Below are 113,231 nucleotides of genomic sequence, written 5' to 3'. Positions count from 1 at the left end.
GGGTCGACCAGGAGGCCTTCAACACCACATACGGGCTGTCGCTGTATAGCGTGCCTTCCTTCGGGTAGACCGCGACCAGCGGCACCTTGGGCGGCGCGTGCCGACCCAGGGTGGCCGGGTCGCCGCTCGGATTCCCGGCGTTGTAGTCGAGCACGGACTTCTCCTCGACCGCGACCGCCGACAGATAGTTCAGCGCCCCTCCCGAGTCGTCGGCTCGCTGCAGGTTGGACAGGTAGGTCAGGGTGGTGTCGCCGTAGTGGACGACCGAATGTTCGACGGCCTGGACGTAGCTGCGGACCTTCGGGTTCTTCAGGTCGGCCTGGGTCAGATCGGACGACTTACCGGTGGCGGCCACCAGCGCGCCGACGGTGGCGTTGAGGCCGGACGTGGAGATGGTCGGATTGGTCTTGCCGAGCGTGAAGGCGCCCCACTCCTTGTGGCCCTTGGACGCCCAGCCACCCTTCGCCTGCACCAGCCCCAGGATGTCGGACCAGCCGATCCGGGCCTTCGGCCATCCGAGGGCCTGCGCCATCGGCTGCGGCATGGCCAGTACCAGTGGCGTCGACACGATCGATTTCGACTGGTCGGGCAAGATGTTCGTCTTGTCCTTGGCGACCAGGTCGCTGCGCAGCAGGGTCACCCAGCTCGACGCGGCCGGAGTCCAGACGTCCGGGGCCGGGCCGTCGACCGATTCGTTCCATCCAGCGGCCAGGTTCGCCTCTCCGGTCCCGGAGGCGAGAGAGGTGACCACGATGTCGTAGCAGGCGCCGGCGACGGTTCGGCCGGACGCGGCATAGCTCTTAGCGATCGTGGCCATCAGCGCCGCCTTCTCGCTCGACGCGCTGACGTTCACCGTGGTGCATCCCTCCCGGACCACCGGTGCGGTGGTGCTCGCGGCCCCGGTGGTCGACGCGGCCGTCCCGCTGCTGGAGGTCGTCCCGGTAAAGATCTTGATCCCGACGATCAGCAGTACCCCCGCCACAGCCGCCGCAATGTACGGCGCCTTACTCCGACCAGCCACGACGTTCTCCCTCCGCCCGCTGACGCGGGAACGATGATCGGAACCTATCAATCGGCACCGACTTCCCGTGGCCACTCGGTGATGCTCATCGACACGGGGCCGGGGCCGCCGGCGGTCTGTCGGCGGTCCGTCGGCCGATCGGCGGTTGGTTCGTCAGCGAATCGGCGGTCGGTTCGTCGGCAGATCGGCGGCCTGATACGTGGGCACCTCGGCAAGGCGTGGCGCACCGCAGGCCTGGTCCAGCCCGGCCCGGTTCGGCCCGACCCGGTTCGGCCCGACCCGGTTCGGCCCGACCCGGTTCGGCTCCGTTCGGCCCGGGGCCGTAGCCACCGAAGACAACGGGACGGGCCCGACCGCAATGCGGTCGGGCCCGTCCCGGATGTCGGACTGCTCAGTCCACGGTCAGCTGCAGCCGGAGGTGGAGCCGCAGCCCTCGCACACGTAGCAGGCACCGGACGGACGCATCTTGGTGCCGCAGGTGAAGCAGAGCGGGGCGTCGGCCGACTTGCCGATCACCATCTCCAGCAGTTCCGTGGACGAACCGGCCTTGCGGCCGCCCAGATCGGCTGCAGGCTTGGCCGAGCCGCCCTCGACCGCGGGGCGGACGACCGGAGTGGCGTCGACCGACGTGCGCAGTTCCTCGACGGCGTCCTCCGCGTCCTCCGCGTCGTACGACGAGTAGGAGCTCGAAACCTGGGCCGTGCGCTCCTCGGCGGAGAAGATGCCGAGTTCGGCTCGCGCGTCGACCGGCAGGTAGTCCAGGGCGATCCGACGGAAGAGGTAGTCCATCACCGAGGTGGCGATGCGGATGTCCGGGTCGTCCGTCATGCCGGCCGGCTCGAAGCGCAGGTTCGTGAACTTCGCAACGTACGACTCCAGCGGGATGCCGTACTGCAAACCGACCGACACGGCGATGGAGAAGGCGTCCATCACGCCGGCCAGGGTGGAACCCTGCTTGCCGAGCTTGATGAAGACCTCGCCCAGCCCGTCGTCGGGGTACGAACCGGTGGTCAGGTAGCCCTCGGCGCCGCCGACGGTGAACGAGACCGTCTGCGACGGACGCTTCTTCGGCAGCCGACGACGCACCGGCGTGTGCGACTCGACCGACGGGGCGGCCGCGGAGGCCTTGGCCGCGTCGTCGGCGGAGTCCTTGTTCTTGCTGGACGCCGACAACGGCTGCCCGACCTTGCAGTTGTCCCGGTAGATGGCCAGCGCCTTGAGGCCCATCTTCCAGCCCTGCATGTAGATCTCGGCGACGTCGTCGACCGAGGCGTCCTCGGGCATGTTGACCGTCTTGGAGATGGCGCCGGAGATGAACGGCTGGACCGCGGCCATCATCCGGACGTGGCCCATCGGCGCGATGGACCGCTCGCCCATGGCGCAGTCGAAGACCGAGTAGTGCACGTTCTTCAGTCCGGGGGCGCCGACCACGTGTCCGTGCTGGGCGATGAACTCGACGATGGCCTCGACCTGCTCGGCCTGGTAGCCCAGGGCGGCCAGGGCGCGCGGCACCGTCTGGTTCACGATCTGCATGGAGCCGCCGCCGACCAGCTTCTTGAACTTGACCAGAGCCAGGTCCGGCTCGATGCCGGTGGTGTCGCAGTCCATCATCAGGCCGATAGTGCCGGTGGGAGCGAGCACCGATGCCTGCGCGTTCCGGTAGCCGTTCTTCTCGCCGGTGGCGATCGTCTCGGCCCAGACCGCAGTGGCCAGCTTCAGCGTCTCAGCGTCGTTGCCGCCGTAGGTGCGGATCTGGTCGTTGGCCGCGGCGTGCTTGCGGATGACGCGCTTGTGGGCGTCGGCATTGCGGGCGTACCCGTCGTACGGGCCGACGATGCCGGCCAGTTCGGCCGAGCGCTTGTAGGCGGTGCCGTTCATCAGCGAGGAGATGGCGGCGGCCAGGGCCCGCCCACCCTCGGAGTCGTACGCGTGGCCGGTCGCCATCAGCAGGGCGCCGAGGTTGGCGTAGCCGATGCCGAGCTGGCGGAAGGCGCGTGTGGTCTCGGCGATCGGCTGCGTCGGGAAGTCGGCGAAGCAGATGGAGATGTCCATGGCGGTGATGACGAACTCGACGGCCTTCTTGAACGTGGCGGCGTCGAACGTGCCCTCGTCGGAGAGGAACTTCATCAGGTTCAGCGAGGCCAGGTTGCACGAGGAGTTGTCCAGGTGCATGTACTCCGAGCACGGGTTCGAGGCGTTGATCCGACCCGACTCCGGGCAGGTGTGCCAGTCGTTGATGATGTCGTCGTACTGGATGCCGGGATCGGCGCAGGCCCACGCGGCGGTGTTGATCTTGGTGAACAGTTCGCGGGCGTCGACGGTCTCGATGACCTCGCCGGTCTGCCGGGCGCGCAGCCCGAACTCCGAGCCCGATTCCACGGCGCGCATGAACTCGTCGGAGACCCGGACGGAGTTGTTCGCGTTCTGGTACTGGACGGAGACGATGTCCTCGCCGCCCAGGTCCATGTCGAACCCGGCGTCGCGGAGGGCACGGATCTTGTCCTCCTCCTTCACCTTGGTCTCGACGAACTCGACGATGTCCGGGTGATCGACGTCCAGGACGACCATCTTGGCCGCCCGGCGGGTGGCGCCGCCGGACTTGATGGTGCCGGCCGAGGCGTCGGCGCCGCGCATGAAGGAGACCGGACCGGAGGCGGTGCCGCCGGAGGACAGCAGTTCCTTGGAGGAGCGGATGCGCGACAGGTTGAGACCGGCGCCGGAGCCGCCCTTGAAGATCAGGCCCTCTTCGCGGTACCAGTTCAGGATGGCGTCCATCGTGTCGTCCACGGCCAGGATGAAGCAGGCCGAGACCTGCTGCGGCGACGAGGTTCCCACGTTGAACCAGACCGGCGAGTTGAACGCGAAAACCTGGTGCAACAGCATCCAGGTGAGCTCGTGGGCGAAGATCTCCTCGTCCTTCGGCGTGGCGAAGTAGCTGTTCTCACGGCCGGAGTTGGTGTACGCGGTGACGACCCGGTCGATGATCTGCTTCAGGCTGGTCTCCCGCGTCGGGGTGCCGACTGCGCCGCGGAAGTACTTGCTGGTGACGATGTTGGTGGCGTTGATCGACCAGGTAGAGGGGAACTCGACCCCACGCTGCTCGAAGTTGATGGTGCCGTCGCGCCAGTTGGTCAGTACGACGTCGCGCCGCTCCCACGTCACCTCGTCGTACGGGTGCACGCCGTCGGTCGTGTAGAGACGCTCGAGCTTGAGCCCTCCCGGCCCGTCGGCCTTGCTGCGGCGGCCTCGTGCGGCACTGCCGTTGGCGGCGGATCCGGTGGAACTACCGAGGGTCTCGGTCATGGAGCGTTTCCTTCCCTGACGGGTGTTGGTGGAGCGGTGGCGCTGTCACGGGGACAGGCGGAGCGAGGATCAGATGATCCGGTCACGACAACGGGCAATGCGATGGCAGGAGGAGCGATGGTGGCGAGCGTCGACGGTCACCGGGGATGGATCAGGCAGATCAGCCGGTGGAGACGGCGACCTTGTCGGGGGGTGACGTTCCGGCGCGACCCGGGCTCGGCTTGGCCTCGCGCTCGGATCTGAGGCGGTCGATCTCGGCCGCGAAGTCGGCGGCCGACTCGAACGAACGGTAGACGGAGGCGAACCGGAGGTAGGCGACCTCGTCGAGCTGCATGAGCGGACCGAGAATGGCCAGCCCGACCTCCTGGCTCGGCACCTCGGCCGCTCCGGTGGCCCGGATGGTCTCCTCGACTTGCTGCGCGAGCAGCGCGAGGGCGTCCTCGTCGACCGGACGGCCCTGGCACGCCCGCCGAACACCGACGACCACCTTGGCCCGGCTGAACGGCTCCGTGACCCCGCTGCGCTTCACGACCGCGAGAACGGCTTCCTCGACCGTGGTGAACCGACGGGAGCACTCGGGGCAGGCCCGACGCCGACGGATGGCCTGGCCGTCCTCGACCTCTCTCGAATCGATCACCCTGGAATCGGGATGACGACAGAACGGGCAACGCACGACGGACACACCTCCCCTTCGGCTCTCGGGGGTCGCACCGGATCGGCCCGACTCCCACTCACTGCTGCGCTCGATCACCGCAACGCATTCGGTACAACGTTCCGGCGAGTTGTCCACATCCCGCACCCGACGTCGGGCTCGGAGGTCCGTACCGGCCCCTCTACCGACGATTCACGCGCCGAATGTGCACAAAGCCGTGGATCGTCAGTGGGTAACTACCCAGTTCCTGTGGATAACAGTGCCTGGAAGGTAACCCAACCTGTGGACAGCTTACATCCGTGTAACTACTAGATGTTGGGGTTGACCGTAGATCCAGCCACCACCGCGACGCAAGCCTGAGCGGCGTGTCGCGGGGAAGTTCTCGCTTCGGACTATCCGGCCGTTGGCACCTTGAGCACCGCGCCCGCGGCCACCACATCACCGTCGAGCCCGTTCAGCCGGCGGATCTGGTCGATGACCGAGCTCGGATCGGCGTCGGGATCCGCCTGCTGCGCAATCGACCACAACGTGTCGCCCGGATGCACGGTGACGTCGACGACCGCCGCCGCCTGAGCCGAGGACAGCATGGCCACCGCGACGATGACGGCCGCCGCCGCCAGCGACACAGTGGTGGTCAAGCGGGCCCAGCGGCCCATCGCGAACTCGCGCTCTACCACCTGGTCGCCGCGATCGGCCGTGACCACGGCAGAGGTGCGGTGACTGGAGGGCAGCAGTCCCGACGGCGGACGCCGCACCCCGACCGTGCGCGCCCGTCGCCGCGATACGGCTCGCTGGCCGGCCGCCGTACGGGGGGCCGGCCCGGCAGGAATGCGCACGTCACGGGGCCCCGCGGTCGCCATTGAAGTCGTGATGGTCATGTTCTGCCCTGCCGTCCCATCGGCGACCGGTCCGGCCGCACCCTCGTTCGTCATGATCTCGAACGGGCGTTCTATCGAACGCCTGACCTAGTTGTACATGGCACCACCGACAGTGGGAAGATTCCTCGGCGTGTTTGTCGAACGCCTGTTTGAATTGTTACCCGTGCGGTCGTACGGTTGGGCCAGGCGAGCAGCTCACCAAGGCTCATCCAGGCAGTCCGGCACCGATCGGCCACGGTCGGTGTGAATCAGCAGGCCGACGGCATCGACAGGAAGGCACGGACGTGGCAACGCGAAGAACACCAGCAGGCACGAGCGGGGAGACGCCGGAACCGCTTCCCGAGCACGGCACCGTCTCCGAGTTCCCGGAGACCGATGACGGGCACGTCCTGACGATGCGTCAGCGGAAGGTCCTCGAAGTGATCCGGGACTCGGTCCAGCGGCGCGGCTACCCGCCCAGTGTCCGAGAGATCGGCGAGGCGGTCGGGCTCAAGTCGCCGTCGTCGGTGGCCCACCAGCTCGGGGTGCTGCAGCGCAAGGGCTTCCTGCGCAAGGACCCGAACCGGCCCCGCGCCGTCGACATCCGCTCCGCCGAGGAGATCACCGACGACAATGCCGGGCACCCGACGCCGGCGTACGTGCCGGTGGTCGGCCGGATCGCCGCCGGTGGTCCGATCCTGGCCGAGCAGGCGATCGAGGACATCTTCCCGCTCCCCCGTGATCTGGTCGGCGAGGGCACGCTGTTCCTGCTGCGAGTGGTCGGCGATTCGATGGTCGACGCGGCGATCACCGATGGCGACTGGGTCGTGGTCCGCCAGCAGCCGGTCGCCGAGAACGGCGACATCGTCGCGGCCATGATCGACGGCGAGGCCACGGTGAAGACGTACAAGCGCAAGGACGGCCATCTCTGGCTGATGCCGCACAACGAGGCGTATTCACCGATCGCGGGCGATGACGCGGTCATTCTCGGGCGCGTGGTCGCCGTCCTTCGCAAAATCTAGAGACCTCCCGGGTATGACGATGGGCCCCTCCGCCAGCGGAGGGGCCCATGGTCATACCCGGGAGGTTCTTTTGGCGCCGACCGCTCAGCCGGCGTGCGGCCCGTTGGCCGGAACGTTGATGACCGGGGGCGCGACGGTGGTCGGAACCACCGGCACCTGCTGGACCACCGGAGCGGGAGTCGGCTGCGCGACCGGGTTCGTCACCACTGGCTGAGCCAGCGGCACCGGGGCGATCTGCGACGGCGGGGTCGGGACGGCCGACGTGGCGTCGGTTTCCGTCGGGGTCTTGGCCTTGGTGCCGTCGTCCTCGTGCATGGCGCCCACCTCGGACTTGAGGATGCGCAAGGAGCGACCCAGACCGCGAGCTGCGTCAGGAAGCTTCTTTCCGCCGAACAGCAGCAGGAAGACCACGACGATCAAGATGATGTGCCACGGTTGTAGACCACCCATTTTGGAACCTCCAGGAAAAGTACGAACTAGGCCTTGCTCGGTTCTGGTTCGTCACCGATCCAGACCATGATGGGAACGTCCGGTACCACATCGACTTTCAACGATACCCGGTCCGGCTGCCGGGACCCCCGACCCGCGCCAAGAATTCTCCCGGCCTCACCCGGCCGGTCGCCCACCGACGCGTGCGCGTCACTCGTTGACGGCGAGGACCCGATAGTCGTGCAGCGCGCCGGCCAGGGCCGGGTACACCTTCGCCTGCAGCAACGTCCCCTCCGCAGTGTGCTCCTCGGTGAGCACGGTGCCCTCGGCGTGCACGCGGGAGACGAGGGCGCCCTGATGGAACGGCACCAGCACGTCGATGCGCAGCGCCGGGTCGGGCAGCGCGCCCGCGATGACGCCGCGCAGCTCCGCGATGCCCTCTCCGGTGCGGGCCGAGACGAACACGGCCTGCGGGAGCAGGTGCCGGAGCCGACCGAGAGTGATCTCGTCGGCCGCGTCGATCTTGTTCACCACCATGATCTCCGGGACCTGGGCGGCGTCGATCTCCTTGAGCACCTCACGGACGGCGACCACCTGATCCTCGGGATGGGCGTCGGAACCGTCGATGACGTGCACCACCAGGTCGGCGTCGGCGATCTCCTCCAGGGTGGACCGGAAGGACTCGACCAGCTGATGCGGCAGGTGCCGGACGAAGCCGACGGTGTCGGTCAGGGTGTAGAGCCGGCCGTCGGTCGTCGTGGTCTTCCGGGTGGTCGGATCGAGCGTGGCGAACAGCGAGTCCTCGACCAGCACGCCGGCCTCGGTCAGGCAGTTCAACAGCGAGGACTTCCCGGCGTTGGTGTAACCGGCGATGGCGACGGCCGGCACGGCGTTGGCCCGGCGCTGCGACCGTTTGGTGTCGCGGACCTGGCGCATGGCCGCGAGCTCGGTCTTGAGCTGGGCGATACGACGGTGGATCCGGCGACGATCGATCTCGAGCTTGGTCTCACCAGGGCCACGGGAGCCGATCCCGGCACCGGAAGCGACCCGGCCACCACGCTGCCGGGACAGCGCGACGCCCCAGCCGCGCAGACGCGGCAGGAAGTAGTTGAGCTGGGCCAGTTCGACCTGGGCCTTGCCCTCCTTGGACTTGGCGTGCTGGGCGAAGATGTCCAGGATCAGGGCGGTCCGGTCGACCACCTTGACCTTGAGCTGCTCCTCCAGGTTGCGCAGCTGGCCCGGTGAGAGCTCGCCGTCGCAGATCACCGTGTCGGCGCCGGTCATCTCGACCACTTCGCCCAGCTCGCGGACCTTGCCCGAACCGATGTAGGTGCCGGCGTCGGGGTTGCGTCGACGCTGGGACAGCGATTCGAGCACCACCGATCCGGCGGTCTCGGCCAGCCGGGCCAGCTCGGTCATCGAGGCTTCGGCGTCCTCGGCCGTTCCGGTCGACCAGACGCCGACCAGAACCACGCGCTCCAACTGCAGGTCGCGGTATTCGACCTCGGTGATGTCGGTGAGCTGGGTGGAAAGGCTGCCGACCCGGCGGAGCGCCGCCCGGTCAGCCAGATCCCGTTCGCCACCGGTGTCAGTGCCGTTCTCGCGCTCGCTCTGGGCGGCGATCCGAGCGAGGAAGTCGTCATGTTTCGTCATATGTACTCCAGGGTGCCCCATGAGGGCGCGATCGTGCCACCGAATTGCCTCTGGTCACCCGTCCGCGCAGGTCACCGCGCCAAAGGCTCGGGATGGACCGCCACGAAGACCGACACCGGCTGCCCGTCGTCGTCCGGGCCGCGATCGAGGAATTCCTGCATCAGCTGCCGCATCCTCTGGTCGAACTCCTCCAGGTGTGCCGCGTTCAGCCGCAGTCCCATCCGGGTGGTCTGCAGCTGCGACCGCGGCACCTCGGCGACCTCTTCGAGAAATGTGCGCAGCAGCGTGTCCGTCGTCGCGGGGTCCGATCCGTCGTCGTCCGGGGTGCCGAAGTCGAGTTCCCACGACTTGCCGGTTGCCCGGTACGGCACCTCGGTGGAACCGCGGGGCCCCGGTCGCGGCGTCTCGGCCCGGAGGAACTCCAGGTGCAACAGCGTCCGGACGTGGTGCAGCACGCTGGCCGGATCGCGTCCCAGCCGATCGGCGATCTCCTTGTTGGTCAGTGCCTCGTACAGACACAGCCGCAGGATCCGCAGCCGCACCACGCTGGCCAGCGCCCGGCGTTCGGCGTCGGTGGCCAGGCGGCGCCCGGAGGTCGCGCCCGGGGCCGGGTCCTGCGTCCGCGGGGTGGGCATGGCTTGGGCCGTCACCCCTCCACCGTAGCCATCTCGGGACGGTCGGCGGTAACCGATTGACAACTCCCAATCAGTGGCCAACACTCGAAGGGTGTCTACTGCCGGGCCAACCGTGCCCCCGTCGATCCCCGAGGATCCGCCGCGTCTGATCGATCCGGTGTCGGCCGCCACCACCCACGCGCCTCCGTCACCGCTCACCACCGTCACCGACTCGGAGACCGGCGGTCTGCGACGCCGCAGCCTGATGCACCACCACGACTTCCGGCAGCTCTGGATCGGCGACACCGGAAGTCAACTCGGGGCCGCTCTTGGCTCGCTCGCCGTCCCGTACCTGGCGGTGACGGCCCTGAAGGCCACCCCGTTCCAGATGGGACTCCTGTCGACCCTGTCCGGCCTCGGCTTCCTCGTCATCGGTCTGCCGGCCGGCGCGATCGTCGACCGCCGGAGCAAGCGACGCGTCATGATCTCGGCCGACCTGGCCCGGGCGGCGCTACTGGCCACCCTCCCGGCGGCCTGGTGGCTCGGGGTGCTCAGCCTGGCCCAGCTACTGGCGGTGGCAACCTTGGTGGGCATGTTGACCGTCTTCTTCGACGTGTCCTACCAGTCCTATCTGCCGTTCCTGGTACCCGACCAGCAGGTCGTCGAGGGCAACGCCAAACTCCAGGCCAGTCAATCGGTCTCGCAATCGGCGGGGCCGGCCCTGGGTGGGTTGCTGCTCAAGGTGATCGGCCCCCCGGTGGTGGTGCTGGCCAATGCCGGGGGTTACCTGCTGTCCGCGGTGTTCCTGCATCGGATCCGTCATCGAGAGACCCCGGCCCCGACGGCGGCCCGGCCGCCCCTGTTCACCGAGATCGGCGAAGGCCTGAGATTCGTCATCCGCCACAAGATCCTGCGCCGGCTGATCGCCTGCACCGGTCTGGGCAATTTCGCGTCCAGCGGCGGCGGTGCCTTGCTGGTGTTGTTCATGCTCCGCGACCTGCATCTCTCGCCGCTGATCATCGGCATCATCGACTCGTCGGCGGCGGTCGGCGGACTGGTCGGGGCGCTGCTGGCCACCGCACTCGCCCGGCGCGTCGGCGAGGGCCCGTCGATCGTGCTGACCGCTGTCGCCACGGTGCTGTTCGCGTTCTGCAATCCGCTGTCCGCGGTGCTCGCACCCGTACCGACGTTGATCATCGGCGGCGTTCTGCTGACGGCGGCGATGGTCGCCTACAACATCGCCACGGTGAGCTTCCGGCAGCGTCTGTGCCCGCCGGATCTACTCGGTCGCATGAACGCTTCGGCCCGCTTCCTGGTGTGGGGCACCATCCCGCTGGGGGCGATGGCCGGCGGCCTGCTCGGCACCCACATCGGCGTGCTGCCCACCCTGTGGCTGTTCGCCGGGCTCGGTCTGCTCTCGATTCTGCCGGTGGCATCCGGGACGCTCTGGCGGCTCAAGCGGCTCCCCGACCACGACGATCCCGGTCAGGGTTGACCGGCCGCGATCCAGAACGCCTGGTCGATCTGGCCCGAGGCAACCAGGACGGCCGGTCCGGTCAGCGTGGCGCCCTGGTCGCCGAACGTCACCACCACCGTTCCGCCCGGCACGTCGACCGTGACTCGGCTCCCCGACCCCCCGGTCGCCCGGAGGAAGGCGGCGGCCGCGGCGACCGTCCCGGTGCCGCATGAACGCGTCTCGCCCGACCCCCGCTCGAACACCCGCATCCGGACGTGGTCAGGGCCCACCGGCACCACGAATTCGACATTGACGCCGTGCGGGAACGACTCGGCGTCGAACGCGGGAGCGCGGGTGAGGTCGAGGGCGGCCAGTCGGGATTCGTCGTCCAGCAGGCAGACCAGGTGCGGGTTGCCGACGTCCACCGCCGTCCCGGCGAACACCTCACCCTGCAGTTCGGCCTTCTCGGCCGGGCCGACACGGACCGGCCCCATGTCGATGCTGACGTCGCCCCCGGGCCCCAGTTCCGCGGTGCGGACGCCGCCCCGGGTCAGGAAGGGGAACGACCCGGCCCGCTCCCAGCCCAGGTCGACCAGGTACCGCGCGAAGACGCGGGCCCCGTTGCCGCACATCTCGGCCAGTGACCCGTCGGCATTGCGGTAGTCCATGAAGTAGCCACCCGACGCGGCCGGACGGACCACGATGACCCCGTCGGCGCCGATCCCCGCCCGGCGGTCGCACAGCGCCCTGACCTGCGCATCGGTGATGACCAGACGGCCGTCCGGATCCGGGATCAGGACGAAGTCGTTCTCGGTCCCGTGGCCCTTGACGAATGGAACACCCATGACGGTCACCCTACGGTCTTGGACGCCGCCCGGGCCGCCCGGTGGGTGATGGCCGGATCGGCGGCGTCCAACCGGACGAATCGCTGGTCGCGGCCGAACCACGACCGCTGCCGGCGCACGAAACGGCGGGTCAGACGCGCCGTCTCGGCCATCGCGTCGGGCAACGTGGCCACGCCGTCCAGGACGGCCAGCATCTGCGGGTAGCCCAGGGCGCGCGAGGCTGTGACGCCGTCCCGGAGCCCGATCCGGTCCAACGCCCGCACTTCGTCCAGGAACCCGCCGGCGACCATCGCGGCGACCCGGAGTTCCAGTCGCGCGTCCAGCTCCGCGGTGTCCCGGTCCAGGCAGATCATCGCCGCGTCGTAGCGCGGCGGTCCGGGTCTGGGCATCGTCGCGCTGAACGGCCGGCCGGTCACCGCGATCACCTCGAGCGCACGCACCAGGCGCCGCCCGTTGCCCGGCTCGATGGCCGCGGCGGCCACCGGGTCCAACCTCGCCAGCCGCTCCTGCAGGGCGGCCGTCCCGAATTCGGCCAGGTCGGCCTCCAGAGCGGCCCGCACGGCCGGGTCGGTCCCGGGGAAGTCGATCTCGTCGATGACGGCGCTGATGTAGAGGCCGGATCCGCCGACCAGGATGGGCGTGCGACCCGAGTCGAGGATGCCCGTGATCACAGCGCGGGCCTGCGCCTGGTAGGCGGCCACACTGGCCCGCTCCCCGATGTCGAGCACGTCGAGCAGATGGTGCGGCACGCCTCGGCGCCGCGACGGCGGCATCTTCGCGGTGCCGATGTCCATACCGCGGTAGAGCTGCATGGAGTCGGAGTTGATGATCTCGCCGTCGAAACGTTCGGCCAGGTCGAGCCCGAGATCCGACTTCCCGGTGCCGGTCGGACCGGCCACGACGACCAGCCGGTTCAGCGCCATGACCAGGTCGCACAGAAGTAGCCGACGCCGAACGGCGCGCCGTCGTACAGCAGGTCGGCCGACGCCGGTCCGGAACCGGCGGTCAGCCGGGTGAAGGCCGCGATGGCCGGCCCGGAATCGAATCCGACGGCTGATCCGCGTCCAGAGCCGGCGACCTGACCCAGCCGGTCCGGGTCGCCCAGCGCCAGGGCTGCCGCCAGGTCGTGGTCGAACGAGGCCGCGTCCGGATGGCCACCGCCCGGCGAGCCGGCACCGCGGCTGGTCGAACCATCGGCGACCAGCAGCACCCCGACCCGGCCGACGGGTCCGCCCGGCCAGGGGTACACCGCGAGCGGATCGGTCCCGACCTGGACCGCCGTCGTCGGGACATCCACACCGGCCGCGGCCAGCAGGGCGGCGCCGACGATGACACCCACCCCGGGCAGCGGGCCGGCGGCCAGAACCGGTCCGTTCAGGTGCCCGTCGAAGTGCGGGCGGCCCTGGCTGTCGCCCAGCGGCGCGCTGGTCACCGGCGAACCCGGGGGAAACACCACGGTGGAACGTCCGCTGTTTCCGTCACCGTCCCGGTGCCGGGGGCCGGATGTGAGCAGCAGGACGTGGTCCGCGTCGGCCAGGGTGGCCACGGCTCGGGCGCAGGCCGAGGCCAGTTCGGGGACGGCGGCGAGCAGGCCAGGGGCCAGCCCGGGCACCAGCAAGGGTGCTCCAGGGCATACAGCCGCTCCGACGATCACCGCTGCAGGCTAACCTTCGCGCCAGAAGGAAGACGCACTCCGCAGGTCCGTGCCGTTCCGGTGCGCTGATCTGGCCCGTTTCGCCGCTCTCGGCCGTCCCGGCATCCTCGAGGACGACTAGTGGAGGGTCGGGGCCAGCAGGCACACTGGTACCTGCGGATCGGTACCTGATCCTTCAGCCGAGTAACACGGGCACCTTGTCGGTGCCGGGAGCCTTCCGCTCCCCAGTCGAGCAGCAGAAAGGCCACTTGAAGATGACCGAGGACATGCGCGCCGAGCACGACGAGGCCCCGATCCAGGAGAGCACGCCCGGTCCGGACGAAAGTGCGGTGGCTCCGACCGCCACGCCGGCGACGGACGCATCGGACACGGCCGAGGTCACCGAGCCGTCGGTTCCCTCCGCCGCGGCGGACGAGCCGGCTGCCGACGAACCGAACGAGAACGTCGCCGCCGACGCGACCCCGGCGGTACCGGCCGACGCGGACGTGTCCGACGCCCCGAGTGCGGCGGACACCACGGCGGCTCCGGAAGCCGCGCCCGAGAGCCCGACTCCCACCGCTGAGGAGGAACCGGCGCCGACGCCGACGCCGACGCCGTCCGGGGAATCGGACTCGTCCGTCACCCCGTCGTCAACCCCGGCCCCCAAGCCGGCTCGCCCGGCCGGCCAGCGCCCCTCCGGCCCGCGCCCGTCCGGCGGACGGCCGGGCGGTGTGCCGGGCAGCCGGCCGGCCCGACCCGGAGCCGCTCCCACCGTCACCGTCGAGCCCACCGTCGAGCCGACCGATCCGCACAAGTGGGGCCGGATCGACGAGAACGGCGTCGTCTACGTCTACGGACCGACGGGCGAGCGCGCCGTCGGCAATTGGCAGGCCGGCGACGCCGAGGCCGGGCTGGCCCACTTCGCGCGCCGCTTCGACGACTTCGCCACCGAGATCGCCCTGCTGGAGACGCGCCTGGCCACCGGAACCGGCGATCCGAAGGCGACCAAGACCCACGCCATCGAACTCCGCGAATCCGTCGACACCCTGGCCGGGATCGGGGACCTGGACTCGGCCGCGGCGCGGCTGGAGATCGTCATCGGAGCAGCCGACGCCGCCATCGCCGGAGCGTCGACCGCTCGGGCCGCGGCTCGCGCGGCCGCGGTGGCGGCCAAGGAGACACTCTGCGTCGAGGCCGAGACCCTGGCCGAGTCCGAGCAGTGGAAGGCCACCGGCGACCGCCTCAAGGAGATCGTCGACGAGTGGCGGACCATCAAGGGCATCGACCGCAAGACCGACGACGCGCTCTGGAAGCGGTTCGCCAAGGCGCGGGATGCGTTCACCCGCCGCCGGGGCACCCACTTCGCTGATCTGGACAAGCAGCGCAGTGCCGCTCGCGAGGCCAAGGAGGCGCTCATCGCGAAGGCCGAGGCTTTGTCCGACTCCACCGAGTGGGGCAAGACGGCCGGCGAGTACCGCACCCTGATGGAGGAGTGGAAGGCGTCCGGGCGAGCCCCCAGGGACGTCGAGGACGCCCTGTGGGATCGGTTCCGGGCCGCGCAGGAGAAGTTCTTCTCGCACCGGAACCAGACCTTCTCCGAGCGGGACCACGAATTCGAGACCAACGCCGCGATCAAGGACGGCCTGCTCGCCGAGGCGGAGAAGATCAACCCGGCCAACGGTCTGGACGCCGCGAAGGCGGCGCTGCGCTCCATCCAGGAGCGGTGGGAGGCCGCCGGAAAGGTCCCCCGCGAACGGATCAAGGAGTTCGACTCGCGTTTGCGCGCGGTGGAGGATCGGATCCGCTCGGCCGAGGACTCGCACTGGCGGCGGACCGACCCGGAGACCACGGCCCGGGTCGAGCAGTTCCGTTCACGAGTGGAATCGTTCCGAGCGCAGGCCGCGAAGGCCAGGGCGGCCGGCAACGAACGCAAGGCGAAAGAGGCCGAGGCCCAGGCGGTTCAGTGGGAAGAGTGGCTGAGCGCGGCCCAGAGTGCCGTCGACGGCTGACCGACTCCACCTCAACCATGACGGTGCACCGCTCGATCTCGAGCGGGGCACTGCCGTCTCAAACGGACATCCGCCGTCTCAGCCGGGCATCCGTCGTCTCAGCTGGTCATCCGTCTTCTCAGCTGGTCATTCTTCGTCTCAGCAGGTCATTCTTCGTCTCAGCAGGTCGAGCAGCCGGTCTCGGGCGCTGGAGCCGGCGTGGCCGTCCGACCGAACGTGGGCAGACCGAGACCGACGCCCGGGGTGCGCGGCGTCATGCCGTCGGCGAACCGGTCGCCGGCCAAGGTGCGGCGATGGGTCAGCACCGGGCCGTCGGCCACCAGGTGGTAGGGGGCGGCCTGGGTGATCGCGGTGGTCACCACGTCACCCGGCCGGACCGCGCGGTCGACGGCGTCGCCGACCGCAGCGAAGTGCACCAGGCGGCCGTCCCTGGCCCGTCCGGACAGCCGGTGGGTGGCGCTGTCCTTGCGCCCCTCCCCGGCCGCGACCAGCACCTCCACCGTTCGTCCGATCTGGTCGCGGTTGCCGGCCAGCGCAGAGGCGTCGATGACCGCCTTGAGGCGCTGATAGCGCTCGGTGACGACCTCCGGAGGAACCTGATCGGGCATCGTGGCGGCTGGCGTACCCGGGCGGGGCGAGTACTGGAAGGTGAACGCGGTCGCGAACCGTGACTGCTCGGCGACGTCCAGCGTCCGTTGGAAGTCCTCCTCGGTCTCCCCCGGGAAGCCGACGATGATGTCGGTGCTGATCGCGGCGTCCGGCATGGCCCCGCGGACCTCGTCCAGGATCTTCAGGTACCGCTCGCTGCGGTAGGAACGGCGCATCGCCTTCAGGATCCGGTCGGACCCCGATTGCAGCGGCATGTGCAACTGGTGGCAGACGTTGGGCGTCTGGGCCATCGCGGTGATCACGTCGGTGGTGAAGTCGCGTGGGTGCGGGGAGGTGAATCGAACCCGCTCGATGCCCTCGATCCGCCCGCAGGCCCGCAGCAGGTCCGCGAACGCGCCGCGATCGCCGAACTCGGCACCGTAGGAGTTCACGTTCTGACCGAGCAGAGTCACCTCCAGCACACCCTCGGCGGCCAACATGCCGACCTCGGCCAGGATGTCTCCCGGCCGCCGATCGGTTTCCTTGCCGCGCAGTGCCGGGACGATGCAGAAGGTGCAGGTGTTGTTGCAGCCCACCGAGATCGACACCCAGGCCGACGAGGCCGAGTCCCGTTTGGCCGGTAGCGACGAGGGGAAGACCTCCAGCGAGTCCAGGATCTCGAGCTGCGCCTCGTTGTTGTGACGGGCCCGCTCCAGCAGGGTCGGCAACGAGCCGACGTTGTGGGTCCCGAACACCACATCGACCCACGGCGCGCGGCGGATGATCTCGCTGCGGTCCTTCTGGGCCAGACAACCGCCGACGGCGATCTGCATGCCGGGCTTGCTGGTCTTCTTCGGGGCGAGCATGCCCAGGTTGCCGTAGAGCTTGTTGTCGGCGTTCTCCCGGACGGCGCAGGTGTTGAACACGACGACGTCGGCGTCCTCACCGTCGGCGGCCGCACGATAGCCGGCCTGCTCGAGCAGCCCGGAGAGACGTTCGGAGTCGTGGACGTTCATCTGGCAGCCGTAGGTGCGCACCTGGTAGCTGCGCGGCACGTCGGGGGCGACGTCAACGGTCGTGGTCGGGGTGGTCGTGGCAACACTCACGCAGATCAGGGTACGTCCGCGTCGGGCCGTGTCCGGGCCATCCGGCGGTCGGCCGGCGCGAGCGGGGACGCGGCGCGGCCCGGCCGCGTATTCCACCCGGCCGCGATCGCTGAGTAAAGGTTTGATTACCATGTGAGGCGTATTCGCTCTCGAAGTCATTTCCTCTGCCAAGGTCGAAAGAACGCCGTATTCGATTTCGGCGAACGGAACCTCCAGCGATGAGACCCATGGAGACACTGTGACGAGCAATTCGGAAAGAGCCGGCCCGGCCGCTCCGCCGGAGCGAGCCGGGGACGAACCCGTCCGACCGATGATCGAGATCATCGACGTGGAGAAGCATTTCGGCGATCTCCACGTGCTCAAGGGGATCCGACTGGACGTGCCGTCCGGTCAGGTGATGGTGGTTCTCGGGCCGTCCGGATCCGGGAAATCGACTCTGTGCCGCACCATCAATCGTCTCGAACCGGTCGATTCCGGCACGATTCGGATCGACGGGACGGCCCTTCCGGCCGAGGGAAGGGCGCTGGCCCGACTCCGGGCCGACGTCGGGATGGTGTTCCAGTCGTTCAATCTGTTCGCGCACAAGACCATCCTGGAGAACGTCACCCTGGGGCCGGTCAAGGTCCACGGGATGAGCAAGACGGCCGCCGAGGAGCTCGGCATGTCCCTGCTGGAACGCGTAGGGATCGCCTCGCAGCGCTCGAAGCTGCCCGCTCAGCTCTCCGGCGGCCAGCAACAGCGGGTGGCCATCGCCCGGGCCCTGGCCATGAAGCCCAAGGTCATGCTGTTCGACGAGCCGACCAGTGCCCTCGATCCGGAGATGGTCGGCGAGGTCCTGGACGTGATGACGTCCCTGGCCCGTGACGGGATGACCATGCTGGTCGTCACCCACGAGATGGGCTTCGCCCGCAGGGCGGCCGACCGCGTGGTGTTCATGTCCGACGGCGAGATCGTCGAGGATGCCGGTCCGGACGAGTTCTTCTCGGCCCCGAAGTCGGCCCGCGCCAAGGACTTTCTGTCCAAGATCCTCCCCCACTGACCACCCGGGGCTCGGCCGTCGGCTCCCGGCCCCGGGGTCGCACTCGCATCCGTTCCACCGTGCTGGATCGACCGGCACGTCACACCGGAAGGAACCCTCATGAAGACGCCACCCCCAGCTCACCGCCGTCGGCTGCGCGCCGGTCTGCTCGCCGCCGGCGCGACCGTCGTCGCCCTGGTCGCGAGCGCCTGCGGCAGTTCCAGCACCTCCTCCGCGACCGCCGGCTCCTCGAGTGCACCGGCCGCTTCGTCGAGCGCTCCGGCCGCATCATCGAGCTCGGCCGGTGCCCCGCAGTCCAGCGCATCGGCCGGGACCGGGACGGCGTCGAAGGTCCTGGCCGACGCCAAGACCGCCAAGCTGGTGATCGGCATCAAGTTCGACCAACCCGGTCTGGCCCTGAAGAACCCGGACGGATCGTTCGGCGGCTTCGACGTCGAAGTGGCCAAGTACGTGGCCAAGCAACTCGGCGTCGAGGCGTCGGGCATCACCTTCAAGGAGTCGAAGTCGGCCGAGCGTGAAGGGCTGATCGAGCGCGGTGAGGTCGACTTCATCGTGGCCACCTACTCGATCACCGATACCCGCAAGCAGAAGGTCGACTTCGCCGGCCCCTACTTCGTGGCCCATCAGGATCTGCTGGTCAAGGCGGACAACACCGACATCACCGGCCCGGAGGCCATGAAGGGCAAGATCCTCTGCTCGGTCACCGGGTCGACCTCGGCCCAGAAGGTGAAGGACAAGTACGCCGCCGACGTGGCGCTGCAGGAGTACGGCACCTACGCCGAGTGCGTCGAGGCACTCAAGACCGGGGTGGTCGACGCCGTGACCACCGACGACGTGATCCTGGCCGGGTTCGCTGCGCAGTCACCGGGCGAGTTCAAGGTGGTCGGCAGCGGATTCTCGGACGAGAACTACGGCATCGGACTGAAGAAGGGTGACACCGCCGGAACCGCCGCCATCAACAGCGCAATCAAGAAGATGATTGCCGACGGCTCCTGGAAGAAGGCCCTGGAATCCACCGTCGGCCCGTCCGGTTACAAGATTCCCGCCGCTCCCACCGTCGGTTGACCGCGTTCGGCGCCGCCGGACGCCGATCGCCCGGCGGCGCCGCGCTCCCGTGTCGTGCATCGAGAGTCGTTGGTACTGTCCGCGAAAGGATGGCTGAGGCGTGAATTTCGACTTCCTGTCGAATCCGAAGTACGACATCTGGGCCGCGTTCTGGGTGACGGTCCAGCTCACCTTCTGGGCGGCCATCGGGTCGCTGGTCCTCGGCACCGTGCTGGCCACCATGCGCGTCTGCCCGGTGCCCCTGATGAGGGGCTTCGCCGCCGGTTACGTGAACATCGTCCGGAACATCCCGCTCACGGTGATCATCATCATGATGTCGCAGGTGCTGTACTCCCAACTCGGCCTGAAGCTCGCGTCCCGGCAGCCCAGGGTGAACCCGCAGGGCTTCCTGGACACCCAGAACTTCCGGCTCGCCGTCCTCGGCCTTGTGCTCTACACCTCGACTTTCGTCTCGGATGCGATCCGGTCCGGCATCAACACGGTGCCGCCCGGGCAGGCCGAGGCCGCCCGGGCCATCGGGATGAAGTTCACCCAGGTCCTGGGCATCATCGTGCTGCCACAGGCCTTCCGAGCGGTGATCGCCCCCCTGGCCAGCGTGCTGATCGCGCTGACCAAGAACACCACGGTGGCCTCGGCCATCGGCGTGGCCGAGGCTGCCCTGCTGATGAACACCCTCGTCGAGAACGAGTCGGACAAGTTCACCGCGGTGTTCCTGGTGATCGCCTTCGGCTTCATCGCCCTGACGCTGCCGATCGGGCTGCTGCTCGGCTGGGTGGCCAAACGAGTGGCGGTGCACCGATGACCGAACCGACCGTCCTCTACGACGCTCCCGGCCCGCGGGCGCGGCGGTTGAACCTGGTGCTGTCCGTGCTGTTCGCCGCGCTGCTGCTCGCGGCCCTGTGGTGGATGCTGTCGGTGCTCGGCAGCAAGGGTCAGTTGGACTGGGCGAAATGGAAGCCGTTCACCCAGGGCTCGACCTGGACGACCTACCTGCTCCCCGGCCTGTGGAACACCGTCAAGGCGGCGCTGCTCAGTGTCGTCATCGCGCTGCCGATCAGTGCCCTGCTCGGTATCGCGCGGATGTCCGACCACGCCTGGATCCGCTGGCCGGCCGGGGTGGTGGTGGAGTTCTTCCGGGCCATCCCAGTGCTGATCCTGATGCTGTTCGCCTTCACCCTGTGGTTCACGCTGTTCTCCGCCTCCAGCCCATTGGCCGGCGTGGTGATCGGACTGGTGCTCTACAACGGCTCGGTGCTGGCCGAGATCGTCAGGGCCGGTCTTCGTTCGCTGCCCCGAGGTCAATCCGAAGCCGCGGCCGCGATCGGCCTGACGAAGTCCCAGACCATGACGGCCATCCTGCTGCCGCAGGCCGTCACCGTCATGCTGCCGTCGGTGGTCAGCCAGATGGTGGTGATCCTGAAGGACACGGCCCTGGGTGGAATCCTGGTCGGATACGTCGAGTTGCGACGGGCCGGCGGCACGGCGGCCAGCTTCTACAAGAACCTGTTGCCCACCTACGTCGTGATCGCCGCGATCTACATTGCGTTGAACCTGGCACTCGGCCTGGCCGCGTCGTATCTGGAACGTCGTCTGCGGACCCGCGGCGGACAACGACCGGGCGGCCCGCAGGACACCCCGGGTGCCGGATCGGCCGGCCTCGTCATCGGCGGTGCCGTTCCATAGGCCCGAGCTGCCGGGCTGGTCCGCGACGGCGCAGAAAAGTCACGCCAACCACCAAACCCTGAGGGCTGCTGCCTGCGAACCACAGGGGTAGAGCTGTGTCCCGGCCGCTCTCGATGGCGTCGGCGCGGCCGGTCCGAGACTCACGGATGGCGAAGGAGCGAACATGGCGGCGACAACGGAAGAACTCACGCTCGCACTCATAGACCTCGAGGCCGAAGGCAACCAGTTGGACGACCTGGTGAGCGGCGACGGCGTGGACCTGTCCACCCCGACCCCCTCCCCGGGCTGGACCATCGCGCATCAGATCGGCCACCTGCTGTGGACCGACCGGATCACTACCTCCGCCTGCCGGGATCCGGCCGGATTCACCCGGCAGACCGAAGCGCTCGGCCCCGATCCGCACGCCGCGATCGACGCCGCAGCGACCTCGGAGTCCGGCCGCGAGGCGGCGGAGTTGCTGGAGACCTGGCGCAAGGGCCGGTCCGACCTGCTCAACGCGCTGTACGAACTGCCGCCCGACGCCCGGATCCCCTGGTTCGGTCCCCCCCTTGGCGCCGCCGAGCTGGCCTCGTCCCGGCTCATGGAGACCTGGGCCCACGGCCTTGACGTCACCGATGCGCTCGGGCTGGGCCCGGTGGCCACTCCTCGCCTGAAGCATGTGGCGGAGTTGGGGCTACAAACCCGCGACTTCGCGTTCTCCCTCCGCGGACTGCGCAATCCGCCGTCCGTATTCCGCGTCGAACTGATCGCTCCGGACGGCGCTTCCTGGACGTGGGGACCGGCGAAGGCCCGCGACCGGATCAGCGGACCGGCTCTGGACTTCTGTCTCCTGGTCACCCAGCGGCGCCACCGTGACGACCTCGCGCTCGTCGCGACCGATGGGCCGGCCGACCAGTGGCTGGACATCGCGCAGGTCTTCGCCGGGCCGGTCGGCAGCGGCCGCGGCCCGCAGGCCGCCTGATCCGAACCGCCCCTGAGACGCCCTGCGCCCCGGCCGCTGATGCGATCGGGGCGCCGGACCTGCGATTCGATTCAGCGAGCGATTTCGGTCGCCCGCGACTCCCTGATGACGGTCACCCGGACCTGACCGGGATAGGTCAGCTCCTCTTCAATCTGCTTGGCCACCTCGCGGGCCAACACATGGGCCTCGAGGTCGTCGACCACCTCCGGCTTGACCATCACGCGCAGTTCTCGACCGGCCTGCATGGCGAAGACCTTCTCCACGCCCTTCTTCGCCCCGGCGATTGCCTCGATCCGCTCGAGCCGCTGGACGTACGACTCCAGTGACTCGCGGCGTGCCCCCGGCCGGCCGCCGGAGCAGGAGTCCGCAGCCTGGGTCAGGACGGCCTCGACGGTGCTCGGAGGCACCTCGTCGTGGTGGGCCTCGATGCAGTGGGCCACCGCCTCGGATTCGCCGTACTTGCGGGCCAGCTCGGCTCCGACAATGGCGTGCGATCCCTGGGCCTCGTGGGTCAACGCCTTTCCGATGTCGTGCAGGAAGGCACCGCGAGCCACGATCTTCGGGTCGATGCCCATCTCGGACGCCATGATCCGCGCGATGTGCGAGGTCTCGACCAGATGCCCCAACACGTTCTGCCCGTAGGAGGTCCGGTACTTCAGCCGGCCGATCAGGTTCACCAGTTCCGGATGCAGGTCGGAGATTCCCACATCGAGCATCGCGTCCTCGGCGGCCCGTCGACAGAGCGCGTCGACCTCGTCCCCGGCCCGTTCGAAGGCCTCCTCGATCCGGTGCGGGTGGATCCGGCCGTCGTCGATCAGCATCTGCAGGGTGATGCGTCCGACCTCGCGGCGCACCGGGTCGAAACAGGACAGCAGCACCGCCTCGGGGGTGTCGTCGATGATCACGTTGACGCCGGTGATCGTCTCGAACGTCCGGATGTTGCGGCCCTCACGGCCGATGATCCGACCCTTCACCTCGTCGGCCGGCAGATGCACGACCGAGACGACGGTCTGCGCGGTCTGGTCGGACGCGACGCGTTGCACCGCCTCGGACACGATCGCCCTGGCCCGGACCTTGGCCGTGGCCTCGGCCTCGCTCTCCACGCGGCGGATCATGAACGCCGCGTCGCGGCGGACCGCGTCCTCCTGCGAGGCCAGCAACTCGGCCCGGGCGGCCGGGATGGTGAGACCGGAGATCCGGGTCAGTTCGGCCGCACCGGCCTGAAGTTGCTGCTGCAACTCCTCGCTGCGGGCGTCCAGATCGGCCGCTCGGGCGGCCAGATCAGCGGCTTGCTGACGGAGGTCGCCCTCCCGGGACTCGACCGCGGAACGCGACTGACTGAGTTCCTGTCGTTCGGCGCGCAGGCGCTCCTGTTCGGCCGTCAGTGCCTTCTGTTCGTCGTTGAGCAACGCGGCCGTCGCCCGCAGGCGTTGCTGCGCGTCCTGCAGTTCCTGGCGCTCGACGGCCAGCCCATCCATCGCCTCCTGTGCGAGGCGGTGGCGTTCCGCCTGGAGGCCGGCGCGCAGCGCGGCGGCCTCTGACCGGGCCGCCTCGATGGTCTTCTCGGCCTCGGCCCGGGCTTCGGCTCGGAGCCGGGCCGCGTCGGCGATCGATCGTTCCCGCGTCGAGTCGGCAGCGTCGGCCGCCACGCGACGGATCTCGGCCGCAGCGGCCGAGGCCTCCTGGCGGAGCAGATTCAATGCTTCCCGATCCTCGGGACTGAGGACCACCGGAGCGGGTGGGCCTCCAGGCGTCGGCTCGGCGGTCGGTGTGGCCGCGTGTTGTCCGGCCGACTCCCGTGAGCCGGATGCGTCCATCGTTTCGGTCAAAAGCCTGCGGATTGCGTTCTCGTCGAGCGTCGGCGCTGAAGTTTGCCGTTTGAGGATCACTATCAAGGCGGCCAGAGCCACCACCAGCGCCACGGCAAGAACGACTATCAAGGCGTTCGGCATGACACCTCCCTTGTTGTCGCCGTCCGTGGACGGAGGGAGGATCGCGGGCGCACGCCGTCTGGGCGTCGACCATCTCGGGGCAGCCCTATGGAGGTCTGCCCCGCTTGGCCCTATGAAGTGGGCAAATGCGGCGAAGGTGCACCGCTATCGATCACGCACTGACTCGCGGCGCGCGCTTCGTGATTCTCCTGTGACTTTGAGGTTAAGGACGTCCTCATGACGGGTCAAGCTGACCCGCTGCGCACAGGTGAAGTGGGCTCGGTGGTTCGTCGTTCAGACGGCGTCCGAGGATGCCAACGAGAACCGATCGCCGCCGTCCAGATAGCCGGCGATGGCCTGGTCGACCACCGGGATCGCGATGTCGGCGGGATAGCCCCGCCGGGCGAGCAGACCCAGCAGACGCCGTTTGGCCGCCAACGGACCGACCGCCATCGCGGCGTCGACCCGCTTGGCGATCAGTTCCGCCGCCCGGGTGCGCTCCGCCTGCTGGTCAACGGTCTCGACCGCGTCGGCCATCGATTCGTCGTCGACGCCGAGCCGCCGAAGCTCGGTCCGCAGGGCCGCGCTGCTCAGCGCCCGGTCGCGGTGCTTGGTACGGACGAAGCTGTGCGCGTAGGCGACGTCATCGACCAGACCGACCTGGGTGAGCCAGTCGAGAACGTCCTGCGCCACATCTTCGGGTACTTCCTTGCGTTTCATCGCCTGTGCGAGCCCGGCCCGCGGACGAGGGGCCACGGCCAGCAGCCGGAGGCAGATCGCGCGCGCCGCGGTGACCTGCTCACCAACCGCGGCCGAACCACCGACGGGGCGATCGGGGGCCGGGGCTTCCGCCGTCGAAGACCGCTCGACCTCTGCGATCTGCGCGGCCAGGACTCGAAGTCGCTCTTCTCGGTCGTCGTCGTTCATCTCTCACCCTTGACGGCTGGGTCGACCACGTACTCGACCCAGCCCATCCGTCGTTCCGAAGCCGACCGATCAGAAGTCGACCGGAGCGGGGGCAACGGTGTCGTCGTCGATACGAGCGCCGACGCCGAGCTTCTCCTTGATCCGCTTCTCGATCTCTTCTCCCACATCCGGGTTCTCGCGCAGGAAGTTCCGCGCGTTCTCCTTGCCCTGGCCGAGTTGCTCGCCGTCGTACGTGTACCAGGCGCCGGCCTTGCGAACGAGCCCCTGCTCGACACCCACATCGATCAGCGAACCCTCGCGGGAGATGCCCTGGCCGTAGATGATGTCGAACTCGGCCTGCTTGAACGGCGGGGCCATCTTGTTCTTGACCACCTTGACCCTGGTCCGGTTACCGACCACGTCGGTGCCGTCCTTCAGAGCCTCGATGCGGCGGATGTCCAGACGGACCGAAGCGTAGAACTTCAGCGCCTTACCACCGGTCGTGGTCTCGGGCGAGCCGAACATGACGCCGATCTTCTCGCGCAGCTGGTTGATGAAGATCATCGTCGTGTTGGTGTTGTTGAGGGCACCGGCGATCTTGCGGAGCGCCTGCGACATCAGGCGGGCCTGGAGACCGACGTGGCTGTCGCCCATCTCCCCCTCGATCTCGGCCCGGGGCACCAGTGCGGCGACCGAGTCGACCACGACCAGGTCGATGGCGCCGGACCGGATCAGCATGTCGGCGATCTCCAGCGCCTGCTCGCCGGTGTCCGGCTGAGACACCAGCAGCGAGTCGGTGTCGACCCCGAGCGCCTTGGCGTATTCCGGATCCAGGGCGTGCTCCGCGTCGATGAAGGCTGCGATACCGCCGGCCGCCTGCACACTGGCCACCGCGTGCAGGGTGACCGTCGTCTTGCCCGAGGATTCCGGGCCGTAGATCTCCACCACACGCCCACGGGGCAGACCACCGATGCCGAGCGCCACGTCCAGCGCGATCGAGCCGGTCGGAATCACCTCCACCGGTGCGCGACCCTCGTCACCGAGGCGCATCACCGATCCCTTGCCGAACTGCTTCTCGATCTGCGCTAGCGCGATGCCGAGTGCTTTCTCACGATCCGGTGCCGACATGGCCCAACCCCGTACCTTTCGTTTTCTACTCGCCGGCTGATGGGCCTGGCGTGATGTCTGTTGTGCTGTCCTGACCGACGGTAGAACCGAGCACCGACAGTCGCCCCTGGCCGCCGCGATTTGTGGACAACCAACAGGTATGGGGACAACTGTAGACGTACAGATGTTCGAGGTGCCAGTCATCGGCGCGGCGTGTCGCGGACCGGAGCCGCCGACACCGGCACGGCCGAGCGGCGGTGCTCCGCCCCCGTTTCAGTCCGGCAGACCGTGGTGCAATTCCGCCGGGACGTCGAACGTCTCGCAGACGATCCGCCACACCCGTTTCGGGTTCTCGCCGGCGTTCAACGCCTCGTCGGCGGTCCGTCCACCCAGCGAGCCGAACACGTGGTCGGCCGCCACCGACGCGGCTCTGTGCGTCCCGAAATGGGCCGTCATCAGGGCACGGAACTCGGTGAGGCGCATATCAACCGATGCTACCGGCCGCATCCGAACCGCCGGCCGCTCCCGGTCACCGTCGGGGCGGGCCTCAGCTGGTGACGGTGGCGCCGAGTTCGCCCTTCCAGTACGAGATCAGCGCGTCGACGCCGCCGGAGGCACCCATGAACGCCACCACCGGCAGGTTGGCATCCTCCCAGGCCACCAGCGAGACGTCGCTCGAAGTCGTTCCGGCGGAGTACCGGCCCGACCCGTCGGCGGCCGTCCAGTTGCCCTTGCGCGATTCGGTGAACTGCTTGAGCACGTACGACCAAAGGGTGTCCCGGCCGGTCGCGTTGGTGCCCTGGAAGATGACCGCGGCGTAGCCGGCCGATTCGTCGATGCAGGCGGTCCAGGCGGTCGTGACGGTCTCGATGTACTTGATGGTGTCCTCGGTCAGGCCGAGTGCCTGGGTGTTCTTCGAGCACTTCAACTCGGTCAGCTTGCCGAGCATCGGTTTCATGCAGTCGGTGACCCCGGTCGCGTCCGTGGTCGTGGCGCAGGAACCCGACGGAGTCGTACGGCTGGAGTTCGGCGAGGTCCTGGTGGTCCCCGGAGAAGTCGAGGTGCCGGCCGAGACGGCCGGACTGGAGGCCGGGCTGGAGGTCGGCCCGTCCGCGCTGGAGTTCGACTGGGTGGCGATCACGATGCCGGCCCCGGCGCCCAGGATCGCGACCACCGCAACCGCGATGAGGATCATGCGGTTCCGCTTCTTGCGATCGGAGGTTCCGGACGGTACCGCCGGTTGCGGACCGGACCGATACTGCGCGCCGGCCGGGCCATAGGCCCCCGGAGAGCCGGTGAAGGCCGGCCCGGGCGGCGGATGCTGCGCGCCGGCCGGCTGCGGCGGGCCGGGTCGGCTCCACTGCGGCCCGGCGGCCGAGGGACCCGGCGTCGGCCCCGCCCCGCCCGGGCCACCGAGGAACTCGGTGCGTCCCTGACCCGACCGGCCCGTCGCCGGGATCAGGGCCGCCCCCATCGCCACCGCGGTCTCCGGTTGGTCCAGGGTGGTCGGCACCACGCCGAGCCGTTCGGTGATCATCCCGGCCACCAGCGGGATGCGGCTGGACCCGCCGACGAGGTAGATACCTCCGAGCCGATCCGGGGACAGCCCGGCCCGGCCGATGGTCTCGGCCAGCACCTCGACGGTCCGCGCGATCACCGGCCGCACCAGTCCCTCGAATTCCTTGCGGGTCAGCAGGGTGTCGTCGAACGGGTCCGGTAGCGGCAGATCGGTCTGGGCGTATCGGGACAGCGTCTCCTTGGCCGCCCTGACGTCTTCCCGCAGCGATCGCGCCCCCCGCCGGTCGGCCGAGTTGCGTGGCCGGGACAGGGCCTGCCACTTGGCCGGATCCTGCGCCGAGACGGTCCGGCCCAGGTGGTCGACGACAGCCTGGTCGAAGTCGACGCCCCCCACGTCGGCCAGGCCCGCCTCGGCGAGAACGGTGAAGCCGGACGAGGTCGACCCGACGACGGCGCAGTCGAAGGTGCCACCGCCGAGGTCGTACACGGCCAGACTCGACCCGGGCACCATGCTCTTGCCGGGCAGGGACGAGAAATGGGCCGCGGCGGCCACCGGTTCCGGGATCAGGGCCAGCGCCGGACCGAGGCCGGCCGACCGTGCCGCGGCCAGCAGGATGTTCTGCCTCGCCGCTCCCCACTGCGCGGGATGGGTCAGGTTGATCTGGTCGGGCGAGCGACCGTTCAACTGGCGGCGGGCCTCGTCGATCACCCGGCGCAGAATGGCGGCGATCGCGTCGACCACCGGGACGACGCGCACCCCCAGCAGGATCTCCCCGTCGTCGATCCGGCGCTTCGGGTTGGACTCGAAGCGTTCCGGGGCGAGCCGGGCCTTCCGCTCGGCGTCACGACCGACGGTCAGTGTGCCGTCGTCGTCGACGTAGATGCAGGACGGAAGCCAGCCGATCCCGTCGATCGCCAGAACTCGCGGCGGCCGTCCGTCGCCGGCGAGAACGGCGACCGTGTTGGACGTCCCGAAGTCGATGCCCAGTACGTCCACCGGCCGCCCTCACCTGTCCGTCCACGCCCATCGGAAGGGTCCGCGCGCGGATGCGCGCCTGATCGGCAGTCTGCCATGACGGTCGATTCAACCGCACCGCTTTCACCCGACCCGACACCTTCGAATGCGCGGGGCGTCCGACCGGCCGAGAACGCCGGACCGGTCACATCGGCGGTCGGGCGTGGGCAGCGATTTCTTTCATACCCATCGACAGGGCGCGCAGTCGATCGGTGGTCGGCTGCAGATCGGCCACTGCACGGTTGAGCTGGGCCGAGGCGACCACGGTGTCGGTCGCCGCCGACACCAGACGGCCGTAGTGCTCGACCCCGTACCGGATATGGGCCACCAGGTTCTCCGAAGTCGCCTGGACCGAAGCCGGGACGTCACGACCGGCCGCGGTCTTGCGCAGCAGAGTGAACTCGTTGGCCTGACGGCGGAGCAGCCGTTCCGCCTCATCGGCCGCGCCGAGGACGTCGCCGCGCAGGTCGGCGACGCTCCGGTCGTCCGGCATCAGCAGGATCAGTTCGCGCAGGCCGTCCGAATAGGAGTCGAGCCGGGCGATCTCGGCCCGGATGGCCGAGGCCACCGGACGCCGAGCGGGCGCCGGTGGCGGAAGCTCCCGGACGATGCGGGCCTTGGCCCGCACGGTGCGGAGCGCCCGGACGAGGCCGAGGGCACACCAGACGGTCAACGCCAGCAACAGGATCAGGGCGAACACTGCCGACACGGTCACACCGTCCCGGACCAGCCCCACGGTCACGGCCGCTCCCCCGGCCACCCCGATCGCCGTCCCGGCGCCCCAGATGTTGGCCCGGCGCACCGCGGCCCGGTGTCGGCGGCGCGCCACCTCGGCCGGATCGCGGCGGACTCGCAAAAACTCGGCCGCACTGGCGCCGACCTGCCCGGCCGTCTCCACGCCACGGGACAGCGCACTGGCCACGGTCGGCCCGGCAGCGCCCTTGAGAACCGAGTTCCGAAGGGCGCGGGCGGTGGGCTTGATCCCCATCAGCCTTGTTTGTTGATGTCGATCCCCGGGCTCGCCGGCGCGGCGGTCGCTGACTGATCGATGGCCCGCGCCTGCTGGCCGGACAGCTCAGGGTGCAGCTGCGCGCGCAGCTGGTCAAGGCGGGACGCGCCGGCCATGTCGAGAGTCGACTTCTGCACCTCGAGCATGCGGCCCTCGACCGAGTTCTGACTGAGCTCGGCGGATCCCAGGGCGTTGGCATAGCGACGTTCGATCTTGTCGCGGACCTCGTCCAGCGAGGGGGTGTTGCCCGGCGCGGACAGCTGCGACATCGAGCTCAGCGACGCCGACACCTGCTCCTGCATCTTGGCCTGCTCCAGCTGGGAGAGCAGCTTGGTGCGCTCGGCCAGCTTGGTCTGCAGGGCCATCGCATTGTTCTCGACGGCCTTCTTGGCCTGCTCGGCCGACTGGAGGGCCTGGTCGTGCATGGTCTTCAGGTCTTCCATCTGCTGCTCGGCGGCCACCAGCTGAGTGGCGAACGTCTGGGCGGTCTGCTCGTACTGGGCCGCCTTGGCCGCGTCGCCCTTGGCCCGCGCCTCGTCGGCCAGCACGAGCGCCTGACGCGCCGAGGCCTGGAACCGCTCCACGTCGCCCATCTGGCGGGTCAGCTTCATCTCCAGCTGACGCTGGTTGCCGATCACCGCGGCCGCCTGCTGGGAGAGGGCGGCGTGCTGACGCTGCGCATCCTCGATCGCCTGCTGGATCTGCACCTTCGGATCGGCGTACTCGTCCACCTTCGACGAGAACAGCGCCATCAAGTACTTCCATCCCTTGACGAATGGGTTGGCCATCGCTGGAGTCCTCTCGCATCTTTCGCATTACTGGCCGGACGGCACGCCGCGGCCTACTGGGCACCATCGTGTCAGGTGATGGAACCAGCTTGCACCTTCGGCCCCGGTCAGCGTGGATTTTCCGGATCATCCCCAGCCGAAACCAGGCACCGCCCCTACCCCGACCCTGAGCCCCGGGGCGGGATCCGAGCGGCTGACGCGCGCTGTCGGAGCAGCGATCGGGATCGGCCGGCAACCGTCAAATGTCCGGGCGTCAGGAACGCCGGGACACGCCGGCCCGTTGACGTCTGGCTACAGTTGGGGTCCACGCCGATCATGGGCACACCCCCGCTGACCACCCCAGGCCGTCCCGCGCCGCCCCGGCGCACAGAGAAGAGGTTTCGATGGGCCGCCACGCGAACGCGGAAAGCCGTCGCCGCGTGGCGGCCTGGCCGATCGTGGTGGCGGTCGCCGTCCTGCTCGTCGCCGGCCTCACCACGGCCTACTTCGTCATCATCGATCCGGGCAAGAAGACCGCCGCCTGCACCGGTAGCACCGTCCTTCCGGTCACGGCCTCCCCGGGCGCGGCGAAGGCCGTCACCGATGCCGCCGCCGCCTTCAACGCGACCGCGCCGGTCGCTCGGTCGACCTGCGTGTCGGTGTCGGTCACCACCACGGACGGCGCCGAAGCGGCCGCCGCCCTGGCCAGTGGATGGACGGGTCAGTCGACGCCGGCGCCCGGTCTCTGGGTGGTCGACACGACGAGCGACGTCAAGCTGGTTGATGCCAGTCGCTCGGCCATGACGGCCGGGCACACCAACACGCCGCTGGGTACCTCGCCGGTGGTCCTGGCGGTCCGTGCCGCTCCGTCCACCGCGGTCAGCTGGTCCTCGCTGGCCGACGGCACGTCGTCGCTGGTGCTGGCCGTCCCCGACCCGAAGGCGAACCGGGCGTCGGTCGATGCACTGGAGTCGCTGGTCGCGGCTTCGAATGGACGGACCACCGCGATCGATGACGCCGCCGTGACGGGAGCGTCATCGACGCTGCAACGGCTCGCCGGCGCCTCGACCGGGGCACCCGACACCACAGCGGCCGCCCTCGCCGGTCTGGCCGCCGGGACGGGTGGCTACACCGCGGTCCCGGTGCTCGAGTCCCAGCTCGGGTCCTACAACGCCACCAGTTCGACCCCGCTCACCGCCGTGTACCCGACCGGGCCGACCGCCGGAGACGAGATCATCCCGATTCCACTGACCGCCACCTGGGTCACCAACGCCATGTCCGACGCCGCGGCCGCCTTCGACGGATTCCTGAGCGACGCGAAAGGACTGGCCGTATTGGCCGCCGACCATCTGCGGACATCGGCCGCCTCCACCACTGTCCCGGGAGTGGACCTGACGACGAAGGTCATTGCCCTGCCCGACGCCCCGGCCCAGACCCGTACCGCGTTGCAGAGCGCGTGGGCGGCCGCGTCGGGGTCCACGTCGCCCTCCGCCGATCCGAGCCCGTCGTCCGCTACTTTGCCGGTTTCCTCTGCTCCCGCCACCGCGCCGACCGTGACGACGACCCCGACGCCGGCTCAGACGAGCACCCCGACCAAGACGCCGAACACCACCGCGCCGGCCACCACGCGGACAACGCCGACGAAGACGGCACCAACCACCAAGCCAACCCCCACCGTCAAGACGACACCGGCGGCCGCCGGTCCGGCGGTCACGCTCGTGCTGGACACGTCCGGTTCGATGGACACGGTCCAGGGCAACCAGCAGCGCATCACCTGGATGCAGTCGGCCGTCAACGCCGTCATCGGTGCGAGCCCGTCGGATCAATTCGGCCTGTGGTCGTTCTCGACCGATGACGGATCCTCCGGCTACACGAAACGGGTCCCGCTCGGCCCGTTGACCGACTCCATCGCGGGCGGCACCCGCGCAGCGGCCATCACCAGTGCGGTCAACGCCCTGACTCCGGGCGGAGACAGCTGGACGTACGGGGCGATCAAGGCGGCCTACGCCGACGCCGTCGACTCCGCCGTCGCGGGGCGGCCGAACCGCGTGGTGGTCGTCACCGACGGCCAGGACACCACCCCTGGCCTGTCCCGAGCGGCCCTGATCGCCGACGTCTCGGCGCTGGCCGCCCAGAACAAGAACGTGGTCCTGGACATCGTCGGACTGTCGGCCGACGTCAGCGCCGATGCCATGTCGCAGGTCGCCGCGGCCGGAGGCGGCAAGTACACCCAGCTGACCGACCTGTCGACCCTGAAATCCACCCTGAGCGGGCTGACTGCACCCTGATCGTCCCTGGTCAGTTGACGTACGGGATCGGCCGTCCGGCCAGGCCGATCAGGGAGCCGACCAACCGCGCGTCTCCGATGCTGTTGATGTCGCAGGTCGTCACGTTCCCGGTCACCGCCGTGACCTGCAACTGGCCGCCGTAGGTCGGATCCGGCACCTGCAGCAGGCGCGCCGCGAACGCCGAGCACGAATTCTGCAGCGCCGAATGACTGACCGACCCGGTCGCCACCATGGCCGAGCCGAGGTGTTCGGTCAGATGCGGTTGGGAGCACGGCACGGATGCCGACCAACCCTGCCCGAGAACGGTTGCGCAGTCGGCGTACTCGGCCGGAGCGGCGCCCCGTTCCAGGGCCGCCCGCACGGTGCCGAGGTACACGTGCAGGTCCTGTGGGCGGACCAGGCAGGCCGTCCAGTCCCGGCCTGTGGCTCGCTGCAGCGCGTCGGCCCGGATCCGTTGTCCCCGCACCTGCAACTCCGGCTCCCAGGCCACCACCGAGGTGGGAAGGAAGCCGGCCGGCAAGGCGGCCGAACCGTCGACGACGGGCAACCCGATGTATCGGGACGCATCGGCCCAGCAGGAGCCGGCGGTCCCCATCAGACTGCCCACCGAGTCGTCGATCTCCGGAGCGGCACCGGCCCGCACCGAGGCGACCTCACCGGCGACCACGCCGCGACAGGATCCGAAGACAGCCGTGGTGATCGGGGTGTCGAAATCCGGCGGTGCCACCGACAACACGCAGTCGCCGACCTTCGGCGCGCCCGGGACGTCGAGACCGACCGCGTGGCCGGCGAGATCGGTGCGAATGAGGCTATGGCCGGCCAGCACGCCGATCAGTGCCGCGACCATCAACAGGAAGCCCACGAACCGAGCCCTCATGGGCCGATGGTAACCCTGGACGTGACCTACGTCACCGTCGCTGCTGGCCGTCTGCTGCCCGCCGCATGGATCAACTTGCCCGGCGTGGGACGGATGTGGCAGGAGTGGTCATCTTGGTCCCTGCCTGCGAAGTTGATCCACGCGGAATCACGAGTTCCCCGCTACGCGTACGCCACTGCTCCGTGCGGCCGCGGACGGCCTTACTACGCGTACGCCTCCTGTGTTCTGGTCGGCGCCACTGCTCCGTGCGGCCGCGGGCGGCCTTACTACGCGTACGCCTCCTGTGTTTTGGTCGGCGCCACTGCTCCGTGCGGCCGCGGGCGGCCTTACTACGCGTACGCCTCCTGTGTTTTGGTCGGCGCTACTGCTCCGTGCGGCCGCGGACGGCCTTACTACGCGTACGCCTCCACCGGCGGGCAGGAGCAGACCAAGTTCCGGTCACCGAACGCACCGTCGATCCGGGCCACGGCCGGGAAGTACTTACGCGCGGCGACCACCCCGGGCGGGAAGACCGCCTCGGCGCGGGAGTACGGGTGGGTCCACTCCCCCACCAGGGACTCGGCGGTGTGCGGGGCACCACGGAGCGGATTGTCGGTGACCGGCCAGACGCCCGCCCCGACCTGGTCGATCTCGCCCTTGATGGCGATCATCGCTTCGCAGAACCGGTTGATCTCGGCCAGGTCCTCGCTCTCGGTCGGCTCCACCATCAGCGTGCCGGCCACCGGGAACGACATCGTCGGCGCGTGAAACCCGTAGTCCGCCAGGCGCTTCGCCACGTCGTCAACCGTGACACCGGTCGCCGCGGTCATCGGCCGAAGGTCCAGGATGCACTCGTGGGCGACGAACCCGCCGGCGTCGGTGTACAGGACCGGGAAGTGCTCGTCCAGCCGACGGGCGATGTAGTTCGCCGAGGCGATCGCGGTCAGGGTGGCCCGCCGCAGCCCCGTCGCGCCCATCATCCGGATGTAGGCCCACGAGATCGGCAGGATCGACGCCGACCCCCAGGGCGCGGCCGAGATGGCACCGACGGACCCGAAGGTGCCCGGGCCGTCCAGACCCAGCGAGTGGGACGGCAGGAACGGCGCCAGGTGCGCGGCCACCGCGACCGGACCGACCCCGGGGCCGCCGCCACCGTGGGGGATACAGAACGTCTTGTGCAGGTTCAGGTGTGAGACGTCGCCGCCGAACTCGCCGGGGCGGGCCAGTCCGACCAGGGCGTTGAGGTTGGCTCCGTCCACGTAGACCTGGCCGCCGGCCGCATGCACCAGAGCCGCCAGCTCGGTGATCGTGTCCTCGAAGACGCCGTGGGTCGACGGGTAGGTGACCATGATCGCGGCCAGGTCCTTCCCGTGCAGCTCCACCTTCGCCGACAGGTCGGCCATGTCGATGTTGCCGCCGGTGTCGGTGCCGACCACCACCACCTTCATGCCAGCCATGACGGCCGACGCGGCGTTGGTGCCGTGGGCGGACGCCGGGATCAGGCACACGGTGCGGTGGTCGTCACCGCGGGAGCGGTGGTAGGCCCGGATCGCCAGCAGTCCGGCCAGCTCGCCCTGCGAACCGGCGTTGGGCTGCAAGGAGATCGCGGCGTAACCGGTGATCTCGACCAGCCAGCGCTCCAGCTGATCGATCAGCTCCAACAGCCCGGCCGCGTCCTCCACCGGCGCGAACGGGTGCAGCCCGGCGAATTCCGGCCAGGTCACCGCCTCCATCTCGGTCGTGGCGTTGAGCTTCATCGTGCAGGAACCGAGCGGGATCATGCTGCGATCCAGCGCCAGGTCCATGTCCGAGAGCCGCCGCAGGTAGCGCAGCATCGCGGTTTCGCTACGGTGCTCGTGGAACACCGGGTGCAGCAGGAACGGCGTGGTCCGGGCCAGCGGCGCACTGATGCCGACGACCACCGGCGACGGATCGTGCCGCACACCGAAGGCGGCGGCGACGGCATCCAGGTGTGCGGCGCTGGTCTTCTCCGAGACGCTCACCTGGACGGCGTCGTCGCCGTCGGCCCAGAGGTTGATGCCGGCCTCCCGAGCGGCCGCCACGACCCGCGCCGCGCGGCCGGGCACCAGCGCCCGGACGGTGTCGAAGAAGACGGCGTGCTCGACCGTGATCCCGCCGTCGACCAGCGCCTTGGCCAGCGTCCGGGCCTGGGTGTGGATCTTCTGCGCGATCCGGCGCAGCCCCTCGGGACCGTGGTACACGGTGTACATCGAGGCCATCACGGCCAGCAGCACCTGGGCGGTGCAGATGTTGGACGTGGCCTTCTCCCGGCGGATGTGCTGCTCCCGGGTCTGCAGGGCCAACCGGTAGGCGGGGTTCCCGGCGGCGTCGTGGGAGACGCCGACCAACCGGCCGGGAAGCTGGCGCTGCACATCGGTGCGGACGGCCATGTATCCGGCGTGCGGCCCGCCGAAACCGAGCGGGACACCGAATCGCTGGGTCGAACCGACCGCGACGTCGGCCCCGATCTCTCCCGGTGCGCGCAGCAGGGTCAGGGCCAGCAGGTCGGCCGCGACCGTCACCTTGGCCTCGCGGCTGTGCGCCTCGGCGATCAGCGACTCCTGGTCGCGGACGGCGCCCGAGGACCCCGGGTAGGACAGGAGCAGGCCGAAGAAGTCACCGATCGGCAGTCCGGCGTCGGCGCCGTACAGATCCGTCACCAGCACCTCGATGCCCAGCGGTTCGGCCCGGGTCCGGATGACGGCGATCGTCTGGGGCAGCGTGTCGGCGTCGACGACGAACCGGTTGGACTTGGACTTGGCCGTCCGCCGCATCAGCGTCATGGCCTCGGCCGCCGCGGTCGCCTCGTCGAGCATGGAGGCGTTGGCGATGTCCAGACCAGTGAGGTCGGAGACGGCCGTCTGGAAGTTGAGCAACGCCTCGAGCCGGCCCTGGGAGATCTCCGGCTGATAGGGCGTGTAGGCCGTGTACCAGGCCGGGTTCTCCAGCACGTTCCGCTTGATCACCCCCGGGGTGATGGTGTCGTGGTAGCCCATGCCGATCATCTGGACCAGCGGGTTGTTCCGGGCCGCGAACCCCCGCAGCTCGGCCAGCGTCTGGGTCTCGGTGGCCGGAGCCGGGAGGTCGAGGGCGCGGCCGAACCGGATGGCCTTGGGCACCACGGCGTGTTCCAGCGCGTCCAGACTGGGCTGGTCGAGGGCGTGCAGGATCGCGGCCAGGCCGGGCACGTCGATCCCGATGTGGCGATCGGCGAAATTCTCCGGGTCCAACGGCGAGGGATCAGCGAAGTTGGAGTGCGCCGGGCGGGAATGATCGATCGGGCTCATGGATGACCTGTTTCTGCGCCGGCGGAGCCGAGCGTGCCGTTGACGGGACTACGGGGACAAGCGCCGGTGCCATGGCCCGTGACGAGCGTAGGCGACCGCTGCTCTCCCCCTCTGTCATCGGTACCTGAGAGCTTCCACTGCGCGTCACCGCGAGCTTGCCCCTTCGGCGGGGACACCGAACCGGCGTCCCTCTTTCCAGAGGTGTCTTTCCCTCGCGGTTCGTGCGGCCTGAGAGTTTGGCGGGGAGATTTGCTCCTTCGGCGTCCGGGTCGGTGCTGGTCCGGACTCTCCCGCGGGGGGTCGTCGACGCCTCCACGCTACCAGCGAGCGCACCGCGCGAAGATGGCCTCAGGCCGCGCCGGAGACGAGGGTGACGTGATGATCGGCACCCTTGTGCAGGTCGACCTTGAGGCTGACGCCGGTGCTTCGGGCCGCGATCACCGCGCATCCCACAGACGCGAGTATGCAGATCGCTCCGGACAACACCAGGGCCAGCGGAGCACCCCACCGTTCGGTGATCCACCCGACGATCAACGAACCGAGGGGTGTCCCACCCATGAACACCAGCATGTACAGACTCATCACCCGGCCTCGGAGGGCCGGATCGGTGCGCAGCTGCACGGTGGAGTTGGCCAGCGTGTTGAAGCTGACCGAGAACAGGCCGGTGAGCACCAGGAGGCCGACGAAGATCCACAACCAGGGCGTGACGCCCAGCACCACCAGCATCAGGCTGAATGCACCGGACATGAAGAACAGCAGGCTCATCCGCCCCGTTGTCCGGCGCGCGGCCAGCAGGGCGCCGACCACCGAACCGGCCGCCATGGCCGTGTTGAGCAGGCCGTAGAGATCGGCACCGGACCGGAAGATGTCCTTGGTGTAGGCCGACAGGATGATGGCGAAGTTGTAGCCGAACGTGCCGACGAAGAAGACCAGCACGATGGTCCACAGCAGCTGGGGCTGGTGGCGGACGTAGCGCAGGCCCTCCCGGATCTGGCCCGGACCACGCTTCGGGCGGGGCATCTTCTGCAGCTCCGAGGTGCGCATCAGCATCAACCCGGCCAGGACGGCCAGGTAGGTGACGGCGTTGATCGCGAAGGCCCAGCCGGACCCGACCAGGCTGATCACCACACCGGCGACGGCCGGGCCCAGCATCCGGGCCAGCTGGAAGTTGCCGGAGTTCAGGCTGACCGCGTTGCGGACCAGGTCGTGCGGCACCATCTCGTTGACGAACGTCTGGCGGGCCGGGTTGTCGACGACGGTGGCCAGCCCGAGGCCGAGCGCGATCAGGTAGACGTGCCAGACGTGGACGTGGCCGGTCAGCGTCAGGATGGCCAGCACGGCGGCGAGTAGCCCCATGCTGGTCTGGGTGATCAGCAGCAGCCGGCGCTTCGGGTAGCGGTCCGCGATCAGTCCGCCCCACAGCCCGAGCAGCAGCATCGGAAGGAACTGCAGCGCGGTGGTGACGCCGACCGCGAGCGGCGAGTCGGTGATCTGCAGCACCAGCCAGTCCTGGGCGATGCGTTGCATCCAGGTCCCGGTGTTGGAGACGACCTGACCGGAGAAGAAGAGCCGGTAGTTCCGGACACGCAGGGCGGCGAACGTCGCGACCCTCACCGGAGTTGCGACCGATGTGTTGGTGCTGTCCGCCCGGTCGCTCATTCCTGGTCCGCCAGAGCGGTCAGGGCGGAGGCGGCGGCGGCCAGGGCGCGCTGCTGGTCGAGGTCGAGCTTGCCGACCTGACGACTGAGCCAGGCGGTGCGGACCGCGCGGGACTGGGCGGCGAACTCGTCGCCGGCCGGCGTCCGCGAGACCAGGATCTGGCGGCGATCGGCCGGGTCCGGCTCGCGACGCAGGTACCCGCGGGTCTCCAGCCGCTCGATGATCCTGGTCATGGAAGGGGGTTGGACGTGTTCGCAGCGGGCCAGCTGGCCCGGCGTCATCGGACCGGACCGGCCGATCCGGGCCAACACGGCGGATTCGGACGGAGACAGCTCGTCACCCGCCTGCTGGTGACGCAGGCGTCGGGACAGGATCAGGATCGCCCCGCGCAACGCGGAGATCGCATCCATCGAGATTTCCGGGGGCACTCCGGTCTCCGGCTGTTCGATCGTGGTCACGTCGTTAGTCTACCTCATTACTAGGCAGCCTCATTAGGCTTCCTCACCATCACCCGACAATCTGGTCACGACAAGAAACCCCCCGGCGCCGATGGCACCGGGGGGTGGGGAAGAACAACGAGGGGGACGGCGACCAGGTCAGCCGGCGGTGCGGGCCCGACGCCGGCGGGAGAGCTCGTCGTGCGCGACCGGTACCACCCGATCGCCGTCGACCCGCTCGGCCGGGAACTCGGCCAGGGTGCCGGTGACGTCACGCATGGCGCCCCCGACGGCGATGCCGAAGACGCCCTGGCCACCCTGGAGCAGGTCGACGATCTCTTCGGGCGACGTGCACTCGTAGACGGTGGCACCATCGGAGAACAGGGTGATCCCGGCCAGATCCTCGATGCCGCGATTCCGCAGGTGCTCCACCGCGACCCGGATGTTCTGCAGCGAGACCCCGGTGTCCAGGAGTCGCTTGACCACCTTGAGCACCAGGATGTCGGTGAACGAGTAGAGGCGCTGCGTGCCCGAGCCGATGGCGTCGCGCACGGTCGGCACGACCAGGCCGGTCCGGGCCCAGTAGTCGAGCTGCCGATAGGTGATCCCGGCGGCCTGGCACGCCGTGGTGCCCCGATAGCCGACGTACTCGTCGGGGACCGACTCGTCGGGGAAGAGCGCGCCTTGTTCGCTCTCGCGCATAACGCCGCCCTTACTGGTCTTGTCGACCCTGAAATCTAGGTGATGACACCGCACCGCGCCTGCCGGCACCCAGCTTGACCTGGACCCGTCCGTTCCGGGCCGCATCTGGCGGGCCCGAATCACATGCGCGTGACTTGTCCTGACCGTAGGCCCGAGGGACACGATGGTCAACGTTCGTCCCGGCGTGTCCTCAACCTTAACTTCAGGGTTAGAGCAACGGCCGACTCAGGACTTGTCGAAATCCTCCGGGGAGACCGAGTCGAGGAACTCCCGGAACCGCTCGACCTCGTCCTCCGCGTTCTCGGGTTCGGCCTCGTCGGCCAGCAATGCTTCGTCCACGTCGTCCTCCGACTCCTCGGGGATGACGATCCCGGCCTCGGCCAGCACCGCGTCGTCGACGAACACCGGTATGCCGGCCCGAACGGCCAGAGCCACCGCGTCGGACGGGCGGGCCGAGACGGTGGTCCCGTCGTCGAAGGCCAGTTCACCGAAGTAGGTGCCTTCACGGAAATCGACCACGCGCACCTGCTCCACCTTGCGGCCGAGGGCGGTGATCACGTTGCCGAGCAGATCATGGGTCAACGGACGGGCCGGCCGCACACCCTGCAGGTGCATCGCGATCGCGGTCGCCTCCACGCTCCCGATCATGATGGGCAGGGACCGGGGACCGCCCACTTCGGTCAGCATCAGAATCGGCTGCGAATTCGGCATCTCGACGTGGACGCCGACGATGCGCATCTCGATCATCTCGGTGTGCCTTCCTATTGCCCATTCGCCGAGCGTTCCTCGGCCAGCGCCCGACAGCGCTGGAAAACCTTCAGCTTGAACGCTACACGGACACCGCTGGGCCGGGCAGATGTACCTGACCGAGGAAGTCAGATTCCCAGTTCACGGCGCAGGCCGGCCTTCACCAGCAGAGCGTGCAGCCGCAGCACGGTGGCCGCGACCGACGCCGCGGCGGCGCCCGCTCGCTCGCGCGCGTCCGGGTCCTTCTGCCGGGCCTGGGCCGACACCAGCTGCGCCACCAGAGCCGACTCACGCTCGGCCGCGGTCCGGAACGGCCGCAGGTGGCGAGGCTCCAGACCGGCCGCCAGCAACTCGCCCACGGTGGTCGCGATCAGGGCGGCGTCGGCATCGAAGTAGCCGCCCGTGCCGGCGGACAGCAGCCCGAACTGCTCGAGCTCGGTGAGATCGGCCGGTTCCAGACCCGACTCGGCCAGCAACTCGGCCCTGGTCATCCGCACCTCGGCCGCCGGCGCGAAATCGTTCGCGCTCGGCCCGGGGGTGGAGACCAGCGCTCGGGGCAGCCGCGGGCTCGGGGTGGCGGGCTCGAGCCCGCGGTCGATCGCGTCGAGATGTTCCTTGATCACCTTCAGCGGCAGGTAGTGATCCCGCTGGGCGGCCAGCACGTAACGGAGCCGTTCGACATCGGCCGCCGAGAACTGGCGGTAGCCCGACGGCGTCCGGTGCGGAGTGACCAGGCCTTCCGATTCCAGGAACCGGATCTTGGAGATCGACACATCCGGAAACTCGGCCTTCAGCCGACCGAGCACGGAACCGATGCTGGCGACGCCGGTCCAGGGTTGGCCGGCAGCCGTCATGACCCGGCTTCGCCCACCGGCTGGTTCCCGGTCAGGAAGACCAACCGGAACTTGCCGATCTGCACCTCGTCGCCGTTGGAGAGCGTGGAGGACTCGATCGGTTCACGGTTCACGTAGGTGCCGTTGAGCGAGCCGACGTCGGAGACCTCGTAGCCACGGCTGGTGCGGCGGAACTCCGCGTGACGACGCGACACGGTCACGTCGTCCAGGAAGATGTCGCTCTGCGGATGACGCCCGGCGCTGACCACGTCCTTGTCCAGCTGGAAGCGGGAGCCGGCGTTGGGGCCGCGCTTGACAACCAGCAGAGCCGATCCGGCCGAGAGCGCCTCGAGACCGCCAAGACCTTCTTCGTTGACCTCGGCCTCGCCGCCGAACAACCCCGTGGAGAAGATCGTCGTCGAGTCAGCGGCGGGTTCTGCAGGCCTGGGAAAACCTGACTCACTGCTTGTCACTCGGCACTCCTTCGTCAGCAAGCTTGTTGATGCTGTTCCACCGCAACGGTTGGTGATGTGCCCCGCCTCACGATGTCCAGTTGACCACGACCGTACCGTGCCGCGACATCACGGCCTACCCGCAGGTGGTCCGTCAGACCTCGCCGATCAGGTCGGCGTAGGCCGATGCGTCGAGCAACTCGGAGATCTCACCCGGATCGGACAGCTGAACCTCGATCATCCAGCCGTCGCCGTACGGATCGGCGTTGACCAGTTCGGGCGTCGAGTCGAGCGCGTCGTTGCGGGCGATGACGGTTCCGGAGACCGGCGCGAAGATGTCGGACACCGACTTGGTGGATTCCACCTCCCCGACCGAATCCCCGGGGCTGACCGTCGTCCCGGCCTCGGGCATCTGCACGAAGACGATGTCGCCCAAAGAGTTCTGCGCGTAATCGGTGATGCCGATGCGGACGGTGTCCTCTCCGGAGCTCCGGATCCACTCATGGTCCGAGCTGTAGTGCAAGTCCTGCGGGATCACTGGCGTCATGGCCTCTCGTTGGGTACTGGGGCGAGCGGAGCGACGGGTTGCGCCCGGCGCAGCGGAGCGATACCTCAGCCTCCGGCGGCCCGAGCGTAAAGGGGCGTACGGGCGGGTCGCAAGGCGCTGATCGTGATCTGCGGGGCCTGGCTGGTCGTCATGGTCCCGCCGGCCCGGCGCACGGTGTCCAGGACACCGCCGGGAATGGCCAGCGCCGCGGCCAGCGTGGGCGGATCACCGATGGCCAGCAGGGTGTACGGGGCGGTCAGTTTTGTGCCGTCGAGGGTGACCGCACCCGCCGAACCGCCGAACGACGAATCCACACCGATCCGCACCGGACCGACCTGGTACGCCTCGGCCCCCGCGTTGCGCAGCTCTTCGACGGCGTCCAGCAGCAACTCGGGCGGGATTTGATGCTCCGGATCGTTCATGGTGATGCGCACCCCGGGGCCGGCGGCGGCGACGGTGCCGGTCAGGATGCCCAGCGCCTGCGCCTGCCGATCGGCCTCGGCCAACGCCTCGGCCGATGAGGCGCCGCTGCTGCGCAACCGGGTCAGGGTCGCCTGCAGGTCGGCGATCTCCTTGTTCAGGTCGTCTTCGCGGCGCTGCAGGCCGTCCAGGATCTGCACCAGGTCGTCGGGCCGAGCCGAGACCAGGGTGTCGCCGGCTGCGGTGCGCCGGACCTGGACGACGACGGCGAAGCCCAGCGCAGCGCACAGGACGGCGACCAGCACCCGGGCCAGCCGCCGGTGGCGGTGCGGATCGGGCCGGGCCTGCTCGTGCCGACCGGACGCCGGGGTCTCCGGGGCCGCCGGACCATCGGTCTCGGTCATGCCTTGAAGATGTGCCGGCGGATCGCCGCGGCGTTGCCGAAGATGCGGATACCGAGCACCACCACCACCGCCGTCGACAGCTGCGAGCCGACGCCGAGTTGATCGCCCAGGAACACGATGAAGGCGGCCACCAGCACGTTGGCGACGAACGAGATGACGAACACCTTGGCGTCGAAGATCTTGGCCAGAGTGGCTCGGACCGCACCGAACACCGCGTCGAGGGCGGCGATCACCGCGATCGGCAGGTAGGGGGCCATCCAGTCGGGCACGGTCGGGTGCAGGAACAGCCCGATCGCCACTCCGATCACCAGGGCTACGGCGGCGTACATGGCGCGAACCTCCTTCGGCGTTTCGATCCGATGTGCCCCGCCGGCCCGATGGTGCGGGCCAGGTGCACTCCGATGGGCGTGGCGGGCGTGGCGAACTCTACGGGCGGACGGCGCTCGGTCAGTGTGAGGACGTGACCACGGGCGTGGTGCTGGTCGGCGCGGCCGAGGCGAACCGCAGGTCGGGGACGCCACCGGCCGGGAGCGTCAGGGCGGTCTGGGCCGAGACGTCGAAGCGGATGCCGTACAGCGAGACGAAGGTCTGGAATCGCCCGAACCCGACGGTGTCGACGAACTTGACGTGCAAGGTCGCCGGGTTCCCGATCGCCTCGATGCTGATCGGCCAGAACACCGGGCGGTTGTCGACCAGGATCGCGCTGCCCGCCTGCCGGATGGAACTGGTGGTGCCCAGCCGCACGCCCCCAACCGACACCGCCTCCGCTCCGGAGGACCACAGCCCGTTGACCAGGAGCTGGATGTCGCTGTCGAGGATGTTCCCGGCGCCCGAACTGGCCGTCGAACCGTCGATGACGACGGTCAGACCGGGCCCGGTGACGGCGCTCTGACCACCCTCGACCTCGAGGCTGCGCACCGCCTGCAACGGACCACCGGCTCCGAGGGAGGACTGCGCGGCGCGGATCTGGGCGCCCAGGGTGGTTTCCTGGGCGCCCAACAACGACTGCTTGGCCTGAGCCGCGTCGATGTCGCGGAGGAGTCCAGCCCTGGCCTGGTCGGTGCCAGCGGCCTGATCCTGCGTGCTCGCGGCGGCGATGCCGAGCACCAGCCCGACCAGCACCAGGCCGCCGGACAGGTAGGCCAGGGCCGACCGTCGCCGGCTCCGGCCCGGGCTCGGCGGCCGGGCCGCGCGTCGATCAGCGGCCGCTTGGTAGCCCGGGTCCAGGTGATCGCTGACCAGCGACTCGAGCAACGGCAGGGCGTGGCGCAGGGACGGCGCCGGACGGCCGCCGTCCTCGGCCACCACGCGTTTGCCGTCCACCCACGTGGTCGGCTCGCGGGTGTCGGCCGGGCCCGACCGGTCAGCCACGGGCGACCGTTCGGCCGGGAGGGGCGATGGGCGTCGACCGAACCACCCAGACCACCTGTCCCACGTAGAGCGCGCCGGCCCACAGATACAACAGCATGCCCCAGATGGTGAAGGCGATCCCGAAGGGCAGTGCGATCCGGGCGATCCACGATCCGCCCTGGGCCAGCAACAGCAGCGGGAAGGCGTACAGCAGGCAGAATGTCGCGGCCTTGCCCAGGTAGTGCACGGGTAGGGCCTGGTAGCCGTGGCGTCGCACGACGCGCAGACCGACGGCGAGCACCAGGTCGCGGCCGATGATCAGTGCGGCCACCCACCACGGGATGAAGCCACGGATCACGAAGGCGACCAGGGTCGCGAAGATGTACAGGCGGTCCGCGGCCGGGTCGAGCAACTCACCGAGTTTGCTGTACTGGCCGAGTAACCGGGCCAGTTTGCCGTCCGCCCAGTCGGTGACGGCGCTGACCGCGAGCACCACCAGTGCCCAACCGTCGTGCGGCGGGTGGGTCAGCAGGAGCCACAGGAACAGCGGTACCCCGAGCAGCCGCAGGAACGACAGCAGGTTGGGGATGGTCCAGATCCGATTCGACGCATCGGCCACGCTGTGCCCCGCCCCGTCCGACACCGGCGATACCCGAGCGGCCCGGTCCCGCTGTCCCGCCACCTGGCCTCCCGATCGTCGTGGCCGCGCGGCCACGAAGAGCTCTCCCGATGATTCTAGATTCGCCCGGCCGGTACCGATCGACCGGCCACGACGGTGACCGCCATCCCCCGGCGGCTGGGCGGTGGGTCAGGCGATGGGTCAGGGGGCCGTCCGCAGCATCTGCCACATCCCGTAGGCGGCGATGGTGGTCGAATCGATGATGGTGCCGTCGAGGATCATGGCGAGCAGCTGCGCCGCGGTGAATGCGCCCTGCACCATGTCGATCTCGGAATCCTCCCGCGCGTGATCCCCCGCGGTCAGGTCGGTGGCGTGGAAGACGTCGAACCCCTGGGAACAGAACCCGGCCGCCTCGTACAGATGAGCGATGGCCTGCCACCGGCCGGCGGTGAACCCGGTCTCCTCGCGTAGTTCGGCCTGGGCCAGCTCCAGGCTCGATCCGCTCTTGCCCGGCGGCCAGCCGCCCATCGGGAACTCCCAGGAACGTCGGCCGATCGGGTATCGGAACTGCTCGACCAGGTGGAAGATGCCGTCCTGTTCGGCCACCACGATCGCGAAGTCCGGCTTGTCCACCACCCCGTAGATGCCCGTGCTTCCGTCGGTCCGCTCGAACTCGTCCTCGCGGACCTGCATCCAGTCGTTGGCATAGACCACTTTCGACCCGGTGCGCCACATCAGCGGCGGCTGGTCGGTCATCCGCGGCCGGCCAGCACGGCGCCGTCCGGGACCGAGCCGGGCGACCCGTCGGCGGACAGCTCGACCGCGCCACGGACGGTCACCTCCCGGCCGAAGGTCCAGTCGCCCCGGACGGTGAACCTGGTCGCCTCGATCAGCGATGGCGGCCCGTGCGGGAACCTCGCGTCGAAGTCGGGCAGCAACCTGTACGGCTCGTCCAGGTCGACCAGCGGGGCCTCGGTGCGGGGCGCGACCAGCCGCACCTCTCCCCGGTCGGTCAACTCGTAGGCGTCCGACCGCAGCACCAGCAGGTCGCTGGTGCTCTTCACCGGCAGGAAGCGCGTCCGGTCGACCTCGATCGCGGCGGCCCCGTCGAACACGCCGATGGCCGCGCCCATGGCCGTCTCGATCTGGATCACCTCGGGTGACGTCGGGTCCGACGGGTCGACCGTCTTGACGTTGCGGATGATCGGGAGCCCGAGGACCCCGCCCTTGGCGTCCAGGGCGGTCCGGAGCGCGCGCAGGTCGAGCCACAGGTTGTTGCTGTTGAAGAAGCGATGACGATTGACGTCGCCGAATGCGGCCTGGTCCTCCGGCCGGGTCTGGGCCGACTCCCGGAGCACCAGCCGGCCGGTCCCGGCCCGCCGGGCCAGGTGACCGCCCTTGCGGTCGGCCTCGGTGCGCCGGCAGTACTCACCGCCGATCGGAGCGCCGGAGGCCGCGAACCAGGCGGCCAGCCGCGGGTCCGGGCGGGCCCCCAGGTTGTCGGAATTGGAGACGAACAGGTAGCGGAAGCCCTTGTCCAGCAGCAGGTCCAGCACGCCCGAGGTATCCAGCGCGGTGTAGAGGTCACCGTGGCCGGGCGGGCACCATTCCAGCTCCGGGTCGGCCGGCCAGCTGACCGGCGTCAGATCGTCGGACCGCAGCTTGGGTTCCTGGTTCTGTCGGAAGTCCAGCGGGAGGTCGTCGATGGCCAGATCGGAATGGATCGCCAGGGCGGCGAGGGTGTCGCGTTGGGTACGGAAGCTGTCCATGAACAACAGCGGCAGCTCGACCCCGTACTGGGCACGCAGGGCCATGATCTGCGCCACGATGATGTCCAGGAAGCTGCGGCCGGGTCGCACCTCGACCAGCGACTTCGCCCGGTCCATGCCCATGGAGGTGCCCAGGCCCCCGTTCAGCTTGACCACCGCGGTCTGGCGCATCGCCGTTCGCGCCGCTTCCTCGTCGATCGTCAGGTCGGCCAGCGCGGGCAGGGATTCGATCGGCTCCAGGTCGTCCTCGGAGATGAGGCCGGTGTCGCCCGAGGCGAGCACCTCGTAGGAATGCGCGAACACCGCGATGGCGGTCGGATGCACTCCCCCGTGCTGCATGAGTTTCTCAGCCTGGGCGAGTCCGTCGGAGGTCGGCATGGGCGAATGGTAGGTCACGGTCGCTTGGCGCCGGCTGTGCTGACGCCCGGATCGGCGCGGGAAAGGGGGATGGTGGATGCCTACTCCGGCGACCGGGTCGTGCACCGAAACCGTCCGCGTCAAGCGGCACCCAGGACCGGCCGAGCCGACCGTTCAGGACGGGCCGGTACCTCGCACGTGCTCGAAGATCAGGTTGGTCTCGGTGAGGGCCACCTCCGGATACGCGGACAGCTGATCGACCACGAAGTCGCGCAGACCGACCGCGTCGGCCGCCGCCACGTGGAGCAGGAAGTCGTCGGCCCCGGCCAGGAAGTAGATGTCCAGCACCTCCGGGAGCTGCCGGATGCGTTGGGTGAAGGCCATCATCCGGCTGCGGGCGCCGGCCTGGAGCCGCACCGCGATCATCGCCTGGAGCGGGCGGCCCAGCACGGCCGGGTCGATGTCGGCGTGGAACCCGCGGATGGCCCCGCCGGCCCGCAGGGCCCTCACCCGGGCCAAGGCGGTGGACGGGGCCACCCCGACGGCGGCCGCGAGGGCGTTGTTTGGCGTGCGAGCGTCAGCCGCGAGGACCTCGAGAATGGCCCGGTCGATGGCGTCGAGCGGGGGCCCGGCCGCCGCCGGCGAGGACGGGCGGATCGGCGGTCCGGCGGCGCCCCGAACATTCTGCGACGGGCCCGCCCCCGAACGGCCGCGTCCTGAATGAATGCTGCTCATGACAGCAATCTACCGAATCTTCAGTCAGTGATCTTCCGTCCTGAGGGCGAGAAGTTCAGAATTGTCCGTGATCCCCTCCCGAACCAGGCACTGAGAGGCCAGACATGCTCATCGGCGTACCCGCAGAGGTCAAGAACCGCGAATACCGGGTCGCCCTGACGCCCGCCGGCGCCCATCACCTGGTCGGCGCCGGCCACCGCGTACTGGTGCAGTCCGGCGCGGGCGAGGGCTCGCGGATCAGCGACGAGGAGTTCACCGAGGCCGGTGCGACCATCGTGACCTCGGCCGCTGACGCCTGGGCGGCCGAGATGGTGGTCAAGGTCAAGGAGCCGGTGGCCTCCGAGTACTGCCACCTCCGCGCCGACCAGTTGCTGTTCACCTACCTGCACCTGGCCGCCGACCGACCGCTGACCGATCGCCTGCTGGCCGCCGGCACCACGTCCGTGGCCTACGAGACCGTGCAGCTGGCCGACCGATCGCTCCCGCTGCTGGCCCCGATGAGCGAGATCGCCGGACGAATGGCGCCGCTCGTCGGCGGCTATCACCTGATGCGCAACGAAGGCGGCCGCGGGGTTCTCCTGGGCGGCGTGCCGGGCGTGACCAACGGGAAGGTGGTGGTGCTCGGCGGCGGTGTGGCCGGCATGCACGCGGCCACCATCGCCCAGGGCATGCGGGCCGACGTCACCGTCATCGACCTCTCGCTGCCGACCCTGCGGCGGCTGGACACCCAGTTCCACGGTGGGGTGAAGACCATCGCGTCCAACGCCTACAACATCGCCGAGGCGGTGCGCGACGCCGACCTGGTGATCGGATCGGTGCTGATCCCCGGGGCCAAGGCGCCCAAGTTGGTGACGAACGAACTCGTGTCCCAGATGCGTGAGGGTTCGGTGCTGGTGGACATCGCGGTCGACCAGGGCGGCTGCTTCGAGGACACCCACGCCACCACCCACGACGACCCGACGTTCACCGTGCACGGGTCGGTCTTCTACTGCGTGGCCAACATGCCCGGAGCGGTCCCGCGCAGCTCGACCTTCGCGCTGACCAACGCGACCCTGCCGTACATCACGGCGCTGGCCTCGCACGGCTGGCAGGCGGCATTGCGGGCCGACGCCGCGCTGGTCCCGGGCCTGACCACCCACGCCGGCGTTCTGACCAACGCCCCCGTCGGCACCGCCCACGGCATCGACCACATCTTCCCCGCCTCGCTCCTGGCCTGACGCACGGCGCCCGGCGTTCGCCGGGGCTCGGCGTGGACCCGGGCCCGGCGTGGGCCCCGGCTCGGCGTGGATCAACTTCGCAGGCAGGGATGAAAGTGACCACTTCTGTCACTCCCGTCCCAAACCGGCGAAGTTGATCCATGCCGGGGGCAAGGATCACGCGAGGGCGGCGTCCAGGGTGATCGTGACGCCGGTGAGGGCCTTGGAAACCGGGCAGCTCTGCTTCGCGTTCTCTGCCGCGGTGGCGAATCCGTCGGCGTCCAGCCCGTCGACCTGGCCGCGAACGGTCAGTTTGATGCCGGTGAGACGAAATCCGCCCGCCGGATCCGGACCGAGGCCGACCTCGGCGTCGGCGATCAAGCTCTTGACGGTGCCGCCCGCCTCACCGATCACGGCCGACAGCTGCATTGCGTAGCAGGCCGTATGGGCCGCGGCGATGAGCTCTTCAGGGGAGGTGACACCCCCGGCTTCGTCGGCCGCTCGTCGCGGGAACGAGACGTCGTAGGTCCCGACGCCGGAACTGACCAGGCTGACCCGGCCGGACCCGTCCTGCAGTCCGCCGCTCCATTCGGTACGTGCCTTGCGTGATGGCATCAGCCACTCCTTCTCTCTCCTCGACCGGCCTGGTTGTCCGGTCGTACTTTCGGTACCCGAATCACCGGGCCCATGTCTCATCGTGCCGCAGCGGGAGTTCACCTCCGCTGCCGCCCGCCACCAAACCGTCGGATCCCCGCGGGTCCGGCCAGTCGCCAGAGACAGCGCTTGTCGTGTCGGGATAGCCGGGGCCTCGACCAGCATCTGGTACGCGAGCAGTGCGTTCCGCTCGAGGACCCTGATCCTTATCACCTCCGGTCTTGCGCACAGATGTAATCGTCGCCGCACATCACTTCGGCACCGGTCACCGAGCACCCGCTGCCAGTCCAAGAAGCGAATCGTCATCAGTCGCCGCGAGCTCAGCAGGGTGCGCCTGACCGTGCCATGCTCACCGGATGCAGAGGCGAGTGCGCGATCACTGAGGATGGCTTCGAGGCCGCGGTCCAGCGCGTAGCAGACGCCGGTGACGATGCCCGCCGGGCGATCGATAGGGCCGTCGGTGCCTTGCGGGAGGGATGCGCGGCACACAATGCCGGTCGCTCGATGGCGGATGTGGTCGATCAGCTGGTCGCGGCTGGTGGCCGGGAAATTCGCCTGAGCGCAGCGGACGCTTTCCGTGAGTACGAACGGGCCATCGCAACGATGCGCGCCGGTGTGGTGCGAACCCTGGTCGACGAAGACGGACTGTCGCTCACGGACGTTGCCAAGCGCATGAAGATCTCCCGGCAGGCGGCCGCTCGGCTCTACCAACCGGGGCAGGACCGTCAAGAGCGAAAGCCCGGTTGAACGGACCCCACCGGCCTATTGACACACCCCGGGGGTGCGTACCCACGGTGGAGTCATGACGACTTCCTTCCGCTCCGCGACCGTTGAGTCCAACGACGCAATGGTTCGGTTCGACGGCGCGGTTCTGGACCTGCAGTACGCAGAGATGATCGCCGAGTCGATCCCTCATATCGTCTGGACCGCATCACCCGACGGCGCCACCACCTATTTCAACCGGCAGGGCACGGCCTACACCGGGCACCCCAGGGAAGTCACTTACAGGTGGAACTGGGTCGCGCTCGTCCATTCCGAGGACGCCGAAAGGGCCGCCCAGGCCTGGCACCACGCAACCACGACCGGCACCGACTATTCCCTGGAGTACCGGATTCGCCGCTTCGACGGGGCATTCAGATGGCACGCCTGCCGAGCCGTCCCGTTGCGCGACGCTGACGGTGAGATCCGGCTGTGGATCGGTACCGCAACCGACATCGAAGAACAGAAGCAACTGGAGCTCACGCTGCGTCACGCCGAGCAGAACGCCACCCAGGTGGTCACCCTCTTGCAGAGCATCGACGCGGCGACGCCGATCGGTTTCAAGATGGTCGACCGCGATCTGCGGGTCACTCGAATCAATCAGACGCTGGCCGGAATCGACGGCCGGTCCATCCAAGATTGCCTCGGCCTCACGGTCTCCGAGCTGGTGCCCGACCTCTGGCCGCAACTCGAGGACGTCTATCGGCGCGCACTTGGAGGCGAGACGGTCAGCAACGTGGATGTGAGCAGGCGTAGCGCCACTGAACCGCGCCGCATGCAGCACTGGCTAGCCAGCTACTACCCGGTGCGGGTCGACGGAGAGACCATCGGAGTCGGCAACGTCGTGGTCGACATCAGCGAACGGAAGGAAGCCGAGGAATTCCGGGCCGTGGTCATGGACAACATGGCGGAAGGCCTGTTCGCCGTTGATGTTGACGGCCTCCTGACCTACCTCAATCCGGCCGCGACGTCGATGCTCGGCTGGACCGAAGACGAGCTTCGCGGCAAACCCATCCACGCGGCGGTCCATTTCCAACGGGCTGACGGCACCAAGGTCCCGGCCGAGGACTGCTGTCTGCTCCAAGTCCGCACTCAAGGCCGGAGCATCCGAATTCTGGACGACGCCTTTACGCGTAAGGATGGATCCATATTTCCCGTTGCCTATTCCTCCGCACCGCTTCGAAGCGGATCGCTTCTGCAGGGCGTTGTCGTGGTCTTCCGCGACATCACCGAAGAAAAGAATGAGCGGTCGGCCGCCAAACGCGAGCTCGAGGCGCTGATGTGGCTGGGGCGCATCCGTGACGCGATCGATGAGAACCGGTTGGTCCTCTACTCCCAGCCGATCGTGCCCCTGGCCGGTGGCCGGCCGAGCGAGGAGCTACTCCTGCGGATGATCGGGCGAGACAACGAAGTCATCCTGCCGGGCAGCTTCCTGCCGGTAGCGGAGAAGTACGGGCTGATCGGCGAGATCGATCGATGGGTGGTCACCCAAGCTGTCCGCCTTGCCGCAACCGAGCACCGGGTGATCGAAGCAAATCTCTCCGCCTCCTCGATCGGCGCTTCGGACCTCTTGCCCTTCATCGAACAGCAGATACGGGAAGCACATGCGGACCCGGCCAATCTCATCTTCGAGATCACCGAGACCGCACTCATGCACGACATCGTTGTGGGCGAGGCCTTTGCCCGTGGGCTCGCCGAACTCGGGTGCGGATTGGCCCTGGATGACTTCGGAACGGGCTTCGGCAGCTTCACCTACCTGAAAAGACTGCCCATCACCCACCTCAAAATTGATATCGATTTCGTCCGCGACCTGGTCACCCACCCCAACAATCTTCACGTCGTCAAGGCCATCATCAGCCTGGCTCGCGCATTCGGACTCAAGACGATCGCCGAAGGCGTCGAAGACGAACAGACCCTGAAGCTCTTGAAGGACGAAGGAGTCGACTTCGCTCAAGGGTTCCACCTGGGCCGACCAGCACCTCTCCGCGACGTCTGACGCTCCCGGCCAGCAATCCAACAAGCTCCACACGTCTCCCGGTCGCATCCGCACGACGGGGCCGCAAACGTCGTGGCGACGCGACGGTCCGCCGCGGCGGGTCTGCGACGCGACGGTCCGCCGCGGCGGGTCTGCGCTCGCCCAGGCCGACCCGCTCCCCATGAGACCGTCGGACAGTCGCTACGTCGATGTCGGAAGAGTTGGTCGGGCGGTGGTAGCTGCCCGTGTGGAATGCCGAACACACCCGGTGCGGTCGGGCCGGTCTACTGCGTACCCCGGTGGGCTCGCGTCACTCCGAGGACGGAGACCGAGGCGATCGAGTCTCTGGTCCGGTCCGACGCGGTGGCGCATTACTTCGCAGAAGGAGGCCAAACGCGGGCGCGTCCCGGCAGACATCACAAAAGAGGCCCTGCCGGTTGGTACCCGGCAGAGCCTCTTCTCAGTGAATCATCCCCGTCGGGCTGACAGGATTTGAACCTGCGACCCCTTGACCCCCAGTCAAGGTGTTTGACCCGCGCCGAGCGCGTATCGCCCCTGATCAGGCCAGATGAAGCCTCCCCGCCGGGGCCGCCGTTGGGACTGGGTTGGGCCCGGGAGCAAACCGAGCGCGCTCCGCATCCATATGCAGATCGACCGCGACGACCACCGCGTCGAGCTCGTCGTCCCAGAGATGCCCGTAGATATCGAGCGTCATGCTCGCCGTTGCGTGGCCGAGCATCCGTTGCACCGTCTTGACGTTCGCCCCCGCGTGGATCGCCAATGACGCCGCGGTGTGCCTGAGCTCGTGTGTGTCGAGCCCGCCGATACCGGCCGCCGCGGAGGCCCGGGCCCACCGTCCGCGCCAACTATCGCGCGCCCAGGGCCGCTCCCCGCCCGTTGCGGGCACGAGCCAGTCGTCGCGGTCCCGGCCGGCCGCTGCCTCGCCCAGCAGCGCGAGCAGAGTCGGCCCGATCGGGACGTCCCGATGCCGTCCCGTTTTCGTGCTGTCGACGTCGCCGTGCGAGTCGACGTCGCGGGAGATCCGGAGGCGCCGCCGCTCGACGTCCAGGTCGCCGACCCGAAGCCCGGCCATTTCCCCGCGCCTCATGCCGGTGAACACCAGCACCCGAACCGCGAGGCCGATCCCGACCGTCTCCGCGTCCGCGAGGAGCTGGTCGACCTCGGCGACGGACAGATACCGCCGCTCACTCGGGAGCTGTTTCGGCATGGCCGCGCCGATCTTGACGAGAGGGTTCGCCGGGATGAGACGACCGTCGACCGCCATATCGAGGAGACCGGTTAGGACGATGCCGACTTGCCGGGCCCAGCTCGCCGAGAGCGGCCGGCCGGGGGTGATCGTCGCGGGCTGCCCGACGCGCCGCGACTTGCGCGAGGTCGCCGGGGTGCGCAAAGTCGGCAACCATTCCATGACCGACGCTTTGTCGACCTCGCCGACCGGGACGTTCGCCCACCGCGGGCCGACGTACAGGTCCCACGCGCCGTCATAGCCCTCGCGCGTGGTCCGGGCAAGCCGCGACTTGACCGTCTGCCACCGAGGCCAGAGATCGCCGACAGTGACCCGGTTCGGCGCGACGTACTGCCCGCCCCGCTTGTTGCTCTCCTGGTCCTCGATATGCGCTTGCGCCTCGCCTTTAACCTCGAAGGCCATGCGGTGACGCGTCCCGTTCGGCGAGGCCCACTGAGCCTGCCACCGCTTGCCGACGCCATACAGCGGGCCGCGGATCCGGGCGGGCTTGGCCCCCTTCTCGGGATTGGGAACCGTCCACCTATCGGTAACGCTGCTCATCTGCTCTTCTCCTCAAACCGACGGCTGATCTCGGCGAGGATCTCCTCGTTCGATCGAGCCGTGATCGGTCTGACGACCTCTACCACACGGTCGCACTCCGAGGCCAACAGGTAGCCAGCCGCTATCAATCCCTCAATGGGTGAACGTTCAAAGTGTCTGCACAGCTCGATCACACTCTCTGGCGATGGATGCCCGCGGCCGGTTTTCCACCGGCTGATGGTCCCCGCGTCGACGCCGGCCGCCCGCGCGATCGACACCTGAGCTGCACCGTTGCTTATACGTGCGAGGTAATCGGGCCACGTTTCGAGATCTCTTAGGTTCACCCGTAAACAGTAACGCTTGCACACCGGCCCTGTCTTGCGTTCGCGACAACCCACGATGATTCACCCGTCCGAGCGCGTGTTGCTTAATCGGCCCAACCGCTTGCCGCGCATACGAAGAGTAATCGGGTAGTAACTCCCGAACATGTGAGCTAGGCGTGAATGCCCGGAGTTGCATGCACGCCTAGTTCCGCATAACTTGGCATCACACCACCGAACAACGCCGAGGAGAGCCGAACGATGACCAGCACTGCCCGATCGACAAAGGTTGCGGCACAAGGAGTTGACCCGCTCGCCGAACGTTACTTAACTGTTACTGAGGTCGCCGAGCGCCTCAACATGAGCGAATGGTATGTCGGCGACAGGGCCCGCCGAGGAGAGATTCCGTCGATCAAGTTCGGCCGCCGTCGCATGTACGCCCCGGCCGCGATCCGGACGTACCTCGCCCGCCTCGGATAGAGCCCGCCACCGCCAACCGAACCCGACCAAGGAGCACCGACCATGACCAACACCCAAACGCCGACCCCCGCAGACCCGACCGCTACACCCCGCGAGCTCGTGACCGTCGAGGCCGCCGCAGTGTGGGCCGGAGTATCCGCTCGGACTGTGTACCGCCGGATCGCCGACGGCACGCTCGTCGCCTACACGTTCGGCCCGAAATGCACCCGCGTTGACCGCGCCGAGCTCAACGCAGCATTGACCCTCCGACGCGTCGACCTGCCCAAGCTCTCGACGGACCCGCTCGTCGTCGCCGGAATCGTCTACCAGTGAAGGCAGGGCCCGCACTCGAACCGGGCTCGGCTGAGTGGCTCCGCTACCTCACCGCCTCGAAAATGGCCGCGGTGTTGGGCATCTCACCGTGGGAGTCCGCCCGCTCGCTCGGCGACCTCATGGTCGGCAACCGAACCGCACCGCCGCAGACCACCGAACAGGGCCGCGGGCACTACCTCGAACCGTCCGTCGTCAATTGGGTATTCGGGCAGCACCCGGAGTGGGACCGTCACCCCGACTCGGGCCGCACGTTCTACCGCGACGGGCTCGATTGGGCCGCCGTCAACCCTGACGCCCTGGCTGTGAACCGGGAGACCGGCGAGATCGTGCCGATCGAGGCAAAGACCGACGCGGGCGATGACGTGGGATGGGGCAAGCCCGGATCCGGCCATATCCCGATCTACTACGCCGCGCAAGGCATGTGGACCTGTCACGTCCTGCAACTCGACTGGATCTCGTTTCCGTTGCTCGGCAAGCGATTGGAGTTCGGCGAGTACGTGCTCCGCTACGACCCGAAGATCGGTAGCGCGATGCAGCGCAAGGGCGAGGAGTTCCTCGACATTCTCGAAGCGGGTCGCCTGCCCGAGCTCGACGCGTCGATCGCCACATACGAGAGCATCCGCAGCGTCACCCCCGATATCGACGGAACCGACCACCAGCTCGACCCGCGCCTCGCGATCGAGTACGTCGACTCACTCGATGCGCTCGAAGCCGCCACCGACCGCCACGGGCTCGCCCGTAACCAGGTGTTCGACGCCATGGGCGCCGCGAAATACGCCGTCACCGGCGAGAAGAAAACGCGCCAGACCATCGCATCCCGGTCCCGCAAGGGCCAGGGCCGCCCCTTCCTGTTGAAGTCCAAACGTCCGCTCGACCGAACACTGATAGGTGCCTCATGACCGAGCTACAGATACACGATGCGACCGCCGGAAAGGTGGCCTACGCCACTGCCGTTGCCGAGTCGAACTTGCTCCCCAAGGAGTACCGCAAGAACCCCGCGAACGTGCTCTACGCCATGGCCTACGCCGAGGCTCTCGCGATTCCGATGATCAATGCCGTGATCTCCGTGCATGTGATCGAAGGCAAGCCGTCACCGTCGGCCGATCTCATGGTCGCCCTTGCCCGACGGGCCGGTCACCGAGTGCGCGTCATCGAATCGAGCGCCGCCCGGTGCACGATCGAGATCGCCCGAGGAGATGACCCCGAGTCGCCGTTCACCGTGACGTGGACGATCGAGGAGGCCCGCTCCGCGAAGCTCACCGGTAAGGACGTGTGGCAGAAGTACCCGCGGGCGATGCTCCGCTCCCGCGCCGAATCCGAATGTGTCCGCCAGGCTTGCTCGGAGGTCCTCGCCGGGATGATCTACACGCCCGAGGAGCTCGAAACCGACGTCGACCAGACCGGCGCGCCAACCGCCGTCAAGGCCGGGCCCGTCCCGATGCGCTCGGGCGCGGCCGGTCTCGGCGCGTTGCTCGGCACCAGCGAACCCGACACCGAACCGGCGACGCTCGTCGCCGACCCGCGGATCATCGACCCCGACCTCGCCCGCCAGATCGCCGAGAGCACCGACCGCGAGGAGCTGGCCGGCCTGTACCGCGCCGTCGCCGAACACCCGGCCCGTGACCAGATCGCCGACCACATCACCGCCCGTGTCGCCGTGCTCGATGCCGAGGCGAAGGCGTGACCGGGCTGCCCGAGCTGACCGGCGAAATGCTCACGCTCGTCGCCGCGTTCGGCAACCTGACCCGCCACGTCGAGAACCTCACCGGAGAGCGCGAGGACGCCGACAACCGGTGTGACGACCTGGCCGAAGATCTGCGCGTCGCAATCGAAGATCGGGCCCGCCTCGACCGGCTACTCGCCGCCGCGGTCGCCCGACTGGACGAGACCCGCGACAAGCTGGTCGCCGCCACCGCCGCATGACCCCCGACTACGACGCGTATCTCGCCCGGCTCACCGAGGAACACCTCGCCGGGTGGGAGGACGACGACCGCGACGACCAGCTCGACTACCTCGATTCCGATATCGACCCCGCAGAGGACCTCCTGTGACACCGACCAAGCTCGCCGCCCGGCTCGCCTTTTGGCTGATCGCCGTCGCCGCGACGCTCACCCTGATCGACTACGTGTTGCCCGCGTTGTTCGCTCTGTTCATCGACTCCGGGCAGACCGCGGCGCTGTGCATCATTTTCGCGGCGCCCCTCGTCGTCTGTGTCGCCGCCCAGCTCTGGCGCTGGTTCACCACGCCGACGCGCTACCGGGCCGGGGCCGGCCGATGACCGCAACGATCACCATCCCTTGCGCCCGATGTGGCGAGCCCCGCACCGTCGCCAACCAGAGCCCCTCGAAGAATGCTCGCGCGGCTCTGAGAATCTGCCGGAGTTGCGCCGCCCGAGCCCTGGCCGAAGCCCCGCGGCCGACGGGTGTATCGGCCGCCGCCGCCGCACGTCACGACCGGCGCCTACCCGCCCACCTTCTCGCATCCATCGCCGGGCAGACCTGGCGCAACCGGGCCGCGTGCGCCACCGGCGACCCCGAGCGATTCGCCGTGAACGAGAGGGACGCCGAAGGGGTCGCCGAGGCGAAGGCCGTTTGCGGAGGGTGCCCGGTCCGGGCCGAATGCCTCGCCGACGCTCTCGCGATCAAGGACCCGAACCTGATCGCCGGAGGTCTCACCGGGACCGAGCGCGTCGAGCTCATCCTCCGGCGCAAGCGTCGGGCCCAATGATCCGCACCCGCGACGAGATCCGCGCGGATCGCTCGCCCCTGTTCCCGCTCCCCCAACCTGAGCCCCAGCCGTGCGGATGCCCCGCCGGCCAGGGTCACCGCTGCAATCCTCCGTTCTGAAAGGCCCTGCAATGTCTGGCGAAACCCCAATCACCTTGATCGGCAACCTCACCGCCGACCCCGAGCTCCGGTTCACCGCATCCGGCGCCGCCGTCGTGAACTTCACCGTCGCGAGCACCCCCCGCACGTTCGACAAGGCATCGAACGAATGGAAGGACGGCGCCCCCCTGTTCCTCCGCTGCAACCTGTGGCGCCAACCCGCCGAGAACGTCGCCGAGTCCCTCACCCGAGGCTCTCGCGTGATCGTCGTCGGCCGACTCGTTCAACGCTCATTCGAGACCAAGGACGGCGAGAAGCGAACCGTTTTCGAGGTTGAGGTCGAGGAGATCGGCCCGTCGCTCCGGTACTCCACCGCCACCGTTCGCCGCGTCCCGAAGGGCGAGAGCTCCGGAGGCCGCGCCCCGGCCGCGCCGAGCACCGACGACCCGTGGGGCCAGGCACCCCCGTCCGCCGGTGGCGGGTACGCATCCGAGCCCCCGTTCTGATCCCCGCCCGACCGCCGCACAGAGAGGAGAACCGCCCGTGCGAATCCGCAGCATCAAGCCCGAGTTTTGGTCGAGTGAGGACATAGCCGCGCACGACTGGCCGACCCGTCTCCTGTTCGTCGGGCTGTGGCAATACGTCGATGACAATGGGGTCGGCCGCGACGTCGAGAAGCTCATTTGCGCCGACTTGTTCCCATTGGAGGACGACCCTCGCGAGACCCTCGCGACAGTCTCGCGAGGGTTGCAACACCTTTTCTCGACCGGTTTGATCGTCCGATACGTCACCGCCGACGGGCGCCCGTTCCTGTACGTGACCGGCTGGGAGCACCAGAAGATCGACCGGCCGAATAAGCCGCGCTACCCCCTGCCGACCAGCGAAAACGCCGTCATTCGCGAGACCCTCGCGACACCCTCGCGAGGGTTGGGGACAAATGTTGCGTCTGTAACAGGGGAACAGAGGAACAGGGGAACAGAGGAACAGGCTCTAACTACCTTGGCCGCTGACGCGTCCGAGATCGCCCCGAAGCCCGACCGATTCGCCGAGTTCTACGAGACGTATCCCCGGAAGGCCAAGCGCCCCGACGCGCTCAAAGCCTGGACGTCAGTAACCCGCAAGGGCGACGCCGACCAGATCATCGCCGGGGCTGCCCGATTCGCGGCCGACCCGAACCGCGACCCGCAATTCACGCCGTACCCCGCGACCTGGCTCCGCGCTGAGTCGTGGAATGACCCCGCCTGCCTGCCCCGCCAGTCGGCCGGGGCGCCCTCCCGAGGGTCGACGGCCGACCAGCGCCTCACAAACGCCCTGAGCGTCTCTCAGCGGCTCGAAGCCGAAGAGCGCCAGCACTCCAACCGCCAACCACTCTCGATCGGACGTTGACCCATGGACAACGCAATCACCCTCGGCTCGATCCGCCCCTCCCGCGACTGGAAAGGGACCGAGGCCGAACGCGCCCAAGCCCGCCGGAACCTCGCCGGCTCCGACTATGTGACCGGCGCCGCCGTCGCCGACGAACTGCTCGAAATCCTCGGGCTCGACCAGCTCCCCCGCCGCTCCGAGCTCGTCGCCTCGGTCCCCGAGAGCGCATGGGACGGCACACCCGCCGACGGCGACCGGTACGCCGCCGCGGTCGCCGAGTGAACCTCACCCTCCTGTCGCTCGGCGCGGGAGTCCAGTCCACAACCCTATTTCTGCTCGCACTCGACGGCACACTCCCCAAGCCCGACGGCGCCATATTCGCCGACACCGGATGGGAACCGGCCGCCGTCTACCGGCACTTGGAGCGAATCGAGCGCGAGGCCGCCCTCGCGGGAGTGCCCGTCTACCGAGTGTCGAGCGGCAACCTCCGGAGCGATTCGATCGACCCGGATCGTCGCTATGTCTCCGCGCCGTATTTCGTCCAGAACCCCGATGGCTCCGACGGGATGGGCCGCCGTCAATGCACCAGCGAATACAAGCTCGTACCGATCCGGCGCAAGGTGCGCGAGCTCCTAGGCGCCCCCGCCCCGCGGTTCCTCCGCGTCCCCAAAGGCAGGACCGCGACGCAATGGGTCGGATTCTCAACCGACGAGATCCACAGGGCGAACCGCGCCCATGACTCCGTGCGATACCTCGCGACCGAGTACCCGTTGCTCGACCTCGGGTGGTCCCGCAAGGACTGCGAGCGATACCTCAACGGCAAGGGCTGGACCACCGAGAAATCAGCGTGCATCGGGTGCCCGTTCCACGGAAACGCAGCATGGCGCGAGCTCCGCGACAACCGCCCCGAAGAATGGGCCGACGCCGTGGCGTTCGACGTCGAGATCCGCAAGGGTGGCCGCCGCGGCGTCCCGATGCGGGGCGAGCAGTTCTTGCACCGCTCGCGCCTCCCGCTCTCCATCGCCCCAATCGACCGCGTGACGCGGGGCGAGTGGAAAGACCGCCAGCTCGACGCGCTCGAACTGATCAAGGACATTGAGGCAGAGGAAGGCAGCGCCGACGGTTGCTCGCCCTACGGATGCCGCTCGGGTGACCCCGCGTGAGCCTCTACGCGCCCGCCCCGGCCAGCACCCCCGGCCGTTGCGCGTGCTGCCGCACCCCATACGGAATCGGCCGGCCGATCGCCTACGACACCACCGTCAAGGCTTGGGTGCTCGCCGAGCACATCTCGGCCGGGGCCCGCCGATGATGCCGTCCGAGGCCGCGAAGCTCCTCGGCGTGTGCGCCGCGTTCGACATGCGCACCGTCGGGGAGGCCGACTCGAAGGTTTGGGCCGCCGCGCTCGGCGACCTCGACCTCGGAGAAGCGTCGAACGCCGTCGTCGCCCACTACTCGACCACCACCGAGCGCATCATGCCCGCCTCGCTCATGGCCGCCGTCAAAGCCAACCGCCGCCGGATCATCGCCGCCGCCGGAGAGCCCCCGTTCCCCCCCGGTCTCCCCTACCAGGCCGAGCAGCGATACCGCCGAGCCTGGCACGCCCGCCTGATGAACGGACACCCCCCGGCCGCCGCCCGAGCCCTCGCCGACCGCGACCTCGGCATCACCCGCCGAACCGCCCCCGAGATCCCCGCGCCGCAGCAAGTGCGCCTCGCCCTCGAACGCTTCACCCGAGCCCGAAAGGTCACCCGATGACAGATCACCGCGCCGCCGCCGCCCAACACCTCCGCGAAGCGATCAACCCCCGCACCACCGAGAACCCCGACCGGGAGATCGCCCTCGGCAACGGTCACGCCCTGCTCGCGATCGAGGCCCGCCTCGGGCAACTGGTCGAGCTCGGCTCGATTGTCGACGCCGAGATCCTCGAAGATCCCGCCCCCGCGTTGCTCACCCCGCAGCAGCTCTCGAACCTCCGAGTCGGCTCGATCGTGCTCGACGCTGACGGCGACTCCTGGCAGCTCTCCCGTTCCGCCGGGCTCTGGTCGAGCAACGGGATACGCCCGCCAGCGCCCCGCCCGTGGGCCGAGCTCAATCGCTCATTCGGCCCGATGCGCCTCGTCCACTCCGCGTGATCGTCCCCATGCCGTGGCCGGCGCCTCCCCTCCGATCGAACCACCGGCTCGGCACCCACGCGAAAGCCCGCGTCACGCGCGACATTCGGCACGCCGCGAAGCTCACCGCCCGCCCGATCGTCGCCTCAGTCGGCCCGCTCCCCGGCCCGTTACACGCCCGGTTCGTTTGGGTAGTCACCAACCGCATACAACGCGACGTCGGCGCCTCAACGCCCACCATGAAAGCCGCCCTCGACGGGATGCGAGACGCCGGACTGATCCCCGAGGACCACTGGGGAGTCATCGCCGAAGAGTCCTACCGGATCGAGCTCGCCGACACCCCGTCATGCCGAATCGAGCTCACCCCCGACAAGCCCGCCCCGATGGATTGGAGCGTCACCGAGTGAGCTCGGGCGACAGCCCCAATGACCGCACCGACGACGAGATCCTCGCCGGGCACCGCCCCGGCCACGTCACGCAAGACCCCCGATGCCGCTTCCCCGCCCTCACCACCTACCCGAGCAGCCATTGCGCCGAGTGCCATTGGCACCGAACCGCCTACCCCGCAAAGGAAACCGCGTGAAGATTCCCGACGTCACCCCCGAGCTCCTCGGCGTCAACGAGCGCGATCTCGTCGCCGCCCCGATGCTCCGCAACCGCACCAACCGAGGCGAGATCGCATCCAGCATCTACCGGGCGCAGCGCGAATGGGCCGCACAGCTACGCGCCGACCTCGACGCCGAAGAGGAGCTCGACGCGCGCCGCTGGGCCTGGCGCCTCGCCGCCGGTCTCGTCGTCCCCGCGGCCCTGGAACGCAGGACCAACGCATGACCGACTACGCCGACACCACCGCCGGACGGCGAGAGCACGCCCGCCGATCCGCCGTCGACCTCGCCGCCCACCTGGAACGGCAAGCCGCATGGTCTCGCGAGACCTTCGGCCCGGCACCCCGGACGACCGGCATCCTCGCCCACATTGGTTCGGAGATCGCCGAGATCGCCGCCGCCCCAGAGGATCTCTCCGAATGGATGGACGTCGTGATCCTGGCGTTCGACGGCGCGCTCAGAGTCGCCACACCGGCCGCCGTCGTCGCCGCTCTGGTAGCGAAGCAGGACAAGAACGAGGGCCGGACCTGGCCCGACTGGCGCCAATTCGGCGACGACGAAGCGATCGAACACGACAGGACCGGCGAATGATCGAGACGTGCATCCGGGGATGCCGCCAACCCGACCCGGCCGGGCTCGGCCGGCCGACCCCCTCGCCGCGGTGGGATTGGTACACCGCCGGGCAGCTCTGCGAACGGTGCACCGTCCAGCTCTGGGGATGGTTGGGATCCATCGAACGGGATTACCTCACCCTCTCGACCGAGATCCTCGACAGCGGCCCGCAGGAACGCACCAACACCGGCGCCCCCGGCGCGAGCCCCGCCCCGCTGCGCCTCGACGTCCTCGCCCTACTCGACCCGAGGACCACCCTCGACCCCGAGGATCGCGCGAGCGTCACCTACCCGCCCGCCGCCGTCCGCGCCTGGGCCGCAAACCTGTTGGAGCTCACGGGCGACGACTCACCCATCTACACGCTCGGGGGCGCACTCTCAGTCCTTCAAGATCCGTGGTACTGGCCGCAGCTCCTCGCCGCCCCGTTCCTCACCGACTGCTACGACGAGATACGCGCGATAACAACAGCTCTCAACCGCGCCCACGACCGCGACCGGGCGATCTACCTCGGCCCGTGCGTGTCCTCCTGGCTCCCCCGCTGCCCGCCCTGGTCGCTCGACTGGATCGAGTGGGGCGCCGACACCGAACCGCCCGAGCTCGAAGGCCCCCTCGACTACTGCCTCGCCCCCGTCTACCGGGCCGGGCCCGACACCCCGATCACCTGCCACACATGCGGCCGACGCTACGGGCCGCGAGACGTCCTCGCCCTCGCCGAATCCACGCTCGACACCGACCCCGAGGAGATCACCCCGTGAGCATCGCAACCCAGTTCGAGAGCTACCACGCCGAGGCCGAAGCCACCATGAGCGAACAACGCCGCACCATCGCTCACCGCGACCGCACCATCGAGCGACTGTGCGCCGCCGCCGACCGGCCGCTCGCCGACCGCGTGGTCGAATGGCTCACCGAGCACACCGGCCCGCTCACCGAATGGCAAGAGCACATCGTCAGGCGCACATACAGTCTCGACCCCACCGACGGGCGCCCATGGTTCGGAGGCGCCGGCCGACCCATGGTGAGCCCCGCCGCCGTCCTGGCCGCCGCGGAGCTCCGCACCGGGGCCGTCCGAGTGATGGTCGCCGGGTACCAGCCCGAGCCCTCCAACCGGCCGACCCACGCCGACGGACAGGTCGCCGAGGGCGAGCGGTTCCCCATGCCACCGACCGAGGAGTACGCCGCATGGTGCCGCCGCGTCGGCATCCCCGTACCGGGCGCCCGAGCATGAGCGACCGCCTCACGGTCGCCGACGTGTGCGCCCTGTACGGCGTGAAGCCCGGGACCGTCCGATCCTGGCTCTCCCGCGGACACATCACCCGCACCCGAGCCGGAGGCATCGACGGCCCGAGCCTCGCCCGCTGGCTCTCCCGAGAAGCCTTCACGCCTAGGCACTTGCGCACGCCCTGACCTGTGTGCAACACTTTTGCCCGACACCCCATGCCCAAATGCAGGACGCGCCCACCGTGACCGGGCGACCTGACCATCGGGCCGTGTCGAGCTGATCGGCCCCCCGCTCACCGTTGACCACCGCGAGCCACCAGAACCCCGCAGCAGCAAAGCTCACCCCGCCGGCGAGCGGTAACGGCGCGCTTGGCTCGGGCATCTCACGCGGCAGAGCACAACAGAGCGGGGGCCGACATGCTCGCCCCCTCACCGTGTCTCGACTGTCCTGATCTCGCCGTCAAGCGTGGCCGATGCGCCGCCCACCAGATCGCCCCATGGTTCGGCAGCACCCGCAAAGCGCGCCTACCCGCCGACTGGTCAACCCGCCGCCTGATCGTCCTCAACCGCGACCACGGCATCTGCTGGATATGCGGACAACCAGGCGCCGACGAGGTAGACCACAAGGTGCCCAACGACGACGACAACCTCGCCAACCTCGCGCCCATTCACCAGAACATCGCGCCCCACTGCCACCGCGCCAAGAGCTCAGCCGAGGGCAATGCAGCGCGGCGAGGCAACCGAGCACGACCGAGACACTGAGGACCCGAGCATGCGCGACGTACTGATCACCGGCACCATCCGCGCGGCCGAACAGTGGAAGCGGGAGCGCGCCACCGACGAGGCCAGCCACCGCGCGATGCGGGAGCTCGTCGTCGTCACCACCCGCGACCCGCACAAGGCGCGCGGCCTACAGGTAGGCGCAGTGCATGAGACATTCGATGCACGAGGCACCACCACCGCCGATCTGAGTCGGTACGCCGAAACGAGACGCATTGTCGACCACCGTCGGCTATCCTCGGCAAAGGTCGCTCACCCGGCCAAGGGCTGACCCTGGGGGGGAGCCCTCCCCCCCAGCCCGGATCTCCCACGGGTGGCATAGACGCCGCATCCGGCCGCGAAACCCGCCCCCCCGTTGCTCTCTGGCCTGATACCGATCTCTCCGAGCGATCAGTCCTTGCTACCCAACTGATCAGCCTTGGCCTGAGCTGCCGCGTCGCGCTCTTCCCTGCCCTGGTGCCAACCTTGGGAGAACCTGCCGAGAAGGGCCTGCTTCTTCTTCTTCCGAGTGATAGCGTCGGCTACGATGATCTGAAGGATCTCGAACAGATCTGCGACCGTCTTAGGATCGTCCTCTAGATTGACCTCACCCGCGTGTGCTCCATCGTTGCCGAAGCCGCGGATCAGGTCCATGTAGTCAATGATCTCTTGGTCCACACCGAGGGCGCGCAGTTTGCCGATCTTCTGGAAGAGTTTCTCGCTCCCCGACACCAACTCATTCACCATGGTCTCCAGAGCAACCCGAAGTAGCGCGGCAGCGCTCCGTGGCGAAACCGCCGCAACCTCTTGAGCCTCTTCGTAGATTGCTTTGATGTTCGCCGGCATGTCTTGGGTTGGTGTCGGGCCCACTCGGGCTGCCGGAAATCTGAGCGTTGGCCCATGGAACAGGGCGACGTTATGACACGTGAAGCATTTTGTTGCTAACCAGTTGGGTATGTCGTTGTCATTGTAGGTCCGACCAAGGGAGCCACGGACCGGGCCAAGCAGGATCTGCTGAGAACGAGTCCTGCAGTGCGGACAGGTGAACGCGCTTACTGCCGGGTGCGGCACCTCGACGTCGATCGACGGGCCGTCGGGTTGAGCTTCGGGTGCGACTTCTTGGTCAGACATGCGGCGATTATCACACCGGAGCCTCCCGGGCGCTCACCCTGCCCAAGATCGATCCCATCTATCGCTGTCTCAATGACCGCCCGACCGCGCCGCGGCGGCTGCTCCCCCTGTGTATGTCCCCGGGGCTGAGCGCCTGCGCGCGGTCGGGCTCCCTGTCCTGCTCCACCCAACCGCCGCCGATCGAGAGGCTTGCCCTGTGCCCGTACTGCCCACCATCCCCGCCCCCGACGCCCCGGCCGCGCCCATGACGACAGGCGCTTTCCTGGTCGAGTTCCGCCGCGAGCTCGTGGCCGGAGGGTTTTCCCCGGCCGAGGCCGTCGAGCTGGTCGCCATCGCGTGCCGCGAGCTGATCCACGAAGAGGGTTTGCGCGTCAAGACGCCCGAGTAGTCCGAACTGTTGGAGGTCCGCGTCATGGGTGCGACTCCAACCGGCCGGCCGAACGGTCGACCACCGAAGCCGACAGAGCAGAAGCGGGCCGCGGGTAACCCCGGCGGCCGGGCGCTGCCTGACGCGCCGGGGATCGGCGAGGGGCTCGACTCGCTCGGGCTCCCGCCGGTCGCCCCGGTCCAGCTCGGCGACGCTGGCTCGGCGCTCTGGTCCGACGTGTGGGGCGCTGGCAAGTCGTGGCTTTCGCCCGCCGCGGATTCGCCGCTTGTGACGATGTTGTGCGAGGCCGAGGACGAGATCGGCACGCTCCGAAACTGGCTCGGCGCCGAACCCGATCGCCGATGGTACGAGATGAGCAACGGCGCCAGCGTGACTCACCCGAGCGTGACGCAGCTCCGCGAGCTGAGAACGCAGCGCACGGCGTGGCTCTCAATGCTCGGGTTCAGTCCCGCTGATCGCTCCCGCCTCGGGCTCGCCGAGGTCCGGGTTCGCGATGAGATGGACGAATTGAGGCGCGCCCGTGACGAACGCCGCGCCGCTGGTGCTGCCGGGGCCTGACCCGAGCTGGGCCCCGGCCCTCTGGACGCCGAGCCGGTCCCGCTGGACCGACGGCGACGATGTGGTCGACTTCTCGGCCGCGCTGCTGAAAGCCTCCCGCGGGTTCCGCGCGGGCGAGCCGCTCCGCATGGCCGCGTGGCAGGCTTGGTTGCTCCGATCTCTGATGGAACGCGACCCGCTGACCGGTCTCCTCCGGTTCCGTCGGGCCCTGATCGGTCTCCCCCGCAAGAACGGCAAGTCGCTACTTGGGACGGCGCTCGCCCTGCAACACCTGATCTTCGGACCGCAAGGCGCGCAGGTGTACTCGGCCGCCGGCGACCGGGCGCAAGCGCGAATCGTGTTCTCAGAAGCGCGGCAACAGGTCATCGACTCGCCCGCCCTCTCCCGGCTCGTCAAGGTGTACCGCGACGTCTTGGAGGTCCCGAGCCGTGGCGCCATTTACCGGGCCCTATCCGCCGACGCCATGCGCGCGCACGGGCTCGGGCCTTCCCTCGTCGTGGCCGATGAGTTGCACGGCTGGCCCTCTAGTCCATCCAATCACCGGGGAGATGAGCTGTGGGAAGCTCTGGTGTCAGGCTCGGGCGACCGCCCCGAGTCGCTCGTCGTCGGCATCACAACCGCAGGATCGAACACTGACACTCTCCTCGGCCGCCTGGTCGAGCATGGCCGGCGGGTAGCCGCCGGGGAGATTGACGACCCGTCGTTCGGCATGTGGTGGTGGGGAGTCCCCGACGACGCCGACCCGACGGATCCGCGCAACTGGGCACGGGCGAACCCGAATCTCGCCGAGGGTCTCCTCGACCCAGCCGACTTCCGCTCGGCGATCGCCTCGGCCGGAACCGCAGGGTTCGCGGGGTTCCAACGGTTCCGGCTGAACCAGTGGATCCGCACATTCGGCGACGACTTCATATCGGCGCCGAAGTGGGCCGCGCAACTGAGGCTCTCCGGAGTCGTCATGGGCGAACGCGTGACCGCCGGATTCGACGGTTCGGTTTCCGGCGATGCAACCGGGATCGTCGTGCAGTCGATCGAGACCGGCGTTCTCGCCGTTCACAAACTGTGGGAACCGGATCCGGACGACCCCGAGTGGACCGTCGACCGCGACGAAGTGAACGCGTCGATCGAGGAACTGTTCGCCGAATACGACGTCGAGATGCTCTGGGCCGACCCGTCTTTCTACGAGTCGGACGTTCTGGAATGGTCCCGCGCGCACCGCCGCCGGGTGCTCCGGATCCCACCGACGAATCAGCGGGTCATCCCGCTCGCGCAACAGTTCCTAACCGATCTGGTCTCGGGCACGATCGGGCACAACGAACCGAACGGGGGCGCGCTGACGCGTCACGTTCTGAACGCCGTTGCCACCGAGGCCGGTTCGTTCAAGAAAGAGAAGAAGCACTCGCCCCGCAAGATCGACCTTCTGTTCTGTGCCGTCATGGCGAACGGGGCCCGTAACGCCGTGCTCGCGAAACCTCGAAAGAAACGAAGCGGAGGAATGCTGCTGTGATTCTGACGCCCTCGCTCAGTGTCTCGAAAACCACGGAATCGTCACCGTCGCAGGTGGTCGGCTTGACCGACGACGAGCTCGGACTCTTCATGCGGCTCGGCTCGACCATCATCGGCAAGGCCGGGAAGAACCGCCGGAAGCGCGCCCTCTACGACCTCCGGCACGAGTTCAAACACATCGGGATCGCTGTTCCCCCTCAGTTCCAGGGGATCGAGGCCGTCGCCGGGTGGCCGGCTATGGCCGTGGACGTGCTGAACGAGGGACTCCGCGCCGAGACGTTGCGCGTCCCGTCTGGGGCCGACCTCGGGCTCGGGCAGATGTGGACCGAGAACAACCTCACGGCCGAATCGACCATGGCTCACGCCGATTGCTTCATCTACGGGCCATCTTTCGCGGCACTCTCGGCCGGGGTCACCGCGCACGAGCCCGAGGTCCTGGTCTCGATCGAGTCGCCGACGTCGACCGCCGCGATCTGGAACCGGCGAGAGCGGCGCGTGACCGCCGGTCTCCTGTTGGACACGGACGACACCGGCACCGTCACGGGCGCGTCGCTCATGCTGCCCGACCAGACGATCACCCTCGGAGACCGCGACGGCAAGCTGACCGTTCTCGACCGCCGCGTTCACAACCTCGACGCCGTGCTCCTGGTCCCGCTGGTCAACAACCCGCGCACCGACCGGCCGTGGGGGCGCTCTGAGATCAACCGGGCCGTTATCGCGTTCACCGCGGGCGCGACCCGGACGATGCTCGGCGCGGAGCTCGCCCGCGAGTTCTTCGGTTCGCCGCAACGCGCCGTGTTGGGCGCCGACGAGGACACGTTCAAGCGGGCCGACGGGTCGAAGGTGTCGCCGTGGGAGGCGTACCTCGGGCGGTTCCTGGCACTCGCCCGCGACGAGGACGGCAACCTGCCGACCGTGCAACAGTTCGCCGCCGCCTCGCCGCAACCGTATTTCGATCAGATCCGCATGTATTCGCAACTGTTCTCGGGCGAGACGGCGATCCCCGCCTCATATCTCGGCTTTGTCACCGAGAACCCGAGCTCAGCCGAGGCGATCGACGCCGCTCAGGCGCGCATGGTGATCCGGCGCAAGAACCGCGCGCTCGGATTCGGTGCGTCATGGGCGAACGTCGGGCGCCTCTCGTTGCTGATCCGCGACGGCTCGATCCCCGACGAGGCCCGCGCGATCTCGACCGTGTGGATGGAGTTCGGGACGCCGACACCGGCCGCGACCACCGATCAGGTGATCAAGAAGGTGCAGGCGAATATCCTGCCCGCCGATTCCGACGTCACGCTCGAAGAGCTCGGGTATTCGCCCGAGACCATCGAGCGAATCCACTCGGACCGCCGGAGAGGCGAAGCCGCGGGGCTGATCTCGTCGCTGTCGACGCTGGCCGCCAATTCGGCTCCCGCCACACCCGCCGCCGCCCCTGTCGTCGCTCCGGCTGACTCAGGGGCCGCGCCGACCGCCTGATCCGGAGGCTCGCCGATGCTCACCGACAACCAGCGCGCCGAGATGCGGCAAGCGAATGCCGCGCTCGACGCGCTGGTCGTCAGGGACACGCGGGCCCTGATCGGAACGCTCGACATGAACAACCCGCCGGCCGCCGCCCGGGCGATGCAAAGGGCCCTTCCCGCGATCGTCACGCAGTATGGCAACGTCTCGGCGACGGTCGCGTCGGAGTTCTACGAGATCGCCCGAGACTCCGACAACGTTCGGTCACCGTTCCGCCCGACGCTCGCGCGAGGCGCCGCCCCGGCTCAGGTCTCGGCTGTCGCACGCTGGGCCCTGTCCCCGCTGTGGACCCCGGACGGGGGCGACGCCGCCTCGATCGCCGAGCTCGGGCGGAACCTCAACTCGGCGACGCCCCGGCTCGTCCGCGTGGCCGGGCGGGCGACGATCGAGCGGAACGCCGCCCGCGAAGGTGTGCGTTACGCCCGAGTCCCCCGCTCCGGTTCGTGCGGATTCTGCCAAATGCTCGCCGGTCGGGGCGCCGTGTACCACTCGAAAGAGACCGCCGGCGGGCACGACTACCACGACCATTGCAACTGCACTCCCGAGCGGATCGGGAAGGGCGAGCTCCTGCCCTACGACGCCGAGGCGCTGTTCAACGAGTACGCCGCGGTGACCCGCGGGCTCTCCGGAGCCGACGCAATCAGGGCGATGAACCTTCACGCGAAGGAGGTCGAGGCCCGAGCGATCGCCCGCGTCGCCGCGGAGGATCAGGCCGGGGCCGCAGCCCGCGACGCCTCGATCGCCGAGACCCTCTCGATCGGCGCGAGCACGGCCGATGCGATCGCCGCGCAGGCCGCGAAGGTCGCGCAGGCCGTCCAGGCTCGGGCGGTCGCGAAGGCCGCCGAGGAGGCGAAGGCCGCCGCCGCCGCCGAGCGCCAGGCCGCCACCGCCGCCGGGAAGGAACGCTCGGCCGAGCTCCGCAAGCTCGCCGACGACGACCTCGACGCCACGCTCAGCGCCGCCTACGAGGCCGACGACGAGATCGCAATCAAGCTCATCGAACGCGAGTACACGCGTCGGGAGAAGGCCGAGACCGACAAGATCCGGGCCCGCGAACGCCGCGCCATGGCGAAAGAGGCAGAGCAAGAGCGGATCAACCAGCTCATCGCCGACGGCATGGACGGTTACGACGCCGTGGAAGAGGTCACCGGGATCACGTTCGAGCGTCAGAGGATGCGCGAGATCGTCGCCGAGGCACGCGCTTACGGCGACACCGGCCGCACGTTCGACCAGATCGCCCGCGAGCGGTACCGCACGCAGGTCGCGCAAACCTACGTCGAGGCCGAGGACGTCACGAACGGTCGCCTCCTGAACGCCGAAGGGCAGCGCCGCGCCGATCTCCCCCCGGAGAATCCGCTCCACCTGGACGACGCGGGGCTCTTCACCGGGCCCGCCGCGTTCGCCGAAAGGTGGGCGAGCTCCGAGCTCCGCGAGTTCTGGGACTCGATCGGTGGCCGCGACACGTTCGAGGACTTCAAGGCTGACCTTGTGTCCCGCACCGGCGCGAATCGCCGCGAGAGACAGGACCTCTACCGATGAGCCTCACACCGCAAGCCGACGCGCGAGCGGCCGAGCTGGGCACCGCCGCGGGCGAGCTCAGGCTCGCCGGCCAACCCTGGGAACCGCCAGGCTGGCGCACCGGAGACGAGCTCCCGGCCGCCCGCTGGGCCGCGCTGTGGTGGCGAGCATTTGTCGCCGCAGCCGGAGACACGCTCCCCCATCCGTAACCACCCCGACCCCGAAGGATCCCGACATGCCCGATTCCGCAGCCGAGCTGTTGCTCGGTAAGCCCGCAGGTGACGCCCCTCCGGCGGGCGACGCCCTCCCGCCCGCCACCTGGGAAACGCTTTTCGCCGGGAAGGACCCGGCCGCCGTCGCCGCCGAGCTCGCTCAGGCCAAAACGTGGGAGGCGCAGGCCACCGCGGGCAGCACCGCGGCGGCCGAGCTCGCCGCGCTCCGCGACACCACGCGCAGCGCGGAGCAGAAGCGCGCCGACGCCGAGGCGGCGAATGCCCGCAAGCTCAGCACGGCCGAGCTGACCGGGCTCCGCTACTCCGTGGCGCTCGACAAGGGGCTCACGCGCGGCCAGGCCGCCCGGCTGGTCGGTTCCACCGAGGCCGAGCTCATGGCCGACGCCGACGTTCTGCTCTCCGAGTTCGGGGGCAAGCAGACGCCGGAGGAGATCGCCGCCGCCGCCGAGCTGGCCCGCCGCGCGAACTTGCAGAACCCGACCCTCGGCAAGACCCCGGCCGCGCCGGGGCTCAACGAGGACTCGTTGCTCAACGCGTTGAAAGGCGCGCTGAACATCTCCGACTGACCGTCGACCATCGCACCACCCGAGCCTCGGACCCCAAGCGGTCCGGGGCTTTTGCGTCCCCCGTTCCCCAATGAAAGGCGCCACAAATGGCCGTGACCGCACCCACCAAGCTCTCCGATTTCGCGGGATTCCTGAACCGCGAGCAGTCGGCCCCGATCTTCGAGCGGGCCGCGCGCTCCTCGTTCGTCCAGCGACTGGGCACTCAGGTGCAGCTCGGCATCAACGGGCAGTCGATCCCCGTCGTGACCGGCCGGATCGCCGCGAGCTGGACCGGTGAGGGCGCGCCGAAGGGCGTCAGCTCGGCCGCCGTCGCGCTCAAGACGATGGACCCGAAGAAGCTGACCGCGATCGCCGTCGTGTCGGCCGAAGTGGTCCGCGCCAACCCCGCCGGCTACATGGATCTGGTGAAGAACCAGGTTGGCGAGGCGTTCGCGACCGCGTTCGACCTGGCCGCCGCGCACGGCACCGGCTCGCCGTTCTCGACCAACCTCGACACCGGCTCGACCGCCGTCGAGCTGACCGGCACCACCCCGGCCGCCACCGCCGTGTACGACGACCTGAACGCCGGGCTCGGCGTGCTCGTCAACGCCGACAAGCTGTGGACCGGTTCGGCGTTCGACAACCGGTTCGAGCCGATCCTCAACGGCGCGAAGGACACCGCAGGCCGCCCGCTGTTCCTCGAAGCCCCGTACACCGAGGAGGCCGGACCGATCCGCGCGGGCCGCCTGCTGGGCCGCCCGTCGTTCCTGTCGCCGGGCATCTACTCGGCGACGCCGAAGATCCTCGGCTACGCCGGCGACTGGTCGCAGGTGGCATGGGGCGCCGTCGGTGGCATCACCTACAAGGTGAGCACCGAGGCCGCCGTCACGATCAACGGCGTGTTGACGTCGCTGTTCGAGAACAACCTCGTCGCCATTCTGGCCGAAGCCGAGTACGGGTTCCTCGTGAACGACGCCGCCTCGATCGTCCGGTTCACCAACGCCGTCTGATCGGCCCTGCTCATCGCGCGCCGGTCGGTATGCCTCCGACCGGCGCGCGGTCTACCCCCCCGATTCCCCTCCGCTGCAAAGGAAACCACCCATGGCGCGCATCCTGTTCGATTCCACCGGCCGCAAGTTCGACACGGCCGAAAGCATCGCCGACACCCTGATCGAGACCGGTCTCTACTCCGAGTCCAAGCCGCGGCGACCGAAGGCCGCCACCCCGGCCGAGGACGTCGACGGCAAGAAGAGCGAGTAAGCCGCGATGCCCTGGGCGACCCCGCAACAGTTCATCGACCGATGGATCGGACCGGGGGCGCCCGAGGTATCCGACCCGAAAATCGCCGTCAAGATCGGCGACGCCGAGCAGACGATCCTCTCCGAGCTGCCCGGCATCCAAGCCTCGATCGACTCCGAGGCGTTGCCCGCCGCGCGGGTCACGATGGTTGTTTGTTCGATGGTCGAGCGTGCGTTCCGCAACCCGACCAAGCTCCGCACCGTCGCCGAGACGACGGGCCCGTTCAACACGTCGAGCACGTTCGAGGGTGACACGCCGGGCGCGCTGACCCTCAACGATGACGAGCGACGGTTGCTCGGGTACGGGCCGAAGGCGCAGAGCCGGAAGGCGTTCACCATCGACCCGACTCCGGCCGCCGCGTCCGGGACGTTCGTCGGCGACCTCGGGAGCCTGGTCCCAGTGTCATTGTCGTCGCTGTCGAGCGGCGCCGTTCTGGACTGGTCGTAGTGCCGCCCCCGCTGGCCCACGGGGTCGACGTCCGGGTATTCGCCCGGCTCGCCCCGGGCGAGACCGACTCGCACGGTAACGCCGTGAAGCGGTACGCCCCGGCCGTGCTGGTCGCGGGATGCGCCGTCGCGCCAGGTGCACAAGGCGAGATCGCCGACCCGACCCGGGAAGGCGTGCCCGTCGCGCTCACCGTTTACGCCCCCTGGTCGGCCGCTGTGGGCCCGCTGGATCAATGCGAGGTCGACGGGTGGCCCGGGCGGTTCGAGGTCGACGGCGAGCCCGCCAGGTGGCGCAGCCCCTACACAGGTCGGACCCCCGGCCAAGTGATCGAGCTACGGAAGGTCGACGGCTAATGGGACGGACCCGAATAGTCCTCAACGAGAAGGGGTTCCGCGAGTTGCGGCGCTCCCCCGAGGTCGAGGCCGATCTCGTGGCGCGCGGCCGGCGGGTGGCCGCCGCCGCGGGCGCAGGGTTCGAGGCGCAATCGTGGATCGGCCGCAACCGTAACCGCGTGACCGTCCGCACCGCGACGCCCGAGGCCCGGGCCGCCGACGCGCGCGAGCACAAGTTGCTCGGCGCGCTGGACGCCGGAAGGTGAGCGCCGAGATCCTGGTCGCCCCGGATCCGATCGCCGTCGCAGTCCAGTATCTGGCCGCAGAGTTCGCCGCGCGCGAGCTCCCCGTGACCGTCGCCGGGCGGATCCCCAACCCTCGGCCCGCCCGCCTGATCCGGGTCGCCGTCACCGGCGGCCCTGGTCGCGTCTCCCTGGTCGTGGCGTCGCCGATCCTGACGTTCGACTGTTGGGCCGAATCGGACCCCGCAGCGTCCGACCTGGCGTCGCTCGTCGCCGCCCTGGTCCTGGCCATGCCCGACCGGTACACCGGCCCCGCGGTCCTGTACTCGGCGACAGAGCTGTCCTTCCCCGCCGAGCAACCGGACCCCGACACCGGCTCGCCCCGCTACGTCTGGTCGGCCCAAGTCGCCATGCGCGCCCAAGCGATCTGACCCTCCCCCTCAACCCCCGAACGAAAGGCATCCCCCATGGGTTCACCCAATGCAAAGAACGTGGCGATCGGTAAGCCACTCGCCACCGGCGGGGTCCTGAAAGCCCCGCTGACGACCGCCCTCCCGATCTCCGAGGCCGCGGCCCTGCTGCCCGCCCATGTCGCCGTCGGCTACATCTCCGACGCCGGAGTCACCGAGTCGACGTCGACCGACTCGTCGAGCATCGTCGCGTGGGGTGGCGACACCGTTCGCAAGGTGCAGACCTCGCATGACGTGACGTACGCGTTCGAGATGATCGAGGTCAACGGCGTCTCGACCGGCATCTACTACGGCGAGGCGAACGTCGTCGCGACCGTCGCCGGCCCGGCCGTCGGCGCGAAGCTCGCGATCAAGGTCACCGCGGCCGAGCTGCTGCACTTCCAGTGGGTACTGGAAATCTCCGACGGTCTGCGGCGCGGCCGGATCATCCTCCCCGACGGGCAGGTCACCGAACGTGGTGACGTGACCTACCTCAACGACGACGCGGTGAAGTACCCCGTCACCGTGACCGCCTACCCCGACGCGACCGGCACCAAGGCTTACATCTTCTGGAACGACGGCGTTTTCGTTCCGTAACCCCTGACTGACGACGGGCCGGGCTTTCCGGCGGTGGTTCCCCCGGCCCGTCGTCACCCCCCAAGAATCATCGCCGCCCCCCAAACCTGAATGGAGCCACCGCAAATGGCCGCATCATCCCCGACCCCCCGCCGCTCGACCGCCAAGGGCCCGACCCGGCCCAAGGCGCCGACCCGCAACGCTGACGACTTCTCGTTCGAGCTGTCGACCGGCGAGACGATCACGCTCCCGAGCATGGCGACCGTCGAGCTCACGTTCCGCCAGCGTCGCACGATCACCCACGCGGGCGAGAGCGCCGCGATGGTCCTCGTCCTCGAATGGTTCGCCGAGGATCAGATCGACTTGCTCGATGAGATCAAGGACGCCGAGCTCGCGCGGCTCTACAAGGCTTGGGGTCGGCACTCGGGCGCGTCGCTGGGGGAATAATTGGCCTGCTCGCGCTCCCCGAGGATCACTGGGACGCGATAGCGGCTGACCTGCTCGCGATGGGCTGGACCCTCGCAGATGTTCCGAGTCGGGTCTCGTGGCGCGACCTTTTGGCCTACTGCCGGAACGCGCCGCGAGACTCCGCTCTGTTCCGAGTGGCGAACCCCGAGCAGGCCGAATGGGATCCGAATAGCTGGATCCTCGCCGATGTGGTGGACCAGTTGCAGTGGTTGCGGTTCGCCCTATCCGGCAAGGGCGCGAAGAAGCCGAAGGCATACCGACGCCCTGGCGTCGAGGACGAAAACGAGACCACGTTCGGTGGCTCTCACATGGAGCTCGACGCGATGAAAGATTGGCTCGGGTGGTAGCAAGTGGCGATCAACCTCGCAACGGCATACGTCGATATCGTCTCTTCGACGCGGGGACTCGGGTCCGATATCACGCGTCAATTCGGCGGACTACAGGGCGAGGCTGAGAAGGCAGGCGAGGCCGCCGGCGGTGGGTTCGGGTCCAAGTTCGGGAAGCTGGCAAAGGTCGGCATTCTGGGCGCGGGCGCGCTCATCGCCGGGGCCCTCGGCGGCTCGATCGCGAAGGGCATCGACACGCAGGCCGTGACGACCGAGCTGGGCGCGCAGCTCGGCGCCACGGCCGAAGAGTCGGGCAGGCTCGGCACCGTCGCGGGCGCGCTCTACTCGTCCAACTACGGCGATTCTCTGGGCGACGTCGCCGACTCGATCAAGGGTGTGATTCAGAACGTCGGCGGGATGGACAAGGCGTCCGACAAGACGTTGCAGCGGATCACCGGCCGCGCGATCTCCCTCGGGCAGACCTTCGACCAGGACGTCGGCGGGGTTTCCGTCGCAGTCGGGCAGCTCCTGAAAAACGGCATGGCGAAGGACGCCGACCAGGCGCTCGACATCATCACCGCCGGATTCCAGAAGGGCGCCGACAAGAGCGGGGACTTCCTCGACACACTGAACGAGTACGGCGGGCAGTTCGCAAAGCTCGGGATTACCGGCGTCGCCGCGACCGGGCTGATCTCTCAGGGCTTGCAGGCCGGGGCCCGCGACGGCGATCTCGTCGCCGACGCGTTCAAAGAATTCTCGATCCGGGCGATCGACGGCAGCAAGACGACGACCGCCGCGTACGACTCCCTCGGGCTCAGCGCCGCGAAGATGCAGGCCGACATTGCCAAGGGTGGCCCGAGCGCGAGCGCCGCGACTCAACAGGTCCTCGACAAGCTGAGGGCCGTCAAGGATCCGGCCGAGAAGGCCGCGATCGCGACGTCGCTGTTCGGCACTCAGTCGGAGGATCTCGGGAAGGCGCTCTACGCGCTCGACCTCGGGACCGCAGCGAAGGGACTCGGCGACGTCGCGGGCGCCGCGGGCAAGCTCGACTCGGCCGTCGGCGGCACCATCTCCGCGCAGCTCGGCACCCTCGGGCGCGTGTTCGGAACGATGGGCTCGGCGATCGGAACGGGCCTGCTCCCGCTGATCACTCCCGTGACCTCGGGACTCGTCGCTCTGGCCGGGGAGGCGACCAGCTCGGCGAAGAGCGTCGGAGGCGCCCTCGCGATCCTGATCTCGGGCGACTACGACCCGAAGAAGTGGGCGCCCGGGATCTCCGAGGACTCGCCGATCGTCCGTGGGTTGTTCAAGATCCGCGAGAGCGGGGAGGCCGCGGCCGGCGGGTTCGCCGACTTCATCTCCGGGATCACGTCCGGCGACGTCAAGGGCCCCGCGAAGGACCTCAACGCGTTCGGGAAGGCCGGGGCGAACGTCCGCGGCGTGTTCGACAAGCTCGCCCCCGTCGTCGGTGGCGCGCTCGTCGGTGCGTTCGGGTCCGTCCTCCCCATCTTCCGCGAGATCGGCTCGATCCTCGGGCCCGCGATCGCGAGCGTGTTCTCGACGCTGGCGCCGATCTTCGGGCAGCTCCTGCCCGTGTTCGCGCAGCTCCTGCCGTTGCTGAATCCGTTCTCGCTGATCTTCCATGCGCTACTGCCGATCCTCCCGCAGATCGCCGCGGTGATCGCTCAGGTCGCGCAGATGCTGGCCGGGGCGCTGGCGCAGGCGTTTACGGCAATCCAACCGCTATTGATCACGATCGCCGGAGCGTTCGCTCAGATCCTGCCCGTCATCACGACGCTGATCGCCTCGCTCCTGCCGCCGCTCGCCTCGCTGTTCCAAGCGGTCGCCCCGGCGCTGCAAGTGCTCCTCGGCGCGCTGGCACCGGTGATTCAGACCCTCGCGTCGGTGCTGATCCCGATCATCAACAAGCTGATTCCCGTTGTGACGACTGTGTTCGGGTACATCGCCCGGACGATCTCGGCGGCGATGAAGATCGTTCAAGGCATCATCGAGGTTGTGACCGGCCTGATCTCGGGCAACTGGTCGAAGGTTTGGAACGGGATCAAGGGCATCATCTCGGGTGTCTGGGCGCAGATCAAAAACGTTGTTACGACGGCGCTCTCGCTGATCACTGGCGTCCTGTCGGCCGCGTGGTCCGTGATCAGGGGCGCCGTTTCGGTTGCCTGGTCGGCGATCTCGAACGTGTTCGGGGGGATCTGGTCGGGCATAACCGGCGTGTTCCGCGGCGCGCTCAACGGGATCTCGTCGTTCATCGGTGGGATCTGGTCAACGATCAAGAGCGGCGCGCAAAGCGCGTGGAACCTGATCAAGTCGTACATCGTGAGCCCGCTACAGGCCGCCTACACCTGGATAACCGGCGTGTTCGGCAAAATCGGCGGGTTCTTCTCCGGTCTGTGGCAAGGCATTGTCGACACCGCCGGCCGGATCCTCGGCGGCATCGGGACGGCTGTCGGGAACGCGTTCTCGACCATCGGGGACATTGTGAAAGCGCCGATCAACGGCATTATTCACATGGTCAACTGGGCGATCGACAAGATCAACTCGATCTCGATCGACCTCCCGAGCTGGCTCGGCGGGGCGCATATCGGATTCAACATCGGGCACATTCCGTCGCTCGCAAACGGTGGCGTCATGGAACCGACCCCCGGCGGCTCGATCGTCAGGGTCGCCGAGGCCGGGCAACGGGAGATCGTCACACCAGAGCCGCTCATGCGGTCTGTGGTGCTCGACGCGCTCAACGAGAGCGGCAACAGAGGAGGCGCGACCATCAATATCTACCAACTCCCCGGCCAGTCTCCGGCCGATCTCGCCCGCGAGGTTGACCGTCGGCTCACGTTCGGGCGCGTCTAGTGGCGTGGGAAAATCGGGTGTCCGTGGCGGGCTGGTCCGCAATGGACGGGCCCGCCCCTGACGTCGATGATGCGGGCTGCCTGTGGGCCCTGGAAACGGTCGAAGGTTGGCACGGGGGCATCGACCCCCGCGGCAACCCGACGCCGCTCGAAATGGCCGACGGCGACCTCGACGGGCCCGCTCCGTTCGGCTCCCGCACTATCACGCTGTCGGGGACCGTCGTCGCCCCGGACAAGCGGGCGCTTCAAATGGCGCTCGACCGGGTGGCCGCGGTCCTCCGCGGCACCGTCCGCACGGCGCCGCTCGTGTTCGAGGAGGCGCTCACCGGGCTTGCCCGGCAGGCGTTCGTCAGGCTCGCCGGTAAGACCATGACGACGCGCACCGGGCCGACGTCGGCGAGCTGGTCCCTGTCGCTCTACGCGCACGACCCGAGCCGGTATGGCGCCGTCGAGAAGTCGGCGACGACCGCCCGGTTCTCGGCCGGCGGTGGCCGCGTCTACCCGCTGACCTTCCCCCGGGTCTACGGGCCCGGCGGATCGTCCGGGCTCGTCACCGTGACGAATGTGGGCGACGCGCGCACCTGGGCGCGGTTCACGTTCTCCGGCCCGCTGTCGAACCCTTCGGTTCGGCTGGTCGGCGGCCCGCGGATCGCCGCGCTCATGGACGTAAATGCGGGCGAGCAACTGGTCATCGGCGAGGGAACCCCCCGGTCGGTTCGGCTCGGCATGTCCTCGCGCCGCCAGTTCCTCACCCTCGACTCGCAGTTTTTCGCGATCGAGCCGGGCACGTCGCAGATCTATTTCGGCGCCGACTCCGGCACCGGAACGCTCACCGTCGCATGGCGCGACGCCTGGACCTGATCGGAGCGTGACGCCGTGGCTCAATACACATATCTGGTCTGTCTCGCGACAAGCGGTCTGGTCGTCGGGGAGCTCCCGCTCACCGACGTAAAGGCCGAGCGGCACATGACCGGCGGGGCCTTCTCGGCGACGCTCGACCTGTCGTCGGTGCTGGCTCTCCCCGAGTTCGCGAACCTCACCGACGCCGCCCGCTCGGATGCCGCCGCCCCGCTGCTCCGTGAGTGGCGGGAGCTCACCACTCCGGCGAAATACACCGTCGCGATCGACCGTGACGGGGTGTGCGTCGGCGAGTGGCAAATCTGGAAGCGCACGCCGAGCGGCAATCTCGACTCGTTCGCCTTGATCGGCGCCGAGATGATCCGTTACGCCGACTTTCGCCAGGTCGCCGCCGCCAAGTTCGCCGGGGTCGATCAACTGGCGATCGCCCGGGCCCTCGCCGCTACCGCGTACGGCGGGGGCCCTGGTGGCGTCGGTGCCGTCGCGCTGACGATCCCGGCCGCCCCGGTCTCCGGACAGGTCCGAGACCGCACCTACGCCCGGGCAGACGGCACCGTAGGCCAGCGGATCTCCGAGCTCGCGAACGTGGCGGGCGGATTCGACTACACGATCGACACCGACTGGGGCGCGATCGGCGGCCGGCGGTCCGTCGTCCGGACGCTGACGCTCGCCTACCCGCGGGCCGGTATCGACCAGCCGCTCGTCTTGGAGCTCGGCGGGCAGGGCGCCTCCCCGGGCAATATCCGGGCATTCGCGATGGACGAGGACGGAACGCGTCTCGCGTCCCGCGCCTACTCGCTCGGCGCGGGCGAAGCGTCCGACAAGGTGGTCGGCGTCGCCACATCAACAGTCCTCACTGACGCCGGGTACCCGTTCCTCGAAACGGCCGAGTCTCGATCGAGCGTCAACGTGCAAGCCACGATCAACGCGCACGCCGCCGCGTTGCTCTCGATCTCCCAGTCGCCCGAGCTCCCGCCGACCGTGACGATCGCCGCGACCGCGCAGCTTGAACGGGCCGACGGGCGGGTCTCCACCGTCGACGCCGAGCCGAGCGTCGGCGACTTCCGCATCGGCGACCGGGTGTGGATCGCGATCGACCCGACCCCAGCGTTCCCCGACGGGTTTTTCACTCGGGTGCGCATCCTCGGGTGGACCATCGCCCCGCCGGCCGCCGGGTCGGAGCTCCTCGCCCTCTCGATCACCACATACAACGACATTCCGGGGGCCTGACCATGGGAGCAATTCCGTCCTACGCCGGGGCGACTGACGAGCTCGCCGACCTCCGTCGGCGCGTGTCCGATCTCGAAAACGGTTCCCGGCTCGGCAATTCGGCGATCGTCGCCGGAGCTCTGATCGCCCGGGACGGTAACGGCGTCGAGCGCGCACGGTTCGGGCAGCTCGCCGACGGCTCGTTCGGCATGACCGGCCGGATCGACGGCTCGACCATTACCGGCGGGTCCGTGGTGACGCAGAGCCTCACCGTGGTTGACGACGACGGGGTGACCGCTCTCCCCGTGGGGCAGGCCCTGTTTGGGATCCGTGTCGCCACTCAGGGCGCCTCCGTCGCGATCAGCGCCGCGAGCCCGATCAGTTTCGTCGCGGTCGGTCCCGAGGTCACCGTCACCACGCCGACGGGAAAGATCCTGATCACCGGGTCGGCCCGCATTCAGGGCAACGGCGCGATGACCGACGGACCGGTCGCCGCGTTGCAGGTTCGGACGCTCGCCGGGGCCGAGGTCTACGCGCCCGGCACCGGAGTGGGCAAGATCGCCGCGTTTGCCGCCTCGACCGGGCAACCGGTCACCGTCCCCCTGATCGGGCTCGTGACCGGCCTGCAAGTGGGCGGGGTCTACAAGTGCCGATTCCTGTACGGCGCCGCCGGTACCGCCGCCGCGAACGCTGCCTCGGCATCCTCGGCGATCATCGTCGCCCAACCGTACTAATCCCCTCTCCCGCAACGATTCTCGGAGGCCCGCCTCATGGCAGTAACCGCCCTCTACACGCAGACCGGCTCCTACTCGGCCGCGGTCGACCGTCTCGGGCATAGCGCCGCGTTCGCGCAGACCTCCGGCGCGGGCTTGCTCCCCCGCGACGGGGTGATCCCCTCCGCGACGTCGCCGCTCGCCGTCGTCCCCGTCTCCGGCATGAACCTCAGCGTCATCGCCGGGCAGGCGATGATCTCCGGGTACATCGTGAGCGTCGACGCCGCCGCCACCGTCGCGATCGCCGCCGCGACGACCGTCGCCCGAACCGACCTCGTGATCCTCCGCGTCCGCGATATCGAGGCAGGCGACGCAACGTCGGGCGCCTCCGTCGAGGTTGTGACAGGCGTGTCGACGGCGACCCCCGCGACGCCCGCCCGGTCGCTGGTCCTGGCCCGCGTCGCCGTCGGCGCGTCGGTGTCCTCGATCACCGGCGCGAACCTCACCGACACGCGCGTCTACACCGCGTCAGCCGGCGGGCTCGTGTTCCTCCCCGGCGCACTCGCCTCCGCGCCGACTGTCCCCATGGGGCAACAGGTTTACGACTCGGTGGCGAACAAGATCGGCGTCAACTCGGGCACCGGCTGGTCAATTTGGGCGCCCGAAGATTTGACCAGGGTGCCGATCCGCTATGAAGCGCCCATGGTCGGCGGCACGATCGCCGCCGTCGGCTCAGTCGTCGGGATCAGCAACGGGATCACCATCGCCGCGAAGCCGTACGCGCAGGTCCTCGTGATCGACGCCGCGGCATTTATCAGCACCGGCGGCGCAGCGGCCGACGTCGCGTCGATCTCCGCGCGCATGGGTGGGACCGACGTCAAGAGCGTGCGAGGCGCCGCCGTCGGTGCGACGATCGTCCTCGGCATGTCGATGGATCTCGCCGCGAACACCGCGATTTCAGCGCAGCTCATCGCCTCCAAGGTGACCGGCACGACCTCGGCCGGTTTCACCGGTAACTCGTCCCTGAGCTGGATGCACATCACGGCGTTTCCCGCGTGAGCGATCAACTCTGGATCGCGATCGTCGGCGGTCTCGCGCTGGTCGCCTCCGTGACTATTCCGCTCCTGCACATCGGGCGCCGCTCCGTCCGCACGGCCGAGGCGATCGAGCACGAGCTCAAACCCAACTCGGGAGGCTCCCTCCGCGATGCCGTGGACCGGATCGAGGCTGTCTTGCCTGAGATCGGCAAGGCGTTGGAACGGGTCGACGCGACGACCGCCCGCAATACCCGGGAGCTGGTCAACGTGAAGCGCGACCAGACCCGACAGGATTCGGCGCTGGCCGCCGTGACCGCCGCCCGTGACGACGAGATGCGCGAGATCCTCCAACGTCTCGCCACGCTCGCGCCGACCCCCGACCCCGAGAGGCCCATCCCGTGACCCTTCCCCTTGCCAATGCCGCGAACGTTCTCCGCGCGGCCGGTCTGACCGTTGTCGAGATGCCCGGCTGGGCCGAGCGTGGCGAGTCCGACGGGCAGTTCATGAACCTCGGGCTGATCCTGCACCACGACGGGATGGGGCTCGGCTACGACGACGACCCGAGCAACGATGCCAACGTGCCCGCCAACATGGCCCCGCTCGGGCACGACGGCTCGCAGTTCTGGGTGTCCCGCACCGGCGTGTGGTACTGCATGGCCGCCGGCCGGAAGTGGCACGCCGGCAAGGGCCCCGGGTGGGGCTCGATCCCCGCCGACGGCGGTAACACCCGATGCGCTGGCATCGAGACCGACCACACGATCGGCAACCCCTGGTCGCCCGAGCTGGCCCGTTCGATCCTGGTCGGCTCGCGCGCCCTGGCCCTGGCCTACGGCTACGACGTCGACCAGTTCTGTTGCGGACACCGAGAGTTCGCGCCCGGCCGCAAGTCCGACCCCGAGAACTACGACCTCGACGCGTGGCGCGCCTACATGAAGGCGCCCGCCGCCCCCGCCGCCCCCGCGACCACCGCACCGCAGACAGATTGGATTGATGACCTCATGGCATCCCCCGCAGAGCGCAAGGCATTCGCCGCTGAGATCGCTCAGGCCGTCCTCGGCGCACTGATCGACCCCGACGGCTCCGGCCCGGCGCCCGCGTCCGGGTTCGGCCGGCTGATCGCCGACGTCCAGCAGGTGCAGCGCGAGGTCCGCGCCGACGTCGCGACACTCGCCGACGCCCGGCACGACAACGGCCAGGCGCTGAACGCAAAGCTCGACCTGATTCTCGGCGAGGTGCGCAAGTGACGACGCCGAAGCCGACCCCGGCCGAGCGCGTCGCCGTCCTGATCGAGAAGGCGCGCGAGCTGCTCGTCGCCGCGAAGGCGATCGCCGCGTTCCTGATCCCGCTACTCGGCTCGGCCGCGGCGCTCGTCGCGGGCTCCCGCGCCGCGTCGATCATGCTCGGCGCGGTCGCGGTCCTCTCGGCGATCGCCGTCTACAGCATCCCGAACGCCGAGGCCGATCCGCCCGGCAAGCACGAAGCGAAGGAGTAACCGGGTGGCCCCGAATGCCGCACAGTTCTTGACCGTCGTTTCGGCCGCCGACACCCCCCCGCAGAACGGGCAGGACACGGGCCGCGTGGTGCTGCTCAACCCCGACGGTTCGCCGTTCACGTCGGCAGCGGGCAAGCTCGCCGGAACCGGCCTGCATGTCCCGTCCGACTGGGGCGCCAAGTACCGGGCGAAGCTGGCCGGCGGTGGGCTGACCCGCGTCGCCGTCGTCGGCGACTCGGTGGCCGCCGGGTACTACACCAGCAACCCCCGCGCCCGGTCCTGGCCGGCTCGGGTCGCCGCCGCGCTGCAATCCAAGTTCGGCGACGGGGGATCCGGGTTCAACGGCTCGTCGGCGTCGCTTGCGTTCGCCTCCTCGGCCGCCAGCATCCCCGCCGGGGCCGTCACCGCCTACACCGCGGCCGGGTACTACTGGGCCGCCACCGGAGCATGGTCCCAGTACAGCACCCCCTACGGGCCCGGCGCGTGCGTGATCTCCACGCAGGCCGTCGGCGCGAAACAGGTGATCTCCGGTCTCCGCGGTACCGCGCTGACGATCTACACCCTGTCGGGCGGGTTCGCACCGTGGTCCTACCAGATCAACGGCGGCGCAGCGGTTCCCATCGCCGACGGCGCGACATTCGCCATTCAAGCCACGCAGGTTGCGGCACCGACGGGGACCTACTCCCTGACGATCAACTACGCGGGCACCGGGGCAAACTCGCTCTACCTAATCGGCATCGAGGCGCGCAATGCGGCCGGAGTCGTGGTCGACAATTTCAGCAAGTACGGCGCCCTCTCGGCCGGGTTCGCCGACACGAGCGCGCTCGGCGCCGCCGCGTGGTCGGGCGGCCCGAGCAACCCCGCCGATCTGCTGGTGTACGCCCTGGCCGCCAACGATTCGCAGAGCACCACCGCGACGGGGATCACCCTCACGGCAGCAGTTGCGGCCGGCGTGAACGTGCTGCCCGTCTCGGCGTACGTCGCGCCCGGTCAGTACCTCATCGGGACCGAACTGGTCTATGTGTTCGCATCGACCGCCGCCTCGGCGTCGCTGTCGGCGTACACGACCGCGGCGCACGGGACCGGCTCGGCGCTGGTCGTCCCGAGCGTGAGCGCCGAGGGCTGGTTGCACAACCTCTCGGCGTTCCTGTCGAACGCGCGCAGTGTCGCCGACGGTGGGCCGGATCTCCTGGTCGTCATGCCGCACATCGGCAACTACGACTCGGCATTCGGCAACTACTCGGCGATGGTCGCGAAGGCGCTCGGCGTGTGCCACGCGTACGGCGCCGCGCTGGTCGACATGTGGGCGATCGGCCGCAACTCCTGGCCCTACTGGAACGCGCTCGCCTACTGGGGCAACGGCGCGACGCCGGGCACCGCCGGGGGCGACGTGATCCACCTGTCCGACGCGGGGGCCGACGCCTACGCCTCGGCCGTATCGGCAGTGGTCGGACCCTGAACGCAGCGCGCCCCCCTTGCCTACGGGCGAGGGGGGCGCGTTTTGTGCGTTGTGGCTACCGGATGCCGACGGCGCGTTGCGCGTTGACCTGGCGAACCTGTGCCGCCATGGTGAACAGGTCGATCGCGAGCCCGATCAGGAAACCGCCGAGCGTGAACAGGTAGAGGATCCCGCGGCCCGTCTTACCGAGGTAGAACTGATGGACGCCGAGCGCACCGAGGAAAAACCAGAGCACGTAAGCGACCCCGACCGACTTCTGAGGGACGTAGGGACCGGCCACCGGCGCGGGCGCCTGGACGTAGACGACACTCGGGCCGGGCGCGACGACGGGCGGGTATGCCGCCGGGTAGGGCGCGACCGGCTGTTCGGCGTACTGAGGGGGCGCGGGATAGGTCGCCGCGCTCGGCTGGCTGGTGGCGTACGGGGAGGGCAGCGGCTCTGTCATGTGATCCTTTACGTTCGGTTGATCGGCCCCGCAGTATGCAGTACGACCGCGAACGGTGTGCAGCTACCTCCGAAAGTTCCCACTACCGGGCCGCGACGCGAGCCACGCTCGGAACTTGGGCCCGTCGTAGAGCGGAGTCCTACCGTCAGGCCACGTTGACCGGTCCGCCTGTAGCTCGACGCCCGTGAGCCGGAGGACGCGCGAGCGGGTCGATCTGAGGCCCGACGGGGTGATCCCCGCGAGCGCCGCCGCCTCCGCTGTCGTGAGCGTGTCTCGCTTCTTTCCTGCCATGGTCGGCACAGTAACGCACTAGCGCGTCAACCGTCGAACGTCTCCCACTTGACAATGACGCTCTAGCGCGTCATTGTTCTCGGCATGACCACCACCGCAACCGCCGCCCCGCTCACCGCCACGCAGACCGAAGCCGTCGACGTACTCAACAGCCTTTACCCCGCGTACATAAAGGCAGCCGGCGCGGAGTCCCTCGCGATCGCCGCAGGCAAGGGCGCGCCGTTCGACCACATCTCGGCGACCGTCGACGCGCTCTCGGCGCTCATCTGGCCGACCAACCCCGCCGCGTTCCGCGCCGAGCTCTCCCGCTCTTGGGGTGGCGAGGACGTGCGGCACTTCGTGGAGCTGTTCACCGCCGCCGCCGAGGCCGAGGCCCGTACGTGGTCGATCACCAACGCCGCGGGCGAGGAGTTCGTGACCCCTGAGAGTGGCGCCTATTACGCCGCACAGACCGATGCCGCCCTCATGCGAATGGGCGTCATGGCCGTATTCGACGCCGACGGTTACGAGCGTCGCGTGACGTTCGACGCCTCGACCGGCCGCCGTTTCTACGCCTAGCCCTCGCCCGCCCCGCGCGGCTCTCAATCCCGAGAGCCGCGCACCCTCTCCCCCGAAAGGTTTCCACCGTGTCGACGTCACCGATCACGCTCCCTGTCGCCCGCCCGTTCCCGGCCGAGGTTGTCCTCAGCAAGACCGACGCAAGCGCCGAGTACGGCACCGACCAGAAGTGGTATTACGCCGTGCTCGACGCCGACCGGATGCCGCGGGAAGGCATGACCGGATACGAGCGGACCAAGCGCGAGGCGATGGCCGCCGCCCGTGGCGATATGCGCCGCTCGATCGGCTGGTTCTGATTTGACAATGACGCGCTAACGCGTCATAGTTGTACCCAACCCCCACCGCACCGAGGAGACCCTGCCATGAGCGAAACGATCGAAGCGTCAACGCCTCGCCCCGCGTGGGAGCAGTTCATCACGCCGAAGATGGAAGCGGACGCGCGCCGTCAGGCTCTAAGGCTCGTGAACGCCGGAGGCTACTCGCTCGACGCCGCCGCCGCCGAGGCTGCCGCGTGGGTTCGAATGAAGGCCATTCAGGCGATGCAGATCGCCGGGCTCGCCAAGTGACCGCCGCCGACCGCGAGCTCGACGCCCGTCTCGCCGAGGAGCGCGCCGAGCTCGCGAACCTGAGCCGCATTGTCGAGGACCTCTCGCACATCGGGGGCGACGCCCGTCGCCTCGCCCGCTGGACCGCTCACCGCGACCGGCAAGCCCGCCTCGTGGCGGCTCTCTCTCCCAAAAATGACGCGCTAGCGAGTGACGCGCTAGCGAGTGACGCGCTAGCGAGTGACGAGCAGTCCCTCGCCCCGACGGGCGAGAAGTGAGCCGCGTGATCGTTGACCTGTTCGCCGGGCCGGGCGGATGGGATGAAGGCCTGCGCAACCTCGGCCGCGTCGACGTGCTCGGCGTCGAGCTCGACCAGCTCGCGTGCTCGACCGCTACCGCGGCCGGTCACGATCGCCGCCGGGGCGATGTCTACTCGGTACGGCCGGAGAGCATCCGCTCGCCCGAGGGCCTGATCGCGTCGCCGCCGTGCCAGGGATTCAGTGCCGCCGGGTTGCAGCTCGGCCGGGGCGACCTCGACGCGATCCGCGACCTGATCAAGTCGGCCGCCGCGGGCGAGGACCGCCGCCTCGACTACTTCCTCACCGTGGACGACTTGAAGTCGCTTCTGGTCGCCGAGCCGATGCGCCTACTCGTCGGCGCCGATCCCGAGTGGCTGATCTTGGAGCAGGTGCCGAGCGTCCTCCCCGTTTGGGAGTGGTACGCCGAGGAGCTGCTCGCGATGGGCTGGTCCGTCGACGTCGGGATCCTCAACGCCGCCGACTACGGCGTACCCCAGGACCGCCGCCGGGCCGTGCTCGTCGCCTCCCGCGTGGCGCTCGACGTGAAGCTCCCCTCGCCGACGTCGGGCCGCCTCGGCGCCGCGACCGTCATCGGTCAGGGCTCGCACGGGTTCGCGCGCCGGAACGACCGCGACGACGGGCTCACCTACCGGGCCCGCGACCTCCGGGACAACGCGCTGCCCTCGTTCACGGTGACCGAGAAGGCCCGGAGCTGGACCGTCACCGACCCCGCGGGCAAGGGCCGCCAGCTCACCCCGGCCGAGGCCGGTCAGCTCCAATCGTTCCCCGCCGACTACCCGTGGCAGGGCACCCGAACCGCCCAGTTCCTACAGATCGCGAACGCCGTCCCGCCCCGGCTCGCCGAGGCCGTCGCCTCTGTAGTCGTCGCCCCCGTCGTCGCATGACCGAGCCCTCGGCCGAGTGGATCCCGCGGGATGGGGGGACGACGCCGCCTCTATTCGGGCCCGTTCCAGCCCCGCCGGCCCCGGCCGAGGAGCAACTCGACCTGTTCGCCGTCGAGCTCCCGACCTTGTTTTGAGTTTGGCCGAGTTGTGCGGGGTTGGGTTGGGGCTCGATTGGGACTGGATTGGGACTAGCTCGGCCACATTGGGCCCAATCTGGCACAACTCGGCCCAATCGTCAGGCCCCGTCTGATCGTTCCCCGGATACACAAAAGGCCAGGTCAGAGAGCTAATTGCTCTCCGACCTGGCCTTTCTGTCTGTCGGGCTGACAGGATTTGAACCTGCGACCCCTTGACCCCCAGTCAAGTGCGCTACCAAGCTGCGCCACAGCCCGCCACCCGGCATGCCGGGCGTGACAAGAATACCGCAGCGCGCATGATGGTCCGGACCGCTTTCGCCCGGCATCCGAGGAGCACGCACCCTGACCACCGTCATGATCGGCCCGCTCCTCGCGGTACTGCTGGCCGTTCTGGCCGCGGCCGCCGCGCTGGTCGTCAAGTTGCAGGGTCTCGGGCGCGCCCGGGACACCATCATCGCCGTCGTCCGCGCGATCGTCCAGCTGGCAGCGGTCAGCCTCGTCATCGGGTTCGTCCTGAGGTCCCTGTGGCTGACCGCCGCCTTCCTGATCGTGATGGTGGCAATCGGTGGCGCGACCTCGGCGAAGCGGATCACCGGTTCCCTGAAACCCCGCTCCTGGTGGGCGGTGGTGCCCATCCTGTCCGGGCTGCTGCCCGCGCTCGCCCTGATCCTGGCCAGCACCGTCGTCCCCCTGCACCCGGTGGCGGTGCTGCCCAGCGCCGGCATCCTGATCGGCGGAGCCATGACCGCGACGTCGCTGGCCGGCCGGCGAACCGCCGATGAACTGCACACCCGGCGGGGCGAGTACGAGGCGGCGCTGTCGATCGGTCTGATGCGGCGGGACGCGGTGATCCTGGTGGCCCGGCCGGCGGCGGCCCTGGCCTTGATTCCCGGCATGGATCAGACCCGGACGGTCGGCCTGGTGACGCTGCCGGGCGCGTTCGTCGGGGTGCTGCTGGCCGGAGCGTCACCGTGGCAGGCCGGCGCCACGCAGGTGCTGGTGCTGGTGGCGCTGCTGCTGGTCCAGGCGATCGCGGTGGCGGTGACGGTCGAGTTGATCGCGGCCGGTCTGCTTCCAGCAGGCGAAGAGATCCTTCCGGAATAAACTGGTCGTCATGTCAACGTGGACTGATCCCGGCCCGCAGGAATTCGACGCTGCCCTGGAATCCGGCGAGCGCGGCGGCAGCTGGGTGACGGTACCGGCCGACGTGAGTTCCAGGTACAGGGTCGCCGGTCGTGTCCCGGTCCTGGTCCATTTCGACGGAATCGAATATCGCGGGTCCATCGCGCCGTATCAGGGCACCCACCGTCTCGGCGTGCTCGCGGCGATCGAAACGCGTCTGGGCAAGCGGGTCGGCGATCAGGTGCATGTTCGGCTCACTCTGGACGAGGCCGAGCAGGTCGTGGTCCTCGCCCCGGACGTCGAGAAAGCACTGCTGGACGCCGGTCTCATGGAGAAGTTCCGCGGCTTGGCCCAGAGCCACCAACGCGAGTTCGCCACCTGGATCAACTCGGCAAAACACAACTCGACCCGCACCGGGCGGCTGGCCAAGCTGATCTCGATGGTCGCCGCTCGCTGACCGGGTGCCTGGCCTGAGACCAGGCACCCCGGCGATGACTACTTCTTCGCGCCGCGCTTCTCGCGGACCCGCACGTTGACCCGCACCGGGGAGCCCTTGAAGCCGAAGTCCTCCCGGAGCCGGCGTTCGATGAACCGGCGATAGCCGGCCTCGAGGAAACCGGTGGTGAACAGCACGAAAGTCGGCGGACGGTTCCCGGCCTGGGTGGCGAACAACACCTTGGGCTGCTTGCCCGAGCGGACCGGCGGCGGCGTCCCCTGGATCAGGGTGCCCAGCCAGGAGTTGAGCTGCCCGGTGGGGATCCGCTTGTCCCAGGAGTCCAGCGCCGTCCGCAGCGCGGGCGCCAGACGATGCACACCGCGGCCGGTCTTGGCCGCAATGTTGATCACCTCGGCCCACTGCACGCGGGCCAGGTCACGGTCGAGCTCCCGCTCGATCTCGGTACGGCGGTCGCCGTCGACCAGGTCGGCCTTGTTCATCGCGATCACCAGGGCCCGGCCGGACTCGATCACCATGGTGATCACCCGTTGATCCTGTTCGGACAGCGGCTCCGACGAGTCGATCAGCACGATCGCGACCTCGGCCGACTCCAGCGCCGACTGCGTTCGCAACGAGGCGTAGAACTCCATGCCCTTGGCCTGGTGGACCCGCTTGCGCAGCCCCGCGGTGTCGACGAACCGCCAGACCTCACCGTCCAACTCGACCAGCGAGTCGACCGGATCGACCGTGGTGCCGGCGACCGAGTCGACCACCGACCGGGACTCTCCGGACAGCCGGTTCAGCAGCGAGGACTTGCCGACGTTGGGCTTGCCCAGCAGCGCCACGCGGCGCGGTCCGCCCTGGTTCGCCGCGAACTCCGACGGCGCCTCGGGCATCGCGGCCATGATGGCGTCCAGCAGGTCACCCGATCCGCGGCCGTGCAACGCCGACACCGGGAACGGTTCGCCCAGGCCGAGGTTCCACAACGCAGCCGCGTCGGCCAGGGTGCGCTCGTCATCGACCTTGTTCGCGACCAGGATCACCGGCACCTTGGACCGCCGCAGCACCTTGGCGATGGCTTCGTCGGTGTGGGTCGCCCCGACCGAGGCGTCCACCACGACCAGCACGGCGTCGGTGGTCTTCATGGCCCGCTCGGCCTGCAGCGCGACCTCACCGGCCAGCCCCTGGGCGTCGGGCTCCCAGCCTCCGGTGTCGACCACCGTGAACTTCCGGCCCGCCCAGAGCGCGTCGTAGGAGACCCGGTCGCGGGTGACGCCGGGGATGTCCTGGACGACTGCCTCGCGACGGCCGATGATGCGGTTGACCAACGTCGACTTGCCGACGTTGGGCCGTCCGACGATGGCCAGGGTGGGCGTCGGGACGACCGGGCCGCCCATCTCGTCGCCGAAACCGCCATCCTCCCAGCCCGCGAATTCCGCTTCCTCGGACCAGATACCGTCGCCAGCGGCCTGCTCGGCCGCGAGTCCGTCAAAATTCTCTGTCATTTGGTTGCCTTCTTGTTTTTCACAGCGTCGATCGTCTCGTCCAACTCAACAACCAAGGCGGACAAGCGATCTCGAATCAGATCGGTGGCGGTGTCGACCGCTTTCTTCCCGGCACCGACCGGGATCGGGAACGGATCGCCGATCAGTACTCGCACCCGCGGCCGGAACCGACGGCGCGCCCCCGCCGGGCGCGCGGTACCACGTACCGCCACCGGGAGCACCGCCGCCCCGGCCCGCGCGGCCAGCCAACCGGCCCCGCTGGAGACCTGGTGCACGTTGCCGTCGCCGCGGGTGCCCTCGGGGAAGATCCCGATCACTCCCCCGGCCTTGAGCTGGGCCAGCGCGTCGAGCAGGGTGCCGCGTTCGGGCGCTGCCCGGTTGATCGCGTACTGCCCGACGTTGCGCAGCAACCATCCCAACGGACCCGTGACGGCCTCCGCCTTGACCAGGAACGACACCCGTCGGGGTAGCGCCCCGAACAGCACCGGTCCGTCCCAGAAGTTCGAGTGGTTGGCCACCAGCACCACCGGGCCGGTCGCCGGTACCCGGTCGATACCGGCCACCGTGAGCCGGTACAGCAGGGCGGACAGCACGATGCCGATCCGGCGGCCGCGATCCATACCGACCGGGCCGGCGTGCTGCGGTGTCGGGTCGCCGGCGCCACCGAGATGGCGCCACCTCACCGGATGCCCCGAGCCGCGGCCAGTTCCAGCACCTTCGCGACCGTCTCGGGCAGGGCCAACTGCGAGGAATCGATGACGACGGCGTCCGGCGCGGCCTGCAACGGCGCGTGAACGCGTCGCGAGTCGTGGGTGTCGCGCCGTTCGAGATCCTGGGCGACGGCCGCGAGGTCCAGGCCGCCCCCGACCGTGGCACCGACATTCTGGGTGTGTCGACGGCGGGCCCGCTCGGCCGCATCGGCCGTCAGGTAGATCTTGAGATCGGCCTCCGGCGCGATGACGGTGCCGATGTCGCGACCCTCCACCACCATGCGTCCGGAGTGGGCCAGCAACTGCTGACGATCGAACAGCCACGCCCGCACGGCCGGGTTCGCCGATACCGGGGTGACGGCGAGAGTGACGGCCTGGCCACGGATCTCGTCCGTGACGTCCTCGCCGTCGAGCAGGTGGGTCTGGTGCCCCGGGCTGAGCGGCGAGGAGAAGTTCAAGCCCTCCAACACGTTGACGACGGCCGTGTCGTTGACCGGGTCGACCCCGGCCCGCAACACCGACAACGTCACCATCCGGTACATCGCGCCGGTGTCCAGGTAGCCGGCGTTGAGCTCGGCCGCGACCCGGCGGGCCACGGTTGACTTACCGGTGCCGGACGGACCGTCGATGGCGATGATGAAGCTGCCGGCCTCACCCGACTTCTCGCCCGACGATCGCGACCCAGGGGAAGCCGTGGTCACAGGCCGACCGCCTTGTAGAGCAACGCGATCTCGACCGGGTTCAGCTTGCGCAGGGTGCCCGGACGCTGGTGACCGAGCTGGACGTCGCCGATCTTGGTCCGGACCAGCCGCGACACCGGGTGGCCGACCTCGGCCAGCATGCGGCGGACGATGTGCTTGCGACCTTCGTGCAGCACCACCTCGACCACGGCCCGACCGGCGTGCAGGTCGACCACCTCGAAGTGATCGACCTTGGCGATGCCGTCGTCCAGTTCCACGCCGGCCCGCAGGCGGCGGCCGAGGTCGCGCGGGACGGGTCCCGGGATCTCGGCCATGTAGGTCTTCATGACGTTGTAGGACGGGTGGGTGAGCCGGTGGGCCAGTTCACCGTCGTTGGTCAGGAGCAGCAGCCCCTCGGAGTCCATGTCCAGGCGGCCGACGTGGAACAGCCGCTCCGGCCGGTCGACCAGCAGCTGCCCGATGTGGGGGCGGCCCAGTTCGTCCGACATGGTGGACAGCATTCCCGGCATCTTGTTCAGGGCCAGGTAGACGTTGTCCTCCTTGACCACGATCCGGTTGCCGTCGACGTGCACGACGGCGTTCGCCGGGTCGATGCGCAGGCCCATCTCCTTGACGACGATGCCGTCGACCTTGACCCGGCCGAGCTTGATCAGCTCCTCGGCCTTGCGGCGGGAGGCGACGCCGGCCGCGGCCAGCACCTTCTGCAGGCGCACGCCGTCGGCGTTGGCGTCGTCGCCGGTGTCGCTGTCGAGGTCACCGGGGTTGATCCGGCCGGTGTTCTTCAGGCGGGTGGACGTGCGCTTCTTGGACGGTGTGTTGTCAGTCATCTTCGAGGGAGTCAATTTCCGGGAGCAGGGGGCCAAGGGAAGGAAGATCCTCGAGGCTGGAGAGCCCGAGTCGTTCGATGAACAACTCGGTGGTGCGGTAGAGCAGGCCGCCGGTCTCGGCGTCCGTTCCGACCTCTTCGATCAGGCCACGGGCGACCAGGGTGCGGATGACGCCGTCGACGTTGACGCCGCGGACGCCGGCAATACGGGCCCGGGTGACGGGCTGCCGATAGGCGATGACGGCCAGGGTCTCCAGGGCCGCCTTGGACAGCCGGGTCTGCTGGCCGTCCAAGACGAAACGTTCCACCACCGGGGCGAACCGGTCGCGGGTGTAGAAGCGCCAACCGCCGCCGAGCTGCCGCAGCTCGATACCGGAGCCGGCATCTGTATAGCGCTGGGCCAGCCGGAACAATTCCGCCTGCACCCGATCGGCGCCGTGTCCAATCGCGGTGGCCAGCGACGCCTCGGTGACGGGCGAGTCGACCACCAGCAGGACCGCCTCGAGCGCGCCGACGACGTCTTCGTCCGCGACGACGCCGAAGGTGGCCTCCAGCGGCAGGTCTTCCAGGGCCGAGTCGTCCGGCACCGGGCCAACCGAAGCACTGTCGTCCAGCGCCGAGCCGTCCAGCGAGGCGTCGACCGAAGCGCTGTCGTCCAGCGCGGCGTCGGTCGGCGCGGCGTCAGTCGGCGAATTTCGATTGATCACGTCCGGCGTCATCGCCACGTCGGCGTCCTGTGTGTTCACTCGTACTCCTCGTCGACGGCGATACCGGCCGGGTCCGCTTCGTCGCCGGTCCACCGAACGGTCAACAGCCCCAACGGTTCCGGTTGGTCGAAGGCAACCGCAGCCTCGCGGAAGAGGTTCAGCAGACCCAGGAAGCGCGCGATGACCTCCATCGTCTGGGTGCATCCGGCGATCAATTCGCCGAACGTGGCCACCCGCCGCAGCTCGAGCAATTCCCGGATGGCAGCGGTGTGCGCGGCCACCGACACCGGCGAGGAATGGATGTGGTCGAGCGAAACTCCGGGCGGCGGTGGTTTCGGCCGGAACACCGAGGTCGCCAATTCGGCGAATGTCTCGGCGTCCATGCCGAGTTGCACCTCGGGCAGCAGGCCCAGGTAGCGGTCCTCCAGCGTCACCGCGCGCGGGTACCGGCGCAGCGCACTGGCTTCCAGCTCCTGGAACAGCACGGTGACCTGCTGGTACGCCCGGTAGGCCAGGAGCCGCGCGAAGAGCAGGTCGCGCGCCTCGAGCAGATCGATGTCGGCGTTGTCCTCCACCTCGCCGTCGGGCAGCAGCCGGGCCGCTTTCAGGTCGAGCAGGGTCGCCGCCACGACCAGGAATTCGGTCACCACCCCGAGATCGACGTCCGGGCCCATGGTGCGGATGTGCCGGATGAAATCGTCGGTGACGGTGTGCAGCGCCACGTCGGTGACGTCCATTCGCCGTTGCCCGATCAATTGCAGCAACAGATCGAACGGACCCTCGAAATTCTCCAGATGCACGTGGAATGACGGCCGCGTGCTGGGCAGCACCGAAGAATCGGCGGATTCCAGCGATACCGCGGCCGGGGGTAGGGTCCCCGCCCGCGTGGTCATCTTGCGATCACTTCCCGTGCGAGGGCGCGGAACGCTTCGGCCGCAGGCGATGTCGGGGCGTAGGTGGTGATCGGCTCGCCGGCCACCGTCGTCTCCGGGAATTTCACGGTCCGGGAGACCACGGTGTCGTAGACCTCGTCGCCGAACCGCTGCACGAGCATCGCGACCACGTCACGGGCATGGACGGTGCGTCCGTCGAACATGGTGACGAGCACCCCGTCAACCTCGAGATCGGGGTTGATCCGATCCTTGACCTTGTCGATCGTGTCGACCAGCAGGGCCACCCCACGGAGGGAGAAGAACTCGGCCGCCACCGGCATGATCACGCCGTGCGCGCACGCCAGGGCGTTCACCGTGAGCAGCCCGAGGGACGGCTGGCAGTCGATCAGGATGTAGTCGTACTCGTGCAACATCGGCCGCAGCGCCCGGGCCAGGGTGTGCTCGCGGCCCACCTCGTTGATCAGCTGGACCTCGGCCGCGGACAGGTCGATGTTGGCCGGGAGCAGGTCGAGCCCGGGGACGCGGGTCGGCACCAGCACGTCGGTGATCGTGGTGTTCCGCTCGAGCATCAGGTTGTAGATGGTGTGGTCGAGTTCGTGCGACGGCACCCCGAGCCCGGCCGACAGTGCCCCTTGCGGATCCAGGTCGACCAGCAGCACCCGTCGGCCGTACTCGGCCAGCGAGGCCCCGAGGTTCAGGGTGGTGGTCGTCTTGCCGACCCCGCCCTTCTGGTTGCACATGGCGATGACCCGGGCCGGGCCGTGCGAGTTCAGGACGGCCGGTTCCGGGATGACGCGCCGTGGACGGCCGGTGGGGCCCAGTTCGGCCTCGGCGGGAGCCGGCTTCGGGATCAGGGCCGGGACGATCTCCTGGTCACCGGGCGTCGCGTCGTCCGACTCAACCGCATCGACTTCGGCCACTTCGCGGTCGGGTGTGCCCTGCGCCTCGGCGATCGGGTCGAACGCGTCGTCGACGTGGATCTGCGCGTCGTCGGCCACCGGTTCGAAAGAGGAGACCACCTCGGCCACGTCGACCGACTCCTGGACCTGGGGGTCCGGATCGGCGGCGTCATCGGTCGCTGTAGCGGCCGGAACCGGCCGGTCGTAACGGGGAAAGATGTCCGCGGAGGATGCATCCGCGGGTCGGGGTGCCCCGGCGGCGGCGATCCACGCTGCGTCGTCCGGATGGCTCATCGGTCCCGATACTCCCACTTCTCTCCTGTCGTCATCCCGACGACCACCCCAGGGTAGAGGCGCGGGGGCCAAAGGACCAAGACGACCCGCGCGGCGACGGCGCGCCGAACCCGCCCATCGCTGTCCGATCAGCGGGCTCGTGGGTGGGCCAGGGCGTAGATCTCCCGCAGCGAGTCGACCGTCACCAGCGTGTAGATCTGGGTGGTCGTCACCGACGCGTGGCCGAGAAGCTCCTGGACGGAGCGGACGTCGGCGCCGCCCTCCAGCAGGTGGGTGGCGAAGGAGTGCCGCAGGGTGTGCGGGGACACCGGTCCTCGCTGCGCGGAGACGCCGGACTTCTCGGCCGCGTCACGCAGCACCGTCCACGCCGACTGCCGGGACAGCCGTCCGCCGCGGATGTTCAGGAAGACGGCCGGCGTACCCTTGCCGGCCGCGGCCAGGGCCGGCCGGCCCCGCACCAGATAGGCCGAGATGGCGTCGGTGGCGAACGAGCCCACCGGAACCATTCGCTCTTTGGATCCCTTGCCCCGCAAGCGGACCACCGGCGCGCCGGCGTCCGGGAGGTCGTCCAGGTCGAGTCCGACGGCCTCGCTGATCCGGGCACCGGTGGCGTACAGGAACTCCAGCAACGCCCGATCGCGGAGGGATCGCGGGTCGTCCCCGGAGGCCGATTCCAGGATCGCCGTGATCAGTTCCACCGGCAGCGCCTTGGGCAGCCGTTTCGCCGCCGCCGGCGGGTGCACGTCGCCGGAGGGATCGTCGGCGGTGGCCGACTCGGCCAGCAGGAACCGGTGCCACCCCCGAACCGCCACCACCGCCCGCGCCGCCGACGACGGGGCCAGCGCCGGGTGGCCTTCCGACCCCTCGCGCAGGGCCATCAGATAGCCCGAGACGTGCTCCGGCCGGATGTCGTTCACCGCGTCCAACCCGGCCTCGGCACAGAACGTGAGGTACCGCTCCAGGTCGCGGCGGTAGGCCAGCAACGTGTTGCGAGCCACACCCCGTTCGACCGCGAGGTGGTCCAGATAGCCGCGCAGCGCCGACCGCAGCGCCGCCGACGGCTCCGCGGCGACCGGTTCAGACATCCAGCGCTGGTGCGTCCGGGATGCCGGGGCCTTGGCTGACGGCGCTGGCGTCGTTCCACGGGTCGTCTGCGGGCCGCAGCGAGGCGGCGGTGATGTCGGTGTCGATGCCGAGGGCCACCGCCGCGGCCAGCAGGCCGGAGACGGACGATCCGTTGACGATCCGGCCCTGGAAGACGCCGCGCACGGCCACCTCCAGGGGAACCCGGACGACCTTCAGGTCGGCCTCCTCGTGCAGGACGTCGCCCTGCCGGCCGATGTGAGTCAGGCCGGTGGCCAAGAACACCCGAACCGCTTCGTCGGTGAATCCGGGCGAGGAGGCGATGTCGACCAGCACCGACCAGTGCGCCGCGTGGAGTCCGGTCTCCTCCCCCAGTTCGCGTTCCGCCGCCGATCGGGCGGACTCGCCGGCGAAGTCCATCAGTCCGGCCGGCAGCTCCCAGAGCCGGCGGCGCAGCGGATGCCGGAACTGCTCCAGCAGCACCACGCTGCCCTCGTCGTCCAGCGCGACCACGGCCACCGCGCGGTCGTGTTCGACCACCTCACGCCGAGCGGTTCCGCCGCCGGGCATCACGAGCGTGTCGATCCGTACGGCCGCGATGTGACCGGACCACACCTTCTCGCTGTCGGTGACCTCGAACAGTCGGCTCACAGGGCCGGGACCGGCTCTTGGACGAGCACGTCGGGGGAATCGATCGGCAGCCGCTCGGACTCCAGGTAGTCCAGCGCGGCGCGGACGAACGAGGCGAACAGCGGGTGCGGCGCCGTGGGGCGGGACTTGAACTCCGGGTGGGCCTGGGTGGCGACCAGGTACGGGTGCAGGCTGCGATCCATCTCGACGAACTCGACCAGGGACGAGTCGGGCGAGGTGCCGGACAGACGCAATCCGGCCGCCTCGAGAACCTCTCGGTAGGCGTTGTTGACCTCGTAGCGGTGGCGGTGCCGTTCGGTGACCGACGTGGAGCCGTAGATCTCCGAGACCAGGCTGCCCTCGGCCAACCGGGCCGGGTACGACCCGAGCCGCATGGTGCCGCCCATGTCCCGCGCGCCGGCGACGACGTCGGTCTGGTCGGCCATGGTGGCGATCACCGGATCGGCGGCGTTCACGTCGAACTCGGCCGAGTTGGCACCCCCGAGCCCGGCCAGGTTGCGGGCCACCTCGATGACGATGCACTGCAGGCCGAGGCAGATTCCCAGCACCGGGACCTTGTTGGTCCGCGCGTACTGGATGGCTCCGAGCTTGCCCTCGATGCCGCGGACGCCGAAGCCACCCGGGATGAGCACCCCCTGGACGTCACCCAGGGCCGCGGCCGCTCCGGCCGGCGTCTGGCAGCTGTCGGACGCGACCCAGACGATCTCCACCTTCGCGTTGTTGCCGAAGCCGCCGGCCCGGAGCGCCTCGGTGACCGAGAGGTACGCGTCCGGCAGGTCGATGTACTTGCCGACCAGGGCGATCCGCACCGTCTCGGCCGGGTGGTGGACCCGCTCCAGCAGATCACCCCAGAGCGTCCAGTCGACGTCCTTGAACGACAGGCCGAGCCGGCGGACGACGTACGCGTCCAGGCCTTCGGTGTGCAGCACCTTCGGGATGTCGTAGATGGACGGCGCATCGGGGCAGGCGATGACGGCCTCGGCGTCGACGTCGCACATCAGCGAGATCTTCCGCTTCAGGCCCTCCGGGATGTCGCGGTCGGCCCGGCAGACCAGCGCGTCGGGCTGGATGCCGATGTTGCGCAGGGCGGCGACGCTGTGCTGGGTCGGCTTGGTCTTGAGCTCCCCGGACGGGGCCAGGTACGGGATGAGCGAGACGTGGAGGAAGAAGACGTTGTCGCGTCCCAGGTCGTGCCGCACCTGCCGGGCCGCCTCGAGGAACGGCAGCGACTCGATATCGCCGACGGTGCCACCGATCTCGGTGATCACGACGTCGGGGATGTTCCCGTCCCGGTCCGGTTCGGCCATGGCCGTGACCCGATCCTTGATCTCGTTGGTGATGTGCGGGATGACCTGCACGGTGTCGCCCAGGTACTCGCCGCGGCGCTCGCGGGCGATGACGCGGGAGTAGACCTTGCCCGTCGTCACGTTCGCGTCGGCCGAGAGGTTGCGATCCAGAAAGCGTTCGTAGTGACCGATGTCGAGGTCGGTCTCGGCGCCGTCCTCGGTGACGAAGACCTCGCCGTGCTGGAACGGGTTCATCGTTCCGGGATCGACGTTCAGGTAGGGGTCCAGCTTCTGCATGGTGACCCGGAGACCGCGGGAGGTGAGCAGTCGACCGAGGCTGGACGCCGTCAGACCCTTCCCCAGGGACGACGCAACACCACCGGTGACGAAGATGTGTTTGGTGACATGAACCGCTACCGGCAAGACGACTCCCGTGTGCTCGAAGGCCTGAGGCATTCTCGGTGCTGGCAATGATCTTCTGACCATCACTCCACGGGATTTCACCCTAACACCCCGTCGTCGATTCCCGGGCGAGTTGCCCCGTCGGTCCGGAATCGCGGAACGGTCCGGAAACGCCGAACGGCCCGGCGTCGCGACAGGTGCGCGAGGCCGGGCCGTTCGGTGAAGCGTTGACTCAGCCGACGCCGAGGGTGGGGATCTGTGCCTGGGCGCTGGAGGCGAACCCGTAACGACCGACCCCACCACCGTTCTGCTCGACCAGGGCGAGCACCGCGGCCAGACGACCCGAGGAGGTGTCGACGTCGTCCACCGTGCTGACCACGGCGCTCTCGGCCGTGTTGGCCCGCACGACGCCGACGGTCCCGGTCGCTGCTTCGGATCCGGAACGTCCGGCCACGACGACGCCACCGGCTGCGGTCTTGAGCTGCGCTGCCATGTCACCGATCGCCGCCGCCCGGTCGGCCTCGGAGCCGCCGGTGACGGCGCCCCCGGTGAGGACGACGACCAGACGTCCGGGCACCACGGTGCCGGAGGCCTGCAGGAATCCACCACTGGCCAGGGCCGACAGGGCGGAGGTGGCCTGGGCCGCCGGGGCGGTGGCCTTTCCGTCCTTGTCGGTCAGCAGCACCGAGGCGAGCAATCCCCCCGCCACCGCGCCGACCTGGGAGACGGCCGGGAGCTTGGCGCCGGTGGGCAGTACCCGGGCGGCCAGCGTGCGCAGGTCGTCCGCGTGGCTGGGGTCGGAGAAGTTGGCCGTGAGCTGGATCTGCGCGGTGACCTTCGCTCCGGCGCGGGCCAGGAGCGACAGCACGGCGTCGCGGTCACCCGGGTCGGCGTCCGAGGTGGTGATCAGGACGACCGTGGCGTTCGGCAGGGTGCCACGGACGGCGAGGTTGCCCACCGACGACGCGAACTTGTCGTCCGAGGCCACCCGCGCCGTGAGCGACGTGTTGTCGCTGGAGAGCTGGGTGTTCTGGCTCGACAGGTCCGTCTTGTCCGACTGCAGTCCGGACAGGATCGGCGACGAGATCTTGGTCGCACCCAGGACGATGCCCAGGGCCAGAGCCAGGAAGATCGCCGCCAGAGAGACGATGTGGTACCGCATGGAGATCATCAGAAAAGCCCCTTGACCCAGTTGACGAAGTCGTTCCACCACTGTCTGGCGAGATCGATGTAGGTGTGCGAAACGTCGGAGACGAGCAGTGCCGCGACGATGGCCGCGACGGCCACGATCAGCAACAGGGCGACCAGCCACCAGGAGATCCTGGCCTTGTACAGCCGGGCGACGGCCGGCGCCTCGACGATCTTGTTGGCCACCCGCATCCGCACCAGGAAGGTGGAGGCGGAGCCGCCCTTGTGGTCGAGCAGGTCGGTGAGCGTCGTGTGCATCCCGACGGTGACGATGAGGCTGGCGTCACGGGCGTCGGCGAGCAGCAGGGCCAGGTCCTCGGTGGTACCGGTGGCCGGGAAGGTGACGGCGCCAAGACCCAGGTCCTGCAACCGCTCCAGGCCAGGAGCGTGCCCGTCGATGTCGGCCGGGATCACGACCTCCGCGCCACCGCGAAGGGTGTCGGGACCGATCTCCTCCGGGTTGCCGATGATCAGGTTCGGCTTGTAGCCGGCCGTCCGGAGCGCGTCGGCGCCCCCGTCGACCCCGATCAGCACCGGGTGATAGTCGGAGATGTACTTCTTCAACGACTTCAGCTCGGCCTTGGTGTCGGCTCCGGCGGCGACGATCAGCACCTGACGGCCGGCGATCTTGGTCGCCACCTCGGGGATGCCGACTCCGTCGAGCAGCAGGGTGCGTTCCCGCTTCATGTATTCGATGGCGTTGGCCGCGAAGGCCTCGAGCTGGGCCGACATGCCGGCCTTGGCCTCGATGAGCAGGTCGGCGACCGATTCGGGGGTCTGTTCGATCCCTTCGGCGATCAGGTCCTCGCCCTGGTAGACGGCATTGCCGTCGAGCCGGACCTTGGCCCCGTCCTTGAGCAGGGAGAAGATCTTCTCTCCCACACCGTCGATCAGGATGACCCCGGACGCGACCAGGATCTCCGGACCGAGGTTCGGGTAGCGGCCGGAGATTGACGGCGCGGCGTTGACCACGGCGATGACTCCGGATTTGACCAACGCATCCGCGGTGGCCCGGTCCAGGTCGATGTGGTCGACGACGGCGATGTCGCCGTCGCCCAATCGACTGAGCAAGGTGTCACTACGTCGCGACACCCGTGCGACGCCCGTGACTCCTGGCAACGCACGTGACTGGCGTGACAAGAGTTTCATGGGCCGATATTGACAGCACGTCCGGCCCGAATGCGGGAGGCGCGGCGACGAATCGCCTGATGGGGACGAAAATCGCCTGGATCGCGGCCGAATCCGGCGGGCTACGGGAGCCGGGACCGGAAGCTCAGCGCCCTACCGATGGCCTCCGGGATCGCTCGTCCCGGTGTCGGGTTGCCGCTCTCAGCCGACGCCGCGCAGCACGCAGAGCATGGTGCGCGGCGCCTTCAACTTCGCCGATGCGCTCCACTTGGCGGTCTGACCGGACTTGACCGTCACCTTCGTTGCCGCCGAGGCCAGGGTCGTCGCCTGCGTGGTGGTGAAGAAGATGGTGATCGTGTACGTCACCGGTTTCGGCGACCGGTTCACCGCGGTGCCCTTCGCGCCCCAGCCCCCACTGACCGCGGCGCAGGAGGTGATCGCAACGTTCTTGCGCTTGTCGACCACGTTGGCCACCGAGGTCGGCAACGTCTGGGCCGTGACGCCCGACGGCAGAGCCGTCGGCTTGGTGTTGCGGCCCGCCGAGGTGGAGGACTTGGCGGTCCCCGATGCGGTGACGGAGGTGGTGGTGCCGGCACCGGAGGACGGCGCCGAGATCGACGCTCGGCTCGATGGGTTGGGCGAGGTGCCGGACGAGGATGTGCAGGCGGTCAGCGCGAGGGTGGCGGCCAGCAGCGCCGCCGCTGCCGGTTTCAGGCTCAGTCTCACAGGAATCCCATCGTCGTGACGTGTTCGGATCATCGTCCCGCACGCGGTGGTGGCGAACGGGAGGCCCCGGTCGGGTCAGCCCGGGGTGCGGGCCGCTCGTTTGCCTGCCGTGCGGCCCGACGGACCGGCGCCGACCGGTCGGGCCGATCCGGCCGCGGTCAGCAGGTCCGAGGCATGCGCTCGAGCACTGGCCCCGTCGGTACCACCGAGCATCCGGGCTAACTCGAGTTCCCGGGCCGCGTTCTCCACCTGGTGGACGGCCGACGACCCGACCGCGTCGCCCGGCCCGGCGTCGACCACGTAGTGACGGTCGGCGAAGGCGGCCACCTGCGCCAGGTGAGTCACCACGATCACCTGGTGATCGGTGGCCAGCATGGCCAGCCGTCGTCCGATCTCGGTCGCCGCTCGGCCGCCGACTCCGGCGTCGACCTCGTCGAACACCATGGTGGCCACCGGATCGGCGCCGGCCAGCACCACCTCGACGGCCAGCATGACGCGCGAGAGCTCGCCTCCGGACGCACCTTTGGCGATCGGCAGCAACGGCGCTCCCGCGTGAGCCACCATCGCGAACTCGACCTGGTCGACCCCGTCGACGCCGGCGCTCACCCAGGAGCGGCCGACCTTCAGTCCGTCGGATGCCTCCGGATCCGCCGCCCGCTGCGTGACTGTGACCGAGAGAGTGGCCCGGCCCATCGCCAGGTGGGCGAGCTCCGCGGTGGCCCGCTCCCCCAGTTCGGCGGCCGCCTTCCGCCGTCGCTTCGTCAGCGCGACCGCCGCCGCGGCCGTGGCGGCGGCCAACTCGGCGCACCGGCCGCGCAGCTGGGCCAGTGCCTCTTCGGACGAGTCGAGGGTCCGAAGTTCGGCTTCCGCTTCCGCACGCCAGGCCAGCACCGCGTTGATGTCCGCGCCGTACCGCCGGGTGAGCGATCGCAGTACCGCCTGCCGGTTCAGCAGCGTTTCCAGCCGTTCCGGATCGGCGTCCAGATCACCGAGGAAGGACGTGAGGTCGGAGGCGGTGTCCAGCACCACCGCGGACACGCTGTGCAGCGCGGCGGCGGCCGCGGTCAGTCGCTCGTCCGATGTCGCCTCGAGCACCTTCCGCGCTCCCTCGACCAGGCCGACCGCATTGGGTTCGTCCGGTGACGACTCGCCGGTCAGAGCCTGGAGGGCCTGCTGTGCGCCGGACCGCAGGGCGTCGGCGTTCTCCAGCCGGCGAACCTCCGCGATCAGATCGACGTCCTCCCCCGGCTGCGGGTCGACCTTGCCGATCTCGTCGACGCCGAGGCGGAGCAACTGTTCCCGTTGGGCTCGCTCACGCGCGTGCGACGTCCGGTCGGCCAGGTCGGAAACGGCCTGCTGCCAGGCGATCCGGGCTGTGCGGTAGGCGGCCAGCTCGGCGTCCGACCCGGCGAATCGGTCCAGTACGGCCCGCTGCCGTCCGCCGCGCAGGAGACTGATCGCCTCCGACTGGCCGTGCACGGCGATCAGCGGCTCGCTGATCTCGGCCAATGCGCTCAGTGGCGCCGCGCGGCCCCCGATGTGACCGCGGGAGCGGCCATCCGCGCCGACCGAACGGACGAGGATGACCGATCCGTCGTCGTCCGTGCTGCCGCCGACCGAGTCCAGCGTCTTGAGTGCGGCGTCACCCAGCGGTCCGGCGATCCGGGCCTCGACCACAGCGCGGTCGACGCCGACCCTGACCCGTCCGGCGTCACCGCGCCCGCCCGTCAACAAGCCGAGCGCGGTGACGACCATGGTCTTGCCGGCGCCGGTCTCGCCCGTCACCACGGTGAACCCGGTGTGGGGTTCGATGACGGCGTCGTCGATCACCCCGAGACCGCTGATGTGGAGTTCGGTGAGCACGTTGCCACGCTATCGGACGGCGCCGACATCACCGGGCCACTCCGCGGTGGCATTGGCCGATCAGTACCGGCGTTCGCGCCATCCGTGGACCGGCAGTGAGAACTTCGCGACCAGACGGTCGGTGAAGGGCTGGTCACCCAGTTTGATCATGGTCACGGCCTGCGCGCCCCGGCGCACGTGCACCTTGCTGCCGCGCGGCACCTCATGGGTACGGCGGCCGTCGCAGGCGATGATCGCGTCGTGCCCGGAGGGGTCGATGTGGATGGAGACGACGGAGTCCGGTGAGACCACCATGGGCCGCGAGAACAGGGCGTGGGCGTTGGACGGGACGACCAGGAGGGCCTCGACGTCCGGCCACATGATGGGGCCGCCGGCCGAGAAGGCGTAGGCAGTGGACCCGGTCGGGGTGGCGCAGAGCACGCCGTCGCACCCGAAGGCCGAGACGCCTCGCCCATCGACCTCGACCACCACGTCGAGGATCCGCTCCCGGGTGGCCTTCTCGACGCTGACCTCGTTGAGCGCCCAGCAGGTGTCGACGATCCGGCCGTTGTGCTCGATGTCGACGTCGACCGTCATCCGGTGCGTGTGGGAGTACGTCTTCGCGATGATCGCGCCGAGCACCTCGTCGAGGCGGTCGGCGTCGGCCTCGGCCAGGAAGCCGACACGGCCGAGGTTGATGGCGATCACCGGCGCCCGCAACGGTCGAGCCGCCTCGGCCGCTCGGAGCAGGGTGCCGTCACCACCGAGCGCCAGTACCAGTTCCACCGGGGATGTCTCGCCGTCGGCGATCGCCCACGGGTCGTCGAGCATGGCCAGGTCGAGCTCGCTCCCCTCACCCGGTAGGGCAAGCAGTTCCATCTGCGCGGCCTCGAGCGTCTTCTTCACATGCCTTGCGGTGGAATAGATGTCGGCGCGACCGGTGTGCGCAACCAGCAGAATGCGGCGTTCGGTCATGACGGGCCTTCCTCGATGGCGACGCGGATCAGTTCCCGCGTCAGTTCCGGATCAACCGGTGCGTCGGCCCGGAGATGGGCGAAGAACTCCACGTTCCCGCTGGGACCAGGCAGGGGCGAGGCGACCACGCCGGCCACTCCCCAGCCCAGCCGCCCGGCCGCGGCGGCGACCTCGGCGACCGCGGTCGCCCGCAGAGCCGGGTCCCGGACCACACCCCCGGACCCGAGACGTTCCTTGCCCACTTCGAACTGCGGTTTGACCATCGGCACCAGGTCGGCGCCGGGGGCCGCACACGCGATCAACGCGGGCAGCACCATGGATAACGAGATGAACGATAGATCGGCCACGATCAACTCGGCCGGACCGCCGACGTCTTCCGGGGTCATGGTCCGGACGTTGGTCCGGTCGAAGATGTGCACCCGCTCGTCGTTCTGCAGGCGCCAGATCAACTGGCCGTAGCCCACGTCCACGGCGACGACCTCGGCCGCGCCCCGGCGGAGCAGGACGTCGGTGAAGCCTCCGGTCGAGGCGCCGGCGTCCAGGCAACGGCGGCCGGCCACCGTCACGCTCGAGAACGCGTCCAGCGCGCCGATCAGTTTGTGCGCACCGCGGGACGCCCAGTTCTCGTCGGCGACGTCCTCGGTGACCAGCAGTGGCGCGGCCGGATCCACCGCCGTTGCCGCCTTGGTCGCGAGTTGCCCGGAGACCTGCACCCGGCCCGCCTTGATCAGGTCAGCCGCATGTTCCCGCGATCGAGCCAGTTTCCGGCGAACCAGTTCGGCGTCCAGTCGTGCGCGGCGCACTCAGCGACCCCGCGGCCCGGACGGCTGGCCCGGTCGGTGCCCGCCTGGCACCGTGCCCGACGGCTGACCGGGACGGTGCTGGCCGGGTTGTTGCTGGCCCGGGCGTTGCTGACCGCTCGGCGGCTGGGTCGCCGGACCGCTGGGGCCACCTCCGGTCTGGCTTCCCGTCGCGGCCAGTGCCGAGGTCAACTGCTGGTGAATGCGGGAGAACACCTCGACCTGTTCGGCAGTGGTCATTCCGGCCAGTCGGGCCAGTTCGTCGTCGACGGCGTCCAGAGCGTGAACCTGGTCCACCGGGCCGGGCGGAACCACACTCGGCGTCGGGTTGCCGGGTGGGTGCTGGTCCATCGAGTTCCTCCTGCTTCCCTCCGGCCGTCGGCCGACGGTCTCGTCGACTCCACGCTAGCCCAGCCGGATGGATCAGTCCGCCGTGGCGGCGTCGGCAAGCCCGAAGCGGGTCAACACAGCCGCCGCCGGTTCACCGACGGCACTGACCGTCGTCATCTCGTGTTTCCACGCCGCCGCGGCCAACTGGGCCAGGGCCCGGAGCTGCGCGCCGTCGCCCGATCCGGAGCCGGACAACATCAGTGATCCGTCTCGCCGGTCGACCGTCCAGCCCGACGGCAGGGTCGGGTCCAACTCGGCCACGAGGTCGGGGTCGAGCAGACCACGCAGGTCGAACGACACGAACGTCGGCCGGCGGGACGGCGGCGCGGCCAGCAGGTCGGCCGCGGTCGATACACCGGTCAGGACCATCAGGCTCGGCATATCGGCCAGGACCGCAGCCTCGATGTCGGTGTCCAGGCGGTCGCCGACCACCAACGGCGACGTGGAGCCGGCGCGGCGTACCGCTTCGTCCAGCAGCGGGCGATTCGGCTTGCCGGCCACCCGCGGAGCCAGACCGGTGGCCGCCATCAGAGCGTGCACCATGGCGCCGTTCCCGGGAAGGAGACCTCGATCGGTCGGGAGGGTGGTGTCCGTGTTGCTGGCCACCCAGTCGACGCCGGAGCGGATCGCGATGCAGGCCTCGGCCAGATCACGCCATCCGGTGTCGGGCGAGTGCCCTTGCACGACGGCGACCGGGGCGTCCGCGGCCAGCCGGACCGGGACCAGCCCGGCGTCGGCCACCGCGTCGGATAGGGCCGCGGCCCCGACGATCAGCACTTTCGACCCGGCCGGATGGGTTTCGGCGAGCATCGCGGCGGCCGCCTCCGGAGAGGTCAACACGTCGGCCGCCTGGGCGGCCACGCCCATGCCGTTCAACGAGTCGGCCACATCGGCCGGATGCCGGGACGCGTTGTTCGTCACGAACATCGGCCGGGCGCCGCGTGCCGCAGCCGCGGTCAGCGACTCCACGACCTCGGGGATCACCTGACCCCCGAGGTACACGGTGCCGTCGAGGTCGAGCAGCAGAGCGTCGAATCGATCGGCCAGAGCCGGGCTGCCGGTCACCGGCCCCCCTCGTCGTGGCTGAACAGGGAGCCCAGTCCCGACGGACGGGACGCCGGACGCTCCGGCAGCTTCTCCCGCTCAATGCTCTCGTCGAGGGCGTCGTTGGGCTGCTCGTCATCGACCTGGACCGCAGACGACGCCTGGTCGACGATCTCCTGCGCATCCGGGTCCTCGGCGTCGAAGTCGACGTCGCTGTAGTCCGGGGCTCCCGCGCCGTCGACGTCGGACACGTCGCCGTCCTCGTCGCCATCGGTCTCATCGGCGGCGGCCTCGTCGGCGGCGGCCTCGAAGCCGGCCGCGTCGGTCCCGGCAGTTTCCGAGCCCTCCATGTGACGGACGCCGATCCCGGAAGCACCGGCTCCGGCAACGCTGGTCTGCGTGCCTTCGTCGACGTCGGACACTGACCCACTGGTCGCGTCGCCGCTGCTGTCGTCGCCCGATTCAGCGGACTGACCCTGATCGGCCGGATCGATCAGATCGGCATCGAGCTCGCCGTCGAGGGCCTCCTCGTCACTGAGGTCCTCGTCGGTGACGACGTCGCCCCCGGCGAGTTCGGTCAGTCGGTCACCGGCGTCGGTCTCCTCGTCCACATCGATCTCGGCCGCCCGCATGAAGTAGTTGATCGCTTCGTCGCGGCGACCGGCCTGCAGCAGCAGATCGGCGTAGGCGTAGAACAGCCGAGCGCTGAACGGCTCGACCTTGTCCGAGTTCACGGCGGTCTCCAGCGAGGCAATCGCCGCATCGAGCTGTCCGAGGTCGGCGCGGGCTCCCGCGACGACGATGCGCAACTCGGCCGCCGACGCCGGATCCAAATCGGCCGCCTCGGCCGAGCGGGACAGTTCAATCGCCTTCTCCGGATGTCCGAGTGCGCGCTCGCAGTCCGCGATGACCGGCAACTGCCCCGGCCCGCCACTCATCCGCCGGGCCGCGCGCAACTCCGCGATGGCCTCGGCCCACTCGCCTGCGTGGTAGGCCACCAGCCCGACGGTCTCCCGTACGACGGCGATCCGGCCACCCTTCGAACGAGCTGCCCGGGCGTGACGCCAGGCCAGGGCCGGGTCCTCCTCGGCCAGCATGCCGGCCATGAACAGGTGGGCGCCGACGAACTCGCTACCTTCCTTGCTCAGACCCCGCAGGTCCCGACGGACCTCGGCGTCCAGCTCGCGCGGATCGGCCCACTCGGGGATCTCCGGCCAGCGCTCGCCGATCTCATCCTCGCGGACACGCGAGCCCCGGTCGGGCTCTCGTCGTTCGAACCTCGGGGCCTCACGGTCAGCCCAGGCGCTCGACGGTCGTTCACCGGCCGGACGACGGTCCGCGGCCGGCTTGTCCCGCCATGCCGGGCGCTCACCACGATCGGGTCGGTTCGCCCGTTCCGGTGCCGATCCTCGTTCCGGTCGATCTCCGTACGCGCGGGCCGGCCCACGGGAATCGGGCGCTGCACTGCGGTCCTGCCACGGACGGGACGGCCGATCCTCACGGACCGGGCGATCGCTCCTGGGCGCACGATCGTCGCGCACCGGGCGCGCGTCGCGAGCCGGACGCTCGTCACGAGCCGGACGATCATCACGAGCCGGGCGCGCGTCGCGAGCCGGGCGCTCATCACGAGCCGGGCGCGCGTCGCGAGCCGGGCGCTCATCACGCCCTCTGGTGTCGGCTCCGAAGCCGCGGCTCAGGTCGCTCCCGAAGTCGGTGCGCTTCGGTGCCGGCCGGGAGCTTTCCCCGGAGAACGGTTCATCCCGGTCGTAGCGGTGCGGCGGACGGTCCTCACGCGGCGGACGCCCGAAGGTGGGTCGATCCGCGTCGCGGGTCGGTCGGCCGTAGGCCGGACGATCGCCGTCGCGGGGCGGACGTCGATCCCCCACCGCAGGCGGCCGGTCATCTCGCCCACGACCGAAGGACGGACGGTCGCTCTCACGCGGCGGACGCTCGGACCAAGGTCGCTGCCCTTCGGCACGCGGCGCACGATCCGACGGCCCCCGGTCGTCGGACCGCGGCGGTCGCCGATCGAACGACGAGCCGCTGTCGCGACGCGGTGCGCGATCGTCGGCCGGACGCTCGCCCCCGCGTTCGGGACGGCCCCCGAACGACGGCCGGTCACCGTACGGGCGGTCGCCGTCGCGCGGCGCGCGTCCTTGGCTCTCGAAGCCGGAGGGGCGGCCACCACGATCGGACTGGGCGGGGCGCCCGTACGCCGGGCGGTCACCTTGACCTCGGTCGTTGTACGGGCGGTCCGTGTCTCGGCGCGGGGCACGATCGAACCCGCCGCGATCGGCCGGAGGACGGCCGTAGCTGGGCCGGTCCGAGCGCGGACGTTCGTCGCGCTGGGCCTGGTCGGCGCGCGGTGCACGATCGTCCCGGGGCGGCCGGCCGTAGCTCGGCCGGTCGGAGCCGGATCGATCGGTGCCGGGACGATCCGAGGCCGGTCGATACGGGCGGTCGTCGTTGCGGGGCGGTCGGCCCTGGAACGGTCGATCGCCGGAGCGGGCCGGACGCTCCTGATACGGACGGTCGCCAGACCGGGCCGGACGGTCGCCGAAGCCGCGGTCGTCCTGAGGGGGCCGGCGCTCGAACGGTCGCGAGCCCTGACCGCTGCCGCGGGACTGGCCATCACGAGCCTGGCCGTAAGCGGGACGGTCGCCACGCGGAGGAGCGCCGCGGTCGTACGACGGCCGCTCTCCGCGGGGAGCGTCTGCGGCTCGCCCGTAAGCGGGCCGATCAGCCCGCGGGGCAGCGCGGTCGGATGACGGCCGATCAGCGAAGGGCCTGTCACGAGACACAAAGGGACGGTCAGTGCCGGACCGGCGGTCACCCTGAGGGCCACCGCTGTTGCGGGAGCCGCCTTGACCACCATCACGGCCATCGCCGCCGCGCCGTTCGCTTCTACGGGCCGGCCGGTCGCCGTCGCCTGGGTTCGTCATGGCTACTCCATCGCTGTGTATTTGGGACTGCGGTGTACGTGGTTGGCCGGTGCGCTTCCGCGCCGGCGGACCTGGACATCAAGGTCATGTCCGGAGATCGGGTGATGCTCGGGGTCAAGCGAGAGCCGAATCGACTGAGCCTGACCCGTCAGTGGGCCGTGCGGTGTACGGCGCCGAAGCGTCGCACTCCATCCAGCCTCCCTGGATTCGCCAGGATGTCAACCCGGCGGGTGGAACGACAAAAAGGGAGGTCACGTGCGAAGTTACTCGCAAATGACCTCCCCTTTTGGGAATGGTGTTCCGGCGGCGACCTACTCTCCCACAACCTGGCGGTTGCAGTACCATCGGCGCTGGGAGGCTTAGCTTCCGGGTTCGGAATGGGACCGGGCGTTTCCCTCTCGCTATGACCGCCGTAACTCTATGAAGATGTTCGGGGGCACACCACCTGTGGCTAGACCGGTGGGTGCTCGTCGGTTCCGTCTCTTCAGAACCGCACAGTGGACGCGTAGCATTTTTGTGGTAAGTCCTCGGCCTATTAGTACCAGTCAGCTGCACACCTTACGGTGCTTCCACTTCTGGCCTATCAACCCGGTGGTCTAGCCGGGGGCCTTACCCCACAAAGGGTGGGAGTCCTCATCTTGGAACGAGCTTCCCGCTTAGATGCTTTCAGCGGTTATCCCTTCCGAACGTAGCTAACCAGCCGTGCTCCTGGTGGAACAACTGGCACACCAGAGGTTCGTCCGTCCCGGTCCTCTCGTACTAGGGACAGCCTTCCTCAAGACTCCTGCGCGCGCGGCGGATAGGGACCGAACTGTCTCACGACGTTCTAAACCCAGCTCGCGTGCCGCTTTAATGGGCGAACAGCCCAACCCTTGGGACCTACTCCAGCCCCAGGATGCGACGAGCCGACATCGAGGTGCCAAACCATGCCGTCGATATGGACTCTTGGGCAAGATCAGCCTGTTATCCCCGGGGTACCTTTTATCCGTTGAGCGACACCCCTTCCACAAGGTGGTGCCGGATCACTAGTCCCGACTTTCGTCCCTGCTCGAGATGTCCCTCTCGCAGTCAAGCTCCCTTGTGCACTTACACTCGAAACCTGATTGCCAACCAGGCTGAGGGAACCTTTGGGCGCCTCCGTTACTCTTTAGGAGGCAACCGCCCCAGTTAAACTACCCATCAGGCACTGTCCCTGATCCAGATCATGGACCTAAGTTAGATATCCAGTACGACCAGAGTGGTATTTCAACGTTGACTCCACCGCCACTGGCGTGACAGCTTCACAGTCTCCCACCTATCCTACACAAGTCGAACCGAACACCAATACCAAACTATAGTAAAGGTCCCGGGGTCTTTCCGTCCTGCCGCGCGTAACGAGCATCTTTACTCGTACTGCAATTTCGCCGAGCCTATGGTTGAGACAGTAGAGAAGTCGTTACGCCATTCGTGCAGGTCGGAACTTACCCGACAAGGAATTTCGCTACCTTAGGATGGTTATAGTTACCACCGCCGTTTACTGGGGCTTAAATTCTCAGCTTCGCCGTGAGGCTAACCGGTCCTCTTAACCTTCCAGCACCGGGCAGGCGTCAGTCCATATACATCGTCTTGCGACTTCGCATGGACCTGTGTTTTTAGTAAACAGTCGCTTCTCCCTGGTCTCTGCGACCAAAACACGCTAGCCCGC

General features: G+C 69.1%; 120 protein-coding genes, 2 tRNA genes, 2 rRNA genes, 1 pseudogene and 2 riboswitches (2 of these 127 running past the window's edge). Of the genes and pseudogenes, 63 read left to right on the top strand and 62 right to left on the bottom strand.

From position 1 onward, the window contains the following. From BLS97_RS14820 to BLS97_RS23550, 4 genes are all read right to left on the bottom strand, one after another. Positions 1-1,021, bottom strand: partial view of a vWA domain-containing protein gene (locus BLS97_RS14820; protein ID WP_197676192.1) — the 5' portion only. The gene continues 806 nt to the left of window position 1, outside the view; 1,021 of the gene's 1,827 nt are visible here — the first part of the coding sequence; the start codon lies at positions 1,019-1,021; the stop codon falls past the left edge of the window. A 402-nt stretch (positions 1,022-1,423) separates the two neighbouring features. Continuing rightward, positions 1,424-4,324 carry a vitamin B12-dependent ribonucleotide reductase gene (locus BLS97_RS14815; RefSeq protein WP_090477108.1) on the bottom strand — a complete coding sequence of 967 codons (2,901 nt, stop codon included), beginning with the start codon at positions 4,322-4,324 and terminating at the stop codon, positions 1,424-1,426. A gap of 160 nt (positions 4,325-4,484) precedes the next feature. Continuing rightward, a complete protein-coding gene (nrdR, locus tag BLS97_RS14810) occupies positions 4,485-4,997 on the bottom strand; it encodes a transcriptional regulator NrdR (RefSeq protein WP_090482289.1) in 513 nt (170 codons plus the stop codon). Between the two features lie 371 nt (positions 4,998-5,368). Next, positions 5,369-5,908: a LysM peptidoglycan-binding domain-containing protein gene (locus BLS97_RS23550; protein ID WP_197676191.1), complete on the bottom strand. Its 540-nt coding sequence runs from the start codon at positions 5,906-5,908 to the stop codon at positions 5,369-5,371. Positions 5,909-6,138: 230 nt separating this feature from the next. On the opposite strand from BLS97_RS23550, the gene lexA reads away from it, so the two are divergent. Further along, a complete protein-coding gene (lexA, locus tag BLS97_RS14800; protein ID WP_231988117.1) occupies positions 6,139-6,855 on the top strand; it encodes a transcriptional repressor LexA in 717 nt (238 codons plus the stop codon). A gap of 174 nt (positions 6,856-7,029) precedes the next feature. On the opposite strand, the pseudogene tatA reads toward lexA, so the two are convergent. The 3 genes and pseudogenes from tatA to BLS97_RS14785 all read right to left on the bottom strand — a co-directional run. After that, positions 7,030-7,305 (bottom strand): annotated as a pseudogene (gene tatA, locus BLS97_RS14795) (Sec-independent protein translocase subunit TatA); the annotation flags it as partial. 189 nt (positions 7,306-7,494) lie between these two features. Then, positions 7,495-8,937 carry a GTPase HflX gene (hflX, locus tag BLS97_RS14790; RefSeq protein ID WP_090477101.1) on the bottom strand — a complete coding sequence of 481 codons (1,443 nt, stop codon included), beginning with the start codon at positions 8,935-8,937 and terminating at the stop codon, positions 7,495-7,497. Positions 8,938-9,008: 71 nt separating this feature from the next. Beyond that, entirely contained in the window at positions 9,009-9,587 is a 579-nt protein-coding gene (locus BLS97_RS14785) for an ArsR/SmtB family transcription factor (RefSeq protein ID WP_197676190.1), read from the bottom strand. 76 nt (positions 9,588-9,663) lie between these two features. Here BLS97_RS14785 and BLS97_RS14780 point away from each other — a divergent pair, with 76 nt between their 5' ends. Further along, positions 9,664-11,046 carry an MFS transporter gene (locus tag BLS97_RS14780; RefSeq protein WP_157695441.1) on the top strand — a complete coding sequence of 461 codons (1,383 nt, stop codon included), beginning with the start codon at positions 9,664-9,666 and terminating at the stop codon, positions 11,044-11,046. Here BLS97_RS14780 and dapF read toward each other — a convergent pair. From dapF to BLS97_RS14765, 3 genes are read right to left on the bottom strand one after another with little or no spacing between them, the layout of a single operon-like run. Next, complete coding sequence (gene dapF / locus BLS97_RS14775) at positions 11,037-11,852, bottom strand: diaminopimelate epimerase (protein ID WP_090482279.1); 816 nt, start codon at positions 11,850-11,852, stop codon at positions 11,037-11,039. The two genes, BLS97_RS14780 and dapF, sit on opposite strands and share 10 nt — an antisense overlap. Positions 11,853-11,857: 5 nt before the next feature. Beyond that, positions 11,858-12,775, bottom strand: coding sequence for a tRNA (adenosine(37)-N6)-dimethylallyltransferase MiaA (miaA, locus tag BLS97_RS14770; protein ID WP_172832279.1), 918 nt, complete (start codon positions 12,773-12,775; stop codon positions 11,858-11,860). Beyond that, positions 12,766-13,506 carry a class III extradiol ring-cleavage dioxygenase family protein gene (locus BLS97_RS14765; RefSeq protein ID WP_157695440.1) on the bottom strand — a complete coding sequence of 247 codons (741 nt, stop codon included), beginning with the start codon at positions 13,504-13,506 and terminating at the stop codon, positions 12,766-12,768. Before BLS97_RS14765 ends, miaA begins: the two co-directional genes overlap by 10 nt. Before the next feature lie 710 nt (positions 13,507-14,216). On the opposite strand from BLS97_RS14765, the gene BLS97_RS14760 reads away from it, so the two are divergent. After that, positions 14,217-15,494 (top strand): DUF349 domain-containing protein, encoded by a 1,278-nt coding sequence (locus BLS97_RS14760; RefSeq protein WP_407938058.1) that lies wholly within the window; start codon positions 14,217-14,219, stop codon positions 15,492-15,494. Positions 15,495-15,652: 158 nt separating this feature from the next. On the opposite strand, the gene miaB is transcribed toward BLS97_RS14760, so the two are convergent. Then, complete coding sequence (gene miaB / locus BLS97_RS14755) at positions 15,653-17,188, bottom strand: tRNA (N6-isopentenyl adenosine(37)-C2)-methylthiotransferase MiaB (protein WP_231988116.1); 1,536 nt, start codon at positions 17,186-17,188, stop codon at positions 15,653-15,655. A gap of 310 nt (positions 17,189-17,498) precedes the next feature. Between miaB and BLS97_RS14750 the strand changes: the two genes are divergently transcribed. The 5 genes from BLS97_RS14750 to BLS97_RS14730 all read left to right on the top strand — a co-directional run bounded on the left by BLS97_RS14750 (position 17,499) and on the right by BLS97_RS14730 (position 21,936). Next, positions 17,499-18,227, top strand: a complete 729-nt coding sequence (locus BLS97_RS14750; protein ID WP_090477092.1) for an amino acid ABC transporter ATP-binding protein — start codon at positions 17,499-17,501, stop codon at positions 18,225-18,227. Positions 18,228-18,326: 99 nt separating this feature from the next. Next, the gene (locus tag BLS97_RS14745; RefSeq protein WP_090477090.1) at positions 18,327-19,292 is read left to right on the top strand and encodes a glutamate ABC transporter substrate-binding protein; all 966 of its coding nucleotides are present in this window, start codon (positions 18,327-18,329) and stop codon (positions 19,290-19,292) included. Between the two features lie 100 nt (positions 19,293-19,392). Beyond that, entirely contained in the window at positions 19,393-20,094 is a 702-nt protein-coding gene (locus BLS97_RS14740) for an amino acid ABC transporter permease (RefSeq protein WP_090477088.1), read from the top strand. Beyond that, positions 20,091-20,975, top strand: coding sequence for an amino acid ABC transporter permease (locus tag BLS97_RS14735; protein ID WP_090477086.1), 885 nt, complete (start codon positions 20,091-20,093; stop codon positions 20,973-20,975). The genes BLS97_RS14740 and BLS97_RS14735 overlap by 4 nt, the downstream gene beginning before the upstream one ends. Before the next feature lie 163 nt (positions 20,976-21,138). Further along, the gene (locus tag BLS97_RS14730; RefSeq protein WP_090477083.1) at positions 21,139-21,936 is read left to right on the top strand and encodes a TIGR03084 family metal-binding protein; all 798 of its coding nucleotides are present in this window, start codon (positions 21,139-21,141) and stop codon (positions 21,934-21,936) included. 71 nt (positions 21,937-22,007) lie between these two features. Here the strand turns inward: BLS97_RS14730 and rny are convergent, their stop codons facing one another. From rny to BLS97_RS14695, 7 genes are all read right to left on the bottom strand, one after another. After that, complete coding sequence (rny, locus tag BLS97_RS14725) at positions 22,008-23,888, bottom strand: ribonuclease Y (RefSeq protein ID WP_090477081.1); 1,881 nt, start codon at positions 23,886-23,888, stop codon at positions 22,008-22,010. 273 nt (positions 23,889-24,161) lie between these two features. After that, complete coding sequence (locus BLS97_RS14720) at positions 24,162-24,794, bottom strand: regulatory protein RecX (RefSeq protein ID WP_090477079.1); 633 nt, start codon at positions 24,792-24,794, stop codon at positions 24,162-24,164. Between the two features lie 69 nt (positions 24,795-24,863). Then, complete coding sequence (recA, locus tag BLS97_RS14715) at positions 24,864-25,901, bottom strand: recombinase RecA (protein WP_090477077.1); 1,038 nt, start codon at positions 25,899-25,901, stop codon at positions 24,864-24,866. Between the two features lie 252 nt (positions 25,902-26,153). Next, the gene (locus BLS97_RS14710; protein ID WP_090477072.1) at positions 26,154-26,363 is read right to left on the bottom strand and encodes a DUF3046 domain-containing protein; all 210 of its coding nucleotides are present in this window, start codon (positions 26,361-26,363) and stop codon (positions 26,154-26,156) included. 64 nt (positions 26,364-26,427) lie between these two features. Beyond that, positions 26,428-28,395: an Hsp70 family protein gene (locus tag BLS97_RS23545; RefSeq protein WP_197676189.1), complete on the bottom strand. Its 1,968-nt coding sequence runs from the start codon at positions 28,393-28,395 to the stop codon at positions 26,428-26,430. Between the two features lie 163 nt (positions 28,396-28,558). Next, positions 28,559-29,401 (bottom strand): phage shock envelope stress response protein PspM, encoded by an 843-nt coding sequence (pspM, locus tag BLS97_RS14700; protein WP_090477070.1) that lies wholly within the window; start codon positions 29,399-29,401, stop codon positions 28,559-28,561. Further along, the gene (locus BLS97_RS14695; protein WP_090477068.1) at positions 29,401-30,210 is read right to left on the bottom strand and encodes a PspA/IM30 family protein; all 810 of its coding nucleotides are present in this window, start codon (positions 30,208-30,210) and stop codon (positions 29,401-29,403) included. Before BLS97_RS14695 ends, pspM begins: the two co-directional genes overlap by 1 nt. 383 nt (positions 30,211-30,593) lie before the next feature. On the opposite strand from BLS97_RS14695, the gene BLS97_RS14690 reads away from it, so the two are divergent. Beyond that, a complete protein-coding gene (locus BLS97_RS14690; RefSeq protein WP_157695439.1) occupies positions 30,594-32,477 on the top strand; it encodes a VWA domain-containing protein in 1,884 nt (627 codons plus the stop codon). A gap of 10 nt (positions 32,478-32,487) precedes the next feature. On the opposite strand, the gene BLS97_RS14685 is transcribed toward BLS97_RS14690, so the two are convergent. The 16 genes from BLS97_RS14685 to BLS97_RS14610 form a co-directional block, all read right to left on the bottom strand. Continuing rightward, on the bottom strand, positions 32,488-33,354 hold the full coding sequence (locus BLS97_RS14685) for a hypothetical protein (protein WP_090477063.1): 867 nt from the start codon (positions 33,352-33,354) through the stop codon (positions 32,488-32,490). A gap of 392 nt (positions 33,355-33,746) precedes the next feature. Next, positions 33,747-36,641, bottom strand: coding sequence for an aminomethyl-transferring glycine dehydrogenase (gcvP, locus tag BLS97_RS14680; RefSeq protein ID WP_090477060.1), 2,895 nt, complete (start codon positions 36,639-36,641; stop codon positions 33,747-33,749). A 101-nt stretch (positions 36,642-36,742) separates the two neighbouring features. Next, a riboswitch (glycine riboswitch) is annotated at positions 36,743-36,846 on the bottom strand. Continuing rightward, positions 36,847-36,944: riboswitch (glycine riboswitch) on the bottom strand. Between the two features lie 45 nt (positions 36,945-36,989). Further along, positions 36,990-38,300: an MFS transporter gene (locus tag BLS97_RS14675; protein WP_090477058.1), complete on the bottom strand. Its 1,311-nt coding sequence runs from the start codon at positions 38,298-38,300 to the stop codon at positions 36,990-36,992. Further along, positions 38,297-38,758 (bottom strand): MarR family winged helix-turn-helix transcriptional regulator, encoded by a 462-nt coding sequence (locus tag BLS97_RS14670; RefSeq protein WP_231988115.1) that lies wholly within the window; start codon positions 38,756-38,758, stop codon positions 38,297-38,299. The genes BLS97_RS14675 and BLS97_RS14670 overlap by 4 nt, the downstream gene beginning before the upstream one ends. 138 nt (positions 38,759-38,896) lie before the next feature. Next, a complete protein-coding gene (locus BLS97_RS14665; RefSeq protein WP_090477056.1) occupies positions 38,897-39,439 on the bottom strand; it encodes a MerR family transcriptional regulator in 543 nt (180 codons plus the stop codon). Positions 39,440-39,664: 225 nt separating this feature from the next. Next, the gene (locus tag BLS97_RS14660; protein ID WP_090477054.1) at positions 39,665-40,186 is read right to left on the bottom strand and encodes a bifunctional nuclease family protein; all 522 of its coding nucleotides are present in this window, start codon (positions 40,184-40,186) and stop codon (positions 39,665-39,667) included. A gap of 128 nt (positions 40,187-40,314) precedes the next feature. Next, the gene (gene ftsR, locus BLS97_RS14655; RefSeq protein WP_090477051.1) at positions 40,315-41,040 is read right to left on the bottom strand and encodes a transcriptional regulator FtsR; all 726 of its coding nucleotides are present in this window, start codon (positions 41,038-41,040) and stop codon (positions 40,315-40,317) included. Beyond that, on the bottom strand, positions 41,037-41,492 hold the full coding sequence (odhI, locus tag BLS97_RS14650) for an oxoglutarate dehydrogenase inhibitor Odhl (protein WP_269457445.1): 456 nt from the start codon (positions 41,490-41,492) through the stop codon (positions 41,037-41,039). Before odhI ends, ftsR begins: the two co-directional genes overlap by 4 nt. A 133-nt stretch (positions 41,493-41,625) precedes the next feature. Continuing rightward, complete coding sequence (gene gcvH, locus BLS97_RS14645; RefSeq protein WP_090477046.1) at positions 41,626-42,018, bottom strand: glycine cleavage system protein GcvH; 393 nt, start codon at positions 42,016-42,018, stop codon at positions 41,626-41,628. A gap of 65 nt (positions 42,019-42,083) precedes the next feature. Then, entirely contained in the window at positions 42,084-42,842 is a 759-nt protein-coding gene (locus BLS97_RS14640; RefSeq protein ID WP_090477044.1) for a DUF881 domain-containing protein, read from the bottom strand. Then, positions 42,839-43,171 carry a small basic family protein gene (locus BLS97_RS14635; protein WP_090477042.1) on the bottom strand — a complete coding sequence of 111 codons (333 nt, stop codon included), beginning with the start codon at positions 43,169-43,171 and terminating at the stop codon, positions 42,839-42,841. Before BLS97_RS14635 ends, BLS97_RS14640 begins: the two co-directional genes overlap by 4 nt. 118 nt (positions 43,172-43,289) lie before the next feature. Beyond that, entirely contained in the window at positions 43,290-44,213 is a 924-nt protein-coding gene (locus BLS97_RS14630) for a DUF881 domain-containing protein (RefSeq protein WP_157695438.1), read from the bottom strand. After that, positions 44,206-44,835 carry a CDP-alcohol phosphatidyltransferase family protein gene (locus tag BLS97_RS14625; RefSeq protein ID WP_090482268.1) on the bottom strand — a complete coding sequence of 210 codons (630 nt, stop codon included), beginning with the start codon at positions 44,833-44,835 and terminating at the stop codon, positions 44,206-44,208. Before BLS97_RS14625 ends, BLS97_RS14630 begins: the two co-directional genes overlap by 8 nt. Before the next feature lie 177 nt (positions 44,836-45,012). Next, positions 45,013-45,567: an NUDIX domain-containing protein gene (locus BLS97_RS14620; protein WP_197676188.1), complete on the bottom strand. Its 555-nt coding sequence runs from the start codon at positions 45,565-45,567 to the stop codon at positions 45,013-45,015. Then, positions 45,564-46,958 carry a UTP--glucose-1-phosphate uridylyltransferase gene (locus BLS97_RS14615; protein ID WP_090482262.1) on the bottom strand — a complete coding sequence of 465 codons (1,395 nt, stop codon included), beginning with the start codon at positions 46,956-46,958 and terminating at the stop codon, positions 45,564-45,566. The genes BLS97_RS14620 and BLS97_RS14615 overlap by 4 nt, the downstream gene beginning before the upstream one ends. 153 nt (positions 46,959-47,111) lie before the next feature. Further along, positions 47,112-47,672, bottom strand: a complete 561-nt coding sequence (locus BLS97_RS14610; RefSeq protein ID WP_090477038.1) for an Lrp/AsnC family transcriptional regulator — start codon at positions 47,670-47,672, stop codon at positions 47,112-47,114. A gap of 104 nt (positions 47,673-47,776) precedes the next feature. Between BLS97_RS14610 and ald the strand changes: the two genes are divergently transcribed. After that, positions 47,777-48,889: an alanine dehydrogenase gene (gene ald / locus BLS97_RS14605; RefSeq protein WP_090477036.1), complete on the top strand. Its 1,113-nt coding sequence runs from the start codon at positions 47,777-47,779 to the stop codon at positions 48,887-48,889. Positions 48,890-49,045: 156 nt separating this feature from the next. Here ald and BLS97_RS24515 read toward each other — a convergent pair whose 3' ends face one another. After that, entirely contained in the window at positions 49,046-49,483 is a 438-nt protein-coding gene (locus tag BLS97_RS24515) for an OsmC family peroxiredoxin (protein WP_090477034.1), read from the bottom strand. A gap of 841 nt (positions 49,484-50,324) precedes the next feature. Between BLS97_RS24515 and BLS97_RS14590 the strand changes: the two genes are divergently transcribed. Next, on the top strand, positions 50,325-52,277 hold the full coding sequence (locus BLS97_RS14590; protein ID WP_090477031.1) for a sensor domain-containing phosphodiesterase: 1,953 nt from the start codon (positions 50,325-50,327) through the stop codon (positions 52,275-52,277). A gap of 456 nt (positions 52,278-52,733) precedes the next feature. Here BLS97_RS14590 and BLS97_RS22940 read toward each other — a convergent pair. The 3 genes from BLS97_RS22940 to BLS97_RS14580 form a co-directional block, all read right to left on the bottom strand. Next, a tRNA-Leu gene (locus BLS97_RS22940) sits at positions 52,734-52,797 on the bottom strand. Positions 52,798-52,815: 18 nt separating this feature from the next. Further along, positions 52,816-54,063 carry a tyrosine-type recombinase/integrase gene (locus BLS97_RS14585; protein WP_090477029.1) on the bottom strand — a complete coding sequence of 416 codons (1,248 nt, stop codon included), beginning with the start codon at positions 54,061-54,063 and terminating at the stop codon, positions 52,816-52,818. After that, positions 54,060-54,386 (bottom strand): helix-turn-helix domain-containing protein, encoded by a 327-nt coding sequence (locus BLS97_RS14580; RefSeq protein ID WP_157695437.1) that lies wholly within the window; start codon positions 54,384-54,386, stop codon positions 54,060-54,062. Before BLS97_RS14580 ends, BLS97_RS14585 begins: the two co-directional genes overlap by 4 nt. Positions 54,387-54,623: 237 nt before the next feature. Between BLS97_RS14580 and BLS97_RS14575 the strand changes: the two genes are divergently transcribed. The 21 genes from BLS97_RS14575 (at position 54,624) to BLS97_RS14475 (ending at position 64,941) form a co-directional block, all read left to right on the top strand. Next, positions 54,624-54,842 carry a helix-turn-helix domain-containing protein gene (locus tag BLS97_RS14575; RefSeq protein ID WP_090477025.1) on the top strand — a complete coding sequence of 73 codons (219 nt, stop codon included), beginning with the start codon at positions 54,624-54,626 and terminating at the stop codon, positions 54,840-54,842. 42 nt (positions 54,843-54,884) lie between these two features. Beyond that, positions 54,885-55,154: a helix-turn-helix transcriptional regulator gene (locus BLS97_RS23540; protein WP_197676187.1), complete on the top strand. Its 270-nt coding sequence runs from the start codon at positions 54,885-54,887 to the stop codon at positions 55,152-55,154. Beyond that, positions 55,151-56,053: a YqaJ viral recombinase family protein gene (locus tag BLS97_RS14565; RefSeq protein ID WP_331710742.1), complete on the top strand. Its 903-nt coding sequence runs from the start codon at positions 55,151-55,153 to the stop codon at positions 56,051-56,053. Before BLS97_RS23540 ends, BLS97_RS14565 begins: the two co-directional genes overlap by 4 nt. Continuing rightward, a complete protein-coding gene (locus tag BLS97_RS14560; RefSeq protein WP_090477021.1) occupies positions 56,050-56,838 on the top strand; it encodes a recombinase RecT in 789 nt (262 codons plus the stop codon). Before BLS97_RS14565 ends, BLS97_RS14560 begins: the two co-directional genes overlap by 4 nt. Next, entirely contained in the window at positions 56,835-57,077 is a 243-nt protein-coding gene (locus tag BLS97_RS14555; protein ID WP_090477019.1) for a hypothetical protein, read from the top strand. The genes BLS97_RS14560 and BLS97_RS14555 overlap by 4 nt, the downstream gene beginning before the upstream one ends. Then, on the top strand, positions 57,074-57,205 hold the full coding sequence (locus BLS97_RS24240) for a hypothetical protein (protein WP_269457444.1): 132 nt from the start codon (positions 57,074-57,076) through the stop codon (positions 57,203-57,205). Before BLS97_RS14555 ends, BLS97_RS24240 begins: the two co-directional genes overlap by 4 nt. Beyond that, complete coding sequence (locus BLS97_RS14550; protein ID WP_090477016.1) at positions 57,202-57,432, top strand: hypothetical protein; 231 nt, start codon at positions 57,202-57,204, stop codon at positions 57,430-57,432. Before BLS97_RS24240 ends, BLS97_RS14550 begins: the two co-directional genes overlap by 4 nt. Beyond that, positions 57,429-57,881, top strand: a complete 453-nt coding sequence (locus tag BLS97_RS14545) for a WhiB family transcriptional regulator (RefSeq protein ID WP_090477015.1) — start codon at positions 57,429-57,431, stop codon at positions 57,879-57,881. Before BLS97_RS14550 ends, BLS97_RS14545 begins: the two co-directional genes overlap by 4 nt. Before the next feature lie 130 nt (positions 57,882-58,011). Further along, positions 58,012-58,485, top strand: a complete 474-nt coding sequence (locus BLS97_RS14540) for a single-stranded DNA-binding protein (protein WP_090477013.1) — start codon at positions 58,012-58,014, stop codon at positions 58,483-58,485. A 37-nt stretch (positions 58,486-58,522) separates the two neighbouring features. Next, entirely contained in the window at positions 58,523-59,365 is an 843-nt protein-coding gene (locus BLS97_RS14535) for a hypothetical protein (protein ID WP_090477011.1), read from the top strand. Positions 59,366-59,368: 3 nt separating this feature from the next. Beyond that, positions 59,369-59,626, top strand: a complete 258-nt coding sequence (locus BLS97_RS14530; protein ID WP_090477009.1) for a hypothetical protein — start codon at positions 59,369-59,371, stop codon at positions 59,624-59,626. Beyond that, the gene (locus BLS97_RS14525; protein WP_197676186.1) at positions 59,623-60,507 is read left to right on the top strand and encodes an adenine nucleotide alpha hydrolase family protein; all 885 of its coding nucleotides are present in this window, start codon (positions 59,623-59,625) and stop codon (positions 60,505-60,507) included. The genes BLS97_RS14530 and BLS97_RS14525 overlap by 4 nt, the downstream gene beginning before the upstream one ends. After that, a complete protein-coding gene (locus BLS97_RS22935) occupies positions 60,504-60,653 on the top strand; it encodes a hypothetical protein (RefSeq protein ID WP_157695435.1) in 150 nt (49 codons plus the stop codon). Before BLS97_RS14525 ends, BLS97_RS22935 begins: the two co-directional genes overlap by 4 nt. Then, on the top strand, positions 60,650-61,099 hold the full coding sequence (locus BLS97_RS14520) for a hypothetical protein (protein WP_157695434.1): 450 nt from the start codon (positions 60,650-60,652) through the stop codon (positions 61,097-61,099). Before BLS97_RS22935 ends, BLS97_RS14520 begins: the two co-directional genes overlap by 4 nt. Continuing rightward, positions 61,096-61,476, top strand: coding sequence for a hypothetical protein (locus BLS97_RS14515; RefSeq protein ID WP_090477002.1), 381 nt, complete (start codon positions 61,096-61,098; stop codon positions 61,474-61,476). Before BLS97_RS14520 ends, BLS97_RS14515 begins: the two co-directional genes overlap by 4 nt. Next, positions 61,473-61,862, top strand: a complete 390-nt coding sequence (locus tag BLS97_RS14510) for a hypothetical protein (protein ID WP_090476999.1) — start codon at positions 61,473-61,475, stop codon at positions 61,860-61,862. The genes BLS97_RS14515 and BLS97_RS14510 overlap by 4 nt, the downstream gene beginning before the upstream one ends. 172 nt (positions 61,863-62,034) lie before the next feature. Beyond that, entirely contained in the window at positions 62,035-62,286 is a 252-nt protein-coding gene (locus BLS97_RS14500; protein WP_090476995.1) for a hypothetical protein, read from the top strand. After that, positions 62,283-62,651, top strand: coding sequence for a dATP/dGTP pyrophosphohydrolase domain-containing protein (locus BLS97_RS14495; protein WP_090476993.1), 369 nt, complete (start codon positions 62,283-62,285; stop codon positions 62,649-62,651). The genes BLS97_RS14500 and BLS97_RS14495 overlap by 4 nt, the downstream gene beginning before the upstream one ends. Next, the gene (locus BLS97_RS14490) at positions 62,648-63,427 is read left to right on the top strand and encodes a hypothetical protein (protein WP_090476990.1); all 780 of its coding nucleotides are present in this window, start codon (positions 62,648-62,650) and stop codon (positions 63,425-63,427) included. Before BLS97_RS14495 ends, BLS97_RS14490 begins: the two co-directional genes overlap by 4 nt. Beyond that, complete coding sequence (locus BLS97_RS14485; RefSeq protein ID WP_090476988.1) at positions 63,424-63,897, top strand: hypothetical protein; 474 nt, start codon at positions 63,424-63,426, stop codon at positions 63,895-63,897. Before BLS97_RS14490 ends, BLS97_RS14485 begins: the two co-directional genes overlap by 4 nt. 765 nt (positions 63,898-64,662) lie before the next feature. Next, positions 64,663-64,941, top strand: coding sequence for a hypothetical protein (locus tag BLS97_RS14475; RefSeq protein WP_090476986.1), 279 nt, complete (start codon positions 64,663-64,665; stop codon positions 64,939-64,941). A gap of 119 nt (positions 64,942-65,060) precedes the next feature. Here BLS97_RS14475 and BLS97_RS14470 read toward each other — a convergent pair whose 3' ends face one another. After that, positions 65,061-65,780, bottom strand: a complete 720-nt coding sequence (locus BLS97_RS14470) for a DUF4145 domain-containing protein (RefSeq protein WP_090476983.1) — start codon at positions 65,778-65,780, stop codon at positions 65,061-65,063. A gap of 196 nt (positions 65,781-65,976) precedes the next feature. On the opposite strand from BLS97_RS14470, the gene BLS97_RS14465 reads away from it, so the two are divergent. The 24 genes from BLS97_RS14465 (at position 65,977) to BLS97_RS14355 (ending at position 85,817) form a co-directional block, all read left to right on the top strand. After that, on the top strand, positions 65,977-66,168 hold the full coding sequence (locus BLS97_RS14465) for a hypothetical protein (protein ID WP_090476981.1): 192 nt from the start codon (positions 65,977-65,979) through the stop codon (positions 66,166-66,168). A 24-nt stretch (positions 66,169-66,192) separates the two neighbouring features. Then, positions 66,193-66,726, top strand: coding sequence for a P27 family phage terminase small subunit (locus BLS97_RS14460; RefSeq protein WP_157695432.1), 534 nt, complete (start codon positions 66,193-66,195; stop codon positions 66,724-66,726). Further along, the gene (locus BLS97_RS14455) at positions 66,689-68,230 is read left to right on the top strand and encodes a terminase large subunit domain-containing protein (RefSeq protein WP_090476977.1); all 1,542 of its coding nucleotides are present in this window, start codon (positions 66,689-66,691) and stop codon (positions 68,228-68,230) included. Before BLS97_RS14460 ends, BLS97_RS14455 begins: the two co-directional genes overlap by 38 nt. Before the next feature lie 62 nt (positions 68,231-68,292). Then, the gene (locus BLS97_RS14450) at positions 68,293-69,702 is read left to right on the top strand and encodes a phage portal protein (protein WP_157695431.1); all 1,410 of its coding nucleotides are present in this window, start codon (positions 68,293-68,295) and stop codon (positions 69,700-69,702) included. Positions 69,703-69,717: 15 nt separating this feature from the next. Beyond that, on the top strand, positions 69,718-71,283 hold the full coding sequence (locus tag BLS97_RS14445; protein WP_090476973.1) for a VG15 protein: 1,566 nt from the start codon (positions 69,718-69,720) through the stop codon (positions 71,281-71,283). Beyond that, entirely contained in the window at positions 71,280-71,471 is a 192-nt protein-coding gene (locus BLS97_RS22930; RefSeq protein WP_157695430.1) for a hypothetical protein, read from the top strand. The genes BLS97_RS14445 and BLS97_RS22930 overlap by 4 nt, the downstream gene beginning before the upstream one ends. A 26-nt stretch (positions 71,472-71,497) precedes the next feature. Continuing rightward, positions 71,498-72,061, top strand: a complete 564-nt coding sequence (locus BLS97_RS14440; protein ID WP_090476971.1) for a hypothetical protein — start codon at positions 71,498-71,500, stop codon at positions 72,059-72,061. Positions 72,062-72,147: 86 nt separating this feature from the next. Beyond that, a complete protein-coding gene (locus BLS97_RS14435) occupies positions 72,148-73,050 on the top strand; it encodes a phage major capsid protein (RefSeq protein WP_090476969.1) in 903 nt (300 codons plus the stop codon). Between the two features lie 91 nt (positions 73,051-73,141). Continuing rightward, complete coding sequence (locus BLS97_RS22925) at positions 73,142-73,300, top strand: hypothetical protein (protein ID WP_157695429.1); 159 nt, start codon at positions 73,142-73,144, stop codon at positions 73,298-73,300. A gap of 6 nt (positions 73,301-73,306) precedes the next feature. Continuing rightward, positions 73,307-73,786, top strand: coding sequence for a hypothetical protein (locus BLS97_RS14430; protein ID WP_090476967.1), 480 nt, complete (start codon positions 73,307-73,309; stop codon positions 73,784-73,786). Positions 73,787-74,138: 352 nt separating this feature from the next. Further along, positions 74,139-74,384: a hypothetical protein gene (locus tag BLS97_RS14420; protein ID WP_090476963.1), complete on the top strand. Its 246-nt coding sequence runs from the start codon at positions 74,139-74,141 to the stop codon at positions 74,382-74,384. Further along, entirely contained in the window at positions 74,381-74,791 is a 411-nt protein-coding gene (locus BLS97_RS14415) for a hypothetical protein (RefSeq protein WP_090476960.1), read from the top strand. The genes BLS97_RS14420 and BLS97_RS14415 overlap by 4 nt, the downstream gene beginning before the upstream one ends. A gap of 36 nt (positions 74,792-74,827) precedes the next feature. Then, positions 74,828-75,406, top strand: a complete 579-nt coding sequence (locus tag BLS97_RS14410) for a phage tail tube protein (RefSeq protein WP_090476958.1) — start codon at positions 74,828-74,830, stop codon at positions 75,404-75,406. Between the two features lie 105 nt (positions 75,407-75,511). After that, positions 75,512-75,832: a hypothetical protein gene (locus BLS97_RS14405; RefSeq protein WP_090476957.1), complete on the top strand. Its 321-nt coding sequence runs from the start codon at positions 75,512-75,514 to the stop codon at positions 75,830-75,832. Positions 75,833-75,987: 155 nt separating this feature from the next. Then, positions 75,988-76,200 (top strand): hypothetical protein, encoded by a 213-nt coding sequence (locus BLS97_RS22920; RefSeq protein WP_157695428.1) that lies wholly within the window; start codon positions 75,988-75,990, stop codon positions 76,198-76,200. Between the two features lie 3 nt (positions 76,201-76,203). After that, complete coding sequence (locus tag BLS97_RS14395; RefSeq protein WP_090476952.1) at positions 76,204-79,050, top strand: phage tail tape measure protein; 2,847 nt, start codon at positions 76,204-76,206, stop codon at positions 79,048-79,050. Between the two features lie 41 nt (positions 79,051-79,091). Further along, positions 79,092-79,910 (top strand): phage distal tail protein, encoded by an 819-nt coding sequence (locus BLS97_RS14390; RefSeq protein ID WP_090476950.1) that lies wholly within the window; start codon positions 79,092-79,094, stop codon positions 79,908-79,910. 15 nt (positions 79,911-79,925) lie between these two features. Continuing rightward, positions 79,926-81,137, top strand: a complete 1,212-nt coding sequence (locus BLS97_RS14385) for a hypothetical protein (RefSeq protein ID WP_157695427.1) — start codon at positions 79,926-79,928, stop codon at positions 81,135-81,137. Positions 81,138-81,199: 62 nt separating this feature from the next. Then, the gene (locus BLS97_RS14380) at positions 81,200-81,850 is read left to right on the top strand and encodes a hypothetical protein (RefSeq protein ID WP_157695426.1); all 651 of its coding nucleotides are present in this window, start codon (positions 81,200-81,202) and stop codon (positions 81,848-81,850) included. 153 nt (positions 81,851-82,003) lie between these two features. Continuing rightward, on the top strand, positions 82,004-82,888 hold the full coding sequence (locus tag BLS97_RS14375; protein ID WP_157695425.1) for a hypothetical protein: 885 nt from the start codon (positions 82,004-82,006) through the stop codon (positions 82,886-82,888). Continuing rightward, a complete protein-coding gene (locus tag BLS97_RS14370) occupies positions 82,885-83,268 on the top strand; it encodes a hypothetical protein (protein WP_090476942.1) in 384 nt (127 codons plus the stop codon). The genes BLS97_RS14375 and BLS97_RS14370 overlap by 4 nt, the downstream gene beginning before the upstream one ends. Next, complete coding sequence (locus tag BLS97_RS14365; RefSeq protein WP_090476940.1) at positions 83,265-84,110, top strand: peptidoglycan recognition protein family protein; 846 nt, start codon at positions 83,265-83,267, stop codon at positions 84,108-84,110. The genes BLS97_RS14370 and BLS97_RS14365 overlap by 4 nt, the downstream gene beginning before the upstream one ends. Beyond that, positions 84,107-84,358, top strand: coding sequence for a hypothetical protein (locus tag BLS97_RS14360; protein WP_090476937.1), 252 nt, complete (start codon positions 84,107-84,109; stop codon positions 84,356-84,358). Before BLS97_RS14365 ends, BLS97_RS14360 begins: the two co-directional genes overlap by 4 nt. A gap of 4 nt (positions 84,359-84,362) precedes the next feature. Then, complete coding sequence (locus tag BLS97_RS14355; RefSeq protein WP_090476935.1) at positions 84,363-85,817, top strand: hypothetical protein; 1,455 nt, start codon at positions 84,363-84,365, stop codon at positions 85,815-85,817. Positions 85,818-85,872: 55 nt separating this feature from the next. Here BLS97_RS14355 and BLS97_RS14350 read toward each other — a convergent pair whose 3' ends face one another. Beyond that, on the bottom strand, positions 85,873-86,262 hold the full coding sequence (locus BLS97_RS14350; protein ID WP_090476933.1) for a TM2 domain-containing protein: 390 nt from the start codon (positions 86,260-86,262) through the stop codon (positions 85,873-85,875). A gap of 375 nt (positions 86,263-86,637) precedes the next feature. Here BLS97_RS14350 and BLS97_RS14340 point away from each other — a divergent pair, with 375 nt between their 5' ends. From BLS97_RS14340 to BLS97_RS14320, 5 genes are all read left to right on the top strand, one after another. Then, positions 86,638-87,111 (top strand): hypothetical protein, encoded by a 474-nt coding sequence (locus BLS97_RS14340; protein ID WP_090476929.1) that lies wholly within the window; start codon positions 86,638-86,640, stop codon positions 87,109-87,111. Between the two features lie 68 nt (positions 87,112-87,179). After that, positions 87,180-87,407: a hypothetical protein gene (locus BLS97_RS14335; RefSeq protein ID WP_090476927.1), complete on the top strand. Its 228-nt coding sequence runs from the start codon at positions 87,180-87,182 to the stop codon at positions 87,405-87,407. 66 nt (positions 87,408-87,473) lie between these two features. After that, complete coding sequence (locus BLS97_RS14330; RefSeq protein WP_090476925.1) at positions 87,474-87,677, top strand: hypothetical protein; 204 nt, start codon at positions 87,474-87,476, stop codon at positions 87,675-87,677. Continuing rightward, positions 87,674-87,934, top strand: a complete 261-nt coding sequence (locus BLS97_RS14325) for a hypothetical protein (RefSeq protein ID WP_090476922.1) — start codon at positions 87,674-87,676, stop codon at positions 87,932-87,934. Before BLS97_RS14330 ends, BLS97_RS14325 begins: the two co-directional genes overlap by 4 nt. A 5-nt stretch (positions 87,935-87,939) precedes the next feature. Further along, positions 87,940-88,860: a DNA cytosine methyltransferase gene (locus BLS97_RS14320; protein ID WP_172832278.1), complete on the top strand. Its 921-nt coding sequence runs from the start codon at positions 87,940-87,942 to the stop codon at positions 88,858-88,860. A 318-nt stretch (positions 88,861-89,178) separates the two neighbouring features. Here BLS97_RS14320 and BLS97_RS14315 read toward each other — a convergent pair. Then, positions 89,179-89,252 (bottom strand) — tRNA-Pro (locus tag BLS97_RS14315). A gap of 99 nt (positions 89,253-89,351) precedes the next feature. On the opposite strand from BLS97_RS14315, the gene BLS97_RS14310 reads away from it, so the two are divergent. Next, positions 89,352-90,101 carry an ABC transporter permease gene (locus tag BLS97_RS14310; RefSeq protein ID WP_090476918.1) on the top strand — a complete coding sequence of 250 codons (750 nt, stop codon included), beginning with the start codon at positions 89,352-89,354 and terminating at the stop codon, positions 90,099-90,101. Between the two features lie 10 nt (positions 90,102-90,111). Then, a complete protein-coding gene (locus tag BLS97_RS14305; RefSeq protein ID WP_090476915.1) occupies positions 90,112-90,576 on the top strand; it encodes a YdeI/OmpD-associated family protein in 465 nt (154 codons plus the stop codon). Between the two features lie 38 nt (positions 90,577-90,614). Here the strand turns inward: BLS97_RS14305 and der are convergent, their stop codons facing one another. From der to BLS97_RS14200, 21 genes are all read right to left on the bottom strand, one after another. Then, complete coding sequence (gene der, locus BLS97_RS14300; protein WP_090476913.1) at positions 90,615-92,060, bottom strand: ribosome biogenesis GTPase Der; 1,446 nt, start codon at positions 92,058-92,060, stop codon at positions 90,615-90,617. Then, on the bottom strand, positions 92,057-92,743 hold the full coding sequence (locus BLS97_RS14295; RefSeq protein ID WP_090476911.1) for a lysophospholipid acyltransferase family protein: 687 nt from the start codon (positions 92,741-92,743) through the stop codon (positions 92,057-92,059). The genes der and BLS97_RS14295 overlap by 4 nt, the downstream gene beginning before the upstream one ends. After that, the gene (gene cmk / locus BLS97_RS14290) at positions 92,740-93,408 is read right to left on the bottom strand and encodes a (d)CMP kinase (RefSeq protein ID WP_090482255.1); all 669 of its coding nucleotides are present in this window, start codon (positions 93,406-93,408) and stop codon (positions 92,740-92,742) included. Before cmk ends, BLS97_RS14295 begins: the two co-directional genes overlap by 4 nt. A 59-nt stretch (positions 93,409-93,467) precedes the next feature. Next, positions 93,468-94,298, bottom strand: a complete 831-nt coding sequence (locus BLS97_RS14285; RefSeq protein WP_090476909.1) for a pseudouridine synthase — start codon at positions 94,296-94,298, stop codon at positions 93,468-93,470. Beyond that, complete coding sequence (gene scpB / locus BLS97_RS14280; protein WP_231988112.1) at positions 94,291-95,043, bottom strand: SMC-Scp complex subunit ScpB; 753 nt, start codon at positions 95,041-95,043, stop codon at positions 94,291-94,293. Before scpB ends, BLS97_RS14285 begins: the two co-directional genes overlap by 8 nt. Further along, complete coding sequence (locus tag BLS97_RS14275) at positions 95,040-95,897, bottom strand: segregation and condensation protein A (RefSeq protein WP_090476907.1); 858 nt, start codon at positions 95,895-95,897, stop codon at positions 95,040-95,042. Before BLS97_RS14275 ends, scpB begins: the two co-directional genes overlap by 4 nt. After that, a complete protein-coding gene (locus BLS97_RS14270) occupies positions 95,894-96,763 on the bottom strand; it encodes a ParA family protein (protein ID WP_172832378.1) in 870 nt (289 codons plus the stop codon). The genes BLS97_RS14275 and BLS97_RS14270 overlap by 4 nt, the downstream gene beginning before the upstream one ends. A gap of 455 nt (positions 96,764-97,218) precedes the next feature. Then, on the bottom strand, positions 97,219-98,175 hold the full coding sequence (locus BLS97_RS14265) for a site-specific tyrosine recombinase XerD (RefSeq protein WP_090476905.1): 957 nt from the start codon (positions 98,173-98,175) through the stop codon (positions 97,219-97,221). Further along, a complete protein-coding gene (locus tag BLS97_RS14260) occupies positions 98,168-98,824 on the bottom strand; it encodes an NUDIX domain-containing protein (protein WP_231988111.1) in 657 nt (218 codons plus the stop codon). The genes BLS97_RS14265 and BLS97_RS14260 overlap by 8 nt, the downstream gene beginning before the upstream one ends. Next, positions 98,821-100,533, bottom strand: coding sequence for a CTP synthase (locus tag BLS97_RS14255; protein ID WP_231988110.1), 1,713 nt, complete (start codon positions 100,531-100,533; stop codon positions 98,821-98,823). The genes BLS97_RS14260 and BLS97_RS14255 overlap by 4 nt, the downstream gene beginning before the upstream one ends. A 211-nt stretch (positions 100,534-100,744) precedes the next feature. Then, the gene (locus BLS97_RS14250) at positions 100,745-101,683 is read right to left on the bottom strand and encodes a copper transporter (RefSeq protein ID WP_090476901.1); all 939 of its coding nucleotides are present in this window, start codon (positions 101,681-101,683) and stop codon (positions 100,745-100,747) included. Next, entirely contained in the window at positions 101,683-102,849 is a 1,167-nt protein-coding gene (steA, locus tag BLS97_RS14245; RefSeq protein WP_090476899.1) for a putative cytokinetic ring protein SteA, read from the bottom strand. Before steA ends, BLS97_RS14250 begins: the two co-directional genes overlap by 1 nt. Before the next feature lie 180 nt (positions 102,850-103,029). Continuing rightward, a complete protein-coding gene (locus BLS97_RS14240; RefSeq protein ID WP_090476898.1) occupies positions 103,030-103,554 on the bottom strand; it encodes a hypothetical protein in 525 nt (174 codons plus the stop codon). A gap of 75 nt (positions 103,555-103,629) precedes the next feature. Further along, positions 103,630-105,417 carry a DNA repair protein RecN gene (gene recN, locus BLS97_RS14235; protein ID WP_090476896.1) on the bottom strand — a complete coding sequence of 596 codons (1,788 nt, stop codon included), beginning with the start codon at positions 105,415-105,417 and terminating at the stop codon, positions 103,630-103,632. A gap of 60 nt (positions 105,418-105,477) precedes the next feature. Then, complete coding sequence (locus tag BLS97_RS14230; RefSeq protein WP_090476894.1) at positions 105,478-106,371, bottom strand: NAD kinase; 894 nt, start codon at positions 106,369-106,371, stop codon at positions 105,478-105,480. After that, on the bottom strand, positions 106,368-107,174 hold the full coding sequence (locus tag BLS97_RS14225) for a TlyA family RNA methyltransferase (RefSeq protein ID WP_197676184.1): 807 nt from the start codon (positions 107,172-107,174) through the stop codon (positions 106,368-106,370). The genes BLS97_RS14230 and BLS97_RS14225 overlap by 4 nt, the downstream gene beginning before the upstream one ends. Then, positions 107,175-107,522, bottom strand: a complete 348-nt coding sequence (locus tag BLS97_RS14220; protein ID WP_090476892.1) for a hypothetical protein — start codon at positions 107,520-107,522, stop codon at positions 107,175-107,177. Between the two features lie 72 nt (positions 107,523-107,594). Further along, positions 107,595-108,626: an HAD-IIA family hydrolase gene (locus BLS97_RS14215; RefSeq protein ID WP_231988108.1), complete on the bottom strand. Its 1,032-nt coding sequence runs from the start codon at positions 108,624-108,626 to the stop codon at positions 107,595-107,597. Continuing rightward, entirely contained in the window at positions 108,623-110,146 is a 1,524-nt protein-coding gene (locus BLS97_RS14210; protein ID WP_157695424.1) for a tetratricopeptide repeat protein, read from the bottom strand. Before BLS97_RS14210 ends, BLS97_RS14215 begins: the two co-directional genes overlap by 4 nt. A 1,699-nt stretch (positions 110,147-111,845) precedes the next feature. After that, positions 111,846-111,962, bottom strand: a 5S ribosomal RNA gene (gene rrf / locus BLS97_RS14205). Between the two features lie 100 nt (positions 111,963-112,062). Next, positions 112,063-113,231: ribosomal RNA gene (locus tag BLS97_RS14200) — 23S ribosomal RNA — on the bottom strand; it runs 1,936 nt beyond the window's last position.

The organism is Nakamurella panacisegetis (assembly GCF_900104535.1).
Classification (GTDB): domain Bacteria; phylum Actinomycetota; class Actinomycetes; order Mycobacteriales; family Nakamurellaceae; genus Nakamurella; species Nakamurella panacisegetis.
This window is presented reverse-complemented; position numbering and strand designations above follow the sequence as displayed.

Coding starts and splice junctions, on each gene's coding strand:
- BLS97_RS14815 (WP_090477108.1), bottom strand. CDS start 4,324: ATGACCGAGACCCTCGGTAGTTCCACCGGATCCGCCGCCAACGGCAGT.
- BLS97_RS23550 (WP_197676191.1), bottom strand. CDS start 5,908: ATGACGAACGAGGGTGCGGCCGGACCGGTCGCCGATGGGACGGCAGGG.
- hflX (WP_090477101.1), bottom strand. CDS start 8,937: ATGACGAAACATGACGACTTCCTCGCTCGGATCGCCGCCCAGAGCGAG.
- dapF (WP_090482279.1), bottom strand. CDS start 11,852: ATGGGTGTTCCATTCGTCAAGGGCCACGGGACCGAGAACGACTTCGTC.
- miaA (WP_172832279.1), bottom strand. CDS start 12,775: ATGGCGCTGAACCGGCTGGTCGTCGTGGCCGGTCCGACCGGCACCGGG.
- BLS97_RS14750 (WP_090477092.1), top strand. CDS start 17,499: ATGATCGAGATCATCGACGTGGAGAAGCATTTCGGCGATCTCCACGTG.
- BLS97_RS14745 (WP_090477090.1), top strand. CDS start 18,327: ATGAAGACGCCACCCCCAGCTCACCGCCGTCGGCTGCGCGCCGGTCTG.
- BLS97_RS14735 (WP_090477086.1), top strand. CDS start 20,091: ATGACCGAACCGACCGTCCTCTACGACGCTCCCGGCCCGCGGGCGCGG.
- BLS97_RS14730 (WP_090477083.1), top strand. CDS start 21,139: ATGGCGGCGACAACGGAAGAACTCACGCTCGCACTCATAGACCTCGAG.
- rny (WP_090477081.1), bottom strand. CDS start 23,888: ATGCCGAACGCCTTGATAGTCGTTCTTGCCGTGGCGCTGGTGGTGGCT.
- BLS97_RS14720 (WP_090477079.1), bottom strand. CDS start 24,794: ATGAACGACGACGACCGAGAAGAGCGACTTCGAGTCCTGGCCGCGCAG.
- recA (WP_090477077.1), bottom strand. CDS start 25,901: ATGTCGGCACCGGATCGTGAGAAAGCACTCGGCATCGCGCTAGCGCAG.
- BLS97_RS14710 (WP_090477072.1), bottom strand. CDS start 26,363: ATGCGCCTCACCGAGTTCCGTGCCCTGATGACGGCCCATTTCGGGACG.
- pspM (WP_090477070.1), bottom strand. CDS start 29,401: ATGGGGATCAAGCCCACCGCCCGCGCCCTTCGGAACTCGGTTCTCAAG.
- BLS97_RS14695 (WP_090477068.1), bottom strand. CDS start 30,210: ATGGCCAACCCATTCGTCAAGGGATGGAAGTACTTGATGGCGCTGTTC.
- BLS97_RS14690 (WP_157695439.1), top strand. CDS start 30,594: ATGGGCCGCCACGCGAACGCGGAAAGCCGTCGCCGCGTGGCGGCCTGG.
- BLS97_RS14685 (WP_090477063.1), bottom strand. CDS start 33,354: ATGAGGGCTCGGTTCGTGGGCTTCCTGTTGATGGTCGCGGCACTGATC.
- gcvP (WP_090477060.1), bottom strand. CDS start 36,641: ATGAGCCCGATCGATCATTCCCGCCCGGCGCACTCCAACTTCGCTGAT.
- BLS97_RS14675 (WP_090477058.1), bottom strand. CDS start 38,300: ATGAGCGACCGGGCGGACAGCACCAACACATCGGTCGCAACTCCGGTG.
- BLS97_RS14665 (WP_090477056.1), bottom strand. CDS start 39,439: ATGCGCGAGAGCGAACAAGGCGCGCTCTTCCCCGACGAGTCGGTCCCC.
- BLS97_RS14660 (WP_090477054.1), bottom strand. CDS start 40,186: ATGATCGAGATGCGCATCGTCGGCGTCCACGTCGAGATGCCGAATTCG.
- ftsR (WP_090477051.1), bottom strand. CDS start 41,040: ATGACGGCTGCCGGCCAACCCTGGACCGGCGTCGCCAGCATCGGTTCC.
- gcvH (WP_090477046.1), bottom strand. CDS start 42,018: ATGACGCCAGTGATCCCGCAGGACTTGCACTACAGCTCGGACCATGAG.
- BLS97_RS14640 (WP_090477044.1), bottom strand. CDS start 42,842: ATGACCGAGACCGATGGTCCGGCGGCCCCGGAGACCCCGGCGTCCGGT.
- BLS97_RS14635 (WP_090477042.1), bottom strand. CDS start 43,171: ATGTACGCCGCCGTAGCCCTGGTGATCGGAGTGGCGATCGGGCTGTTC.
- BLS97_RS14620 (WP_197676188.1), bottom strand. CDS start 45,567: ATGACCGACCAGCCGCCGCTGATGTGGCGCACCGGGTCGAAAGTGGTC.
- BLS97_RS14615 (WP_090482262.1), bottom strand. CDS start 46,958: ATGCCGACCTCCGACGGACTCGCCCAGGCTGAGAAACTCATGCAGCAC.
- BLS97_RS14610 (WP_090477038.1), bottom strand. CDS start 47,672: ATGAGCAGCATTCATTCAGGACGCGGCCGTTCGGGGGCGGGCCCGTCG.
- ald (WP_090477036.1), top strand. CDS start 47,777: ATGCTCATCGGCGTACCCGCAGAGGTCAAGAACCGCGAATACCGGGTC.
- BLS97_RS24515 (WP_090477034.1), bottom strand. CDS start 49,483: ATGCCATCACGCAAGGCACGTACCGAATGGAGCGGCGGACTGCAGGAC.
- BLS97_RS14590 (WP_090477031.1), top strand. CDS start 50,325: ATGACGACTTCCTTCCGCTCCGCGACCGTTGAGTCCAACGACGCAATG.
- BLS97_RS14585 (WP_090477029.1), bottom strand. CDS start 54,063: ATGAGCAGCGTTACCGATAGGTGGACGGTTCCCAATCCCGAGAAGGGG.
- BLS97_RS14575 (WP_090477025.1), top strand. CDS start 54,624: ATGACCAGCACTGCCCGATCGACAAAGGTTGCGGCACAAGGAGTTGAC.
- BLS97_RS23540 (WP_197676187.1), top strand. CDS start 54,885: ATGACCAACACCCAAACGCCGACCCCCGCAGACCCGACCGCTACACCC.
- BLS97_RS14560 (WP_090477021.1), top strand. CDS start 56,050: ATGACCGAGCTACAGATACACGATGCGACCGCCGGAAAGGTGGCCTAC.
- BLS97_RS24240 (WP_269457444.1), top strand. CDS start 57,074: ATGACCCCCGACTACGACGCGTATCTCGCCCGGCTCACCGAGGAACAC.
- BLS97_RS14545 (WP_090477015.1), top strand. CDS start 57,429: ATGACCGCAACGATCACCATCCCTTGCGCCCGATGTGGCGAGCCCCGC.
- BLS97_RS14540 (WP_090477013.1), top strand. CDS start 58,012: ATGTCTGGCGAAACCCCAATCACCTTGATCGGCAACCTCACCGCCGAC.
- BLS97_RS14530 (WP_090477009.1), top strand. CDS start 59,369: ATGGACAACGCAATCACCCTCGGCTCGATCCGCCCCTCCCGCGACTGG.
- BLS97_RS14520 (WP_157695434.1), top strand. CDS start 60,650: ATGATGCCGTCCGAGGCCGCGAAGCTCCTCGGCGTGTGCGCCGCGTTC.
- BLS97_RS14515 (WP_090477002.1), top strand. CDS start 61,096: ATGACAGATCACCGCGCCGCCGCCGCCCAACACCTCCGCGAAGCGATC.
- BLS97_RS14495 (WP_090476993.1), top strand. CDS start 62,283: ATGACCGACTACGCCGACACCACCGCCGGACGGCGAGAGCACGCCCGC.
- BLS97_RS14490 (WP_090476990.1), top strand. CDS start 62,648: ATGATCGAGACGTGCATCCGGGGATGCCGCCAACCCGACCCGGCCGGG.
- BLS97_RS14475 (WP_090476986.1), top strand. CDS start 64,663: ATGCGCGACGTACTGATCACCGGCACCATCCGCGCGGCCGAACAGTGG.
- BLS97_RS14470 (WP_090476983.1), bottom strand. CDS start 65,780: ATGTCTGACCAAGAAGTCGCACCCGAAGCTCAACCCGACGGCCCGTCG.
- BLS97_RS14460 (WP_157695432.1), top strand. CDS start 66,193: ATGGGTGCGACTCCAACCGGCCGGCCGAACGGTCGACCACCGAAGCCG.
- BLS97_RS14445 (WP_090476973.1), top strand. CDS start 69,718: ATGCTCACCGACAACCAGCGCGCCGAGATGCGGCAAGCGAATGCCGCG.
- BLS97_RS22930 (WP_157695430.1), top strand. CDS start 71,280: ATGAGCCTCACACCGCAAGCCGACGCGCGAGCGGCCGAGCTGGGCACC.
- BLS97_RS14440 (WP_090476971.1), top strand. CDS start 71,498: ATGCCCGATTCCGCAGCCGAGCTGTTGCTCGGTAAGCCCGCAGGTGAC.
- BLS97_RS14435 (WP_090476969.1), top strand. CDS start 72,148: ATGGCCGTGACCGCACCCACCAAGCTCTCCGATTTCGCGGGATTCCTG.
- BLS97_RS22925 (WP_157695429.1), top strand. CDS start 73,142: ATGGCGCGCATCCTGTTCGATTCCACCGGCCGCAAGTTCGACACGGCC.
- BLS97_RS14430 (WP_090476967.1), top strand. CDS start 73,307: ATGCCCTGGGCGACCCCGCAACAGTTCATCGACCGATGGATCGGACCG.
- BLS97_RS14420 (WP_090476963.1), top strand. CDS start 74,139: ATGGGACGGACCCGAATAGTCCTCAACGAGAAGGGGTTCCGCGAGTTG.
- BLS97_RS14410 (WP_090476958.1), top strand. CDS start 74,828: ATGGGTTCACCCAATGCAAAGAACGTGGCGATCGGTAAGCCACTCGCC.
- BLS97_RS14405 (WP_090476957.1), top strand. CDS start 75,512: ATGGCCGCATCATCCCCGACCCCCCGCCGCTCGACCGCCAAGGGCCCG.
- BLS97_RS14390 (WP_090476950.1), top strand. CDS start 79,092: ATGGACGGGCCCGCCCCTGACGTCGATGATGCGGGCTGCCTGTGGGCC.
- BLS97_RS14350 (WP_090476933.1), bottom strand. CDS start 86,262: ATGACAGAGCCGCTGCCCTCCCCGTACGCCACCAGCCAGCCGAGCGCG.
- BLS97_RS14340 (WP_090476929.1), top strand. CDS start 86,638: ATGACCACCACCGCAACCGCCGCCCCGCTCACCGCCACGCAGACCGAA.
- BLS97_RS14330 (WP_090476925.1), top strand. CDS start 87,474: ATGAGCGAAACGATCGAAGCGTCAACGCCTCGCCCCGCGTGGGAGCAG.
- BLS97_RS14310 (WP_090476918.1), top strand. CDS start 89,352: ATGATCGGCCCGCTCCTCGCGGTACTGCTGGCCGTTCTGGCCGCGGCC.
- BLS97_RS14305 (WP_090476915.1), top strand. CDS start 90,112: ATGTCAACGTGGACTGATCCCGGCCCGCAGGAATTCGACGCTGCCCTG.
- der (WP_090476913.1), bottom strand. CDS start 92,060: ATGACAGAGAATTTTGACGGACTCGCGGCCGAGCAGGCCGCTGGCGAC.
- BLS97_RS14285 (WP_090476909.1), bottom strand. CDS start 94,298: ATGACTGACAACACACCGTCCAAGAAGCGCACGTCCACCCGCCTGAAG.
- BLS97_RS14275 (WP_090476907.1), bottom strand. CDS start 95,897: ATGACCACGCGGGCGGGGACCCTACCCCCGGCCGCGGTATCGCTGGAA.
- BLS97_RS14265 (WP_090476905.1), bottom strand. CDS start 98,175: ATGTCTGAACCGGTCGCCGCGGAGCCGTCGGCGGCGCTGCGGTCGGCG.
- BLS97_RS14250 (WP_090476901.1), bottom strand. CDS start 101,683: ATGATCTCCATGCGGTACCACATCGTCTCTCTGGCGGCGATCTTCCTG.
- steA (WP_090476899.1), bottom strand. CDS start 102,849: ATGAAACTCTTGTCACGCCAGTCACGTGCGTTGCCAGGAGTCACGGGC.
- BLS97_RS14230 (WP_090476894.1), bottom strand. CDS start 106,371: ATGACCGAACGCCGCATTCTGCTGGTTGCGCACACCGGTCGCGCCGAC.
- BLS97_RS14220 (WP_090476892.1), bottom strand. CDS start 107,522: ATGGACCAGCACCCACCCGGCAACCCGACGCCGAGTGTGGTTCCGCCC.